We start from the raw sequence: 114,352 nt of genomic DNA on the forward strand, positions 1-114,352 counted from the left end.
TCCGTCAACAAGCAAACCTGAACCGGGCGCCTCACCCTGCCGCGTCGTCTCGACCGGGGCGGGCCGCGAAGTATGCATGCTCGCGATGCGATTGTGAAGGGGTGGTTGAAAAAGCTGTCGCGGGCCGCGGCTATTCAGGCTTCAACCAGACGGACCCGGGAAAACGTCCGCTTGCCAACGGCGAGTACGCCCTCAAAGCCGGGCCCAAAGACCTGCTGCGCATCCGTCACCACCTCGCCATCCACGCGCACCGCCTTCTCCTTGAGCTTGCGGTTGGCTTCGGAGTTGCTCGGCGTCAGGCCTGCGGCAGTAAGCAATGCGGCGATCCGCAACCCATCCGCGGGAACGGCCACGTCGTTCAGCGGGAGCTGCGCGGTATCGCCCTGTCCGCGCACGGCGGCGTTCCAGCCAGCAACGGCGAGTTCGGCGGCCGCCTCGTCGTGGAAGCGCGCAGCCAACTCGCGGGCGAGCCGCAACTTGAGGTCGCGCGGGTTGAGTGCGCCCTCGGCGATCTCCCTCTTCAGCGTTTCCATTTCCGCCAGGCTGATATCGAAACTCAGCAACTCGATCCAACGCCACATCAACACATCGTCGATCTTCATCGTCTTGGTGACTATGTCGATGGCCGGCTCATTGATGCCGATGTAGTTGCCCAGCGACTTGCTCATCTTCTGCACCCCGTCCAGACCCTCCAGCAGCGGCATGGTCAGGACGATCTGCGGTGGTTGGCCGTGCTGTTCCTGTAAGCCGCGACCCATCAGCAGGTTGAACTTCTGGTCGGTGCCGCCCAGCTCGACATCGGCCTTCAGGGCTACCGAGTCGTATCCCTGCACCAATGGATACAGAAACTCATGGATGGCGATGGACTGCTGCGCGGCGTAGCGCTTGGCGAAATCGTCGCGCTCCAGCATTCGCGCGACCGTGTGCTGGCCTGCCAGGCGGATCATGTCCGCGGCGCTCATCTGGCCGAACCACTCGGAGTTGAAGCGCACTTCGGTGCGCTCGCGGTCGAGCACCTTGAACACCTGTTCGGCGTAGGTCTCCGCGTTGGCCAGCACTTCCTCGCGGGTGAGGGGCTTGCGGGTCACGTTCTTTCCGCTGGGGTCACCGATCATTCCGGTGAAGTCGCCGATCAGGAAGATCACCTGGTGGCCGAGGTCCTGGAACTGGCGCAGCTTGTTCAACAGCACGGTGTGCCCAAGGTGCAGGTCCGGCGCGGTCGGGTCGAATCCGGCCTTGATACGCAGCGGACGTCCGCTGCGCAGACGGGCAGCGAGCTCGTCTGCTTTTAGGATCTCATCGGCGCCACGGCCGATCAGGGCGAGGGCGGAGGCTACGTCGGTGGTTGGGGTGTTGGCAGGCACGGAAGGGGCTCTTGAATAGGTCGGTCGGGGGACGAAATGACGGGTGGTGGCCGGGAATACGTTCGAATCCGCGATGGACTGGTGCACCGCACGAAATCCCATTGCCCTCAAGGGTTTGACGCACACACCTCACGTGCTTATCGTAACGCCGCGACGCTGCCTTCACATCCTGCGCGCGGGAGACCCATCCGATGACACCCCAAGATTCCGGTTCGAGCCGGCGTAAACGCCTGAAAAGCCTGCGCGAAGCCGCGCTTCATCGACCGGTGTTGGCAAGTCATCTCAGCGATGGTTTCAGTGGCCGTTGGTCGCGCCGACAGTGGGTGCAGGCCAGCCTTTTCGCCACGATCGGCGTCCTGGTCACGGCGATCGTGCCCGGATTCGGTGACTTGCAGGCCGGCGCCACCCCTTTGGCGCGCCAGTCAATGGCGCTGCCGTTGCCGCCGATTGCGCTGCAGCCGACGCAGCCCCGCCCGGAGCACGATTGGCAGGTAGTACGGGTGCAGAACGGGCAGACCCTTGGCGCGGTGTTCCAGCAGATGGGAATTCCGGCCGCGACCATGCATCGCATCCTCGAGCAACCGGGTGCAAAGCCTGCGCTGACCCGGCTGGGAACCGGCGCAGAACTGGCGTTCGACATGGTCGATGGGGCCCTGCACCGCTTCCGCTACGACCGTGACCCGGCCCATCGCGTCGAGCTCAGCCTCAAGGGCGAGACGATCGAGCAGCGGGTAATCGAACGGCCGACCGAACTGCGCAGCATCGTCAGCAGTGGCGAGATCGAAAGCTCGCTGTATGTCGCCGCACGCAAGGCCGGGCTGCCCGCCACCGCGATCGCGACGATGACCGACGAGATCTTCAAGTACGACATCGACTTCACCAGCGCCAAGAAGGGTGACCGCTTCAGCGTCGTATACGACCAGGTCTGGCGCGAGGGCGAGCTGGTCGGCAGCGGCGATATCCGCGCCGCGACCTTCACCACCGGTGGCAAGACGTTCTCCGGATTCCGCTTCGAGCATGACGGCAAGGTCGGGTATTACACCGCCGATGGCCGGCCGCTGAAGAAGTCCTTCATCCGCATGCCGATTCCGTACGCGCGCGTGACCTCCGGCTTCTCCACCGCCCGCAAGCATCCAATCCTGGGTAAGACACGCGCCCATCAGGGCGTTGACTATGGCGCCGGCTCCGGCACGCCGATCATGGCCGCCGGCGATGCGCGCGTGCAGTTCTCCGGCTGGAAGGGCGGCTACGGCCGCACGGTGATCCTCGACCATGGTCGCGGCTACACCACGCTGTATGCGCACATGTCGCGTCTCGGCAAATACAAAGTCGGGCAGCGCGTGCCCCAGGGCGCGGTGATCGGCTATGTCGGCAGCACCGGTTTGGCGACGGGGCCGCACCTGCACTACGAATTCCGGGTCAACGGTGTGCACCGCAACCCGCTCAACGTAACCATGCCGCCGGCCGAACCGCTCAAGGGCGCGGCACTGGTCGCCTTCCGCGCGGAAACCGCGCCGGCGCTGGCGCGCATCCAGGAAGTGGAAGGCCTGCTGCGCAACAACGCGCTGGTCGCCAGCAAAGAGCCGGCGAAGGCGGACACCACCGCGGGCGTTGACAAGAAAGCCTGATCCAGATGGCCACCAGCGATACGACGGGCCCGGCGGACTCCAGTTCGACCGGGCCCGCTGCTTTCCGGGCGGATGACAGGCGCGCCAACGGCCTTTTCATCGGCCTGATGTCGGGCACCAGCGCGGACGGCATCGATGCGGCGCTGGTCCGCTTCGACGCGGGCACCGGCTGCACGCTGCTGCATGGCCACACCTGCGAGTGGGACCTGCCCACCCGCGCCCGCCTGCTCGAGCTTGGCCAGGGCGCGCCGATCGACTCGATCGACGAGCTGGGCACGCTGGATGTGCATATTGCGGAGTGCTTTGCCGATGCCGCGCTGCAGCTGATCCGCATCGCCGGTGTCGACGCCGCGCAGGTCCGGGCGATTGGCTCGCACGGCCAGACCGTGCGCCATCGACCCAACGGAGCCGCGTTCGATGGGCGGAACCGCTTCACGATGCAGCTGGGCGATGGGAACGTGATCGCCGAGCGCACTGGCATTGCGACGGTGGCGGATTTTCGCCGCCGCGACGTCGCCGCCGGAGGCCAAGGAGCGCCGCTGCTGCCTGCGCTGCATGCCGCGATGCTGCGCAGCGACGCCGAGCATCGTGCCGTGCTCAACCTTGGCGGCATTGCCAACCTCACGCTGCTGCCGGCGTCCTGCGACGGGGTTTCGGGTGCGGGCGTGCGCGGCTTTGACACCGGCCCCGCAAACGCCTTGATGGACGCATGGTGCCAGCGCCAGCTTGGCCAGGCGTTCGACCGCGATGGCGCGTTTGCCCGCCGGGGCAAAGTCGATGAGACCCTTCTGGCACGCCTGCTCAATGAGCCATGGTTCGCCCAGCCGCCGCCCAAGAGCACCGGCCGCGAGCAGTTCCAGTTGCAGTGGCTGCAACACCATCTGCGTGAAGATGAACGTCCCGAGGATGTGCAGGCGACGCTGCTGGAATTGACCGCCGCCACCGTTGCCGATGCCCTCCTGGCGCAACAGCCGCACACCGCGCGGGTGCTGGTTTGCGGCGGCGGCGTTCACAACCCGCTCCTCTTGCGGCGCCTTGCGGCACGACTGCCGGACGTCGCCATCGAATCCACCGCGGAGCACGGAGTAGACCCGGACCACGTCGAGGCGATGGGGTTCGCCTGGCTGGCGCGTCAGACGTTGGCCGGGCTGGCGGGCAATCTGCCTGCCGTGACGGGTGCGCGCGGGCCGCGCACGCTGGGTGTGATCTACCCGGCGTAACGGCGGTGAAATCAGCCTCCGGCGACGTCGATCCGACCGATCAGCGAGAAGCCCGGATCGTCTTCGACCTTTTCCAGCGCCTCGATGGCCGCCTGCAGGATGTGGGCGTCGGTGTCATCGAGCGCTACCGTGACGTCACCCTCGCATGCAAACAGGCCGTGCTCGATCAGATGGGTGATCGCAGCCGGCTGGCTCCAGCCCTTTGTCGCCGCGAACCGTCGTACCCGCTCCAGCAGCACCGGATCGATATCCAGCAGCACCGTCTCGCTCATCGTCCTTCCTCCACCTGCGACGCGCCCCCGTCATCACCCAGACGCACCTTTGGGCGGAGCCACAAAAACAGCATCACCGCCGGGATGACCAGAACCGCGGTCAGCACGAAATATGGCGCGTATCCTACCGCCTCCACGATGCGCCCGGAATAGAACCCCAGCACCTTGCCGGGCAGGGTGATCATCGAGGAGAACAGCGCGTACTGGGTGGCCGTGTATCGCTGGTTGACCAGCGCCGACAGGTAGGCGACCGCCGCGGTGCCGAGGAATCCCTGGGCCAGGTTTTCACCGGAGATGACCAGGGTCAGCATGCCCACGTCGCCGTTGGCGCCAATCAGCAGGAGATACAGCAGGTTGCTGACCGCGCCCAGCACGATCGCCACAAGCAGGGTCCAGTTGACGCCCCAGCGCGCCACAGCCAGACCGCCGACGAACGCGCCACCGATGCCGACCCAGATGCCGTAGATCTTCGACACGGCGGCGATCTGGGTCTTCGTGAACCCCTGGTCGAGGTAGAACGGTCCGATGATGCCGCCCACCAGCGCCTGGTCGGAAATCTTGAACAGCAGGATGAAGGCCAGCACGCCGATGCCGACCCGGCCGCCAAAGCGCCGGAAGAAGTCGGCAAACGGCTCGACCACGCCCTCGCGCATGGCCGCCGCCCAGTTCTGGGCACGGATACGGATGACGTCGGGCTCGCGGGCCATCAGGTTGGCGATGATCGGCACCAGCATCACGCACGCCATCACCCGGTAGACGTTGGGCCAGACCGCGTGGTCGGCGAGCACCAGCGCCAGCGCGCCGGTCACGATCAGGGCCATGCGGTAGCCCAGCGAGTAGGTGGCCACCAGCGCACCCTGCGATTCGACCGGGGCAATCTCGATCCGGTAGGCATCCACAGCGATGTCGAGCGTGGCACCTGCCACGGCCACGGTCAGGGTCAAGGCGATGAACAGTGGCAACGTCGCGGTACCCACTCCCGCCATCGCGAACAGGCCGGCCATGACCACCAGCTGCGCCAGCAGCAACCAGCCGCGGCGCTGGCCGAGCCGACCGAACAGCGGCAGCCGCCAGCGATCCACCAACGGCGCCCACAGGAACTTGAACGAATACGCCATGCCCGCGCTGGCGATCATGGTGATGTCCTTGAGCTCCAGACCGTCCTCGCGCAGCCAGTACGCCAGCGTGCCGGCCACCAGCAGGAACGGCAGCCCGGACGCGAAGCCGAAGAAGAACATCGTCCACGCCGACGGCTCGGCGAATGCCTTCCACGCTGATGGCTTGCGGGCCTTGGCCGGTGAACTCACCCGCCCAGGTCCATGTCGAAGTCGACGGTAAACGGCGCGTGGTCGGAGAAGCGCGGCTCACGCGCGATCGCGCAGCTGCGCAGTCGCGACGCCAGCGCCGGGGTCACCAGCTGGTAGTCGATCCGCCAGCCGACGTTCTTGGCGTAGGCGGCGCCGCGATTGCTCCACCAGGTGTAGTCCTGGCCGTCAGGGTTCAGGCGCCGGTACGCGTCCTGCCAGCCTTCGCCGGAGCCCTCTGGCTCGCCACACAGGGCGTTGAGCCACTCGCGCTCCGGCGGCGTGCAACCGGAGTTCTTCTGGTTCGACTTCCAGTTGCAGATGTCCATGGCGCTGCGCACGATGTTCCAGTCGCCACATAGGACGTAGTCGCGGCCGCTGGCGAGCCATTCGTCCAGGATCGGCTTGAGCCAGTCCATGACCTCGAATTTGTAGCCCTGCCGCAACTCCCCGGAAGAGCCCGATGGGATGTAGAACGAGACCACGCTGAGATTGCCAAAGCGCGCCTCGATGTAGCGCCCCTCCTCGTCGAAGGCGTCCCAGCCCAGCGCGGTACGCACCTGATCGGGCTCGCGCCGGCTGTAGATCGCCACGCCGCTGTAGCCTTTTTTTGTCGTCGCGTCGCTGAAGAACGCGTGGTAGCCGTCGGGCAGGAATGCGGGATCCAGTCCGTCCGGGCCGGTCAGCTGGTGCTCCTGGGACTTGGTCTCCTGCATGCAAAGCACGTCGGCATCCTGATCACGGAACCAGTCGAAGAATCCCTTGCGGGCCGCCGAGCGGATCCCATTGGCGTTGAAGCTGATGATGCGCATGTAGTACCGGAAGTGTGGGCAATGCGGGCGCTGGACCCGACGCGGAAGGATAGCGCAGCCCCGCCGCGGGCCGGGCGGCGCCCGACAGGGGCAGCGCGGCTGGTTATCATCGACCCCTGTTGATTGCCTGGATGCCTCATGCAGGACCACCGCGGACGATTCCTCGAGCTGGCCATGCGCGCCGATGCGCTGCGCTTTGGCGAATTCACCCTGAAATCCGGTCGTACCAGTCCGTATTTCTTCAACGCCGGACGCTTCGATTCCGGCGCGGCCCTGGCCGGTCTGGCCGCCTGCTACGCCGATGCCATCGATTCGGCGCGCGCAGACGGCTCGCTCGGGGAGTTTGACGGGCTGTTCGGGCCGGCCTACAAGGGCATCCCGTTGGCCACGGCACTGGCGTGCGAGTATTCCCGCCGTGGCCAGGACTTGCCGGTGACCTTCAACCGCAAGGAGGCGAAAGCCCATGGGGAAGGCGGCAGCCTCATCGGTGCGCCACTGCAAGACCGCCGGGTGCTTATCGTCGACGACGTGATCACGGCCGGCACCGCGATTCGCGAAGCACTGCAGATCATCGGCGATGCCGGCGGGATCGTGAGCGGGATCGTTATCGCGCTGGATCGCCAGGAAGCCATCGACCCTTCCAGCAGCCGACGCTCGGCGGCACAAACTGTCGCAACTGAGTACGCGCTTCCGGTGGTCGCGGTCGCCAGCCTGGCCGATCTGCTGGCGATGGCGGAGCACTCCACGCTGCTGGCCGGGCAGCACGAGCGTTTGCTGGCGTACCGCGAGGCATACGGAAGTCGCTGAGCGCGGAGTGGATGCGCGGCCTTTTCGCGCTTGGCCCGAGTCTTGCGTCTCTCTCTGCTGATCGTCGTCTGCTTATCGTCCAAGGTAAAAGGCCATGCACGCTTCGTCCCGCACTTCCCTGCTCTCCTGCGCGCTGCTGTCAGTGGCGCTGGCGATGGCCGTTTCACCGGCGTCGGCGCAGAAGAAGGTCCAGGGCGGGAAGAAGATCTATTGCTGGGACGACCAGGGTGAGCGGGTGTGCAGCGATGCGCTTCCTGCCAATGCGGTGGACAACGCACGCACCGAGTTCAGCCCGACCGGCGTCGCAACGGCCCGGATCGAACGCGCCAAGACCGATGAGGAGCGGGCGCTGGCGGAGACCGAGGCCAAGCGCCAGGAACGCGAGAACTGGTCGGACGCCGAGCGCGCCCGGCGTGAGCGCGCGATGGTGGTTTCCTTCGCAAGCGAGGCGGATCTGGAGCGCAACTTCGCGAACCGGATCGAGCTGATCGACTCCAGCATCGAGACCTCGCAACTGGGTATCAAAGGAGCGCGGCGCAGCCTGCTCAACCTGCTGCAGCGCGCGAGCGAGTCGGAACTGGAAGCCAAGCCGGTGGCCAAATCGCTCGCCGAGCGCATCAATGCCCAGCACGATGCGCTGCGCCGCCATCAGGAGCTACTGGAACGACAGGTCCAGGCCCGTGCCACGATCGACCAGGAACTGGACTCGGCGTTGGAGCGCTACCGCGAGCTGAAGGCGGCTGCGGGCGCATCCAGCCGTAGCTGACGGCTGCGGGGGCGGTGCCCTCAGCTTGACCAAGGCCGGCCGCTGAAGCCGGCCTTGCGGTCTCAAAACGGCAGCGGCAGGTCCGGATCCAGCGCCAGCAGCTGCTCGCGGAACGTGGCCGTTATCCGCGCCATGGCCTCGTTGCTGTCGGCATCAAAGCGCATCACCAGCACCGGCGTGGTGTTGGACGCGCGCACCAGTCCCCAGCCGTCGGGCCAATCCACCCGCAAGCCGTCGATGGTCGACAGGCGCGCGCCATCGAAATTCGCCTCGCCCACAAAGCGCTCCACGAACGCGTGCGGATCTCCTGCCGGTGCATCCACCTTGATCTCCGGCGTGGAAACACCGTCGGGGAGCGCGTCGAGCACATCGCTGGGACGGCCGGGCTGGGCGGCGAGGATTTCCAGCAGACGCGCCGCCGAATAGATGCCGTCGTCGAACCCGTACCAGCGCTCCTTGAAGAAGAAATGGCCGCTCATCTCGCCGGCCAGCTCGGCACCGGTCTCGCGCATCTTCGCCTTGACCAGCGAGTGCCCGGTTTTCCACATCAGCGGACTGCCGCCGTGGCGCAGGATGTAGCCCGGCAGGCGGCCGGTGCACTTCACGTCGAAGATGATCTGCGCCCCGGGGTTTCGCTCCAGTACGTCGGCGGCAAACAGCATCAGCAGCCGGTCGGGGAAGATGTTGTGGCCGTCGCGGGTGACCACGCCCAGGCGGTCGCCATCGCCGTCGAAGGCGATGCCCAGGTCGGCGTCCAGGCGGTCGACCATCTGGATCAGGTCGGCAAGGTTGCGCGGCTCACTCGGATCGGGGTGGTGGTTGGGGAAATTGCCGTCGATCTCGCAGTACAGCGGCACGACCTCCGCGCCGATCGCCTGCAGAACCGCCGGGCCCAGTTCGCCGGCCACGCCGTTGCCGGCGTCCACCACCACTTTCAGCGGGCGGTCGATCTGGATGTCGGCCGCCACGCGCTGGACGTAGTCGTCGTTGATATCGCGGTGCTCCAACGCGCCTTCGGTGTCGGCGACATACAGCCGGCCTTCGGCGATGCGCGTGTACAGCGCGATGATCGCATCGCCCGACAGCGTCTCGCCGTCGATCACGATCTTGAACCCGTTGTAGTCCGGCGGATTATGGCTGCCGGTGACCGACACGCAGGACCCGGCGTTGAGGTGGTAGGCGCCGAAATACACCAGCGGCGTCGGCGCCAGCCCGATGTCGATGACGTTACGACCGGCCTTGCGCAGGCCGGCTACGAGCCCGTCGAGCATGTCCGGTCCGGACAGGCGCCCGTCCCGACCGACGACGATCTCCCGCTGCCCGGCCTCGTGCATGACCGAGCCGATTGCGTGGCCGATACGCTCGGCGACACCCACATCGAGACTTTTGCCGACGATGCCGCGGATGTCATAGGCGCGGAAGATGTCGCGGTCCAGGATGACCGGGGCGACAGCGGCCGCCGCAGCGGCGAACGGCACCGGCGAGGACGCGGCACCCGCGTCCAGTGAATCGTCGCTCATCGATTCTTCCAGCGTCTGGTTGGACCCTTCCTCGGCTTCGTCCATCGTGCTGTTGCGCCGGCGTGCGAGCAACTGTGGCCCGCGCCACGCCAGCAGTGCCAACAGCGCAAACACGCCTGCGGCGATGAAGCACGCGAGCGCACCGATGCCGAACGGCGCAAACGCCGGGTAGGGGATCCCGGCCGCCACCCGCAGGCTGCTGCCGGGCACGGCCACGGCAAGCGCTTCGGCGCCACCGGCCAGGCTGGTATCGCCGCGCTCGACCAGACTCTGACGTCCCTGGCGCAACGCCAGGTAGCCATCGCCGGGAAGGGCAGCGGCGTCCACAGGGCCGGTGATCCGCTGCAAGGGCAGCAATACCAGTGCTACAGCGCGAACCAACTGTCCGTCCCCCACCGGCGCCGCCAGCGCGAGCCGCGAGGCCTCGCCATCGCGCACGACCCACGACACCGGTTTGCCCTCGACCAGTGCCGCTTCCAACGCCGCGAGCCGGCCGTAGCTGCCATCGGGCAGCGCGGCGTAATCCTCATCCAGCTGCGGCGCCAGCACCTCCGGCTGGCTGGCGCCGGGCCAACCCGAGCCCAGCAGCTGGGCTGCCCGCGCGTTGTTGCTGTTGGCTACGGCTGTCGTAAAAGCGGGATCCGCGAGTTTGTCGGCAAACCGCTTGTGCTCGGACGCAAGCGCCGTCGCGATCGCCTGGACGGTCTGGTCGCGCGATTGCTCCACTGCCACCCGCCGGCTGCCGTCGCGCTGCTGCTGCCAGCCGCTCCATGCGAACCACGCTGCCAGCAGCACGCAGGCCACCACCAGCGCGGGCAACAGCGGCTTGAGCGGCTCCAGCGACACAGACGGTCGCTTGGTCTTGGTGTCCGGCATGGCGTTGTATCCCCTGTTGAATTACAGACAGCGCGCTCAACGCACGCCGGTATGGCCAAAGCCACCGGCGCCGCGGACGCTGGTTTCAAATGTATCCACCACCTGCAGCTGCGCCCGCACAATCGGCAGCACAACCAGCTGGGCGATGCGATCCCCCGGCTGCATCGTAAAAGGCTGGGCGCTCCGGTTCCAGACGCTGATCATCAGCGGCCCCTGGTAATCGGCATCGATCAACCCGGTGCCGTTGCCCAGCACAATACCGTGCTTGTGCCCCAGTCCCGAGCGCGGAAGGATCACCGCGCACAGACCGGGATCGCCGATATGGATCGCCACCCCAGACGGCACCAGCGCAGATGCGCCCGGCTCCAGCTGCAGCGGCTCGTCGATCGCGGCCCGCAGGTCCATGCCGGCGCTGGCCTGGGTCGCGTAGGCGGGCAGCGGCCATTGCGTGCCAAGGCGCGGATCGAGCACTTTCAGTTCAAGCGTGTGTGGCATGAGACCCCCCGATTACAGCGTGTCGCCTGCAGCGCGCAGGGTGATTTTCAGCGGGCGCTGCCGGTCCCGGTCGCCGCGACGGACAGCCGCTGGCAGATCAGGTCGAGCAACTGGCCGGCAAGTTCGTGCTTGGACGCCGGTCCCAACGGCAGCGCCAGATCGGCTCCGTAGATGACCAACGCGTTGTCGTCGCTCTCAAACCCGGATCCCGCCACACCGACACGGTTGGCCGCGATCAGGTCGAGCCGCTTGGCAGCGAGTTTCCCGCGCGCATAACGCTCCACATCCTCGGTCTCGGCGGCAAAGCCAACCACCAGCTCGGGACGGCGCGGGTGGCCCGCCAACTCGGCAAGGATGTCGCGCGTGCGCACCAGCTGCAGCGTCAGGCCTTCACTGCCGGAGCCTTTCTTGATCTTTTCCTCGGCCACCCGCGCCGGCGTGTAGTCGGCCACGGCAGCCGCGCCGATGTAGACGTCCGCCGGCAACGCGCCGATCACGGCCGCGTGCATCTGCGCCGCCGAGCGCACGTCGATCCGATGCAGCGAGCCAGTCCCCGCTGCGGGCGTGGGCAAAGTGACGGGGCCCGCGATCAGGCTCACGCGCGCACCACGCGCTGCTGCAGCCGCGGCGATGGCGAAGCCCATCTTGCCGCTGCTGCGATTGCCGAGAAAACGCACCGGATCCAGATCTTCGTAGGTGGGACCTGCGCTGATGACCACGTGCCGACCGGCCAACGAACAGCCGCTCATGCTGCACGCTGCGCCAGCGCTGCAACGATCTCGTCGGGCTCCAACAAGCGCCCTGCACCGGTTTCACCGCAGGCCTGGTCACCCACTCCGGGACCCAGCAACAGGACACCGCGACCGCGCAGCACATCGATATTGGCGCGGGTCGCCGGATGCGACCACATCTGCTGGTTCATGGCCGGCGCCACCGCAAGTGGTGCGTCCGTGGCGAGGCACAGCGTGCTGACCAGGTCATCGGCCAGGCCGTGGGCGAGCTTGGCGATGGTGTTGGCGCTCGCCGGTGCGACCAGGATGCGGTCGGGCCAGCGCGCCAGCTCGATGTGCCCCATCGCGGCCTCGGCCGCGTCGTCCCACAGCGTGGTCCGGACCGGCCGGCCCGACAGCGCCTGGAAGGTTGTGGCGGAAACGAAGTGCCCGGCGCTGGCGGTCATCGCCACCTGCACCTGGGCGCCGGCCTGGATCATCCGGCGGACCAACTCGGCCGCTTTGTAGGCAGCGATCCCGCCGCATACACACAACAGGATTTTCTGGTCGTGGAGCGCTGACACGTGAGGAAAACCCCTACTGTTCTGGCGATGGCTAGCTTACCCGATGCCGCGTCGTCGGCCGACGCCGCAAAGCCGTGCCAGTCGACATTCTGCAGCTGTGGCTGAAGCGGGGACGGAACGTGGCGATGCGGCTTCCCCGGTCCATCGCAACGTCTGGCTGGGCAGTCTGGTCCGTCTCCGCTTCGTTTTTATCCGCCGGCCACACCCGTGGTGACACCTCACCGGCGGAGGCAGCACGTCGCAAGGCGTGCACGCGCGACCAGCGCAGGGATCGAGACTATGCACATACGTGATTGGCCGGCCGAAGAGCGTCCACGCGAGAAGCTGCTTGCACGTGGCGTAGGTGCGCTGTCGGATGCCGAACTTCTGGCAATCTTCCTGGGCTCAGGACTGCGGGGTCGCGACGCAGTCAGCACGGCACGCGAACTGTTGCGCGACCACGGGCCGCTACGCCCACTTCTGGAACGCCCGCCCGCGCAGCTGGCCAAACTGCCGGGGCTGGGGCCAGCGCGTGCGTGCCTGCTGGCCGCGGCGCTTGAGCTGGGCCATCGGCACCTGTCGGCCGAGCTGGAACGCGGCGCGGCACTGACCGATCCGCAGGCTGCCGGTCGCTACTTCGCCCAGCGCCTGCGCGGCCTTGAGCACGAGGTATTCGCGGTGCTGTTCCTGGATACCCGCCACCGTGCGCTGGCGTTCGAGGAAATGTTCCGCGGCACCATCGATGGGGCCGAGGTGCATCCGCGCGAAGTGGTCCGTCGCGCGCTAGCCCATAACGCGGCCGCCGTGATCGTGGGCCACAACCATCCCAGCGGGAATCCCGAGCCAAGCGCCGCGGACCGGGCCGTGACCGCGCGCCTGAAACAGGCCCTGGCGCTGGTCGACCTGCGCCTGCTGGATCACTTCGTCATCGCCGACGGGCCACCGGTGTCACTGGCGGCCCGCGGCTGGGTCTGAGGCAGGCCTGCCAGGACCTGACAAACACGTTCCTGACATGGGTCATGACCTGCTCCGTCACTGCATCTGGTAGCGGAAGCTGCCCTTCTTGTCGGCCGAGACCTTGATCCGGCTGATCTCCTCGCCTTCGGCCATTTTCGCCAGCACCGACTCGGCGATCTCCGGCAGCAGGGTGCCGTTGAGGATGTGGTCCACGTTGCGGGCGCCCGAATCGACTTCGGTGCAGCGCTGCAACACCGCCTCCACCAGCGCCTGGTTCCACTCGAACACCGCCTTGTGGTTGGCGACGATGCGATCGCGGATTCGGCCCAACTTGAGCTCGATGATGCGGGCCAGCACGTCGTCGCTGATCGGGAAGAAGGGCACCACCTTCATCCGTCCCAGGAAAGCCGGCTTGAAGGTCTTCATCAGAACCGGGCGCAGCGCGTCGGCCAGCTCGTCCGAGGAGGGCAGCTCGCCGGCCGGGACGTTCAGGCATGACTGCATGATCTGACTGGAGCCGATGTTGCTGGTGAGGATGATCAGGGTGTTGCGGAAGTCGATCTCGCGCCCTTCCGCATCCTCCATCTGGCCCTTGTCGAAGACCTGGAAAAACATCTCCAGCACATCCGGATGGGCCTTCTCGACCTCGTCCAACAGGACCACCGAGTAGGGATTGCGGCGCACCGCTTCGGTCAGCACGCCGCCCTCGCCGTAGCCGACGTAGCCGGGCGGCGAGCCCTTCAGTCCAGACACGCTGTGCGCCTCCTGGTACTCACTCATGTTGATCGTGACCAGCTTGCGTTCGCCGCCGTAGAGGATGTCCGCCAGTGCCAGCGCGGTCTCGGTCTTGCCGACCCCGGACGGGCCGACGAACATGAAGACGCCGCGCGGTTTGTTCGGATCCTCCAACTTCGCCGACGCGGTACGCACGCGCTGCGCGACGGCGTCCAGGGCATGGTCCTGTCCGATCACCCGCTCGCCCAGCAACGGGCTCAGATTGCGCACGGTACGGATCTCGTCCTTGACCATGCGCCCCAGCGGCACGCCGGTCCACGCACTGACGATCTCGGCGACCACCCCGCCGTCCACCTGCAGGGGCACCATCGGCGCCTCGCCCTGCAACGCGCGCAACTCGGCCAGCAGCAGGTCCAGCTCGGCCAGCTTGGGGTTGGCGGCAGCGCGGGAATTCCTCGGCGCGGTCTTGCTCGTCTTGCTCGTCTTGCCGGCTCTGGCCGCCTTCGGGCGGACCGCGACCGCGGTGTCGCCGCCATCATGATCGGGGCTGCCGCCATCTCCATTGTTGGATGCGTGTGGCGGATCGTCGCTGGGCACCGCTTGCGCATCGGCCTCCAGTTCCTGACGCAGTTGCTGGATCTTCTTCGCCAGCGCGGTTTCCACTTCCAGGCGCTCGCGGCTCTGCTGCAATACCCCGGTTGCCACGGAGTGCGCCTTGGTCAACTCCGCCAGACGCTCGTGGTGCGCCGCACCCGCAACACTTTCGCGCCGCAATGCGGCCAGCTCGGCGTCGAGCCGATCCAGGTGCTTGCGGGTGTCGTCGATCATCGCCGGCGTCGCGCTTTGGCCCAGCGCAACCTTGGCGCAGGCGGTATCCAGTACGCTGACCGCCTTGTCGGGCAGCTGGCGGCCACTGATGTAGCGGTGCGACAGACGCACCGCCTCGGTGATCGCCTCGTCCATCACCCGGATGCCGAAGTGCTTCTCCATCAGCGGCACCATCCCGCGGAGCATGGCGGCGCAGAGCGCCTCGGAAGGCTCCTCGATCTTGACGACCTGGAAGCGGCGGGCCAGTGCGGCATCCTTCTCGAAGTACTTCTTGTACTCCGACCAGGTGGTGGCGGCGATGGTGCGCAACTCGCCACGTGCGAGCGCTGGCTTCAGCAGGTTGGCGGCGTCGCTCTGTCCGGCCTGGCCGCCGGCACCGATCATGGTGTGTGCCTCATCGATGAACAGGACGATCGGATGCGGGCTCTTCTTGACCTCATCGATCACGTTCTTGAGCCGGTTCTCGAACTCGCCCTTGACGCTCGCTCCGGCCTGCAACAGCCCCATGTCCAGAGTGTGCAGCTCGACGGCCTGCAACACGTCCGGCACGTCCGCCGCGACGATCCGCAGGGCGAGCCCCTCCACCACCGCGGTTTTGCCGACACCGGCCTCGCCGGTGAGGATCGGGTTGTTCTGGCGCCGCCGCAGCAGGATGTCGACCATCTGCCGGATCTCGGCATCGCGGCCGATCACCGGGTCCAGGTGACCGTCGCGCGCCCGTTGGGTGAGGTTGGTCGTGTACTGGTCCAGCGCCGGTGTGCGCGACAGGCCGGGGGCGGCATCGGCTGCGGTGCCCTCGCTCTCCACCCCCGCATCGGCAAAGCGGACATCGCCGCCTTCGATGGAACCTTCGGTGAGCTTGGCGAAGTTGTGCTTGAGCTCATCGCGCTTGATCCTGACGAACTGGCCAGACCCCCGGTACGCCAGTTGCGACAGCCCCGGCTCGGTCAGCAGGGCCAGCAACAGGTGGCCGCCGCGGATTCGAGTGGTGTGCGAGTCCAGCGAGGCCAGCAGCCACGCGTGCTGGAACAGCGTCGGCAAGTGCTGGGAAAACACCGGCGTGCGCGTATTGCCTGCCTTGAACCGGCCGATCTCCGTTTCCAGGTCCTTGCGCAGGCTGTCCACGCCAATTCCGCTGCGCTGCGCGATCAGGGCGACGTCGCCCTGCGGGTGCTCCAGCAACGCCAGGAACAAGTGCTCCAGGTCGACCTCGTAGTTGCCGCGCGCCATGCACAGGTTCGCCGCGCGTTCGGCGGACTGGCGACAGGTGTCATTGAGCTTGCCGATCAGGGTTTTCAGGTTGGTATTCATGCGTTGCGATCCATGCGGTGTCGTGTCCAGGGGCGGCGCTGTTCCGCCATCGTCATTGCAGGGTGTGGATGCCGTAGCGGGTATCCGAGCGCGGTGCGCGGGGCGGGCGTGAGCACAGGTAACTGTCAAAACCCAGCTCACAGCCTGCCTGGGCATGCAATGCGATCCCGCGCAGATGCGCCGGTTTCAGACTCAGGCAGACCTCGTATTCCAAGGTGCTGCCAGTCAGCAGGGTGAGCCACTTGGCCAATGCCTTGGCCGCGCTGCGCCCGGGCAGGAAGTCATCGAACTGCGCGCGGTCCAGCGGGCCGACCCACAGGCGCATCTTCAGGTCGCGCTGCCAGACGCGATTCCCGGCCAGGGCCGTGCTGCCCAGCATCGCGTTGCCGACGCCCAGACGCGTCTGCTGCGCCTCGGGCACCCGGTACCAGGCGCCGACGAACTGCTCGACTCGCAGCGGCACCTTGAAGTAGTCGGCGAGGATCCGCTGCAGCATCACCGCCGACAGCGGACGCTGGCGGATCGCCCCGGCGTAGTGGGCGACGGCGTGGTCGAACACGTCGCTGTCATCGCCGCGCATGCGCCCGCGCAAGCCCTTCATGCCCATGCCGGCCAAAGCCAGCACCAGCGGCAGGAAGCGCTCGTCGCCGTCCAGTTCGTACTGCAGGGCCAGACGGTGCTTCTTCCACGCGGCGTAATGCAGGGCCACCGCGCGGTTGCCGAAAATGTCCAGAAAGGCGCGGGCGGTGCGGTCGCGCTGGTAGGTTTCGCGCTCGCCCAGCGCCTCGGTGTAGTGCAGGGGCAGGACGCCATGGCTGCCCAGCATGCCCATGAAGGCCGGCGTCAGATGGACCTCGCCCAGCTCCTCCATCGTGATGGCGTGTTCAACCGCCGCGTCGCGGTCCAGCGCGGTTCCGTCGCGCGCATAGGCCTGCGCGGACTCGATCTGACTGGCCGGAAATCCCAGTGACATCGAGGAACGGAAACGCAGGCTGCGCGGCACCACCTCGCCTGGCTGCTGGCCTTGCCTGATGAAGAGCCGCTCGAGGATCCGCAGGGCCTGGAAGAACTCGAAGCGCTGCGGGCCGGCGAGCAACTGCTGGGCTACACCAGGATCGATTCGCCGCTTCGCGGTTCGCATCGCATCAGTTCCTCGCCGTTGTCGGCCGACAGCACGGTCAATTGGGTAAAGCTGTTGGCGTGCACATACAGGCCAAAGAAGTGGTCCAGCACGCGGGCGAATGCGGCAATGCCGTGCCCGACAAAAGCGGTCTCGTCGATGCCAACACGGATCTCGATGCCGCGCACCACGCTGGCAAAATGCTTGCCGGGCAGCCATGCGCTGGCAGTGCGGTGCTCCAGGGAAACGATGCCGTCGATCTGTCGTCCGGAGGTGCTGCTGCGCGCGATGTCGTACAGCCGCAGCATCTCCTTCAGCGCCGGCAGGCCGTCCTGGCTCAGAGACAGGTGGTTGAGCGAGAGATGCGAGACCAGTCGCCACTGCGCACCGCGCCCGCGCTCGAAGCGCATCGGCCGGGTTGGCTTGCGCAGGAGCGCGATTGAGCGCGCCGGGCCGCCGCCCTCCATGGTCAGGTCGCCGCCCTGCACGCCGTAGGCGAGAAAGCTGGGAAGGTCGCGGTTGCTGCAGGTCAGCTCAAGGCTGACCACGTCGGTCTGCGGCTGGACCGGATTGAAATCCAGGTCCACGAAGGAAAGTTCCGTCTCAAAGCCGGGACTGCTGCGAGCCACCTGCTCGTCGCGGTGGGCGAACCAGTAATGGCCCGACTCGTCGGGCAACTGGCCGTGCTGGAGCGAGTAGAACGGGCGGAACTCGGTAACCTTCTCGCCTTGGGCGGTCTGGCGGATCCGCTTGACCGAGTCGATCGACACCACTGCGTAGGCAAACGCGCGTCGCGCATCCGCCACGACCGGATACGACGTGCTGCGATGGGTTACCCGGATGGGCTCACCGTGCTGCGCAAACAGGTTCACGACCGGCGTGCAACCCAACAGGATGTTGTCGGCCGACAGCGACTCCAGCACTCGAGTCACAGGGGCGTCGGCCGCCTGCGCGGCGAGCACCAGATGGACCGTGAAGGTGGCGCCGACACTGCCGTGCAGTGGCTTCAGATCGAGGTCGAAGAAACCGAACTTCTCCGGGAAGCCGAACAACTCGGTCAGCAGGCGGTACGCCGGGTGCGAGCGGTCGGGATAGTCGATCAGGGACTCGTCGGCGCCGAACCCGGCCTGGTTGAGCGGTGATTTCTGCAGCGCCTTCCAGCGCCCGCTGCCGGCAGACTCCAGATACGCGGCGCGGACCCCGAAGGCGAACGTGTCGCGCAACGCGGCGCAAAAGCTGGCCTCGCCCTCGGTGAACAAGCGCAGACTGTCCAAGCCCAGAGCCGACAGTTGTTGATGCTCTCCGAGCAGCTCGAAGCTCAGCGATATCTGCCCCCCGCACCCGGCCGGCAGACTGGTCGCCATCGGCGCCTCGGCGATGGCGCGATAACGCGCTTCGCGCAGCCGGATCGGTGCCAGCACCACGTCGCAGGTTGAGCGGAAGCGGCAGCTGACACCGCGTACCGCGCGCGAGTGCAGCAACGTGTCGCGCGGAATGTGGACCGGTGCGCTGAGCTGGGCGAGCGCGGGCCCCATGTCGAATCGGGCGATCGAGCACGAGGGAAACGGACGCAGGTAGTGGGGATACATGACCTCCAGGAGCGCCTCGGTGAACTCCGGGTAGTCGTCCTCGATCTTCTTGTTGGTGCGTGCGCTGAGCAGCGCGAAGGACTCGATCAGGCGCTCGACGTGCGGGTCCTGGCTGCCATCGGCGGACAGCAGCAGGCGGCCGGCGATCTTGGGGTAGCGTTCGGCAAATTCGCGACCATGACGGCGCAGGTAGCCAAGCTCACGCTCGTAGAACGGCAGCAGGTCCTCCATCAGCGGCGCCCCCGGTCAGGCTGCTGCACGGCGCAACCTGCTGACGGAGTACTGCAGGGTGCTTGGCTGCAGCATCGCGTCGAAACTGATGGGCTCGCGCGCGGGGCGCACGTCCAGCAGGCCATGGATCGAGAAGTGCAGGCCACCCACCGAGCGGCTGTTGCCTTCCAAAGTGACTCGGACATTGTGCAAGCGCTGCTCATGGCGACCGATCGCCTGCTCAAGGGAACGACAGATCGCGGCGCGGTCATGGCCGTTGGCCAGGCTCATGGTGGAGAAATCGCGCAGCCCGTAGGTCATCAGGGAGTTGCGGCAATTGGGGAATTCCTTCAGGTCGTCCTCGGAAAATGCGGCCCGGCTGTTGAGCAGGCCTTCCAGGTCACGGGCGACGGATTCCTTGTACTGATCCAGCGAGATCGATTTGAAGATGCCGCTGGCAGCGGTGACGCGCGGTTGATCGTCAAACAGCTTTTCCAGGAGGCTGGGTTCGAATCCTTTCATGGTTCCCTGTCTGCCTTCGCGCCACTGGCCGGATGCAGGTTGCAGCCCGGAAATACAATGCGATGACGACCAGCTGGCCGCCATCGCACCGACCCATCAGGGCGTTACGGCAATCAAACCCGGTAGCTGGGCGTGTTGTCGGTGTTGCTCCACTGCGCGACGGCCTTGCCGCCAACGCCGCCACCCTGCTTCTGCTGGGTGTAGGACCACTTGATCGCACCAAAGCTCAGCTGGACCTGCTCGGACGGCATGCCGTCATGGCCCATTCCGGTGGTGACGCGGTGCACAAGCACGTTCAACAGTTCGATCGTGTAGTAGTTGATCGCCTTGCCGTCCTTGTCGGCACGCATGAACTCGATGCGGGCCTTGGGGAACGTGGTGCCGTTGGCGCACGCCTGGAACAGGGCCGTCGATGCGAGGTCGATACGCTTGTTGATCTCGATCGGGGACATTTCCACGCGTGCCGCGGTGGTGCCGCCAGCGCTGGATGCGGTAGCCGAACGCGGCTGCAGGACATCCTGGTTGAAGGACTCGATCTCGATCCAGTCCTTGTGCTCGGAGTCCTTGGACTCACCCTTGATGGTGTCAATGCTGAGGAATGCATGCTGCATGATCTGGTTTCCTTTTGTTCCGTTCTTCCGTGAGAGTCAGCACCGGGACAAGCCCGGTGCAGTAGTTGCTGCCAACTTGATAGAACCAAAGCGGGCGGCCAGCCCCACCGGGATCTTTGTCCCGTAGTGTCGACCGCCTTTCAGCACGCGAGTGCCGTTTACCCCTTGGCGCTGGCGGGAAGCTCAGCGACAAGACGCAGTGACACCGACAGCTCGTCGAGCTGGAAATGCGGGCGAAGGAAGGACACCGCCCGGTACACACCGGGCTTTCCGGGCACTTCCGACACCTGCACCGAAGCCTCTCTCAGTGGGTATTGCGCTTTCGCTTCCTGCGTCGCGTTGTCATCCAACAACACGTACTGCGCAACCCACCGGTTGAGGAAATCCTCGACATTACCGGCCGAGGCAAAACTGCCGATCTTCTCCCGCATCATTGCCTTGAGGTAATGGGCGACGCGGGAGACGGCAAACATGTACTGCAACTGGGACGACAGCGACGCGTTCGCGTTCGCCGCATCGGTGTTGTATTTCTTCGGCTTCTGCGCCGATTGCGCGCCGAAGAACGCGGCGTAATCGGTGTTCTTGCAGTGCACCAGGGGAATGAAGCCCAGGTCGGAGAGCTCCTTCTCGCGCCGGTCGGTGATTGCCACCTCGGTCGGGCACTTCAGGGCCACCTCGCCATCGTCGGTGCGGAAGGTGTGGGTCGGCAGGTCCTCGACCAGCCCGCCACCCTCCACGCCCCGGATCGCCGCGCACCAGCCGAAGTCCTCGAAGGCCTTGGTCAGGCGCGCGCCGAAAGCATAGGCGGTGTTGCACCACAGGTACTTGGAGTGGTCGTTGCCATCCACCTCTTCAACATAGTTGAAGCCCTCCACGGTGGTGCCGTCCTTGGGGTTGTACGGCAAACGGCCGAGGAAGCGCGGCAGGGTCAGGCCCACGTAGCGGCTGTCCTCGGAATCCCGGAACGACTTCCACTTGGCGTATTCGATGGTGTCGAACACCTTGGCGAGGTCACGCGGCTTGCCCATCTCGGTGAAGCTTTCCAGGCCGAACATGTCCTCGCTGGCAGCGGCGACGAAGGGTGCGTGCGCAGCAGCGGCCACGTGCGACATCTGCTCAATGAAGTACATGTCCTCTGGCTGGCGACCGATGTTGTAGTCACCCAGCAAGGCGCCGAATGGCGAGCCACCAAACGTCCCGAATTCCTCCTCGTACACCTTTTTGAACAACGCGCTCTGGTCGAAGTCGATCGCGGACTTGAAGTCCTTGACCACGTCCTTCTTCGGCGCATTGAGCACCTTGATCTTCAGCTGGGTGCCGGTCGACGTCTGGCTGCACAGGTAGTGCAACCCGCGCCAGGTGGACTCCAGTTGCTGGAACTGCGGAGCATGCATCACCGCAGTCAGCTGCTCGGAGATCATCCGGTCCAGTTCGGCGACGCGCGCATCCAGGGTCAAATTGAGGTTTTCCGACACCACCACGGTGCCTTTCAGGACCTCGCGGGCGAGCTCGGAGATGATGTCGCGGGCACGCTGGTGCTCGGCGTCGGAGCGGGCGACCTTGCTCTGCTCGACGATCTGGTCGAGCAAACCCGGCTCGGAAGTGGTGGTCGTGGCCTGAGCCGGGGCCGCGCTTGCCTGGGTATTCATGGCATTACTCCTCGTCAGCCGGGTCGTTCTGGCCCAGCTGCCGAAGCTGCTCGGTATTGGCCAGGACATCGTTGAGCAGGTCTTCCAGTTTCTCGTTACCGGCCACCTTGTTGCGCAGGTCGGCGAGCTTGGAGCGTGCTTCCAGCAGCTTGCGCAGCGGTTCGACCTGCTCCACCACCGCCTCGGGGCGGAAGTCGTCGATCGAGTTGAACTTCAGCTCGACGGCGAATTCGCCGCCGTCTTCGGAGAGCTTGTTGGGCACCCGGAAGGCGGCACGCGGCGCCATGCCGGAGATCACCTCATCGAAGTTGTCCAGATCAACGTTGACGAACTTGCGGTCCTTCAGCTTCGGCAACGGCTCGTCGGGCTGGCCACTGAAGTCCCCCAGGACGCCGACGACGAAAGGGATCTCCTTCTGCTCGATCGCATCGCCCTTCTCGACGTCATAGGTGAGCTGGACGCGGGGCGGACGGACCTTCTGCAGGCGCTTCTGGATACTTTCCTTCTTGGACATCTTCATCGTCTCCCTGACGATCGCATGCGGATTCGGAGGCTCAGCTGCCTATGCCGCCGAAGGGGTTGGCGATATCCGAAGCACTCTTCGGCTTCTCGGCGGCCGGCGTCGCCGGCTTCGGCGCTGGCGTGGTGGCACGTCGTGCCGGGGCACGCGTGCGCGCCTTCGGGGCAGTCGGTGCACCGCTGTCGAGGATGCTCTCGCCCATGGTCGCGCGCATGGTCGCGGCGAGTCGCTCGGCTTCGATGCGGGCGGTCTCCGAGGCCAGCGCACCGCTGCCCTGCAGCCGCTCCAGCGACTGCGACGCGATGCGCAGCCCGGACACGGTCAGCACACTGTCGGCGACCTGGTCGGCAGGATCTCGCTGCAGGACTTCTTCAGCGGCGACGATGGCGCGGCCGTAGTTGCCGGCATCGAACTGCAACTGGGCGATCCGCAGCCACGGTTGCTTGCTGGTCGGATCGGCCTGGGCCGCCTCGTCGAAGCTGACCAGGGCGGACTCGAAGCGCCCGGCATTGACCGCCGCCTCGGCGTTCTCCAGGACCGTCGCGTAGTTGCCGGTCTTGGCCGGCATCGTGCTGCACGCTGCCAGCACGGGCACCAGTGCGGCAGCCGCCAGCAAACGACAGACGACGGAATAGGGGGAAGCCTGCATGTCTCCACTCTCCTTGTGAGCCCCGCACGGCGTGCGGCGGCCTGTCACTCCATGACCAGATCAAAGGCATCTGATGCGCCTTCGACTAGATATAGTAGCCTACGCCGCCGGCCGTCAAGCTGTCCTTTGGCGGCGTGCATTGTTGACCACGCAACGGCTTGATGCCAAGTCGGCACACGCCGGGCGGCGGGGTCGGTGCAAGATACGGTTGGCCGGTTACGATCCTGGGTCGCGATATCGGAAGCGGACTTTACCAATGGAGTGGCAAGCAATGGATGCTGGTTATCGCTGTTCCGACAGGGGTTGCAACGACTCGTCCGCCGCGCCCGTGTGCGCTGCGGGTTCCTCAGCAACGTGGGCCCGCCACGCGGTCTGGTTGCTGGTTTTCGCCGCCTGCCTGGCGATCTCGGGTTGCGCCACCCAGGGCGCTGGCGTCAAGCAGGCGCTGGGCAAGACGCTGCAGGCGGTTGGCCTCAAGCAGGGCGAGGCAAAGCGCGGCGAGCTGCCCATTCGCCTGTACGCGGGCGACAACCTCAACAGCGGAGACGATGGGCGGGCCGTTGCACTGGTGGTTCGCGTCTACCAGTTGCGCGAGGCGAAGCGCTTCGACGCCGCCGCCTTCGACGTGTTCCTTGACGAGCGCCGCGAGCACGACGTGCTCGGCGACGACCTCATCTCGGTGACCGAATTCCTGCTCACGCCCGGCAAACGGCATGAGGTGCTGGAGTCCCTACCCGAAGACGGAACCCACGTCGGCGTGGTTGCGCTGTTCCGTGCGCCGGCACCAACGCGCTGGCGTTTGACCTTCGATACCCGCCAGACCGATGCCGAAGGCATCACCGTCGGCCTGCACGGTTGCGCGATGACCACCGCCTCCGCAGGACTGATTACCAAACTCTCGACGCCCGCACACAGCCTGTCGGCCAGCCGATGCGGGGCGGTCGGGGGGTGATTCGAGTGACCGTAAACGTTCTCCAGCACATGGTGTAACCTGCCCCGCGAATGCACGGAACGCCGGGATTTATCAAAGGATCGAGTGACGCATGACCGGGATGTCGAAGGTTTTCTGGGGCGAGGGCCTGTTTCTGCGCCCGCAGCACTTCCAGCGTCAGGACGCTTATCACGAAGCCCGTGTGCAGCGCATGGCCACCACCATCGCGCCCTATTCCTGGGGCCTGCGGCAGGCCGAGTTCGACGCCCAGGCACTGGCCGCCGGGACCCTGCGCGCGCAGCAACTGTCGGTGGTGTTCCCCGACGGCGAGTTCTACAGCGCGCCTGGTGATGACCTCCTCCCGGAGGCAATGTCACTGGAAGGTTTGCCTGATGGCGTGCAGAGCACAACCGTGCACCTCGCCCTGCCACTGCTGAAGGAGCACGGCGGCAACTGCGCCGGCGAGGGCGACAGCGGCGGCAACAGCCGCTACATGCAGGCCAACCGGGCCACGACCGACCTGTACACGGATGCGGGCGAGGCCGAGCTGGCCTACCTGGGCAAGAACGTGCGCTTGCTGCGCGATGACGAACCGCGCGATCCGTATGTCAGCGTGCCCGTGGCGCGCATCCGCCGCAGCGCGACCGGCGGCTTCGAGATCGACCCCGGTTTCGTCGCACCCAGTCTGAGCCTGGGCTCTGCGCCGCAGTTGCAACTGCAGTTGCGGCGGCTGCTGGACAGCCTGCAGGCCAAGGCGGATGCCCTCCACGGCCTGCACCGCGAGGCCTCCCAGTCAGTCGTCGAGTTCCGCTCCGGTGACATCGCCTCGTTCTGGTTGCTGCACACCGTCAACGGCGCCTTTGCATCGCTCTCACACCTGTTCCGCCATCCGGGCCTGCACCCGGAACGGCTGCACCAGGAACTGCTGCGCCTGGCCGGCGGCCTGCTGACGTTCTCGCGCAGCCATACCCTGGCCGACCTGCCCAACTACCAGCACGCAAACCCCGAGGCCGGGTTCGAGCGCCTGTTCGAGATCATCCGCGCGCTGCTCGACACGGTGATCTCCGCGCGCTACTTCAAGATCGCCCTCAGCGAGGTCAAGCCGTCCTTCCATCTGGGGCGACTGGATTCCCAGCGCATCGACGAGGATTCCGCTTTCTACCTCGGGGTCAGTGCGGACATGCCTGCCAACGAACTGGTCCAGACCGTGCCGGTGCGCTTCAAGGTCGGCGCGCCGGACGACGTGGACAAGTGCGTGCTGTCGGCGCTGCCGGGCGTCAAGCTGGTCCACGCCGCGCAGGTTCCCGGGGCCATCCCGGTGCGCACCGGCGCGCAGTACTTCGCCATCGAGGCACGCGGTCCGCTGTACGAACGCATGATCAAGGCCCAGTCGCTGATGATCTACGTGCCGTCTGGCGTGCGCGAGCTGAAGCTGGAACTCATCGCCGTCACCCCGTAACGCGCCACCCACGCCAGGCAGGACGCCATGAACTACCCCAATCCTCCGGTCCCCAACCGCATGCCCTCGCTGGGTCCGGCGCATGCCGCCGTACCGCCGTCCGGCGCCGCCACCCCGCGCAGCCTGGTGGAGCTGATGGCAGACGGCTTTTATTTGTTGATGCTGCTCAAGCGCGGCCAGTTGCCGTCCAGCGAAAGCGGTTTCGTGGCATCGATCCAGCGCTTCCTGGAAGGGGTCGAACGCGGCGCGGCCAAGCTGGATATCGCCGCCGAGGACATCTACGCAGCGAAATACGCGTTTTGCGCCGCCGTCGACGAGGCGATGCTGGGCCAGCCCTCGTCGCTACGCGAGGAGTGGGAACGCAACCCCCTGCAGCTGCGCCTGTTCGGCGAACACCTGGCCGGCGAGCACTTCTTCGACCGCCTCGAGGAGCTGCGCGCGCAGGGTGCCCCGCGACTGCCGTCGTTGGAGGTCTACCACTACTGCCTGCTGCTCGGCTTCGAAGGCAAGTACCGCCTGGAAGGCCCGGAGAAGCTTGGCTATCTGGTGGCCCGCCTGGGCGATGAGATCGTCTACCTGAAGGGCAAGCGCACCGGCTTCGCGCCGCACTGGGCGCCGCCGGACCGGGTTACCCACGCGTTGCGCCGGGTGATGCCGCTGTGGGCTCCGCTTGCGCTGTTCGCCGTGCTCGGCCTGGGCGCGTTTTTCACACTGCACACGATGCTGGCGCGCGATACCGATAAGCAGCTGGCCGGGTACCAGCAGGTTGTGCAGATGCCGGGCAAGACCGCGCACGTGACCATCACCCTGCCCTGAGCGGGCAGATGCGGCGGCGGGTCTCGCCTAGAATGGGCGAATGAACCTGCCCGCATCCCCCAAAGAATCCGACCACGACTTCGCACGCGTCCGAAGCTACCTCACCGACCTGCAGGACCGCATCTGCGCCGCGATCGAGGCGGCCGACGGCAGCGCGCGCTTCGGTGAGGACAACTGGATCCGCGCAGAAGGCGGCGGCGGTTGCACCCGTATCCTGCGCGATGGCTCGGTATTCGAGCAGGCCGGCATCGGCTTTTCGGATGTCTCAGGGCGCACGCTGCCGCCGTCGGCGAGCGCCAATCGTCCGGAGCTGGCAGGCGCAGCGTGGCGGGCGATCGGCGTATCGCTGGTGTTCCACCCGCGCAATCCCTACCTGCCGACCACCCACGCCAACGTGCGCCATTTCCGCGCCATGCGCGACGGGGAGACCGTCGCCTCGTGGTTCGGTGGTGGCTTCGACCTGACCCCGTTCTATCCGTTCGACGAAGACGTGCTGCACTGGCACCGGACCGCGCGTGAGTTGTGTGCGCCCTTCGGTGGAGACGCCCGCTACGAGGCGCACAAGCGTTGGTGCGATGACTACTTTTTCGTCAAGCACCGCAACGAGACCCGCGGCATTGGCGGGCTTTTCTTCGACGACCTGAGCGAGGACTTCGAGCGCGAGTTCGGCTACATGCGGGCGGTCGGCGACGGCTTCCTGGATGCCTACCTGCCAATCGTCGAGCGCCGCAAGGATGTCCCCTACGGTGACCACGAGCGCCAGTTCCAGCTCTACCGGCGCGGCCGCTATGTCGAGTTCAACCTGGTCCTGGACCGCGGCACGCTGTTCGGCCTGCAGTCGGGCGGACGCAGCGAATCGATCCTGATGAGCCTGCCGCCGCTGGTGCGCTGGGAGTACGGCTACACGCCGGAAGCGGGCAGCGCGGAGGCCAGACTGGCCGATTACCTGCGGCCACGCGACTGGTTGAACGAGCTGGCCTGAGCGCGTCGCGAAAAGCGAACGCGCTGGACAGCTGTGCCCGACGTTCCGGCGCGGCGACACCCGGATGAAACGGGCCGCTGGAGCGGGCTCAGTCCTGCTCGTCGCGGTGGGTGATGATCGAGATATGCCCATTGGTTTCCAGCAGGGCCAGCTTGATGTGGTCCAGCTCGGTGCAGCTGGCCTCGCGCATCGCCTTGTCAAAATCCGCCCGACTGACCAGCTCGCGGCGCAGGACATCGCGGTGGATGTGGCCATCCCTTGCCAGCTCGACCGGACTGCCCTCGATCAGCCGCCGCATCGGCGGGTAGCGCGCGGTCAGCCACGCCACCAGATAGTTCAGGGCCATCAGGCTGAGGGCCAACAGCATGGCACCGGTGAGGGAATTGTCGCCGCCGTTCATGCCGTTCTGGACGGCGTTGCCGACCAGGATCAGCAGGACCAGGTCGAACGGGGTGAACTGGCCGACGGCGCGCTTGCCCGACAGGCGCACCAGCAGCATCACCGCGATGTAAACCGCCACGGGTCGCAACAGGAACTGCCACCACGGAAACGATAGTTCGAACAGGTTCGACATGGATCGGGTTCCAGCGTGGCGACATGCAGAACCGTACACCAGGGCAATAAAAAGCCCCGCAGGCAGGGGGGGCCGGCGGGGCTGGTGGAGCTAGGCCTGGGGAGGGGCCTTGGCTCCGGGATCACTCCAGGGGAGGGAGAGATCTGCGACAGGCGTTGCACCTGTCGCGAGCATATGACCACTATTTGCATTGACGGTTCGTGAAGATTGGGACCGGCTGCAGAAAAGGTTCAGGATTGATTCATGGCCGGAATGTCTGCCAACGTGACGTTAAAATAACGTTATTGCGCTGAATCGGCGCTACGTTTGCCGAAGTGGCTGTGACACCGTGCGGGAAAGGCCGAAAACGGCTGTTTTCGCGGCGACCGGTGGGTCGATGCCCCATTGCTCCGGTCCAACCGTCCGCCGCACCGCCAACACGCTCAACGTCAGTGCGCTTCATCCCAGTTCGCGCCTACGCCGCTCTCCACCAGCAGCGGCACCCGCAACTGCGCGGCGCCGACCATCCTCTTCACCACCTGCTCCAGCAGCGGGTCTACAAAGTCCGCATCAACCTCGAACACCAGCTCATCGTGCACCTGCAGGATCATCAGCGCCCGCTCGGCGTGATCGGCCAACCACGTGTGGATCTGGATCATGGCGCGCTTGATGATGTCCGCCGCCGTGCCCTGCATGGGCGCGTTGATCGCGGCGCGCTCGGCGCCGGCACGCAGGCCCTGGTTGCGGGCGTGGATATTGTCCAGATACAGGCGCCGGCCGAACACGGTCTCCACATAGCCGCGTTCGCGGGCCTGCTCGCGGGTACGGTCCATGAACTCGCGCACGCCGGGATAGCGGGCGAAGTACAGGCCGATGTAGTCCTGCGCATCGCCGCGTGACACCCCCAGCTGCTTGGCCAGGCCGAATGCGCTCATGCCGTACATCAGGCCGAAGTTGATCGCCTTGGCGGCGCGGCGGTCGTCGCTGCTGACGGTGTCGAGCGTTTTCCCGAACACCTCCGCGGCGGTCGCCTTGTGGATGTCGGCACCGGCCGCGAACGCGCGCAGCAGGCCTTCGTCACCCGACAGGTGGGCCATGATCCGCAGCTCGATCTGCGAGTAGTCGCAGGCGACGATGCGCCGGCCCGGCGGTGCGACAAAGGCGGTGCGGATGTGGCGGCCGTCGACGGTGCGGATGGGGATGTTCTGCAGGTTGGGGTCGCTGGACGCCAGCCGGCCGGTCGCGGCGCCGGCCTGGTGGTAACTGGTGTGGACCCGGCCGGTGTCGGGATTGATCATCTGCGGCAGCTTGTCGGTGTAGGTGCTGCGCAATTTGGCCAGGCTGCGGTAGTCGAGGATCACCCGCGGCAGCTCGTGCAGGTCGGCGATCGCCTCCAGCGCCTCCTCGTTGGCGGAGGGCTGGCCCTTTGGTGTCTTCACCATGGCCGGCAGCTTGAGTTCCTCGAACAGCAGCGCGCAGACCTGCTTGGGCGAATCCAGGTTGAAGCTGCGACCCGCCAGTTCGGTGGCCTTCTGCTGCGCGGCGAGCATGCGCTTGCCCAGGTCCGCCGACTGCCGGCGCAGCTCGTCCGCATCGACCAGCACGCCGTTCGCCTCGATCCGCTCCAGCACCGGCACCAGCGGCATCTCGATCTCGCGGTAGACCTTCTCCAGCGCCGGTTCGGCGGCCAGCTTGGCCGACAGGACGCGGTGCAGGCGCAGGGTGATGTCGGCGTCCTCGGCGCCGTAGTTGACGGCGTCGTCCACGGCGACCTGGTTGAAGGTGATCTGCTTGGCGCCCTTGCCGGCGATGTCGGTGTACTTGGTGGTCTCGTAGCCCAGGTAACGCAGGGCCAGCGAATCCATGTCGTGGCGACTTGCGGTGGCGTTGTGGACGAAGCTCTCCAGCATCGTGTCGTCGGCATAGCCGCGGATCGCCACGCCGTGGCGACGCAGCACGTGCATCTCGTACTTGCCGTGCTGGCCGACCTTGCGTTTGGCCGGGTCGGTCAACAGGGGCCGCAGGGCGTCGAGCACCTCCGCGTGGTCCAGCTGCGCCGGTGCGCCCGGGTAGTCGTGGCCGACCGGGATGTAGCAGGCGCGGCCGGGTTCGACGGCGAAGCTCAGGCCGACCAGGTTGGCGCGCATCGCGTCGAGCGAGTCGGTCTCGGTGTCGAAGGCGAACTCCTCGGCGCCCTGCAAGCGGGCAATCCAGGCGTCGAGCTTTTCGCGGGTGTCCACGCACTCGTACTCGCCCGGGGCCGAGAGCGCCGGATCGGGCGCCTCAGCCACCGCCGTATTGTTGCGGGCGTAGCCGGCGGCGGTGTTGCGCACGCTGCCGGCATCGGTCGCCGCGTCGCCCGGGCCATCGGCGGCCTCCCCGCCCAGATCACGCAGGGCCTGCTTGAACCCGAAGCGGGCGTAAAGACGGCGCAGGTCGTCGACGTGCTGTTCGCGCAGGACCAGCTCGGTCGGGCTGCGGCCGACGTCGACGTCCAGCTTGATGGTCGTCAGGGTGCGGTTGAGCGGCAGGCGGGGGAGCGCGGCGCGCAGGTTCTCACCGATCTTGCCCTTGATGCTGTCGGCATTGGCGATCACGCCGTCCAGCGTGCCGTACTCGGCCAACCACTTGGCGGCGGTCTTGGGGCCGCACTTGTCGACACCGGGAATGTTGTCGATCTTGTCGCCCATCAGCGCCAGGTAATCGACGATCTGGTCCGCGCGCACGCCATGCCTCTCGATCACCGCCTCGTCGTTGTCCAGGCGGCTGCCGCTCATGGTGTTGACCAGCGCGATACCCGCGCGCGCCTCGCCATTGGCGTCGTGGCCGCTGCGCACCAGCTGGGCGAAGTCCTTGTCGCTGGTGGAGATGGTGACGTCGATCCCGGCATCGGCGGCCTGCACGGCAAGCGTGCCGATCACGTCGTCCGCCTCAACCCCGTCGATGCGGATGATGTCGATGCCCAGCGCGTGCACGATGTCGCACATCGGCTGTATCTGCGGTCGCAGGTCCTCGGGCATGGGCGGGCGGTTGGCCTTGTACTCGGGGTCCAGGTCGTCGCGGAAGGTCTTACCCGGCGCATCGATCACAAACGCGATGTAGTCCGGGTTTTCCTTCAGCGTGGCGCGCAACATGTTGACCACCCCGAACAGCGCGCCGGTTGGTTCGCCCTCGGCATTGGTCAGCGGAGGCAGCGCGTGGAAGGCGCGGTAGAGGTAGCTGGAACCGTCGATCAGCACGAGTCTTTTCATGCCTTGATTCTACGTGCCGCGCCGGCAAGGACGGACTCTCCGTCGCTGGCGGGAGTGCAGCGGGGGCTTTTTGGGGTCCCAGCCACGTGCATGCGCGGTATCCTGTGAGCCGTGCCGCGGCCTTGCGCCGCCCCCTTACTTATCCAACGGAGAGTGCGCCATGCGTATCGTCCCGACCCTGTTGATCGCACTTTCCCTGGTCCTGGCGGGCTGCAGCACCACCGGTGGCCAGCCCGATCCCAACGACCCGACCGCGGACCTGCGCAATGCCGAGGTGATCGAGAGCGTGCAGGACAACGGCGACGTGATCCAGGAATACCGGGTGAACGGCCAGCTGAAGGTGGTCAAGGTCACCCCCCGCCGCGGACCGACCTATTACCTGATGGACCGCGACGGCGACGGTTTCCCGGACGAGACGTCCAAGGACGCCAAGGTTTACTGGAAGCTGTTCGACTGGAACTGAGCGCTTGCACCAGCCTTGCGGAAGGTGAGATTGATCCGCTGTTCGCCCAGTTGCGGGTGCACTCCCGGGGCGACCGGCAGCACGCCGTGGAAGCGCAGCCGGTCCACCCCGCCCCAGACCACCACATCACCGTGTGAGAGCGGCACGCGCACGGGCCGCTCACTGCGCGCGCGTCCGCCGAACAGGAACGTTGCCGGCAGTCCGAGGGATACCGAGACGATCGGTTGAGCCATGTCGTGCTCGTCCCGGTCCTGATGCAGGCTGAGACGGGTGCCCGGGCGGTAGCGGTTGATAAGACAGGCATCGGGCTGGAAGTTGGGGAAACCGGCGGCAGCGGCGGCCTTTGACGCCATGCCCAGCATCGGTTGCGGCATCGGCGGCCAACCGTGGCCGCTGTCAGGATCGCGGCTGACATACCGGTAGCCACGGCGGTCGCTGATCCAGCCGAGCGCACCGCAACTTGTCGTCGCCACCGACATGGCCAAACCGCCGGGCGTGGTCATGTGGCGGAACGGCGCAGCGCGGATGACCTCCTTCAACGCCGGCAACAGCGCGTCGATATCGGCCAGCGCGAAGCCGTGCAACAGCCACGCATGCTCGCCGAGCCGCAGGCGGGTGCCGTCGACCATGGCGGCGAAAAGATCGGCGCTCATCCCGCCCGGCTCGCGCTCAGGGCGCCAGCGCGAACTCGCCGGTAGCAGGCGCGACCCGTACACAGTTCCGGCCCGCCGCCTTGGCGGCATACAGCGCCCGGTCCGCGGCCGCCAGCAACACCTCCGGCTCACCGCCAGGCTCAGGCACGATCGTGGCCACGCCGACACTGATGCTGAGCCGCCCAAGATCGCCTGCCGGATGCGCGATCGACAGATCCGCGACCGCTTGGCGGATGTGTTCAGCGACGATCGCCGCACCCGACGCATCGACGTGCGAGAGCAGCGCGGCGAACTCCTCGCCGCCGGTACGCGCCACCAGGTCGCCGGGCCGGGAAACGCACCCGGCGGCGGCCTCCGCGACCGCGCGCAGCGCATCGTCGCCGGCCAGATGGCCATTGCTGTCGTTGAAGCGCTTGAAATGATCGATATCGAAACTGACCAGCGACAGCGGCGAGGCGAGGCGCGCGCAGCGGCTCCATTCGTCCTGCAGGCAGTCGTCGAAATGGCGGCGGTTGGCGATCCCGGTCAGGCCGTCGATCCAGGCCAGCCGTCGCAACAGGTCGGCCTGACGCTTGAGCGTGAGGTGGGCGCGCACGCGGTGACTGACGGTGCGCGCGTTGAACGGCTTGGTGATGAAATCCACCCCGCCCGCGTCCCAGCAGGCGGCCTCGCCCTCCGGATCATCCACGCCGGTGACGAAGATCACCGGGATGTCGCGGGTGGCCGGATCGGCGGCGAGGGCACGGCAGACCGCCAGGCCGCCCGGCTCGGGCATGACCACGTCCAGCAGCACGAGGTCCGGCGGTGTGCGCCGGCAGAACGCCAGCGCCTGCTCGCCACCGGTGGCCATGAACATGTCGTGCTCATCCTCGAACAGGCGATGCAGGGTAAGGATGTTGGTGGGCTGGTCATCCACGACCAGGATCCGGGCGCGCCGACCGGGGGCCAGCTGGGGCGGCAACGAAATTCGCTCGGCTGAAGTCATGGACGATCCTTCTGCAGCAATGTGTCGACCCGCTCCAGTGCCGCGGCGAACGCCAGGTTGGCGAGCGCGTCATCGATCACGGCGGCGGCGGGCGCGTCATGATGCGCAAGGTCCTGGCGAAGCGCGGTGAAGGCGTCCAATGCAGTCAGGCTGGAGGCTTCCAGCAGCCTGCGCAATTCCCGCAGCCCCGCCTCCAGCTCAACCGGCATCGGGCCGTCCCCGGCCGGCGCCTGCAGATCGACTTCCGTTTTCGTGACGCTGTCCGCGCCAGGCCGGATGCGGGCGATCTCGGCGATGACCGCGTCGATGGCGTTGCCGATCCGGGCCAGTGTCGCCTCGTCGGGCAGCTCCTCCGGGCTGCCTGCCCCAGCCACCGCGCGATGCGACACGCCGCGCGCCAGCGAGGCCAGTTGCTCCGCGCCGGCGATGCCGGCCAAGCCGTACAGCGTGTGCAGGTGGCGCAGCACGGCTTCGCGATCGGCCGCAGCGTGCGCGGACAGCAGCGACAGGTGCACGGTGCGAGCAGCACTGGAGAACCGGTCAAGGTTGCCGTCCAGTGCGGCCTGGTTGCCGGCAAAACGCTGCAGCGTCGCCGCGACGTTCAGCACCTGCGCGGTCTGGCTGCGGGATTCGCCGCGGCGGTCGGTCGAAGTGGCCTGCGTGGATGGCGCAGTCGGCAGGGCGGGTTGATAGCCGCCCCGGGTGGCGCCCTGCGCGACGTCGCCGGTCCAGTGGCGCAGGCGCGCAATCAGGTCATCGAGGTCGAACGGTTTGCCGATGTGATCGTTCATCCCGGCAGCAAAGCTGGCCTCGCAGTCGCTCGCCTGGACGTTGGCGGTCATCGCCACGATCGGCAGGGCGTCAAAGCCCGGCATCGCCCGGATCCGCCGGGTGACGGTGTAGCCGTCCATGTCCGGCATCTGGATGTCCATCAGCACCACGTCGTAGCGGGTCGGCTCACCGGTCAAAAGCTGCAGCGCGATCGTGCCGGCTCCGGCAATGGAAACCTCCGCGCCTTCCGCCGAGAGCAGTTCGTCGACCACCTGCTGGTTGGCCGGGTTGTCCTCGACCACCAGGATCCGCATCCCGTCCAGTCGCCTGGCGTCAGGCAGCGCTGCTTCCGTGCCTGCAGCGCCGTCGTGCGCGTTCACTCCGGCCACCGCATCCAGCAGCATCGTCACTGTCACCGGCTTCATGAGGAAGCCGTCCAGCGCCGAGGTCTCCGCCGCGCTGCGCTCGCTGAGCAGTTCGCGGCCGTGGGCGGTGACCATGACGATCAATGGCTCGGCGACATCGCTGCGGCCGGCACGGATTCGCTGGCTGGTCTCCCAGCCATCCATGCCGGGCATCCGCCAGTCGAGGAACACCACCCCATACGGCTGCCCAGCGGCACGTGCGGCCTCGATGCTGTCCAGTCCTTCCTGGCCGCCGGCAGCGACATCCACCTGCCAGCCCAGCGACAACAGCATCTCCCGGATCGACTCGCGCGCACTGTGGTTGTCGTCCACCACCAGCGCCTTCATCGATTCCCGCAAGCCAGCCCGGTGGACGGCCGCGGCGGCGTCCGTCCCCGCGGAGGCGCCAGCCGGCACCTGGAACGCGAGGGTGAAATGGAAGCGGCTGCCCATGCCGCGCTCGCTTTCCACGCCCAGCTCGCCGCCCATCAGGCGGACCAGTTTGCGACTGATCGCCAGCCCCAGGCCGGTGCCACCGAAGCGGCGGGTGGTCGATGCCTCGGCCTGGGTGAAGCCTTCGAAAATGCTCTCCAGCTTGTCGCTGGCAATGCCGATGCCGGTATCGCGGACCTCGAAACGGATGCTGACCTGCTGCCCGTCGCGTGCGGAAACCCGCGCACTCACCACCACCTCGCCGTAGTGGGTGAACTTGACCGCATTGCCGGCCAGGTTGATCAGCACCTGCTGCAGTCGCAGCGAGTCGCCCATCAGCTGCGAGGGGATCGCCGGGTCGAGGTCGTAGACGATCTCGATGTCCTTGTCCTCGACATTGGTGCCCAGGATGGTCGCGAGGTTGCGCAGCAGCGGGTCGAGCGAGAATTCCTGCAATTCCAGCAGCTGGTGGCCGGCTTCGATCTTGGAGAAGTCCAGGATGTCGTTGAGGATCGCCAGCAAGGTGCTTGCCGCCTGTTCGGTATTGGCGGCGTAGTCGCGCTGGCGGGGGTTCAGCGGCGTGCGCTGCAACAGCTTCAGCATGCCCAGGATGGCGTGCATGGGGGTCCGGATCTCGTGGCTCATGTTGGCCAGGAAGTCGCTCTTGGCGCGGCTGGCCGCCTCGGCGTCGGCCACCGCACTGACCATCGCCGCCTCGGCGGTGCGCTGCACGGTGATGTCCTCGACGATGGACCACACGTAGCGCTCGTCATCGATATCGAGGGTCAAGCCATTGAGCCGCACCGGTACGTGGGTTCCGTCCTTGCGCAGGAAATGCTTCTCATAGGGCCCGTAACTACCGGTGCGCTCCAGTGTTGCCAGCAGGCGTCTCTCCTGATGCGCGTATTCCCGCGGCGTAATCGCACTGAGGTGGAGATTTCGCAGCTCCCCGAGCGGATAGCCGACGAGGTTCTGAAAGGCCGGATTGAACTCGACGAACGCGCCGCGGCTGTCGGTCAGCACGATACCCAGGGGGGAAAGTTCGAACAGGCCACGCAGCTTTGCTTCGCTGAACTTCAGCGCGGCCTCGCGTGCCTTTCGCGCACTCAGGTCGACCGCGATGCCGAGGTAGCCGAGCAAGCCGCCGTCGTCGCGGCGCAGCGCACTGATCGTCACAAGTACAGGGATGCGGCGTCCACTGGCTGCCACGTAGGTCCACTCACTCGTCTCTGGCGCCTCGTGGGCACGGGCGATCAGGGCGGCAAAGCCCACCGCGACCGGTCGGCCCAGCTCGGCCTCGCTGTGCATCGCTCGGATCGCGAGTTCGTGCGGGTCGTGGAAACGCTCGATGCTGCTGCCCAGTGCATCGACCGCAGGCACACCCAGCATCTGCTCGGCGGCTGGATTGAACAGCGTGATCGCACCTTCCGGATCGGTGGCGATGATGCCGTAACCGGCGTTGGCCAACACCGCACGGCGCAATGCCGAGGAGGCTTCCAGCTGCGCGGTGCGGACCTGGACCTGGCGCTCAAGGTTGGCGTTCAACTCCTGCACTTCGCGCGCGCTGCGATTGCGTTCACGGATGTCGCGGATGGTCATCGCCACCCCGGCAACACCGCGCTTGGCCCTGCGGATGGGGGCCGTGGAAATCTCCACCTCGATCAGGTGCCCGTCCTGGTGGCGGCGAACGGTTTCGAGCGCGACCACCGCTTCGCCCGCCAGCGCCGAGTCCATGACCCGGGCGTCCTCGCGGATCTGCTCAAACGGCACGATCAGCTCGACCAGGGCCACACCCAGCGCCTGCTCGGCCTGGTAGCCAAACAGCTGGGTCGCCGCCGCATTCCACTCGGTCACCCGGCCGTTGGCGTCGGTGGCGATGATCGCGTCGTGCGAGCTCTCGGCGATCGCCGCCATGCGCGCGCGGCGGTTGAACACCCGCAGGCGCCGTTCGCGCGCAGACATGCCCAGCAGCAGGATCAGCGCCAGCAGCGATGCGCCTCCCAGCGTGGTGCTGGCGACGGTCAGCGGCGAGGTGATGTTCTGTCGTGCCAGCAGAGCCCGGCTGGGGTGGATCACCAGCTCCCAGCGCCGGCCGTACATCGATAACTGGCGCTGGCGGTCGAAGGCGACCGCGGCTGGCGCGCCCTGCGCCGGCAACTCGTTCAACACGACCGGGGCCCCGGGGTCGGTCACATCGCGCAGTTCCACCGAGTAGCTGCGATCGGCGCTCCCGCCGAGGAACTCCGCTGTCACCAGTGGCGCAAACACCCAGCCGGTGCCCAGCGCGGCGCGCTGCTCCGGCGGCGGCGTTACCCCGCCGCGGTACACGGGCAACAGCAGCAACATGCTGTAGCCGGGCTCGCCGCGCGACTGGATCAGGGTGATCGGCCCGGTGAGTGTCGCTTGGCCGCTGGCCATTGCCGCCAGCGCCGCGTCGCGCCGCGCGGGCTCGGAGGCGATGTCCAGTCCCAACGCGGGATGGTTGCGCTCCAGCGGCTCGATGTAGGTGACGACAAAGCGGTCACCCGTGTTTGGACTCATCGATTGAAGCGTGAAATCCCGGGTGCCGCCCTCGCGCTGGGCAGCGAGAAACGCCGCTTCAGCCTCGGGGCGTACCCGCTGCACGTAGGCGAACCCACGGGCGCCGGGGAACTCGGCCTCGATGTCGCGCGACATGACGTAGTCGCGATAGCGCTGGCGCGTCTCCGGGGTGGCCCGGCCGTCGCCGGGTACGGCGCCCCGCGCCCCGCGCAAGCCGTACTCGTAGAGCTTCATCCGTCGCTGCAGCTCACTGGCGGCAGTGTCGGCAACGGCGTCAACCGCCGCGCCCATCGCCTCGATCTTGGCGTCGTGCTGGCGGATTCCCAGCACGCCGGCGGCGACCAGACCGACCAGGAACACGGCGCCGGGCAAGACAAGCGACAGCCGCACGGGCCGGCGGCTGTTTCCGGGCGTGGGTGGATGCCGCGGCGGCGGAGCAGCCATGCCTAGGCGGGGCTCAGGTTGGCGTAGGAGAGCACCAGCCACTTGCTGCCGACATCGGCGAAGTTGACCTGCACCCGCGCATGCGCGCCGCCGCCCTCGAAGTCGGTGACCACACCGGCGCCAAACTTGGGATGGGTGACGTTGGCTCCCAGCGGCAGCGGCGGGGCTTCAATGGCGGCGTGGCCGAGGTCACGGCGCGGTGCGCTGTTGTACATCGGGCGCGATACCTGCAGCTTCGGCCGCACCTCATGCAGCAGCGCCGGGGGAATCTCGCGCAGGAAGCGCGACGGGATCCCGTACATCTCCTGGCCGTGGATGCGCCGCGCTTCGGCATGGCTGAGCACGAGCTTCTCGCGGGCGCGCGTGATGCCGACATAGGCCAGCCGGCGCTCCTCCTCCAGCCGCCCAGCCTCCTCGATGGAGCGGTGGTTGGGGAACAGGCCTTCCTCCAGTCCGACCAGGAATACCAGCGGGAATTCCAGGCCCTTGGCGCTGTGTAGGGTCATCAACTGCACGCCGTCCTCGCCCGCCTGTGCCTGGCCCTCACCCGACTCCAGCGACGCGTACGCGAGGAAGGCGACCAGCTCGGGCATCGCCTCGGCATCCTCCTCGTCGGCGCGGACGAAACGCGAGGCCACCGACACCAGCTCGTCCAGGTTGTCGGTGCGCGAATCGAGGGTGCCCTTGGATTCACGCGTGTAGTGCTCGCGGAGGCCGGAGCGCAGCAGGACGTGGTCGATCTTCTCCTGCAGCGGCATCTCGGCGATATCCGTCTGGATCGTCTCGATGAGGGTGATGAAGCCGGCCAAGGCATTGCGCGCCCGCGCGGCGAGCACGGTGCCGCCGGTCAGTGTGCGCGCTGCGTCCCACAATGGGGATGCGTCGTCGCGCGCGCGCCGGCGGACCTCGTCCAGGGTTCGCTCGCCAATACCGCGGGTGGGCGTGTTGACGGCGCGCTCAAAGGCGGCGTCATCGTTGCGGTTGGCGACGAGGCGCAGGTAAGCCAGGGTGTCCTTGATCTCGGCGCGCTCGAAGAAACGCTGGCCGCCGTAGACGCGGTAGGGCACCTTTTCCGCCAGCAGCTGCTCTTCAAAGGCGCGCGACTGGGCGTTGCTGCGGTACAGGATCGCCACATCGCCGTGGCTGCCGCCGTCGCGCACCCACTGCGCCAGGCGCTCGACCACGAAGCGCGCCTCGTCGATCTCGTTGTAGGCCTGGTAGACATCGATCGGATCGCCGCCTCCGCTGTCGGTCCACAGCTTCTTGCCGAGCCGGTCCGGGTTGTGGGCGATGACCGCGTTGGCGGCATCCAGGATGTTCGCGCTGGAGCGGTAGTTCTGCTCCAGCCGGATCGTCTGCGCGCCCTCGCCGTCACCGCCGGTCTGGCCATCGGGGCCGAAGTCCTTGAGGAACTTCTGCATGTTCTCCACCTTGGCGCCGCGCCAGCCGTAGATCGACTGGTCGTCGTCGCCGACCGCGAAGACCTTGCCGGTGTTGCCGGCCAGCAGGCGGATGAAGCCGTACTGGATCGCGTTGGTGTCCTGGAACTCGTCGACCAGGATCTGGCCGAACCGGTGCCGGTAATGGGCCAGCAAGGCCGGGTTGTCGCGCAGCAGCTCGTGGGCGCGCAGCAGCAGCTCGGCGAAATCCACCAGGCCGGCGCGATCGCAGCGTTCCTGGTAGGCCTCGTAGCAGCGCCGCATCACGTCGGTCCACTGGTCGCCCGGGTCCACCTGGAGATGTTGCGCTCGCCGGCCCTCGTCCTTCTGGGCGTTGATCCACCAGACGATCTGGCGCGGCGGGAAACGGCTGTCGTCCAGCTCCAGCGCCTGCACCACCCGCTTGACCAGCCGCAGCTGGTCGTCGGAGTCGAGGACCTGGAAGGCTTCGGGCAGCTTGGCTTCCTGCCAGTGCAGGCGCAGCAGGCGGTGGGCGATGCCGTGAAAGGTGCCGATCCACATGCCGCGCACGCCGCTGCGCAACTGCGCATCGACCCGGTGGCGCATCTCGGCGGCCGCCTTGTTGGTGAAGGTGACGGCGAGGATGCCGTGGGTCGGCACCCCGAAAACTTCGTTGAGCCAGGCGATGCGGTGGGTCAGCACCCGGGTCTTGCCGGAACCGGCGCCGGCCAGGATCAGGTAGTGGCCCGGCGGCGCGCTGACCGCGTCGCGCTGCGCGGGATTGAGCGCGTCAAGCAGGTGGGAGACATCCATCCGCCCATTCTACCGGTGGCCCGCATCCTCGCCGGTGGACGCGCAGGCCGTGCCCGACTCCTCCTGTGGGCCCAGCATCAGCCGGCGCAACTCGGCTTCCAGCGCTTCGATGCGCCGGCCGATGCCGGCAGTGACCGTGCTGTCGAGGTGGCCAAGGCCGTCGAGCAGCTGGGCCAGTCCGTCCAGTCTTGCTTTGTGGTCCTGCAGATACAGCCCACGAAACGGGCTTTCCGCCGGGTCCAGGCGGTCATCGCGTGGCCTGGAGAGACGACGCTGCTCGCGCAACATGCGGTGCAGGCGTTCGGCGCCGCGGCGGTCCGCGTCCGACCACTCGCGGCTGCGTCCCTGCACCAGCTCACGCCAGGTCGCAAAGCTGCGCCGTGGCGCCAGACGCACGCCGTCGTCGGTGGCGACCCTGCCCTCGTGCGGATCGCCCGCCCAGTGCACCTCCTCGACCTGTTCGATGCGGAACAGGAACACCCAGTCCTGCGGTGAGCCCAGGTTGATCGCCAGCAGTCCCGCCAACCGCGGCGCCTGCAATGCGGGCACATTCCAGTCCGCAGCGACGTCGCTCATGGCGACGCCACCGCGCGCCTCGGCGTTTGCCCACCCGACCAGGGCGGTGGGGTCGGCGCCGCCGGGCGCACGGCCGACCACGTTCCACTGCCCGTTGATCGCCAGCCCGGCACCGTCGCCGTCAAGAACCTGGCGCAAACCGTCCAGCTCGGCCAGCAGCGCAGTGTCGAAATCGCCGGCGGCGGCCAGGCGCATCACCACCGCGTCGCGCAGGCGCTGGGTAGCCTCGAAGCGCTCCATCGCCAGCTCCTGCTCGCGGGCGGCGATGCGCACGGACACGAACATTCCGAACAGGTCGGCCGCCGAACGGGCACTGGCGCTCAACCGCCTCGCCTCGCGGTGATGGCAGGCGATCAGGCCCCAGAGGCGGCCGTCACTGATGATGGAGATCGACATCGACGCGGCGACCCCCATGTTGCGCAGGTACTCCAGGTGCACCGGGGAGACGCTGCGCAGGACGTGCTGGCTGAGGTCCACCGGCTCGCCGGACCGACCGGTGGCGGGCACGATCGGGACCGGTTGGTAGCGCGCGTCCGGGATGACCCGCACCCGGTTGCGCAGGTACAGGTGCCGCGCCGGCGGCGGGATGTCGCTGGCCGGATAGCGCAGGCCCAGGTAGGGCTGCATGCCGTCGGCGGCCACCTCGGCCACCACTTCGCCGGTATCGTCGGCGCGGAAGCGGTACACCATGACCCGGTCGTATCCGGTCAGCTGGTGGACCTCCATCGCGACGTGCTGGAAAAACTCGGCACCGACGGCGTCGCTGCCCAGCCGGCTGACCATGCGCTGTGCGACCCGCGTCGGAGCGCGCGTCTCCTGGCGTAAGGACTGCGGCTCAAATTCGATGTGCAGCAGGCCGTCCATCGCGTGCGCGCTGATGCCGCACGGCATCATCAGTGCGCCGACGTTGCCCACCCCCACGCGCTGCGCGGTGTCGTCATCCGCACCTGCCGCGGCCACCGCATCGCGGACCTGCAGCAGCATCTCGTCCTCCAGGAAGTGGGTCATCTCCAGGCCGAGCACTTCGGCCGGCTCCAGACCGAGCAGGTCGGCGATGTTGGCCGACACGTGGCGGATGCGCTGATCGATGACGCCGCAACTGACCATGTACCCGTGCGGCTGGATGGCACCGGTGGTGTGGATTGGCGCGGTCAGGCAATCCTCCGTTGGATCGGTCATCGGTTGGATCGTTTCACTCATCGTGCGTTCGTCTCACTGGCAGGATGCGACATCGGATTGACGGGCTCACCATACGACACGCCATTCATACCGCCGCTCAACGCAGCAGCAGCACGGCGATCGGGCAGGTGCGCACCACGTGCGTGGTGGTGCTGCCGACCACAAGATTGCGGATGCGGGAGTGGCCGTAGGCGCCCATCACCAGCAGGTCGATTGACTGCGCGGCGACCTGTGCGGCAATGACGTCCTCGGCCGCGCCCGGGACGGCGCGGATGACCGGCGCGAAGCCGGCCGACGTCAGCTGCGCCTGCGCCCATTGCATCGGTTCCGCGTCCACCTTGTCCGCGTCGGCCACCATCAGCACCTCGCATTGCAGCCCCTTCAGCAGTGGGCTGGCGGCGACCAGCTCGACGCAGCGGCGGGTGGTCACGCTGCCGTCGAAAGCGATCATGAAACGCTGCACCGGTCGCCAGGCACGCGGTGCGACAAGCACCGGCCGCTCCACGGCGCGGATCACCCGCTCCAGGTTGCTGCCCAGATGCCCGCGGGCGAAATCCGCGTGCTCGCCGCGTTTGCCAAGGACGAACAGGCGCACGTCGTCCTGCAGGTCCAGCAGGGTGTCCACCAGCCGGCCCTGACGCTGGCGGATGCTGGCCTGCGCACCGTGGGCGGCGGCGACGGCGCCAGCCTCCTCGAGCAATGCACGCCCGCGCTCCTGGGCCAGCTTGCCGCGCTGCTCGTCGAGCAAGGCCATCTGCTCCAGCAGGCCTTCCTGGGCGCCCAGATTGAGATTGCCGGTGAGGTCGATGGGCACCGGCGCGGCCTCACGGTCGATCGCGTGCATCAGCTCCAGCGGCGCGGACAGGCGCGCCGCCGCCCAGCCCGCATGCGCGGCGACACTGGCCGCGTAGCCGGACACGTCGATCGCGCCAAGTACGCAACGTTCGGGAAAAGTGGCAGCACCGGTCATCGCGACGTTCTCCTCAATGGCCAATCTTCAGCCGGCGGCGCCGGGTTTGTCGTACACGCCCAGCTGCGCCACCAGCGCGGTGCTCGCCTCGTCCAGGCCGACCACCTCGACGGTCGCACCCTCGCGGCGGAAGCGCATCACCGCCTTGTCCAGCGCGCCGACCGCGCTCAGGTCCCAGAAACGCGCACCCGAGACATCGATGGTGACGTGCTGCAGGACCTCGCGGAAATCAAATCCCGCGGCGAACGCGCTGCTCGAGGCAAAGAATACCTGTCCGGTCACCGTATACCGGCGCGCGTTGCCGTCGGCCTCCAGCTGCGACTCGATCTGCAGTACCTGGCCGACCTTGCGGGCGAAGAACAATGCCGACAGCAGCACCCCGGTCAGCACCCCGCGGGCGAGGTCGCTGGTCAGAACGGTCACGACCACGGTGCCGAGCATCACGATGCTGGAGGTGGCCGGGTAGTGGCGCAGGTTTTTGATCGAGGACCAGTTGAAGGTGCCGATGGAGACCATGATCATCACCGCGACCAGCACCGCCATCGGAATCTGCTCCACCCACGGCCCGGCGAACACCACCATCACCAGCAGCACCGCGCCGGCGACAAAGGTCGACAGCCGTCCGCGTCCACCGGATTTCACGTTGATCACCGACTGCCCGATCATCGCGCAGCCGGCCATGCCGCCGATGAAGCCGGTGGCGACGTTGGCCACGCCCTGGCCCACGCATTCGCGGTTCTTGTTGCTGGGCGTGTCAGTAAGCTCGTCGACGATCTGCGCGGTCAGCAAGGATTCCAGCAGGCCGACCACGGCCAGGGTCAGTGAGACCGGCAGGATGATCCGCAGCGTCTCCAGATTCAGCGGCACATCCGGCAACAGGAACACCGGCAAGCTGTCGGGCAGTTCGCCCATGTCGCCCACGGTGCGGATGTCGAGCTTGAGTACCACCGCGACGATGGTCAGCACCACGATCGCGACCAGCGGCGAGGGGATCGCGCGGGTCAGATACGGGAACAGGTAGATGATCCCCAAGCCGGCGGCGGTCATCACGTACACCGTCGAGGGCACGTTGGTCAGCTCGGGGAGCTGGGCCATGAAGATCAGGATCGCCAGCGCATTCACGAAGCCGGTGATCACCGAGCGCGAGACGAACCGCATCAGGCCGCCAAGCTTGAATACCCCGGCCAGCATCTGCCACACGCCCGTCAGCACCGTGGCGGCGAGCAGGTATTGCAGCCCGTGATCCTTGACCAGGGTGACCATCACCAGCGCCATCGCCCCGGTGGCGGCGGAGATCATCCCCGGCCGGCCGCCGGTGAACGCGATCACCACCGCGATGGAGAACGACGCGTACAGGCCGACCTTGGGATCGACCCCGGCGATGATCGAGAACGCGATGGCCTCGGGAATCAGTGCCAGCGCGACGACCAGACCGGCGAGCACGTCGCCGCGGATGTTGCCGAACCATTCGCGGCGCCATGTGGAGCTGATTGCCGGCACTTCAGGGGGTGTCCGACTGCATCTTGTACTCGACCGGCGGCTGCGCACCCATCAGGTGGCGAACGAAGTAGTTCCAGCGACGCCGGGTCATGTAGCCGGTGTCCTTGCCGAAGCTGTGGCGCGCGTTGGGAAACAGCAGCAGGTCAAAGTCCTTGTTGGCCTTGATCAGCGCGTCCACCACCAGCAGCGTGTTGGAGGGATGCACGTTGCTGTCCATCATCCCGTGCGCCAGCAGCAGCTTGCCGCGCAGGTGGGCCGCGCGGTTCTGGTTGGCCTGGGCGTCGTAGTTGCTGCTGCCGTCCTCGGCGATGACCTCCAGGCCCATCCACTTCTCCGCCCAGTCGTCCTCGTAATTGCGGTTGTCGTGGTTGCCGGCCTGGGCGACGCCGACCTTGTAGAACTCCGGGTAGGTGAACATCGCATCGACCGTGGCATAGCCACCGCCGGAATGGCCCCAGACGCCGACACGGTCCAGGTCCATCCACGGAAAGCGCTCGCCCAGCTGGCGCAGACCGGCGACCTGGTCGGGCAGCGTGTTGTCGCCGATATCGCCATCGAAGGCGTCATGGAAGGCCTTGGAGCGCCACGGGGTGCCCATGCCGTCAATGGCGACGACGATGAAGCCCAGCTCGGCCAGCGCCTGGTGGTCGGCGCGGGCGACATTGAAGCTGCGCCCGCGCACCGAGCCGGTCTGCGGGCCCGGGTAGATGTAGTTCACCACCGGATACTTGCGCGACTCGTCCAGGTTGGTCGGGGTGAACATCATTCCGTACAGGGTGGTCTTGCCGTCGCGGGCGGTGACCGTAATGGACGTGGGCGGCACCCAGCCGGTGGCGCGCAGGCGGCTGTCGTCGGCGCGCGCGATCACTGCGATGTCGCTGCCGTCGTCGCTGCGACGCAGGCGCGTGACCGGTGGTTTCTGCGGGGTGGAATACGCATCGACGAAGTAGGTGCCGTCGGGCGACATCGTGATGGTGTGGTCGGCATCTTCCGGGGTCAGCAACTGCGGCTGGCCACCGTCGAAACCGACCTTGTAGAAGTGCTGGTAGTACGGATCGCAGCCGGGCTCCATGCCCACGCCTCGGAACCAGATCGTGCGGCTGTCCGGGTCCACCCGCAGCACCTGGGTCACGTTGCCCTCGCCGCGGGTGATCGCGTGCTTGAGCTTGCCGGTCGTCAGGTCGTGCAGGTACAGATGGCCCCAGTTGCTCTTCTCGCTGAACCAGATGAACTCGTTGCTGGCGGGCAAATAGTGCCAGTTGACCTTGCCGTTGCCGCTCTCGAAATAGGTCGGCGCGTGCTCGTGGTAAACCTCGCGCACCTTGCCGGTGGTCGCATCGGCCACCCGCAGCCAGGTGTCCTTGTGGTCGCGCGAGGTCGAGGCGAACGCCAGCGTCGCGCCATCGGGCGCCCACTGCACGTCCTCCCAGCCGCCGTCGCAACTGATGTCATCGCACAGGGTCGAGCGGTGCTGGTCGGGCGGCATGTCCAGACGCACCACCTTGCGGGCGGGCACGTCGATGATGACGCGCTCGATCATGGCCACGTGCTTGGCCCCCGCCAGCGGGTACTTCCAGCGCTCGACCTTGGGCAAGCCGACATTGGTGCCGACCAGCACCATCTCCCCGACCTTGCGCTGGTCCTGCTGGAAGGTGGCGATCTTGCTGGAGTCCGGCGACCAGACCAGGATCGCGCGATCGCTGTGGGTCCAACCGGCGTTGTCGGTGGCGTAGCCGTAGTCGGTGCGGCCATCGGTGGTCAGCTGGGTCTCCGCGCCCGTGTCGATGTCGCGCACCCACAGGTTCCAGTCGCGGATGAACGCGCCCAGCTTCTCATTGGGCGACAGGACCATCGGGGGCTTGGCGCCGGCATCCGCGTCCTGTGTCGCGGGCTTGCGGGTGTCGGCATCGACGGCGATGCAGGCGTTCTTATCGTGCAGGTCACATAGATAGCGCTGCTTGGCCACGGTGACGTCGAGGCGCCCGTCCTCGGCGACCTTGAACGCAGTGACTGCCAGCTTGGTCGCGTCCGTCGGCTTGCCGGTCACGTCCGCCAATGCTTTGGCGAGCAGCTCGCGGTCGAAGGCGTCGCTGATGGTCCCGGTGGCCGCGTCGACGCGGCGGAAGTGGTCGCCGTCAGCGTCGTGGTCCCGGAACCAGAAGTGGCCGTCGTCCTGCCAGACTACGGTGTTGACCGCATGGTCGAGCAGCGGCGTGGTGTTGTAGCCCATGAAGGCTTCCGCACGAACGTAGTCCTCAGCGGTGACGGACGGCATCGCGTGCTGCGCCCCCGCCGCTGGAGCGGCCGCTGCCAGCACCCCGCCGATCATGGCACCCAGAACCCGCGAACTGCTTTTGCCCACACCCATCGACCTCACTCCTGCCAGTGATTCCAAACGGGGTGATTGGAACACGGATGCATTGGCGGGTCATGCGGAGCAACGCGGAGGTTCGGGCTGGAATCAAACTTTCCACGCGTTTCGGGACCGCAGTTGCACCAATCGATCCGGAATGGGACGATCCGTGCCTTGGGGAGTACCGCCGCACTACATTCCAGATTAGACACCAGGATTAGACGACACCTGAGAGGTATGTCGTTGATCCGATCCGGTTATTCGTTGATACGGGACCCGAGTGGCGGGATTATACACGAGGAATAGGCACCACTTTGGTGTCGAATAGGTGTTAGGCGTCTGACACGCTTCCAGGGGACTGCAGTGTCTAGAGATGAACGGGTTTATATCTGTGGCATATCACTCGGCATTCTCTGGGATGTTGTGCAGCTTTCTGTAACTTGGAGCAATCCTGTTTTGAGGTTTGCTGGCATCGCCACGCTGCTCATCACAGCATTTGGATGGATGCGTGAGTACTACAACATCAATGAGATCGGTGACCGCTGGATGCTTGCCTATCTCATACCGGCAGCGATCATTTTCTTTGGCCTAGTCGGCGTCTTCTATGACATCCAGAATGCTGGTATTAGACTGGCCAATGGAAATGAAATTCAGAGAGCTGTGCCGCGAGCTGACTACGCTGCGGCCGTTATCTCACATTACCTTTCCATGGCTATCCCGTTAATTTCATTAGGTATAGCAAGCTTAGTTGGGTGGTTCAAAGGGCGTCGGGCAGACGCCTAACAAATCATTCAAGCCGAACACGCTTCGCGTGTCGGCTTAATTCAGGCGTTAGGCCTCGGAGCAGTTTTCGGGGTATGCTGATCCAGCAAGAAAACCAACCAGGGGAACCACCATGTATAAGCTAATTTTTGCTGTCGCTATCTTATCTGCTTCTAGCCTCGCCGCTGCACAATCGACATATTCGACTTACGGCAACACGACTTATCAAAACCAGAACGACGGTAACTCGTCGACGTACAGCACGTATGGAGATACCACGTATCGCAACGATACGTCCGGTACAAGCGGCACTTACCAAACCTACGGAAACACCACGTACCGCAACGACAGTGATGGGTACGGGACGTCGAGTCAGACTTACGGCAACACAACGTACACTAACGACAACCAAGGTAATAGCGCCACCACCACGCGATATGGCAATACCAGCTACACCAATGACAGTAATGGCAATCGCCGCACCTGCACTACTTACGGCAATCAAACCTACTGCAACTAATAGCCGGCGACCTCACAGGTCATTCAAGCCGAACCCGCTTCGCGGTTCGGCTTGATTCAGATGTTGGCTCAGCGGGGATAGATCACGATATGCGGACACACACCATCCTCTGGCTCGTGATAATCGCGGTGGCTGTGGCTCTCATTCCGTCGCTACCGTATGGCTACTACTCGGTAATGCGCTGGGTTGTCTGCGCATCGTGCGCATGGCTTGCACTCACTTCTTACCGCAGCGGACGAGAAGAGTTGGCTTGGTGCTGGGGGGTGATCGCAGGGATCTACAACCCAATATTTCCCGTACATGCCAATCGGGAGATTTGGTCTATCGTCAACGTCGCGACGATTGGGGTGGCGGCTTGGTATGGCTATAAAGTGGCACGACTCAACAGGGGGAAGGATCGTGGGGGAGAAGCGTGACAGCGCACTGGGTTGCGGGTTCGCAATCCTTTTGTTTGGTTTCGGCATAGTGCAGCTCGGCGCTGGCTGGGCCGGAATTGAGGATTCCTTTGGCTGGGGCTGGGGAGTTGCGGCAGCCTTTGCTGCAATTTTCTTCCGCTTCACCATCCCAATAGTTTTTGGCGCATTCCTTTGCGCCAAGTATATCTGGGGTTGGCATTGGTTTTTCGCGCTCCTTTTCGCGGCGCCGGGACTGCTCTTTATGGTGCCAGCGTTCTTTGCGTCACTTGCCAGTGCCGTGAAGCGCTAAGCAAACAATACATTAAAGCCGACGCCGCTTTGCGGCTCGGCCGAAGCCAGGCGTTAGACCCTACGGGAGGGGCCTATGCACACGCAGTCAAAACAGCCGTATCAGTGGTGGCGTTGGCCGCTCATGCCGCTTGCAGCCATAGCCGGCTCCGTGCTTGGAACAATTGTCATGGGGATCCTTATGTGGCTTGGAATGAAGCTGTCTGGTGGCTACAGCGAGGACGGGTGGTACTTCCGATACATCATGCCGGTGATCACCTCAGGTATTTTTGGTTACCTATACGCCACGATTTCATACACAGTAGCGCCATCCGGGAAACGAATCGCCGGAATTATAATGGTTACCGCACTCGGCATTTTCAGCGGCTTGAGCGCCATCTTGGGCTGGGTCATGCCCTCCTACTCCACCGGTCAAGCAATCCAAGCAACCGTTGCCAGCATCGCAACGATGATTGGTGCGGTAATGGCGCTAGCGGACCCTGACTAGCTAGGGGGTGATCTATACATCAAGTGCGACAAACGCCTAACAGGTTGTTCAAGCCGGACCCCCGTATTCCCATTTTCGGGCAGAGTCATTGCTCCATTTCCACCAACCTCCGCCCAACTCGTCGGGGGTCGGCTTAACTACGGTGCTAGGGCTCATGGGCGGGATCCTTGAAGTTGCAGCGTGGCTATTGCTTGCAGCGTTGGCAATTTATTGCCTGTGGCATGGTGGGCGAGCCTTGCTAACCGGAGCCGTGGACTCCCCAACTGCCTTGAGTCCAGGACTCACGAAGCGATCGGAAGCGCCTTTTAGCTTTTGGGTCCAAGTCGGCTTCTGGCTTGTTGGCGCGGCCGTGATTGGCTACAACTTGGTCAACTGGGCTCTCAACACAATTGAGGCCTAACAAATCATTCAAGCCGAACCCGCTTCGCGGGCCGGCTTAATTCTGGTGTTAGGCGCCATGGAACCTGTGCAGCAACTGACATTCTCTCTACACGTTGAAGACGACTGGCCGCCGGTAGCTGCGGAATGCCTGCCCGTGGAAGAGCATCTAGGCGGCTTCAGGCTCCTCTCACCACCGCTATTCGTGAAACGTCTCTCAGTCGGCGATGTGATTCGGGTCGAGGAGACAATCAACGATCAAGTCGTTGCCTGGACTGTGCAATCTGCATCCCAACATTCCACCATTTGGGCTATGGCATTCGGCGGTTTTGATCTCGGCCCGATCCTATCCAAAGCGCGAGCCCTTGGCTGCCACACTGCGACCTTCTCTAGTGGCGCATTGGCCGCAGTCGATGTCCCTCCTACCGTGACTGCGCACCAGCTCGATAGCATGCTGACAGGTTACGACGAGGCAGAACTCGCAGTAGTCTACCCGTCGTGGCGTCATGAGGAGTCGCTTGGCGCCTAACAATTCATTCAAGCCGACACCGCTTCGCGGCGCGGCTTAATTCAGGTGTTAGGCCGCTAGAGTCACCGCCGCAGTTGTGCCGCGAAGCTTCGAGCTTGGCAGTTCACTGCAATCTATGGAGACATCTTTGATGAGCGTGTCGCCTCGTTCCAAACAGAAGATGATCGGCGCTGGACTTGCAGTGGGTGCCGGCGTCGGCAGCGCCCTAGGTGTGGTTTTTGGCAACATGCCCATCGGACTAGCACTCGGCGTGGCCTTGGGCGTGCTTGCAGGTGCTGTGGCAGCAAAACGTGCGGATTGAACCATGTGACATGGGGTTGGCTGCAAACGCGGCCTAACGATTCATTCAAGCCGATGCCGCTTCGCGGCACGGCTTAATTCTGGTGTTAGACACTAAGAGAACTTCTGGCCCTATGAATACCTCGCAAGCCACGTTGCTGACGACCGCCACAGCTGCTTGCTGCGCGCTGGCATTGTTAGGAGCTAATACCGCGTGTGCCGAAGAGCCTCTGGCGAGTACTACCACGCTATGTGAGATTACTGTCTCTCCGTCGCACCTGAATTCTGAGGTCTCGTTCATAGCCGTTGCTTCAACCGACTTGCATCACGGCATCACCCTCTCGGATGCTGACTGTCCAAACGCAGGCGTTCGGCTTGGCCATGCGTCCGACAGCGCAGACCCAAGCGTCGAGCAATTCCTAACCCGTCTAAGCTCCGCGGCACCGCCTAATAAATGGCGCGACTTCACTGGTACCTTCACTGGTAGGCTTGAGCTCAATCCGGCGGGTAAGCCGCGCTTTACCCTTTCCGCAGTAGATGATTTCCGCGAGCTCCCGAATGGGCTTTAACCGGGCGCAGTCTAACTGGTCGTTCACGGAGTACGTACCGGGGGTCGGCTTAACTACGGTGTTAGGCAGCATATGAAAGCTCACTTGCTCTCAGTCGCTCTTGCTTTGACTTGGCTGCCCATCCAAGCCGCCCAGGCCAAAACGGATTCGCTTTGCGCTCCGCTCCGTGAATTCGTCAAATCTGTAAGACCTGACGAGAGCAAGACTTTTGAGTTCCACACCTCTTGGGGTCGCAACTTCAAGGACTCTGCGGAGCTAGCCATTTCCGCCAAGCGCTGCAATCACTTCGGCTACGGACCGGCAGAGGATGCGTGCACGTATCTGATGGAGCACGGGGCCACCGAGTTCTCGGACAATAATTTCAAGCGCGCCGTAGTCTGCCTTTCGCCCAAAACAAGGTTTGACTCCGGCCTATCCGTATCCGACGCTGTCATGTCCCTTTCCTACGGCAGCGCCGACGTAACCCTTGAGTTCTCTGAGGATTCGCAAACTGGCGGCATGGTTCTCAAAGTGGCAGCGGACGGCTACTAGGTCTGCTGCCTAACAATTCATTCAAGCCGGACCCGCTTCGCGGGTCGGCTTAATTCAGGCGTTAGACGGTGGAAAAAATGACTCGCGGATTGCTACTCAGAACACTCGCCGTCCTGCTCCCGTTCGCTGCGCCCGCGGCATACGGTCACGACCAACATGACTGGCTATTTGGTGAGTGGCTGCTCTGTGAGGACCCAGACGGCAGCCCAAAGGACGCTCTTCAGTTCAATTCCGACGGCACCGGCATGGTCGTTCGCCAGGACAAGCAGACCGAGTTTGTGCACCGTAGGTCTGGGGACCGCGTCGAGATGCTGGCCAATGCTAATGGTTACGCGATTCCGATCGACATGACTGCCTCCCCGGAGCGCGACAAGCTTCTGCTCTATAGCGATAAGACGGGAAGTACGTCCGCGTATATTCGCCGGGACAGCGGGTTGATGGAGAGTTGCACGGTCAAGTGGCCACCGTCTAACAATTCATTCAAGCCGACACCGCTTCGCGGCGCGGCTTAATTCAGGTGTTAGGCCGCTATGGATCACTCACCGCGCGTCCAGTTCTCAGTTCGCTACCGGCTCGGGGAGTATCTCAAGTTCGTAACGGAGCACGCATTCGATACGCAGGAAGAATTGCGCATGCTCCGCGGCGTGAGGCGACTTCTGTCGCGCATTGTGCTGCCAATTGTTGCAACGCTCGGTTTCGTGTACAAGTCGTCTCGCGTCGGCCGGTGTGACTTCATCGTTGCTGCCGCGGGCGTGAGCAGACGCACCAGACGCGGTCCAGGCTCTGTGCCTTGGTCCAGGGTAAAAGCAGTCCACACCTACAGTCTCGGCTTCCTGATCGAGCTAGAGAGCGGTGCCATGCCCATACCGTTCCGCGTACTCTCACCTGAGCAGCGCAGCCAGATATGTCAGTTGGCAGCCGGGCTGCTCGTTACGGGGGCGCAGCCTAACCATTCGTCCAAGCCGACGCCACTTCGTGGCGCGGCTTAACTCAAGCGTTAGCGCTCATAGGGGGTTTGATGTTACTTCTGCCGGAAACACGAAAAGCTTTTCTGGAGCATTGCCGCAATTTGAGTGGACAGGTGCTAATCCTCACCTTGACCATTGTTCTCGCGAATATCACCTCATTTCCGTCATGCGCTTTGCGAGACGTCGCACTACTTGTCGTGGTCGCTCTCATGGCTTGGCTTTACTGCTATTCAGTCGTAGCGAATGGCATGACATTTCTTGAGAACGCATTGCAAGAGACAATGAAAGCCCAGACAGTTCAGGATGCGGCTGCTGATGCAGAGTTGCCTCGGCTTACAAGGATGAGCATTTTCCTCAAGACAATGTGGTGTCACCGAAAACTTATTTGGAAAGAAGCGCTACTTGGTGTTCTCGTTGTGGCTGCTGGCGGCTTAATTTCGATAACCCTCGGGCTCGCATACGGAGTCAAGGTCGCCAAGGAACTCATTGGGGGGTGAGCGCCGCCTATTCGTTCAAGCCGAGACCGCTTCGCGGCTCGGCTAACGCGGTATCGTGTACCACAACGCCGTGCCGCTGCGCAGTCCGGCTTAACTCAGGTGTTAGCGCTCAGAAATGGCAGAACTGCAGACCGAGGCTATAAAGCTACTGACGTACTTGCTACCCGGCTTTACTGCCGCGTGGCTCTTTTATGGATTGACTTCCCACCAGAAGCCATCTCAGTTTGAGCGTGTAGTTCAAGCCTTAATCTTCACTTTTGTCGTTCAAGTGCTGCTGCAACCCTTGAGCTGGTTGCTACTACTAATTGGTAAGAACATCCCAATTGGGTCTTGGGGCAAAGGTGCTGAACTATTCTGCTCTCTGGTGCTCGCGTTGGCGCTCGGCGGGTTTGTCGCCTACTTCACCAACAATGATTCCTTCCACAAGCTGCTTAGGCGCTGGGGATTCACTTCCAGAACTTCACACCCCTCTGAGTGGTTCTGCGCGTTTACGGATCACGTCACCTACGTCATTCTCCATCTGAGAGATGGGCGTAGGCTTTATGGCTGGCCAAAGGAATGGCCCATCGATCCGCAACAAGGCCAGTTCTACATCCAAGTTCCAAGCTGGATTGGCGACGACGCTGAAGCAGTTGATCTTCCACAACTCGACGGCATCTTGGTTCACGTTAAAGATGTTGAATGGGTAGAGTTCATGAGGCACGAGGAGAAGCCAAGTGACAGATGATAGAAAAGAGCGCTATGAGCCGACTGAGCGCAAAGGGTCAAATCCCCCACCGCCGCGTGGCCCAAATTCCGGGAGCAACCCTTCACCTACCCGGCAAAGCAAGCCGACGCCTCCGCCAAACCCCCCGCCTGCAAAGAAGTAGGCTGACCTCTGCTTCGCAAGTCGGCTTAATTCAGGTGTTAGATACCCAAGAGAGGCCGAATATTCACAAGTATCTATTTGTCACGACGCTCTTGCTCGCTGCTTCTTTTGGCGCAAGCCATGCGCAAGGCATGGCAGATGAGGCTATTCGTGGAAAGGCATTGGCTGCTGCCATGAGCGAGTATCTTGCGGCATTTCACGTATGCCAGAATTACACCGGAGTCGAGCAGTAGATGGCGGCAAGGTCAATATCTACAAATCTGTTTGAAAGAGCTACGGGTGACCGCAATAAAGCCGTTATTGGTATTGACATGCTGGAAAGAAAGATCAACAGCCTAAAAGGGGGTGAACGTCTTGATAATCAGTTCAACGAGGACAGCTTACCACTCTCTGATCGCGCTGACTTTTGCTACAACCTCACGAGAGAGAGTAAGAATAAGCTTGATATTGAGCAGGCCAAGAGTGGACTCCTGTAAGTACGCGCCTAACAGTTCATTCAAGGCGAACGCGCGAAGTTCTGTACATAATATTCTGGGAAAATGGGTATATATGGTTGCGTAGATCTCAGCTCCCAACCCTCTAACTGGCCATTCAAGCGGAACCCACGAAGTCTCATTTCCAGACAGAGTCGTGGCTCTACTTCCGTCAGCCTCCGACCAGCGCGTTGCGGATCGGCTTAATTCCGGTGTTAGACCTCAGGGGGAGGTGCATGTCTAGCTGTAAAACATTGGTCGCCTTGGCTCTACTGTTGGTTTCGGCATCTGCAATTGGGCACAGCGGAGGCTTGAACAGCGATGGCTGCCACACCAATCGAAGTACGGGTGATTACCACTGCCACAGAGGTAGCTCTCCGAAACTTTCGTCTAGCTCACGCCAAACGCTGTCACCGACCAGGCTCGCCCCCGCACCGTCAAAAAGAGGGGTATTCCATAACTGTGCTGCAGCTCGGGCTGCAGGCGCTGCTCCGGTTCGTCGTGGCGATCCAGGCTACGGGCCGCACCTTGACCGAGACAACGATGGAATTGGATGTGAGTAGACTGCTTAAAGACACGCCCAACTGGTCATTCAAGCCGAACCCACGTCGAAGCATTTCCAGCCAGCGTCGTCGCTCGATTTCAATCAGCATCCGTCCCACGCATTGTGGCTCGACTTAATTCCGGTGTTAGAGAACAATAGCAACCAAGCAACCAATCAACCAGGGGGAAAAGTGGCTACATGCATCACCTGCGGCAAGGAAGAAGCTGCGTTTCTATCTAAGAAATGTCATTCCTGCATAGAGCTCGGCTTACTTCAAGACGGAGATAGCTCTTCATTTCAAGAGTTAAAAGAGAACTCGGCCTCGAGTACGCATCACCACCTAGCAAGGCTTCGCAGCAATAGCTGCTATCCAACTTTTCGCGGATTCATTCAGGTCTACACGCTACTCGGCTATTTGACAGCCGCGCTCGTTGCTATAACCGGAATCGTCGCAGGCCAGGTTGGCAATATTCTATTGGCGCTACCAGCATCAATCATGATTGCACTTCTCATCCGTGTGACCAAGGAGGCCTCTCTCATGCTCGCGGACATAGCGGACGCAACGATTGAATTGTCATTCGGGTCAGCTGGCGCATCTATCAGGTCCACGTCCAGGACCGTACAACCGACCACTCAGATTCTGCCGGAAGCTGATGCTACTTCAATGAATTGCTAGAGCGCTATCTTAAAAGGTGAGGAAATATAGTCGACAATTGAGTATCGCAGACTCAGTTGCGCAGCGCTTTTACCAAAGATGGGTCCAATAGCTTGTACAAACCTCTAACTGGTCATGCAAGCCGAGCCCGCGAAGCCTAATTTCCCGGCAGAGTTGCGGTTCCATTTCAATAAATATCCGGCTCGCAAACTGCGGGCCGGCTTAATTTCGGTGTTAGCCGTCACACATACAACTGGGGGATCTGATGAAAAGTTCAATGACTATTTTGTTGTGCTGCTTTGTGCTTGCAGCCTGCAGCAGCGCCAAGAACACACCTCTTCCGCGAGAGCTGGAGAATATGGACTCCATTAAGCCAGCGATGGAAAAACTTGAGCCGGAAGATCGGGAACTTGCAACCGGCTACATCATGCGCCACACAGTCGGCGCAAAAATGGGAGCCATATTTGGCGGCGCTGAGGGACCAGGCATCCCTGAAGGAATGACTATTGGTAAAGCTATCGAGGAACAACGCAAATTTATAGCTGATCAAGAAGCAGAAGAGCAAAAACAAGCTGCGCTCAAAGTCCTGTTACAAGCCCAACGCGAGGCAGCGATAAAGCCCATGCGGGAGGCAGTAACTGTAACTCTGGTATCAAAGAGAATTAACCCAGAATATGGCTACAGCGGCATACTCATGGATGAAAATCTAGAAGTAATTTTTGGCTACAAGAACAACACACAAAAAGATATTTCTGGCGTTAAGGGCTATGTGTCTGTCCGCGATTTATTCGGTGACGAGCTGTCCGGCTTCGCAATCTCTAACGATGACACGATTCCAGCCGGCGAAAGCATAACGTGGACTGGCTCGCGTTCTGTCAAATATGCAGTCGGTGACAACAAAGATCGCAAATTGGCGGAGCTTGATGACTCGAAATACAAAGTAAACTGGGAGCCTCGAATGATTGTCTTTGCTGACGGCACAAAGTTAGAAGTCCCAACAGGCAGCGACGGCTAGCAATTCATTCAAGCCCCCCCTTCTCGGCAAGGCTTAACTCAGGCGTTATTCCGCTAATCCAGCAATCAAGTTAGCCGTCAGGATCCAGCCCCAGAGGGCGGGCTTTCAGACTCGGGCGCTAGGGCTTCTGGCTCCTTCTTCGGAACAAATTGCTCGGCGTGTGGTGCTCTGAGCTATATAAACGGCCAGTCCTTTCTCGGCAGCCCGGGCTTTCGGCTCCATGTTCCGCACAAATGCCTCGGGCGCTGGAGCTCAGGACTCGGCGGTCGGTGCTGTAGGCTCCAGCTTCGGAGCAAGCAGCTCGGGGGTCGGAGCTCAAAGCCCCATCGGCGGGCCTTTCTGCTCAGCTTCCGGGGTGCTGAGCGCGATGAGTGCACCGCCCTTGTCCGTGGCTGCCGGTTGTCGCACCTATTTCACGAGTGCGTGATTGGCGGGTCAGCTTATGCATCGAACTAAAGCACCGGCCCAACCGTCGCGATCACGTTGTTCCATATCCGCCGGTACCACGGCCACGCCAGCACGGCTGGCAACAAAACCTGTTCAGACCGTCGGATGTAATCCTGCTGACGCTCGAATATCGCATTCGTGACCACCTCGTCCTGCAACAGGATGTTGTTCTCGTAATTTAGGTCAAAGCTGCGCAGGTCCAGGTTGGAAGACCCCACCACCGAGACCTTGCCGTCAATCGTCATGGTCTTGGCGTGCAGCAGGCCACCCTCGAACTCATGGATCACGCACCCTGCGTCCAGCAGCCGGTGGTAGTAGCTGTGGCTGACGGCGGCCACGATCCAACTGTCGTTCACCTTGGGGAAGATGAGCGTCACCGCGACCCCGCGATAGGCAGCCGCGCACAGGGCGTCCGTCAATGTCGTGTCCGGCACGAAGTACGGGGTGGAAATGGTCAGGTCGCGGTCCGCGCTGGCGATCAGATTCGCAAACAGCTGGGGCGTCGCGCCGCGCCGTCCGGTCGGCCCGACACCCATGACCTGCGCGGGAAAGCCGCCCGTCACTGGCTGCGCCAGCAGATCGAACCCGTCGAGTGACTCACCCGTGGCTTGCATCCAGTCACTGGCAAACAGCAGCTGGTTCTGCGCCGCCACCGGGCCGGTAAAGCGCAGCATGATGTCGACCCAGGGCGCGTATTTGGCCTTGGGCAGAAACTCGGGATCGGCCAGGTTGCGACTGCCGCAATAGGTAATGTGTCCGTCGATCACGATGATCTTGCGGTGGTTGCGCAGGTCGACGCGGCTGGTGACAAAGACGCGCACCAGATTCCGGAACGACAGCGCGATTGCACAGTGGACCCCCGCCTCACCCATCCGCTTCCAGAGCGCGGACTTGACCATGGCCCTCGACCCCATGCCGTCGGCCATGGCGCGACAGGTCACGCCCCGTCTGGCGGCACGCATCAAGGCCTCGGCGATCTGCGTGCCGGTGTGGTCTTCCAGCCAGATGTAGGACAGCAGGTGGACCTGAGCGGTCGCCGCATCGATGTCGGCCACCATCCGGCGCAGGGTTTCGTCGCCATCCGCCATCAGGTCGGCGGCATTGCCCTCGACCGGATGGAACCCGTTGATCGAGGCGGCGTAGCGGAACGCCGGCCGATAGAGCGGGTCGATCAGCGTTTCGGACGCACCGGGTGCGCCCATGAATGCGGAGGCCTTGGTCCTGATCTCGGCGGAGACTTTCCGATGCCGGCGCCTGGCACTGCGGCCAATGGCGATCTCGCCGAACAGGAAGTAGATCACCGTACCGAAGTAGGGCAACAGGATCAGGACCACGAACCACGCCAGGCGCGCCGGCGGCGACAGATCGTCGCGCAGCAGGATGCGGACCACGATGGCCAGGACCAGGATGGTGTGGAAGGCGAAAAACAGCGTCATCGGTGCCGTACCAATCTCCGGTGTGCAGGAAACCGCGTGCATCACCCTACACACCCGGGCGCCCCCTGTTCACCCTGTCCGGTCGCGGCCGCTGGCTATACTCCGCGTCAACCCGCGTTTCCTTCCACCCCGCACAGGACAGCCGCTTGCCAGTCGCGCCATTGACCCCCGTGCCATCGCCGATGCCACCGCTCGCCGTGCGGGCCTGGAGCGCGACCACCGCGCTGGGCCGCGGCGTGAAGGCGCAGCACGCCGCGCTGATGGAGCGCCGCAGCGGGCTGCAGCCCAACGACTTCGGTCCCGTCAACGCGGACGGCGTGCCCCTGCCGTGCTGGATCGGCCGTGTCGCCGGGATCGAGGACGCGCCGCTGCCGGCCGAGTTCGCACGCTGGGAGTGCCGCAACAACCGCCTGGCATGGCTGGCGCTGCAGCAGGACGGCATGCTCGAGGCGGTCCGCGATGCGGTCAGTCGCCACGGCGCAGAACGCGTTGCGCTGGTGATCGGCACTTCGACTTCGAGCATCGGCGCCAGCGAGGAGGCCTATCGCGACCTGCGGCCCGACACCGACGGCACACCCGCGTTTCCGCCCGAGCTGGCCCGCCCGATCGTGCATACCGTGCATTCGCTGGGCGACTTCGTGCAGCAGGTCAGCGGCGCGCGCGGCCCCTGCATCACCGTGGCCACGGCCTGCTCTTCCAGCGCCAAGGTGTTCGCCCAGGCGGCCCGGCTGATCGAGGCCGGCGTGGTCGATGCCGCGCTTGTTGGCGGCGTGGACACCCTGTGCGGCAGCGTCCTGTACGGCTTCAACTCGCTGCAACTGGTCTCGGCGGAGCCGTGTCGACCCTTCGATGCCGACCGCGACGGTCTGTCGCTGGGCGAGGCAGGCGGGTTTGCCCTGCTGGAACGCGTACCGGCCGGCGCGCAGGCGCCGCGCGCGCTGCACCTGCTCGGCTACGGCGAGTCCAGCGACGCTCACCACATGTCCTCGCCGCACCCGCAGGGTCTGGGCGCGTTGCAGGCGATGAACGATGCACTGGCGCGGGCGGGCATCGCCCCGGCGCAGGTCGATTACCTCAACCTGCACGGCACCTCGACCCCGGCCAATGACCGCATCGAGGCGGCCGCGGTGGCCAGCCTGTTCCCGGCGCAGCTGCACGCCAGTTCAACCAAGGGCTGGACCGGGCACACCCTGGGCGCGGCCGGCATCGTGGAGGCGGTGTTCTGCCTGATCGCGCTCCAGCACGGCACGCTTCCCGGCATCCTCAACAGCACCACGCCGGACCCCGCCTGCGGTCCGCAGATCCGCTTCGACAACGCGCAGGCGTCGATCCAGGTGGCGATGACCAACTCGTTCGGATTCGGCGGCAACAACGCCTCGCTGGTGTTCGGGGTCCCGGCGTGAGTGCACTGGTCGCCACCATTGAAGGCGTGGGTTTCTGGACCACGGGCCTGCCCGCCTGGGACAGTGCCCGCGACTTTGTCCGCGAGGGCCGGTTGCCCGAGGCGCCACCGGCACGTCCGTCGCCGCAGTTACTGGCACCCAACGAGCGCCGCCGCGCGCCGGGCACCGTCGCGGTCGCCCTTGAAGTCGCGCTGGCCGCGTGCGAGGTCGCCGGGCGCGACCCCGCGTCATTGCCGTCAGTGTTCGCCTCCACCCACGGCGAACTGGCGATCACCGACTACATGTGCGCCACCCTGGCGGACCAGCCGGCGACGATCTCGCCGACCCGTTTCCACAACTCGGTCCACAACGCCGCCGCCGGCTACTGGAGCATCGGTACCGGTGCGACCGCGGCCACCACCGCGATCAGTGCCTACCAGGCGACATTTGCCCAGGGCCTGCTCGAGGCACTGGTGCAACTGGCGACCGGCGTGCCCGCAGTGTTGCTGGTCGCCTACGACGGGCCCTCGATCGGACCGCTGGGGAAAGTTTCACCCAGCGCCGGTCTGCTTGGCGGCGCGCTGGTGTTATCCAACCGCGAGCGCGCCGGAGCGACGCGACTGGCGGCCACGCTGACCGATGGTGATGCGCCGTCCACCGCCGGGCCGCTGGCGGCGCGCGATGCCGGCAACGCCATGGCGCAGATGCTGGGGCTGTTTGACGCGCTGGCGTCCGGCGATCAGCACGCAACCCTATTCGCCGGCGCCGGGCGGATACTCCAGCTGTCGCTGCAGCAAACGGGAGTGGAACGCCGTGGCTGAACGCCTCCATCGGGACAACATCGTTGTCGTGATTCCCGCGCTCAACGAGGCCCTGCGCATCCGCGAGGTCGTGGCCGGCGCGCTCCGCCAATGCGCCAACGTGATCGTGGTCGATGATGGCTCCGACGATGACACGGTGGCCCGGATCGCCGCCCTGCCGGTGACCGTGCTGCGCAACCGGCAACGGCAGGGCAAGGGCGCCAGCCTGCGCCGCGGTTTCCAGGCCGCGCTTGACTCCGGTGCCAAGGCGGTGCTGACCATGGACGGCGACGGCCAGCACCTCGCCGACGACATTCCGCGCCTGATTGAAGCGGGCAACCTGTATCCCGATCACATCGTCATCGGTGCGCGGCTGCGGCGGCGCTCGCAGCAACCGCGCTACCGACGTGCGGCCAATGCATTCGCCGACTGGGGCATCGCCTGGGGTACCGGCTACCAGATCGCCGATACCCAGAGCGGGCAACGCCTGTATCCGGCCGAAGTCGCGGCACTGGGGGATGTTCCCGGAGAGGACTTCGTGTTCGAGGCGCAGATCCTGATCTCGGCGGCGCGCACGCTGGGGACCCGCTGCGTGTCGGTGCCGATCGAGTCGCGCTACGCCGTCACCGCGCCTGCCTCCGCGCGCGGCGTGGCTGACGACACCGCCGTGCAGTTCCGACGCAGCCACTTCCGCCCGCTGCGCGACTTCACCCGCATCACCAGCCACGTCATCGGCCAGTGCTGGGACACCCGCCGCATGCCGGCGATCCTGCGCCAGATCCGCGCCAACCCGGCGCTGATCCACGATCCCGCCGGCGACTTCGCCCCCGTGCGCGACCACCCCCACGCCTCCAAGAGCTGACCCTATGCCAGACCCGCACGCGAACATCGATGTACTGATCCTCGGCGGCGGACTGGCAGGACTGAGCCTGGCGATCGAACTGAAGCGTCGCGATCCGGCAATCTCCATCACCGTGCTGGAGCGCAACACGCACCCGGCACCGGAGGCGGCGTTCAAGGTCGGTGAGTCCACGGTCGAGATCGGCGCCCACTACTTCAGCACCGTGCTCGGGCTGAGCGAGCATCTCGACAGCCGCCAGATCCGCAAGTTCGGGTTCCGGTTTTTCTTCAGCGACGGACGCGAGGATATCGACGCGACCACCGAGGTTGGTGTGCGCCACGCGCTGCCGATGATGTCCTGGCAGCTCGATCGCGGACGCTTCGAGAATTTCCTCGGCGAGCATGCAGCGTCTTTAGGTGTCGACTTCCGCCAGGGCTGCAAGGTTCTTGCTGTGGACCTGGCCGAGCCGGGAAGCGACGGCGCGCATCAGGTCCGCCACGTACAGGACGGTGTCGAATCGGTGTCGACGGCGCGCTGGGTCGTGGATGCCAGCGGTCGCGCCGCCCTGCTCAAGCGCAAGCTGGGGCTGGCCAAACCGCACCCGCACGATGCCAACGCGGCGTGGTGGCGGGTCGAGGGACGTCTGGATCCGGGCAGCTGGTCGTCCGACCTCGACTGGAAGCAGCGCTGCCAGCCGGCGGAGCGCTGGCGCTCGACCAATCACCTGTGCGGCCCCGGCTACTGGTTCTGGATGATCCCGCTGGCATCCGACGTGCACTCGTTGGGCATCGTCTGCGACGCGCGGATGCACCCGCTGGACACCATCAACAGCCACGACAAGGCGATGGCCTGGCTGCGCGAACACCAGCCCCGCGTCGCCCAGGCGCTCGACGCCCCGCAGCACGCGGTGCGCGACTTCCGCTTCCTGCGCCATTTCAGCCACGACTGCGAGCAGGTGTTCTCGGCCGAGCGCTGGGCGATCACCGGCGAGGCCGGGCTGTTCCTGGACCCGTTCTACTCACCGGGCAGCGACTTCATCGCGATCAGCAACGGCTACATCTGCGAGCTGATCGGGAAAGACCGCGCCGGCGCGCGTATCGGCGCCCACGCCGAGCTCTACCAGCAGCTGCTGTTCTCGTTCTTCGACAACACGATGAGTCTGTACCAGGACCAGTACCCGCTGTTCGGCGACGCGCTGGTGATGCCGCTCAAGGTGGTCTGGGACTACACCTACTACTGGTCGGTGCTGGCGCCGCTGTACACCGCGGGCAAGATTGCCGACCTGTCGCTGATGGGGCGGCTGCGCAAGCCCCTGGAGCGCGCGACCGCGCTCAACAAGACGACGCAGGTCCTTCTGCGCGGCTGGGGCGAGGCCAACGCCGCCGCCGGCTACGCCCCGCCCGATGGGCGCGAGCTGGACCAGTCGGCGATCGGGTGGTTCCGCGATCTCAACGGGGCGTTGCTGGACAGTCCCGACGACGCGGAACTGTCCGCACGGATCCGCGCCAACGTCGAGCGCATGGAAGTGCTCGCCAGCGAGATGGCGCAGCAGGCCTGCCGCCAACACCCGGCCCTGTCCGGGATGAGTCCGGTGGACGGAACCGCTGCCGCCGATGCCACGGCAATGTTGCTGCCGCCGGTCTGGTACGGCCTGGAAGACCTTCCTCCTGCCGGCCAGGCGGCGTCACCGACGCCTGGCGTGGCCCTGACGGCCTAGTTGCGCGGCGGCTGGCTGCCGGGCGTGACCGTCGGCCGATAGTCCATCGGCGGCGGATCGAAGACGTAGATCGCGATCCCGGCGGCATGGGTCGGCGACGGGCTGACGTTGACACCGATACCACCGCCCACCGAGCTGCGCCGACCGTAGCTGCTGCTGCCCACGCCGATACCGACGTTGCTGCCGCCGTAGCCCTGCGCGGCGCCCTGGAACAGCACGCCGTTGGCACCCACCTGGGCGGCGGACGCGCGCAGCTTGCCCATGACCTCGTTGGTCTTGTTCTGCTCGCCGTAGGTCAGCGCGCCGCTGGCCGTGCTCAGCATCGCAATTTCCTCGTAGCGACCCGGCGGCGGGGTGTAATAGATGCGCACCTGCTCGGGCGCCACGGCCGGGCGGGCCGGGCCGAGCATTGTTCGCGACGTGGTTGCGCAACCACTGGCCGCAACGGCCAGACAGACGATCAATGCGGTCTTGACGTGCACGATGGCATTCCTCCTGCGATGCGGCCCGGACGCCCCGGAACCGGTGTTCGGCACTCCGATTATGTCGCGCGCACGCGGCACGCGCAGGTGAAGCCGGCTCATCCCATGCCGCCGTTGATGCCGATCACCTGGCCGTTGATGTAGCCCGCCGCGTCGGAACACAGGAAGCCCACCAGCGCGGCGACCTCCTCGGGACGTCCCGCGCGCCCTGCCGGGACCATCTGCTTGAGCACGTCGGCAGGAAACGCGTCCCCCGCCATGCGCCCTTCGATCACCCCCGGCGCGACCACGTTGACGCTGATGCCGCGGCTGGCCATCTCACGGGCGAGCGACTTGCTGGCGCCGTGCAGGGCCGACTTGGCCGCCGCGTAGTTGACCTGGCCACGGTTGCCCAGCACGGCGGCGACCGAGGAAACGCTGACGATGCGTCCCCAGCGGCCGCGCGCCATCGGCAGCAGCAGCGGCTGGGTGACGTTGAAGAAACCGTGCACGGAGACATTGATCACGCGCCGCCACTGCTCCTCGCTCATCCCCGCCATCGGGCCGTCCTCGTGGATGCCGGCGTTGTTGACCACCACCGGAATCGGTCCGTCCGCGAGCAGGCCTTCAAGCGCCGCGCGCGTCGCCGCGCCATCGGCGACATCGAACGCGACCGCCTGGGCACTGCCGCCTTCGTGGTGGATCGCGGCAACCACCTGCTCGGCACGGGCCAGGTTGGCGTTGGCGTGGACGATCACGTGCATGCCGTCGGCGGCGAGGCGGGCGCAGATCGCGCCACCGATGTCGCCGCTGCCGCCGGTCACCAGCGCGCGCCGCGGAAAGGATGAAGTCATGGCGTACCTCCTGTAGTGGGCGATTGTCGCCCATCGGGCTTGCGCAGGGACGGTCAGTCCGGTTGCGTGGCCGGCGCGGGCATCACCGCCGCGCGGCCTTCGGCCAGCAGTGCACCGGCGTGCAGGATGCGGAACTGGTACTGCCAGCCGCTGTCGCCGTCCATCAGCAGGCGCGCCTCGCCTTCCAGAGCACCGGGCAGGTCGTCGATCCGGCCCACATGCAGCGCCACCCCGCGCAATGCGACCAGCAGGCCGGGCCGGGCGACGCCGCCGGCGCGGCTGGCACGCAGGCCACCGTGCACCGCCATCGCCTGCGCACCGTATTCGCACAGGTGCACCGCGCGCAGGCGGCCACCGCTGCGCAGCGGATGCGCGGGATCGCGGTGCCGCTCGGCAAGCAGGCGGATGCTGGCGTCGTCCCATTCCAACACGCGGTCCCACAGGCTCATGGCGCCCTGGTGCGGGATCAGGCTGGCGATCCGATCCGCGTCGATGGGCTGTGGTTCCCGGCTCAATGGGGCACCTGCGCATGCTGATTTTCGGGCATGGGACCAGGCGTCGCGCCGGGTCCGGTCGCAGCAGCCGGCTGGCGCACGATCAACAGCGCCAGCACGAAGTTGAACACCACGCCCAGTGCCACGGTGCTGCCGATCGCCTGCAGCACCGGGATGCTGGAGGTCGCCAGCAACGCGAACACCAGCAGGGTGGCCAGACTGCACACGATGATCGCGTGCAACGCACGCAACTGGCCCTCGCGGCTGTCGCCGGCGTGATCGAAGAACAGCCCGTAGTCCAATCCCAGTCCGCAGGCCAGGATCAGCGCCACGAGGTGGAACAGGTTCAACTCGACACCGAAGCCGCGCAACACCGCCAGCAGCACGATGATGGCCAGCGCCATGGGCGCGAGCACGCGCAAGGTTCGGTGGACGTCGCGCAGGGCGACCCAGATCGTCGCCACAAGCAACACCGCCGCCAGGGCGAGCGCCCACAGCAGGCGGGTGCGGTATTCGGCCACCAGTGATTCGGAGGCGTCCTTGAGGTCGAGCAACTGCGCACCGTGGGGTGCCAGCACCGCGGCCGCCGCGACGGGATCCTCCAGGCCGCTGAGCGCCACCAGTGCGGTGGCATGCGAATCACTGCGCAGGAGCAGGCCGTCGACCCGCGCCGCCAGCGGCGTGCCGGTCAGGTCGGCTGCCGTCAGCGGCGGCGCGGCCCGCGCGGCGGCGACGTCGGCAAGAAACGGCGCGAACACGTCACTGCGGAACGGACTGTCAGCCACCGCCGCGTCCAGCGCCGCCTGCAGCGTCGGTGCATCCGGCAACCGCTCCTGGCGCGCACGCTGGGCCGCCACGCTGGGCAGGTAACGCGAGGCGAGGTCAAAGCCCTGCAACAACCCGTCGGCCTGCATCTGCTCGAGTACCGGCTCCAGCGCTTCGGACGCCTGGAGCGCGGCCTCGGCATCCGCGCCCTGGATGACCATCAGGTAGCGCACATCCGGCGCTCCCAGTTCGGCGCGCAGCTGGCCGTCCTGCACCAGCAGGTGCTCCGGAACCGGGGTCAGGCGGGACAGGTCGTTCTGCCAGAACGGTCCGGGCACGAGCCAGATTACCGCCAGGCCAGCCGCGCCCAGCAGGATGCCGGTGATCACGCCCATCCGCGGCCAGCGCGAAAAATGCCCCCACACCCGGGCCATCGCCGGCGACGACGCGGCGTCGTAGGGCTTGCCACCGTTTTCGGCAGTGTCGATCAGACCCGGCAACAGGTAGCGCGTGGTCAGCGCAGCCACGCTGAGGCCAGCGATGGTGAACACCGCGAGCTGCTTCAAGCCGTCCACGCCGGAGATCAAAAAGGTCAGATAGGCGATGCAGGTGGCGACCACGCCGGTGCCCAGAGTCGGCCAGAGCGAGCGCGCGTTGTCCCACGGCGAGAGCCCGGGGCGCTGGTGGCTGATCAGGTGGATCGGGTAATCCTGCGCCACCCCGATCAGGGTGAAGCCGAACGCCACGGTGATGCCGTGGATGCCGTCAAACCCCAAAGCGACGGCGGCCATGCCCGACAGCCCGCCGCTGGCCAGCGGCAGCGCGGCAAGCAGGGGAACCCGCCAGCTGCGGTAGGCGATCAGCAGCAGCAGCGAGAAAATGACGCCATCCAGACTGCCGATGAAGCTTGCCTCGCTTTGGGTACGCCCGCCGACCTCCACCGCAAACGCGCCCGGGCCACTGACCAGCAATTGCGAGGAACTGTCGCCGCGGGCAGCATCGAAGGCCGCGTGCAGCTTCGCCAATGCCGCCTCCTGGCCGCCGGGATCAAACCCGGCCGCTGTGGTCTGCACGGCCAGCAGGGCGCGCTTGCCCTCGCGGTCAAACCAGACCCCGTGCTGTTGCTGAGGGCCGTTGGCCGGCTGCCAGGTGTCGGCCAGGGCCAGCACCTCCAGGGTCGGATCGGCCGGCAACAGCGGCTCGACCAAGGCGGCCACCGGCGAGCCCAGATCCTGCAGGCGCGCGTCCAGCTGGTCCGACAGGTACGCCGCGTCCAGCGCCTGGTGGTCCAGCGTGGTCGAGAGCAGATAGCGGTACGGGCGCAGCGCTTCGGGAATCGATTCCAGTCCGGCCACCCCGCCGTTGGCGGCGAGGCTGAAAGCCGGGTCCCCGGCCAGCGCGCCAACCATCGCCGCGGACTGTCGGGCCAGCACCTCGGGCCGGTCGCCGGAGATCGCCAACAGCAGCAGGCGCGAGCCGGGGCCCTCGCCGAGCTCGTCGATCAGCAGCTTCTGCGCGGGCGTGCGTGCCTCGGGCATGAACTTGCGCAGATCGCCGGTCAGCTGCAACTGCTGGCTGATCCACCAACCGCCCACCAGCAACAGCGCCAGCCACGTGAGGGCCAGCGAGAGGCGCCAGCGCGGACTCATCGGGAGGCGACGCCCCGATGGCAAAGACGGGCGACGCCGTCGGCGTCCACCACCGCCGGGGCCGCCTCCGCCGCGCTGGCCAGCAGGGTGCGCTGGGGCTGCAGCTCATCCACCATGCGGGTCTCGATGCAGCGCAGCTCGGCGTCCTGGCCGTACAGGGTGATCGTCTGCACTCGGCGAGCCAGTTCATCCTCAGCCGGGGTCAACTCCAGGCTCCAGTGCTGCCGGGTACCGTCACTGCGCAGGCGGTAAACCGACTCGAGCGCGGCGAGATCGCCTGACAGCAGCGCACCAAAACTGTCCTGCAGGCCGGCGAGCTCGGGCGCCCGCGCCAGCGAGAAGGTCCGCGGTGCGCGTCCGGCGCGCTCAATGGTGGCCTGGCCGGCGTGGATGGTCGTGGTCTCCACATAGGGATCGCGCACGGCGCGTACCAGGACACCGTCCTGTGGACGCCGGTACTCGCCGCTCAGCCGCAGCGCATTCTTGAGCATCCGCGACTCGCGCACCTCCACGAACGGCGTTGCCATCGGCGCCGGCTGGGCAAGCTTGCCGAGGATCCAGCCGGCAGTGACCGCCTCCCCGGGCTTGTCTGCCTCAGCCGCGCTCGCCGCCAACGCGCTCGCCAGCAACAACGGTACCGCCAGCCATCGCACGCCCGGCCGCGCCCGGTGCGGGAACGGGGTCGATCGCTTCATCTTCGGGTTGCCAGAAGTCATAGAAATTGAACCAGTTGTAAGGGGCGTTGCGGACATGGTGCTGCAAGCGGTCGGCGTAGCGCTGAATGATCGCCTGCAGGGCGTGCTGGCGCTGCCTGCGCTCGATGCGGATGCACGGATCGAACATCTCGAACACCAGATCGTAGCGGTTACCGCCGCGATACAGGCCAAAGCCCAGCAGCACCGGCACTTTCAGCACGCTCGCCACCAGCCACGGCGCGGCCGGGAAGCGCGCTGTCCCTCCCAGGAAGCTCGCCGGGTGGGATGCTTGTCCGGGCTGGATCCGGTCGACCAGCATCGCCACCAGCGCCCCCGCATCGGTCGCCTCCTTGATCGCCAGCAGCAGCGAAGGCCCGTCCTGCCCGGCGTCGATCACGGTTTTGGCAACGCCGGGATTCAGCGAGTCCAGCAATTGGGTCAGTGCCGGGTTGTGGCCGACGTCCAGCACCACCCGCAACTGCACCTGCGGACGCTGGATGGCGAGCATCCGCAACACCTCGAAGCTGCCCAGATGGGAGCCGAACATCAGCACGCCGCGGCCGTGGTCGAGTTGCTCGACCAACTGCTCCACGCCGTCCACCCGCAGGTCGAACCGGGCGAGCTCGCCGCCAAGCAGGAACACCCGGTCCAGGATCGTCGCGGAAAACACATGGACGTGGCGGAACACGTCGCGCCAGCGCGCCGGCCGTCCCAGCACGCGGCTCAGGTAGTCACGCGAGGCCCGACGCTCCGGGCCGCGGGCGAGGACGTAGTACGCCGTGATCGGCCACAGCAGCAGCCGGGTCGGACCGCGCCCGACTACTTCGGCGATCGTGCGGATCAATCCGAATGCAAGGCGGCTGCCGCCTTCAGGCCGTTCTACCCAGCTGTCACTCACGAAGGCGACCCGGCAACCACTTCACCGCTGGCCAGCAAACTCTCGCCGCGGTGGATGCGGAAGCGCCAGCGCAGCGGTGCCTCCCCGGACAGCGCCTGCAGCTCGATCGACGCCGTCTGCTCGGGCAGCAGCGGCTGCAGGAACTTGACCTGCGGCAGGCGCAGCGGGGCGCCTGCGGCCTCCGGATAGCGGGATTCGATCAGTTCCAGCACACGGTCCAGCATCACCACGCCGGGCACCACCGGACGGCCGGGAAAATGGCCCGGCAGGCTGGGATGGTCGGCGGCGATCACGAACGGCACGGGGACCACGGAGGCTTTCACGCTGCAGCAATGCGGACCGGCAAGGATAAGCCAGCGCGATGAACGGCGTCAGCGGAACATGTCGCGCCAGAAACCCGGGCCCAGCTGGCCCATCCGGCGCAGGAAGTCGACGAAGTTGCGATACGGCGGATCCGGGAACCAGCGCTTGCGCAGCAGGTACTCACCGATAAAGAACACCGCAAGGATCCCGTAATCCAGCAGATTGGCGAACCACGACCACGCCTGCTGGCTCACGCTGATGACCGGCGGGTAGCCCAACCGGGCCAGCACGCCATCGGGCACCGCGATCACCGCAAGTGCGGTATCGGCCAGCGCCAGCATGGCCAGCAGAACTGCCCAGGCGAGGGTCAGCCGCGTGGTGTAGCGCAGCAGGCGCGGCTCCAACGCATCGGGCGGGCAGCCTTCCATCGCCGCCGCGATCCGGGTGATCACCGGCACCCGCCCGCCGCGCAGGCTGCGGGCGAAGAACCAGGAGATCAACGCGGCGAACAACGCCGGTGGGCCGAGCAACAACACCACCGGCAGATCGCTGCCGCGCATCGCCCACAGGCCGGCGCAGAAAAGCGCCAGCAGCAACCAGGCCCAGGCGCGGACGCGCAGCAACGGCTCCAGCAGCACCACCAAGGCCAGATCGAGCAACGCCACCATCGCCAGCGCGTTGTTGGCATCCACGCTGGCGCGGTGGGCAAGCAGCGGATAGGCCGCCGCGAGCACCACCCGCAGCAGCACGATGACCATCACCTGCGCTGGCGCGGCGGTGCGTCAGCCGGCCTTGTTCTGCTCCACATGCGCCGACAGCGAGCGCAGGGAGGCGAAGACCCGGCGGTTCTCGTCGCTGTCAGAGCGCAGCTGGAAGCCGTACTCCTTGCTGATCGCCAGCGCCAGTTCGAGCGCGTCGATCGAGTCCAGGCCCAGGCCGTCGCCAAACAGGGCCGCCTCGGGATCGATCTCAGCGGGCACCACGTCTTCCAGATTGAGGCTGTCAACCAGCAGTCGGGCAAGGGCGGCCTCGGCAGGGCTTTGTGCGGACATCGAAGTACTTCCGTTGGATGGGATCGGGCAACGATCCGGCATGGCGCCGCCGGGCGCAACCACGCAACCGTCGCGGGGGCTCCGGTTATCATGGCCGACATGACCGTTTTTGCATCTCATCCGGGCGTTTTCCACGACCTGGCGCCGGACCGTATCCCCGCGTGCCCCCTGCTTGCGCCCCACCGCGTGCGGGACAACGCGGCATGACGGGAATTACCCTGGCGGCCCCATCCGCCGCCGGACTGGACATCAGTTACAGCAACGACGCGCTGGACACGTTGCTGGCCGACGCCAGCACCTTGGCCGTGTTCGGCTTCGGCGAAGCGGCGCCATCCAGTGACGATCCGCGCTACCTCCGGGTCAGCCTCGAGCCGCACGGCCCGGCATCGCTGGAGATCTGGCGCAGCCACGGCCCGGTCCGCCACGGCCGCACCGACGGGGTGGCCTGGGCCGAGGACGGGCACCTGCAATTCGGCGCATTGCAACTGGACGAACCGGGCGGGCAGGACATCGGCGCCGCGGCGTGCGACGCCTACCGGCGCCTGCTGGCCTTCACCGGCGAGCGCGGCTACCCCCACCTGCTGCGCATCTGGAACTACCTGGACGCGATCACCGACGGTGACGGCGACGAGGAGCGCTACCGGCGTTTCTGTGTCGGCCGCGCCGCCGGTCTGGGCGAGTACGAAGCGAGCCGGCTGCCCGCAGCCACCGCGATCGGACGCCTCGACGGCCGGCGCCAGTTGCAGGTCTATTGGCTGGCCAGCACCACACCGGGACGGCCGCTGGAGAATCCGCGCCAGATCAGTGCCTGGCGATACCCCCGCCAGTACGGCCCGCAACCGCCCAGTTTTGCCCGGGCCATGCTGCCCGCCAGCCCGGCGATGCCGCTGTTGCTGTCGGGCACGGCGGCCATCGTCGGCCATCGCTCGCTGCACGCCGATTCGGTGGCTACCCAGCTCGACGAAACCCTGGCCAACTTTGCCAGCCTGATCGGCGCCGCCCGCGAGCACCGTCCGGCCTTGCCCGCAGACTTTGGCCCGGGTTCGCGCCTCAAGGTGTATGTGCGCGACGCCGCCGAGCTGGACCACGTTGCCGGATTGCTGGACCAGCGACTGGACCCGGCCGTCGCGCGGATCATCCTGCACGCGCAGGTCTGCCGCGGCGAGCTCGCCTTGGAAATCGACGGTTCGCATGACCTATGAGCCTCGACCGGGGCGCCCTCCTGGGTGATATTGGCGCCATTGCGGCCACCGGCCGCTCCAAGGAGACATCAAGATGGGACTGATCAGCCTGCTGTGGGGCATCGTGGCGATGATCTGGATGGTGATCGCGCTGATTCCGCTGCTGGGATGGGGCAACTGGTTCCTGATTCCATTCGCCGCGGTTGGTGCGATCGTGGCGGCCATCGGCATCATGCTGACCCGGGCCGAAAACCGCGGGCGGGCCAAGGCCGGGCTGGTCCTCAACGGCATCGTGATCGCGGTGGCCGTGTTCCGCCTCAGCATCGGCGGCGGCATCATCTGAATCCGCCCCCGCCGGGCGGCAGCCAGCCAGTGGCCCGTTTCAGCGGCGACCGGCTGTCATCGTCCGGCGTAGAATGGGCGTCATGAGCAGCTATCCCTACGTACGCCCGCGACGGATGCGTCGCGATGAGTTCTCCCGCCGCCTGATGCGCGAGACGGTTCTTACCAGCAACGACCTGATCTACCCGGTCTTCGTACACGAGCTGGAGGGCCGCGAGGCCATCCCGTCCATGCCCGGCGTGGATCGCCTGTCGATCGATGAACTGCTGCGTGTCGCGGAGCAGGCCAGCGAGTTGCGGATTCCCGCGCTGGCCCTGTTCCCGGTCACCGCGCCGGAGGCCAAGTCGCTGGACGCGGCCGCCGCGTGGGATGAGAACGGCCTGTGCCAACGCGCGGTGCGGGCGCTGAAGGCCCGCTTCCCGCAGCTCGGTGTGATCACCGATGTCGCGCTGGACCCGTACACCAGCCACGGTCAGGACGGCCTGCTCGACGCGCACGGTTACGTGGTCAACGAGTCCACCGTCGAGGCACTGGTCAAACAGGCGCTGTCGCATGCCGCTGCCGGCGTGGACATCGTCGCGCCCAGCGACATGATGGACGGCCGCATCGGCGAGATCCGCGGCGCGCTGGAGATCGAGGGCTACATCCACACCCGCATCCTGGCCTACAGCGCCAAGTACGCCAGCGCGTTCTACGGCCCGTTCCGCGACGCGGTCGGCAGCGCCAGCGCGCTGGGCAAAGCCGACAAGAAGACCTACCAGATGGACCCGGCCAACACCGACGAGGCCCTGCACGAGGTCAGCCTGGACCTGGCTGAAGGCGCCGACATGGTGATGGTCAAGCCGGGCATGCCGTATCTGGACATCGTGCGCCGGGTAAAGGACGAGTTCGGTGTGCCGACCTTCGCCTACCAGGTCAGCGGCGAATACGCGATGCTGAAGGCCGCAATCCTCAACGGCTGGCTGGACGAGCGCGGCTGTGTGCTGGAAGCGCTGACCAGCATCAAGCGCGCAGGCGCAGATGGCGTGCTGACGTACTTCGCCCTGGATGCGGCGCGCTGGCTGCGCGAGCAGGAGTGATCGCGGCCGCTCAGTGCGGCGCTGTCTCGCCGTAGACTGGGCGACAGAAGGGGATGCGGTACCGCGCGGTAGCCGTCCCGCCTGCCCCGGCAACCAATCCACTGTTCAAGCGAGGTCCGTCATGTCCACTCCCCGATTTGCCCTGATCGGCCACCCTGTCGCGCACTCGCTGTCGCCACGGATCCACGCCGCGTTCGCGCGCCAGACCGGCATCGCGATGGACTACGGCCTGATCGACGCGACCGCCGAGGAATTCGACGACGCCCTGGCCAAGTTCGCTGCCTCCGGTGGCAGGGGCGCCAACGTGACCCTGCCACACAAGGCGCGCGCCGCCGCGGCCTGCGAGAGCCTCAGCGACCGCGCGCGCCGCTGCGGCGTGGTCAATACCCTGACCCGCACCGCCACCGGCTGGGCAGGCGACAATACCGACGGCCTCGGGCTGGTGCGTGACCTGACCGATCGCCATGGCCAGGACCTGCGCGGCCGCCGAGTGCTGTTGATCGGCGCGGGCGGGGTTGCCCACGGCGTCGCCCCGGCGTTGCTGGACGCAGGGATCTCCGGCCTGATGATCGTCAACCGCACCGACAGCCGGACCGACGCGCTGGCCGACCTGCTCGGCGATCCGGCGCGCGTGCATCCGCGCAACTTCGCCGACCTGCACACCCAGGGTGTGTTCGACCTGATCATCAACGCCACCTCGATCGGCCACGCGGCTGACGGCGGCGAGCTGTCGCTGCCCAGCTCGCTGATCGCGCCGCGCGGCGACGTGGTCGACCTGGGCTACGGCGAGGCATCGATCGGCTTCCTGGCCTGGGCGCGCGCCGGTGGCGCCGACCAGATGATGGACGGCCTGGGGATGCTGGTGGAACAGGCCGCAGAGAGCTTCAACATCTGGCACGGCGTTCGCCCCAACACCGACGAGATCTATGCCGAGCTACGCGCGGAGAGCGGCTCGACGGCCGTTGTCTGACACCGCACGAACGTGATCATGACCCGCCGCACCGCTGCGGCGGGCGCCGCCGCATGCGCCGGCGCGTCTACCAAACAAGCCCCGGCAGCCGCCGAACCTGTGGAGACCCCGTAGCCGTGGACCCGATTCTGAAAAACGGTTTGATCATCACCCTGGTCGGCCTGGTGATCCTCATCATCGGTTACACCCGGCGCGAATCCCGCTCCGGGCCGTTGCTGATGTGGGCCGGCGTAACCACCATGATCGGGGTGGTGGTGTATTACATCCTGCGCAATCTGGGAATCTAGTCGCTGCCCGCCATCTTCAGATAGGCGTCCTTCAGGCGGACGTAGTGCTGCGCGCTGTAGCGCAGCTGTTCCAGCTCGCGCTCGGCAAGTTTGCGCACGAACCGCGCCGGACTGCCCAGCCAGAGCTCGCCTTCACCCACGGTCTTGCCGGGTGCGACCACGGCGCCGGCACCGACAAACCCGAAGCGCGACACCGTCGCGCCATCCAGCACCACTGCGCCCATGCCGACCAGGCAGAACTCCTCCAGCCGGCACGCATGGATCACGGCGGCGTGGCCGACGGTCACGTCGTTGGCGATCACCGTGGGAAACCCGCCCGGCCGGGTGAACGGCCCTTCGTGGGTGACGTGGATGATGGCGCCGTCCTGGATATTGGTGCGCGCGCCAATGTGGATCGAATTGACGTCGCCGCGGACCACGCAGGCTGGCCAAATGGAAACGTCGTCCTCCAGGGAGACGTTGCCGATGACCGTCGCGGCCGGGTCAACGTAGACGCGCGCGCCGAGCCGGGGAGTGTGGTCGAGAAAGGGTCGAATGCTCATCACCCCAGTCTAGTCGGCCTGCGTACAATCGCCACCCGCCAAACGCTTCGCGGCGTGCTACATCACCCGGAATTCGATCCGGCGGTTGCGGGCGCGGCCGTCATCGGTGTCGTTCTCTGCAACCGGGCGGTCGGGACCGAAGCCCTGCACGCTGAGGTTGTCAGCGCTGACGCCGCGCTGTTCCAGGTAGGCCTTCACCGCGATCGCCCGCTGCAGGCTCAGGGCGATATTGGATTCGCGCGAGCCCACGCTGTCGGTGTGGCCGATCACCTGGACCTGCTGCTGGCCGACTTTCTCCAGCGCCACCGCCATCTCGTCCAGGATCGCGCGGCCGCCGTCGGTCAGGGTCGCGCTGCCACTCTTGAACTCGATGATGCGGTCGGCCAGGGTCTGGTCCAGCAGGTCCTGCTTGCTGCCACCACCGCCGACCAGCGAGTTCTTCAGCACGTAGCTCGGGCCCGCGCCAGTCGCTATCGCGCTGGCCACCTGTTGCCGCGCGGCCTCGTTGCCGACCTGACCGGTGATGCGCACGCTGTTGCCGTCGATGGTCAGCTCGCCGCCCGACACCTCCTTCAGGTCCGGGCCGAGCATGCCCAGCACACGATCGCTCCAGTTGGGCGGGGCGATCACCGCGTCCACCTCGATCCGATCGACCACCCGGTTGGCGCCGTAGAGCTCGCGCAAGCGCTCCAGGATCGCCGCGCGGGTCGCCTCATCGGGCACCGTTCCGGTGGCAATCACCGGCTTCTCCGCCGCCGGCCCGTTCGCGCCGCCGGCCTGCGCGAGCCCTACCGCCGGTGAAAGCAGCAGGCCGATCGCCAGCAGCCACGAGGTAAGCGGTCCAGTCGCCGCCGGTACAGGTTGTGAGCGCATGTCAGGTTCCAAGGAAGGTCTCGTTGAACGTCTTGCGTGCGGCGCGCAGCGAGAGCTGGTCGCGATCCAGGTAACTGACCAGCCGGTTGAGGGCGTAGTCGCCGGCGATGTGTTCCTCGACCCACTCGGCATCATCGACCGCGATCAGCTGCTCCTGGCCGACGCGGCCATCCAGCGTCGCCTGCAGCAGGCGGCCGTCGGCGCCGTTGAAGCCGATTAGCAGGCGCGGCCCGGCCGCGGACGCGGTGGCCGCGTCGCAAACCAGCACGGTCAGTTCGAAATCCGCCCGGCCCAGGAAGCCGGCCAGCAGGTCGAGCCAGAACGCCGCCACCAGCGGCCGGTACAGCGCGTCCACCGGCAGTGGCAGCGACAGCCCCTTGTCGACCTGGGCCGCACCGCCGGAGATCACCGGCTGCAGCAGCATCCCCAGCGCGGGCAGCAACCAGCGCAACTGGAGGTGCGGGTAGCCGGACTGGCGCAGCAACGCCTGCAGCGAGCCGATGTCCTGCAACTCGATGAAATCGTCGAACGCGGCGTCGTAGACGCGCGGGTCGGTGTTGATCGCGACGCGCCCGTCAGCCAATTCGCGCAACGGCTCGGCCGGATCCTCGGCGGCAACGATCTGCTGCCCGCTGCGCGCCAGCCTGGACCACAGCCGCGACAGCGCCAGCGGACTGCGGCCGATGAACGCCAGCGGCTGGGCGACCTCGAACCGCGTCGCAGCGAGAAACGGGAACCGGCGCTGCGAACTGTCCCGGCTGGGCAGGTAATGACCACCGATCGCCAGCCGGCTGCGTGAGCCGACGAAGGCGAAGTGCAGCGGGGATGCCTGGTCGTACAGCTGCTTCCAACCCGGATCGCTGGCCAGCAGCTCCAGTCCCTGGCCGGCCCAGCGGTCCAGCAGCATCATCAGCTGGTGGCTTTCCGGGGTGCGCACGAAGTCCCCGCGACTGGGCAGTTTGCCGAAGTAGCTGACCGGGTGCGCCGTCTCGACTGCGACCATCACTGCGCCCCCGCCGGAGACGCGGCCCCCGTGGTGGTGGCGCCGGGCGAGGGTTGCGAGGACACCGCCGCGCCGGCCACCACCGCCGGCAGCTTCAGGCCCAGGGAATCATTGGCACCGGCGTTGGACTCCACCGTGCTGACGATCCGCAACTCCACCTCGACCTTGGCGCCATCGCGGTTCCAGCCCAGCCGGTAATGCTGGCGGCCCAGGCTGGTTTTCTCGGCTGCGTCGAACATCGCCGAGGTCGCGCTGTCGCCCGGAGCGTTGAACACCTCCACGGTGCGCCCGTCGCCGGTGACCGCGTGGATCTGCACCCCCGGCACGCCCTCCCCGGGCAGCTGGAAGGTGTGCCACTGCGGCGGCGTATTGCGGTAGCGCATCTGCTGGCCATCGACGGTCATCGTGTATTCGCGTCCGTGCGCCGCCAGCGGCAGCACCTGGAAGACCATCGTCGGGCCCTCGCCGGCGGCGGTCGCGCCGACCCAGCGCCCGTAGCCGGCGACCAGTTCCGGGCGCAGATTGATACCGATGTCGGCCCACTGGCGAGGCGTCAACATGGTGCCGCGGCGGATCACCAGCGACCCGAGAGCGGACTCGCCAAACTTCGCGATCGCCCCCTGCGGGCCAAAGATCTGCTCGATGTCCGAGCGCGCCGCTTCCACCGTTGCCTCCGGCGTGTACGGATAACGCTGGCCGATGCCGTCCTCGAACGGGCGCAGCACCTGTGCGGTCCAGGTCTGGTTGATCTCGCCCTCGGTCGGCCGCACCAGCGCGGCGAACGCCTGCACCAGCGGTCGCAGCAGCAGCGGGCGCAGGGTATTGCGCTGGTCCTCGGCCAGGCCGTTGAGCATCTGCTCGTCCACCAGCTTCAAGGCCAGGTCCAGTTCGGAGCCGCCGTCCAGGGTGTCCTGCATCAGCTTGCGCGCGCCCGGACCCGGGTCGCCCTGGGTCTTGATCTGGTTGAAGCGGCTGCGGACCTTGCCCAGCGCCTCGAAGTACTGCGGCAGCAACGCCGGCCCACCGTCGTGCTCGACCAGCAGCCGCGCCAGACCGGCGAACTTCTGCCCCAGCGGTCCGGCTTCGGTCGTGCCCTTCTCGCCGGTGTCGGGATCCACCGACACCGGGATCGAGGTCGGATTGCGCCGCATGATCACCCGGTTGAACCAGCTGGCGATGCCACCCTTGACCGCGCCCGCGGTGGCGTTGGCGGCAGCCGGGTTGTCCCACACGGTTTCCCGGTTAACGGCTTCCAGCAGCACCCGCAGCGGCGAATTGACCGGATCGCCAAGGCGGTTCATCTGGGTCACCGCTTCCTCGAAATTGTCGAAGCGGGCGACGCTGATGCCTTGCAGGAACTTGCTCCACTCGCGCGCGTATTCCGCCTTGTACATCTCCGCCAGCTCCCTGGCGATGTGTTGTGGGCTGCCGGCCAGGGTCAGGTCGTTCTGCACCGTGGCCTCCAGCACCCAATCGGTGCTGCTCAACTCGGTGGTGGAGGCGTCCTTGATCGCGCCCTGGACGTAGTCCTCCCAGGCCTTGCGGGTGAAGGTGCCGGGAATCTGGTGGCTGCCGGTGACCGCGCCGCCGGTCTGCTTGTCGCCCAGCAGGCTGGCCACGGTGACCGGACTGAAGCGCGTTGCCGCCCGCGCCTTGATCTGGGCATACACGCGATCGCGCGCCGGCGTCCCCTTCATCACCTGGCGCAGCGCCTCGCGGCTGTCGTCCACCAGGCTGTACTTGAGCTCCAGTTGCGGCCAACCCGGGTCAGCCGACTGCTGGACATGGAAGGTCATGAGACGGCCGGCGGCGCGCAACAGCTCCTCGCGCGTCATCGCGCCCCGGTTCGCCTCCAGCCAACCGCGCCAAAAACGGGTCAGCTGGTCACTCAGGTGGGTCGCCTCCACGCGCTCGTGGTTGCCCAGCATCAGGTAGGTCTTGAGCGCGTTGTAGGCATCTTGCGAATCGGTCGCGACCGCATCCTCGTACAGGCGGGCGTCGCTGGTAGCGGCGGCATCGGCCGCATCGTCCTGGCTGTCGGACGGTGCGCCGGTCAGCGACGGCGGCTTCAGTTCGCTGCGCCTGGCCACCACCTGGGCCAGGTAGCTTTCCAGCTTGCTCGATACCGGCACCAGCATCAGATGGCGCATGCCGTGGAAGTACTCCTCGCGCAACTTGGCTTCCACTGCGTCGCCCTGGTAGAGGCCCAGGCCCAGGCTCAGCGGGTGATCATCGCGATGGCGCTGCAGCTGCTCCAGTCGATCCTGCAGCACGAGCAGGGCCTCGATGCGCGACTGCAGATCGACCTTTTCCGCCTGCACCGCGATGGCCTTGTCCAGGTCCGCGGTGGCGTCGGCAACCAGCTGCTGGTTGCCGCTGTAGGACCAGGTCCAGCCCGCCAGTACGATCGCCAGCGCAGCGACGGCGCCGGCGAACGCGGTGTAACGCACCCGGGTCCGACCCGGGTTGGAGTACTGCCGGACCAGCTGGCGGTCGGCGAAGATCACCTTCCGGAACAGCCCCAGCAGGAAGTGGCTGCTGTCGGCGGGGGCCACGGTCTCCCCGGTGCGGCTGCCGCCCTGCAGTTCGAACTGGCGCGCCACGCGCTCCGACGCGGGCTGCACGGTGACGCCCTCCTGCAGGGCGCTGGTGAAATAGAAGCCGCGGAACACCGGCTTGAACTGGTACGGGTTTTCCTCGAACAGCGTCGCGATGAAGGTCCGCAGTGCCGGCTTGATCCCGGCGAACTCCATCGGCATCGCCAGCAGGCCCGGACTGACATCCCGCCCGCGGGCCATCGCCATCTGCGCCAGGCCCATCTCACGCAGGCCGTCGGCAAGCACATCGAAGTGCTGGTCGAAGGATTCCAGCGCGTCGCCCTCGCCGCTGCCGGTGCCCTGCCGGTCGAGCTCGTAGGGGAGCGTTGCGCCCCAGGCGTTCTCGCGCTCGGACGGGTCCAGACCGCGGAAGAATTCACTGAAACCGCTGATCAGGTCGGCCTTGGTGAACACGACATAGACCGGCGCGTGGACCTCGAGCCGCTCGGTCAACTCCTGCACCCGTTGGCGCAGGTTCTTGGCCAGGTCGATGGCGAACTCGGGCTTGCTGCCCGACAGCTCTGCGATCGAGGCGGCGATGATGATGCCGTTGATCGGCGCGCGCGGCCGATGCTTCTTCAGCAGGTCCAGGAAGGTCAGCCATTCCAGCCGGTCCTCGGCGCTGACCGTGTAGCGGCCAGCCGTGTCCAGCACGATGCCTTCGGTGGTGAAGTACCAGTCGCAGTTGCGCGTGCCGCCGAGGCCGTGAATGACGTTGCTGCGGTTGTCCTCAAACGGAAAGCGCAGGCCCGAGTTGAGGATCGCGGTGCTCTTGCCGGCGGCCGGGTTGCCGATGATCACGTACCACGGCAGCTCGTAGAGCGCGGCGTTGCCCTTCATCTGGCCCAGGCGCGAGGTCTTGATCGCCTTGACGGCCTCGGCCATGCGCTCGCGCAGGACTTCGGCGTCCGCGCGCGCGGCAGGCTTGGCGGCAGTGACCGCGGTGTCGGCGTGCTCGGTGACCATGCTGTCCAGCCGCGTGGCGGCGCGCGCGGTGCGGACCTTACGCACGATGACGAATACCAGCCAGGCGACCACGGCGAGGATGAGCAGCGCCACCAGCCAGCCGCCAGCCGCCAGCAACGAGTCCTTGCCAAAGTAGGCGACGGCGGCGGCGATCACGATGCCCAGCGCGGCGAGCACGCGGTAATCCCTCAGCCAGAAACGGAGGTTGGTCCAGAAGCTGCTCATCTACACATCCATCATCGTCAAACGGTTTCCGCCGCGGGCGCGGCTGGGGATTCAGGGGTTGGCATTGGCGAGAGCGCGGCGGCGAATCGCACCCTGCCGTCGGCCACCGATGCGAGCACGACCGGCCCGTCATCGGCGGTGGCCTGCGCTGCCGCCGCGGCGAGCATCGCGAGTGCCGCAACCGCACCGGTCTCGCCACACACCAGGCCCAGGTGACGCCCCTGCTCGACCGGATCCAGCTCCGGGAGGCAGGCGGTCATCGCACCGGCGATCTCGATCGCACGGCTGGGGCGGTGGTCGGCGTCACTGAAGACGGCGGCGACGTCCTCGACCGGCAGCGCGGCGACCTCCAGCGCACGCTGCAGCAGCGCCGCCAGCTCGCGCCCGGCCGCACGCCCGTGGCCCGGTGCCCCGTGCACAACGCGATGCAGCCGCAGTGGCGGCGCGGCGCGACCCTCGCCCGGATTCGCCATCGACAGCCACAGTCCCGCCGCCCCTTCGCCGGGGATCAAGCCCTCCGGGTGGCCGCTGACCAGCAGCGAACGGGTTGCATCCAGTCTGCTCACCGCGAGTTCGTCCACGAGGCTGTGCGCCGCCAGCAACAGGTGGGTATCGGTTGGCGCCGCGTCCGCGGGTCCGTCGGTCTGGGCGAGACGGTCGATCACCCGCCACGCATCGGCGGCCCCGGCGACCGGCTCGACGCCAACCCGGAACGCGCCGCTCGCAAAACCAATCGCGCTTGCCTTGTCGGCGATCCAGGCGAGGCAGGCGCGACGCACCGGTTCAGTCCAGTGGGCCGGCAACAGCAGGCGGATGTGCAGCACCGGCGCTTGAGGCGGCGGAGCGAGGGCGCGCGAGGAGCGCGAGTGCTGCATCGCATGCGGGTGCATCGCCGTGTCCGTGGATGGTGCAGCCGCGATGCTCGCGTCGGCGGTCGGCAGGGCGGCGTAGAGCAGGTCCTCGGCCACCTGGTCCAGCAGCGCCAGCGCGCGGAGCTGGTCGTCGGCAAAGCCCGGCGAACGCGGTCCCGATTCCGGCAGCAGACCGCTGACGGCAACGCGGACCGACTCCACATCCAGATCATCGACCTGCGCGGCGAACACCGGCAGCCCCATCTGGTCGCGCAAGGACGGATGCAGCGACGGCCGCTGCGGCTGCAGCAGCGCGCCGGCCAGGACTTCGCCGCCGCTGCCGGCGCGGGTCAGGGCGGCGCTGTCCAGCAGATATACGATCCGGTCGGCTTCGACCTGTGTCGTTGCGACCTGGGGCGTGGCGCCGCCAGCGGGGGATTGCGGCGCCGCGTGGTCGCGGCGCGCCTTGCGCCAGCGCATGAGCGCCCGCACCAGGAGGAAGCCACCAATCAGCAACAGGGGCAGGACCAGCAGGTAGCCGACAATCTGCGGGGTGGCTGGAGTCGCCCCGCTGGCCCGCCAATACAGGATCGCCACGAGCCAGACCGCACCGAACACCAGCACGACGCCCAGCAGTCCGCGGATGACCGCACCCACCCTCATTGCCCCTGTTCCGCGCGCACTGGTTCCCGTCCCCTGCTAGCGGCCGGCCACGGCGCCGCCGTGGGTGATCCACGCGTAGACAACATCAACGGGTTTCCACATCGCCTTGCTCCCTGGCTTTGCCCATCGGGCATCCGGCTTTCCTGAGCCGCGGATCAAGATAGCAGGTGCGGCCGGCGGTTTTCACCTGCCTTCTCATCCAGTCACCGCCTCATCGACCGGCCGCGCGACGCGCCTGGCGGCAGTCCGACTTGAGTTCCAGATGGACGTAGTCCTTGATGCTGCGCCAGTTGCCACCCCATTCCAGACCCGCCTCCACGGCCAGTTGGCCGTAGAGAAAGTAGCCGCGGCGGGTCCACGGGTCCTCCATGTCCCACTGCAACTTGCCGTCGCGATAGAGCGCGCTGTCGACCGCCAGACCGTACTGATGGCAACTCTGGCCGGCGCCGGCCTGGGTAACCGCGCCGCCCTTGGCGGCCAGTGCGGCTTGCCGTTCGGGGCTGCGATAGCCCTCGACCAGGACCATTTCGTAGCCGTGCACTTCGCGCATCACGCGGTAGATCGCGAGCACCCGTTGCTGGAAATCCGGTGCAATGCGCACCCACTTGCGATCGGCGCTGGAGATCTCCCGCGGCGCCACCACCGCATTGCCCTGCAGCTGCGCGGCCTCGGCGGCGAGAAACACGGCGGGTGGCAGGTCCGGTGGCGGAGCCAGACGCTCCCCGCGTAACAGCTGGACCACGTGACTGTCCGCCACAAAACCCGCACCGCCGCCGAAGTCCTCCCACATGACCTGGCGACCGAACTGCAGGACCAGCAGCGGTGGCAGCAGCAACGCTGCGATGGTCGCGGCGAGCAACCAGCGACCACGGTGCAGCATCTGCCCCAGCCGCACGCTGCCTCCCCGCAGCGCGCGCGATGAGCCGCAGGCCCGCGCGCCCGCGCCCGCCTGCCAACGCCCGGCCACCGCCGACATCCGCGCCCGCCAGCGACCGACGCCTGCCAGCACGACATCGCGCGCCGCCGGAAACACCGCCAGCCATCCCAGCAATACCGTCAGCAGGAAAAACACCGCCATCCCAAGCGCGAGCATGTTGCCACCGTCCCTGTTGCCCCACCTGGCCGTCCGCCAGGCCATCCAATTGACGCCACTGCGACCCCAACGCAGAATGCCCGTGCACATCGTCCGGCCTGGTCCGGACCGTAACCAGCCGGATTGGCGGTCTGGAAAGGAGTCCACGTGGATCGGCAAGATGCCAAACCCCGCCGTCCGAGCCTGTTGGCCGGTACACCCGGCCCCGGGCCGACTGTTGCGTCGCCGGCGCGGATCCTAGCAGACATGGGCGGCGGCAAGCCCGCTGCGGTCGCGACCCGTCCGGCTCCGGGACGAAAGACCCTGTTGATCACCACCGCGGCCATCGGCCTGCTTTGCTTGGCGTGGTGGTGGCAAGCGGGCAGCCGCGGCAACCTCCCGGCCGCCGATGCGACGGCAAGTGCCCAGCCCGGGTTGGCTCAGACGGGGTCCGATTCCGGCGGCGGTGCCGCCACGATCATCGATGAGCCTACTGTGTCGCCCGAAAGCACTGCCTTGGCCGCAGGCGCCGGGGAAGGACCCGGATACGAAGGCGAGGACGACCCGCTGGCCTCGCCGTTTGCGCCCCCGGGCCCGACGACCGCGTCGGTGGCGATGCCCCGATCGGACCGCGCCAACCCGTTTACCCAGGCCGCGCCTGCGGTCACTCGAACCGCTCCTGCCTCAACGACGGCACGACCCACTCGTTCCGGTGAGGGAGCACGTGGCAGCCGCGGGAGCGAGCCGAACCTGATGGCCACGCTGCTGGGCAACATCAAGGCCGCCGACGCGGAGCCGGTCAGCGGGCTGGATACCCTGATCCGGAAAATGGAGAGCGACGAGGCAACCGTGGGCGCCGGCAAGCGGAGCGCCTCGGCCGACATCCAGCCAACGCGCTCGCAGCAGATCCAGTCCAACCTGCGTGAATGCCCCCCGGCCAACACTGCCAAGGGGCTGAAGTGCCGACAGGATATCTGTGCGGTCTATGCCGGACGCGACCCGGCGTGCCCGGCCGACTGAGCCGTCGCCGCCCGGCCAGCAGCGGGTAGGAAAACGGTCCTGTTACCAGACCACCTCGGCCATCGAGCAGTTCAGACCGGAGCCGATGCCCAGCAGGGCGACGCGGTCACCCTTCTTCAGCCGCCCCATCTCGCGCAGCTTGCTGAGGACGATCGGCACCGAAGCGGGGCCGATGTTTCCGTGCTCGCCAAAGATCGTCAGGACCTTCTTCGGATCGATGCCCATGGCCTTGGTGAAGGCGGCCGTGTGCACCTTGCTGACCTGGTGGATGACGAATTCGTCCAGTTCCTCCGCCACCCAGCCCAGCTTGTGGCGAGCCACGGCGAAGGTCTTCTGGGCCAGTTTGATGCCCTCGATCAGCAGCATCCGGGTATCGGTGACCATGCCGTCGAGGTTGCCTCGGCACAGCTTGTTCCATTCCGTCGCCGCCCGGGTCACGCCGCCCTTGTAGCGCGGCGCGCCAGGAGCCAGCTCGGCGCGGGCCAAAACCATCGCCGCCGCACCGGAACCCAGCGTCAGCGTCGCCAGTTCGTTGCGGAAATCGGCCTCGGTGCAATTCGCACTGGTCAGGCGCTCCAGGGTCTTCTCATAGGCCAGATCGGCCGTTTCGCCGTCCACCACCAGCGCATAGTCGATCTCGCCGCATTCGATCATGCGGCTGGCGATGTCCATGCCGTTGATGAACGCCAGGCACGCGTTGGCGACGTCGAAGTTCTGGCAGGTGTCGGCCAGGCCGAGGTTGCCACTGACGATCGACGCCGTGGACGGCTCCAGGTAGTCGCGGCTGACCGAGGTGTTGACCAGCAGACCGACCCGGTCCGGATCGATCCCGGAGTCGGCGAGCGCCTTCACCGCCGCCAGCGTTGCCGCGTCGGAGGCGAGCACGTCGCCGTCCCAGAGCCGGCGCGCGTGGATGCCGGCGATATCGCCGAGCACATCGGTGCGAATGCCCAAGCGGTCCAGAGTCGGCTTGAGCCGGAGGTTGATCTCATCCGAGCTCAACCGGCGTGGCGCGTCGATGTGGGCCAGACCGGCGATGGCGACATGTTGGAACTGCATGGGCGGCAAACCAGAAAAGACAGGTATCACGACAGGTTAACGCGTTAACGTCGCGCCTGCATTAATGCTTGCCGCAATAACGCTCAACCGCCGACCGGATACGTCTGCACCGCGCTGTGTGGGATCTCCGACTCTGCCGACCCGGGTACCGCTGTCACGCTGCCGCAGCGATAGGCGGTGAAACGCTGCTCACCACCGTCCGGCGGTCCCATCGGCTGGATGGTATCGGCCTGCAGGCCGGGCGCTTCGTTGCGGGCCAGGGTTTCCAGCTCTTCGCGCACGCGCAGGTTGTTGCGCTCATAGAAGGCGACGCTGTCCTTGACCGAGACCGCGATCTCGCCCTGGCGGGTGCATCCGGCGGGTGGGCCGCCGGCGCCGATCACCCTGACAGCGCTTGCTCCGGGGGCCATTTTGACCCAGGTGCAGCCACCGGCGAGAACGAGTGCGGCGGCAAGGGCGATGGTCGACAAGCGGATCATGGAATCTCCAGGGTTCAGTAGGCCACCGGACCGGAGCCGGGCGGCAGAGTGGTGCGGGCGAACGATGTTATCGACGCGCGCGGTGAATCGGGCCTGACCGTGAGACGGAACGTCGTGCACGGACCCCAACCGCCGGGAACGTCAGGCCCGGCCGGCGATTGGGAGTCCTTCCGCCCTACTCCGTCTGGACGGCGCTGCGGCCGGGCGCCACCGGCTTGCCGTCTTCGTCCAGCACCTGCACCGGGCCCAGCTCCAGCGCGCGCACCGGCGCTTCGATCTGGCCAAGATCGCCCACCACGACCCAGGTCAGCGCGGCCGGATCGATGGTCGAGGCGGCCTTGGCGACCACGTCCGGAGTCATTGCGTCGATCTCGGCCTTGTTGCGGAACACGTAGTCATCCGGGCGGTCGTAGCGGACGATGCCGGTGATCGTGGCCATCACTGCACTGCCCGTTTCGTAGGCGCCGGGCAGGCTGCGGATCTCGTTGGCCTTGACCTTGGCCACCTCCTCCGCGGTCGCCGGCGCCTTGCCACTGGCGAAGTCGTTGATTTCGCGCTTCATCTCGGCCACTGACTCGGCGGTCTTGTCGATCTGCACCGGCGAGTAGGCCAGCCACGGACGCTGCCCGATCGCATTGCTGGCAAAGCTGTAGGCGCCGTAGGCCCAGTGCTTGTCCTCGCGCAGGTTCATGTTCAACCGCGAGCTGAACTGGCCGCCCAGCACGGTGTTGGCGAAACCGAACTCGGTCGCGTCATCGGACTTGGTCGACGGCACCAGTTCGCCGACGTAGATGTTCGCCTGCACGGCGCCGGGCTGGTCGATCAGGAACACACGCGGCGCGGCCGGCAGTGCGACTTCCGGGACGTCCACCGGAGCGGGCACGTCACCCTTGCCCTTCCAGTCGCCCAGATGCCGGTTGAGCATCGGTACGATTTCCTTGAGCGTGGTGTCGCCGACCACGACCAGCGTGGCCGCCTCCGGCCGCACCCAGGCCTGATGGTAGGCCAGCAGATCGTCGCGGGTCAGTGCAGCGATCGTGTCCTCGGTGCCCGAGCCACTGAACGGCATGGCATACGGATGGCCCTCGCCGTAGAGCAGCGGCGGCAGCACGCGCAGGGCTGCGGAATTGGGCCGTGCCTTCTCCTGCTTGATGCCGGCGATCCAGCTGGCCCGCACGCGATCGATCTCGTTCTGGTCGAAGCGCGGCTTGCGCAGCATCTGGCTGAACAGGGCCAGTGAGGGATCAAGGTTTTCCTTCAACGCGGAGAGCGATGCGGTCGCGCCGTCCAGCGCGGCGCCGGCGCCCAGATTGGCCCCCAGCGCCTCGGCGCGGGCAGCAAAGCCGAGTGCGTCGTACTCGCCGGCACCTTCATCCAGCATGCCCATGGTGAAGCTGGAACTGCCCAGCTTGTCCGCCGGATCAACCTTGAACCCCCCGTCAAACATCAACGAGAACTGGACCACCGGGATGTCGTGGCGCTCCGCGAGGATCACGCGGGCGCCGTTGTTGAGCGTGGCGCGCTGGAGCTCGGGGAATTTCAGCTCGGGGAACTTGTCGGGAAGAGGCACGCCAGTGCTGCGGTCCACGCTGGACTGCGACACGCTGTAGCGCGAATCCACCGCCGGCAGGGTCAGCGGCGCCGGCTCCACGGCCGGATCCTCGGCCAGCGGCGTGCGCTCGCCGGGCATCACCACGAGCGTGTGGTCGCCCTTGCCGAGCCACTTGCGCCCCAACGCCTGCAGCGTTGCCGGCTGCACGGCGGCGACCGTGGCCATGCTCTCGCGGAAGCAGCCCGGGTCACCGGTGTAGATCGTGCAACTGGCCAGCGCGTCGGCCTTGCCGCCAAAGCCGCCGATGCGCTCGACGCCGCGGATGAAGCCGGCCCGAACCACGGTCTTGGCCTGCGCCAGCTCGGCGGCATCGGGACCTTCGGCCAGCAGCCGCTGCAGCTCCTCGTCGATGATCGCCTCGACCTTTTTCGGATCCACGCCTTCCTTGACGGTCGCGAAGACGAGGAAATTCGAGCCCAGCTGCGACTCGCTGAGCCCCGCGGTCACGTTGTCCACCAGCTTGTCGGCGTGCACCAGGCGCTTGGCCAGGCGCGAGGTGCTGCTGCCGCCCAGAACCTGGGCGAGCACACCGAGCTGATCGGCTTCCACGGTCGCAGTCGGTGGCACGTTCCAGGCACGGTAGATGCGCGCCTGCGGCACCCGGTCCTCGAGCACCTCGCGGGTCGAGGCGGGACGCTGGGCCACGTCGACCGGCGGTTGCGCCATGTCCGGGCCGGCCGGGATGTCGCCGAAGTAGCGAGCGACCTTTTCCTTCGCAGTCGCCACGTCGATGTCGCCGGCCAGCACCAGCACCGCGTTGTTGGGCCCGTACCACGCGCGGAACCAGTTCTTGACGTCCTCCAGCGAGGCGGCGTCCAGATCCGCCATCGAGCCGATCACGCTGTGGTGGTAGGGGTGGTCGACCGGGTAGAGCGACTGGTTGAGCTTGGTCCAGACCTGACCGTAGGGCTGGTTCTCGCCCTGGCGCTTCTCGTTCTGGACCACGCCGCGCTGCTCGTCCAGGGTGGCCTGGTCAATCGCGCCCAGCAGGTGGCCCATGCGGTCGGATTCCATCCACAGCGCGGTGTCCAGGGCGGTTGTCGGGACGTTCTGGAAGTAGTTGGTGCGGTCGGTATTGGTGGTGCCGTTCATGTCGGTCGCGCCGACCATCTCGAACGGGTCGAAGTACTCGCCGCGGTGATTCTCCGAGCCGTTGAACATCAGGTGCTCAAAGAGGTGGGCGAAACCGGTGCGGCCCTTGGGCTCGTCCTTGCTGCCCACGTGGTACCAGACGTTGACCGCGACGATCGGCGCCTTGCGGTCGGTGTGGACGATCACGCGCAGGCCGTTGGGCAGGGTGAACTGCTCGTAGGCGATGTCCACCGGCGCCGCGCTGACCGCCGTGCGCGCGTGCGCGGGCTGCGGCAGCAATGCCAGGCTGCCCATCGCAACGGCGACCCCGAGCGCCAGCGCGCCGTGGCGCAGCGAGCGCGGCCGTGGCTCGGTACCGGTGTTGCGGCGCGATCCGGGCCGGGACCCTGGCACGACGGTGGGAAGCAACGCAGCTACGCGGGACGATGCGGACATTCGACACTCCTTGTTCGGTCTCGCCCGATATGGACGGATACCCAATGCTAACGGCAGGGCGCATTCCGGGCCCCGGGTCACAAGTCACCCTGGCTGTCACCCGGCGCAGGCAGCGCCCGCATAATCGCGGCATGTTCGACGTCATCCTCTACCAGCCCGAGATCCCGCCCAACACCGGCAACGCCATCCGCCTGTGTGCCAACACGGGCGCACGGCTGCACCTGGTGCGGCCTCTGGGCTTCAGCCTGGAGGATCGGCAGTTGCGCCGGGCCGGGCTCGATTACCACGAGTACGCCAGCATGCAGGTGCACGACGATCTGGACAGCGCGCTGGCGACAATCGCCCGAGCGCGCCAGACCGAACCCAGGGTGTTTGCGCTCAGCACGCGCGGCCGTGTCCGCCACGACACGCCGGCCTACCGCAGCGGCGATGTGTTCGTGTTCGGTTGCGAGACCCGGGGACTGCCGGCCGAAGTGCTGGCGAAGTTACCCGCCGAGCAGCGGGTCCGCCTGCCGATGCAGCCGGGCAACCGCAGCCTGAACCTCTCCAACGCGGTTGCCGTGGTGGTGTTCGAGGCGTGGCGGCAACAGGGTTTCGCCGGGGATGCGGGCGCTGACACCAGCGTGGGGGATTGAGCGCGCGAGCAGGAGAGGGCGACGTCCGCGGCACACGCCGGCTTACGGGCTCCAGTGGATCTGCACATCCACCGTGGGCGCACCCAGCACCGCCATCACCGGATGGCGCTGCGGATCGTTCAGCGCGATCGCTTCTTCCAACACGGCGCGCTTGGCCTCGCCGGTGATCAGCAGGTGCAGCGCATTGGAGCGCACCAAGCGCCCCACAGTCAGGCTGATCCGCGGGTACGGCGCTTCGGGGGGCAACGGGTCGGGATCGACACGGCACGCTTCCAGGACCGGGTCGTAGCCGCACGCCAGCTCGGGGGCGTCCGGAAACAGCGACGCGGTATGGCCGTCGTTGCCCATCCCCAGTACGACGGCGTCAAAATGCTGTCGATGCAGCGCCAGCCAGGCGCGCGCCTCGATCAGGGAGGCGTCTGGATCGCCGTCGGGTGCGGTCAACGCCGCCAGTTGCACACCTTTGGCAGGCGCGAACGCCGCGCCCAGACCGCCCAGGTTGGATGCCGGCGAATCCACCGGCACGCAACGATCATCGGTCGGCAAGAGCGTGACGTGCTGCCACGGCAATAGTGCCTGTGCCAAGCGCCGGTACACCGGCCACGGCGTCTGCCCGCCTGCGAGGGCAAGCATGGCGCTGCCGCGGGCCTCCAGACCCGCCCTCAACGAAGCTTGCAGCGAATCGGCCAGATGCACGGCCAGTTGGCCAGCGTCGGAATGGGTATGCAGGGTCCAGCCCATGATCGGACTCCCGGGAGGATGGCGCGGTCATGCTATCGACCGAGCCGGGGTCCTCAGATGAAGGGAGTCGGCTCCTCCGGCGCGCTGTCGGCCTGGACGAAATACTCCTGCAGGTATTTCTCGCCCTTGTCGCAAAACAGCGTCACCACGGTTTTCAGCTCCGGATGCAACTCGCGGACCCGCTTGGCGGCCAACAGGTGGGCGCCCGAGCTCGGACCGCAGAACAGCCCGTGCGCGCGGGCCAAGTGCCGCATCGCGCCGACCGCATCCGCACTGGCGACACTGGTGACCTCATCGACCAGCGCGCCGTGCCGCTGGAAGATCCCCGGCACGAAGCCATCGGAGATACCTTCGATCTTGTGCAGGGCAACCTCGCCGCACAGCAGCGTCTGCGATTCGGAGGGTTCCATCGCAAACAGGCGGACGTCCGCATTCACCTCGCGGAACGCCTGGCCGACGCCGATCAGGGTGCCGCCGGTGCCCACGCCGGCCACCAGCGCGTCGGGCACCACGCCTTCAGGCAGCTGGGCGAGGATTTCCGGACCGAGGACGAGCCGGTTTTCCTCCACGTTCCACTCCGACTCGAACTGGCTGGGGCAGAAGTGGTTGGGCTGCGCGCCCAGCTCGCGCGCCTTCTCGAGCGCGGAATTGACGTGGAAGTCACCGCAGAACAGCACTTCGGCCCCGTAGGCGCGTGATATTGCGACCCTTTCGCCGGACAGGCCTTCAGGCATCACCACCAGCATCCGGTAACCCTTCACCGCCGCGACCATGGCCAGCGCGTTGCCGGTGTTGCCGCTGGTGGCTTCCACAATGGTGTCGCCCGGTTGCAACAGGCCGGCCTCCTCGGCCTTCTCGATCATGTACTTGGCGATGCGCGCCTTGATCGAGCCGGATGGATTCAGGAACTCGAGCTTGGCCAGGATCCCTTCCACCTCCACCAGGGGCGTATCGCCGACGGCGTCCAGAATGCTGGTTGAAACGGACGGAAAACGGATTGCCATGCTGGACTCCTCGGAGATCGACCCCATCGTCGCGCGCCCATTCTGAAGACGGACGGGTCTGGGCTTCATGACGGCGGTCAACCCGGCGTTGGATATGCCAACCTGAACAGCACCTGTAGTTATTGAACGCTCAAGTACACAATTCAGTTGGGATTACTCGCCTGCGGCGATACTGCCCGCGTCCAGCTGGGATGCCACCTTGGTTTGAGGTGGCCGCAGTCGGAATGAGACAACCCTTTCCAAGAGGCCGAGAATCATGAAGAAGTCCCTGCTTGCCCTGAGCCTGATCGCCGCGCTTCCGTTTGCTGCTTCGGCCGCCGATGGGATCTCCTACAACTACGTCGAAGCCGGCTACATCGCTACCGACACCGATTACAGCGATGCCGACGGCTTCGCCATCCGCGGTTCCGGCGCCATTGCGCCGAACTTCCACGTGTTTGGTGACTACTCCAACCAGAAGACCGACGATTTCTTCGTTGGCCCGCTGCGCTACCGCGGTGTGAAGATCGACCAGTGGCGTCTGGGCGTGGGCTACAACCACGAGATCTCCCCGGCTGCCGATCTGGTGACCCGCGTCGCCTACGAGCGCTCAGAGGACGAGTTCAACAACAGCCTGAACGGCTACAGCGTTGAAGTCGGCGTGCGCGGCGCGCTGGCCCCGAACTTCGAAGGCTATGCGATGGCCGGCTATGAAGACGGCAGCGACTATGACGGTGACTTCTACGGCCGTCTTGGTGCGCAGGTGAAGTTCAACCCGATGTGGGGCCTGAGCGGCGACGTCAAGTTCGTCGACGGCGACACCCAGTGGTTCATCGGTCCGCGCATTACGTTCTGAGCACCACCAGGCAGTAAGTCGCGAACCCTCTCTCCCGATCCACTCCGGTGGATCGTCGCGATCAAAAAAGCCCGGCTTCGGCCGGGCTTTTTTATGTGCGGATCCCTTTTTTATATACGGACCCCTGCGGAATCAGCCAAACAGCGGACCCGGATACTCGGCTTTCTGCTCGCGTGCCATCAACTGGCGAAGACCCTGGGCGGGTGTGAGATCGCCATGCAACACCGCGAATACCGCTTCGGCGATCGGCAACTCGACCTCGTGGCGACGAGCCAGACGCATCACCTCGTCGGCGGTCTGCACCGACTCGACGACCTGGCCGATCTCGCGGACCGCATCCTCGATGGATTGACCACGGCCCAGCGCCAGGCCAAGGCGGCGGTTGCGTGACAGGTCGCCGGTGCAGGTCAGGACCAGATCGCCCAGTCCGGCAAGGCCCATCACCGTCTCGGGACGACCGCCCAAGGCGCGGTTGAGCCGCAGCATCTCGTTCAGGCCGCGGGTGATCAGGCCGGCGCGGGCATTCAGGCCCAACTCCATGCCGTCGGCGACTCCGGTGGCCACTGCCAGCACGTTCTTCATCGCCCCGCCCAGTTCGGCACCGAGCATGTCATCGCCGGTGTAGGCGCGGAAGCTCGGGCCATGCAGGACGTCGGCGACGCGCTTGGCAAAACCCTCCGTTGCCGAATGCACGGTCAGCGCGGTGGGCAGGCCAATGGCAACCTCCTTGGCAAAGGAAGGGCCGGTAACCACCGCCAACGGAACCTGCCCGCCAAGCACCTCGGCGGCAACCTCGTGCAGGAAACGGCCGCTGCCCGGCTCGAAGCCCTTGCTGGCCCAGGCCACGCCGGCATGCGCGGGGCGATAGGGCGCAAGCAATCGCAGGGTGTCGGCAAAGGCATGCGAAGGCACCACCACCAGCACCAGGTCGGCGTCGTGCATCGCTGCGGCCAGATCACCGGTCGCGCGCAGCGTGTCCGGTAGCGTGATCCCTGGCAGATAACGGGCGTTCTGACGGTCGTGCTCGATGCCGGCGATGGCATCGGCATCCCGACCCCACAGCACCGTGTCATGGCCGTGTCTGGCTATCAACGCGGCCAGTGCGGTGCCCCACGAGCCCGCACCCAGCACGGCGACGCGCAGGGCGCTGGTTTCCAGCAGATCGCTCATGCCGCCGCGATCAGGCGTTGCCGGCGGTCTCGACGCCGTCCAGTCCGGGGGTCGCGTTCTCGGCTTCCTTGGCGGCCCGCTGACGCAGGCTCTCGCTGTAGAGGGCCTCGAAATTGATCGGCTGCAGGAAGAACGGCGGGAAACCACCGGACTGGATCAGGCTGCTGATCAGGGCTCGCGAATACGGGTAGAGCACGTTCGGGCAGTGGATGCCGAGCATCGCGTCGAGCTGCGCCGGCTCAAAACCGGTCAAACTGAACACGCCGGCCTGCTTCACTTCGGCCAGGTACAGCGGCTTGTCGTTGGCATTGCAGGTCAGGGTGATGCCCAGAACGACTTCATACAGGCCTTCGTTGACCTGCTGCACGCTCTGGCTGAGATTCATCTGCAGCTCCGGCTGGGCCTGCTCGTTGAACACGCCGGGGCCGCCGGGAACTTCGAAAGAGACGTCCTTGGCGTAGATCTTCTCGACCGTGAAAGACGGCCCGGTGGCGGCTTCGGCCGGCGCGGCGGCACCGTTGAGGGTTTCTTCGGACATCGGGATTACTCCAGCGTAAAGACGGAAAGGTAACGATTATGGCATGCGATCAACGCTCGCCCCGCGCAAGACTGGGGGCGTCGGGCAGCGACGCAAGGGAGCGCTGGCGCCTACGGCGCGTTCAGCCGCGGCGTCCCTTCACCAACGGCAGATCGGCCTGGCGCCATGCCTGGATGCCACCTTCAAGGACATAGACCTTCTCGAAGCCGGCCTTCTTCAAGCGCTTGGCCGACGCGCCGGCGGTCATACCGGTACGGCACACGACGATCACCGGCAGCGCCTTGGCGGCGGCGAGCTGCTTGCTCTCCGGATCGAACTGGCTGGGCTGGACCGACTTGCTGCCGGCGATGTGGCCCTTCTCGAAGTCGCTGCTGGGCGACAGGTCGATGACCAGCGCGTTGTCGCGGTTCATCAGCGCGACCAGCTCGGCCGGTCGCAGCCCGGCGTAACCCCGGAACAGCTGGGCGATTTCGGTGAACACCAGCGCCACGGTGATGCCGACCAGCGCCAACGAAAGCAGGGGGTGACGCTGGGCGAATGCCAGCAGTTCTTCAAAGGTCACGGAATCACGCACGCGGGCTTGGGGGCGGCGATTGTCGCCCAGCGGCGGGGCGGGTGCAAAAACACGCTCATTGGCCGGCCCACAGATCAGGCAGATCACTGACCAGCCACCAGGCCTTGGCGTCCTCGTCCCAGCGCCACTGCTCCAGATAACGGACCGTGCGCTCGGCCATGGTGTGGCGGTTGATGACGCCGATCTCGATGTTGCGCACCGCGCGCCCGGCGGCGGTATCCACGGCACCGCCGACGTCGCGGTAGGAGGACACCTGGACCTGTTCGTAGCGGTCCATCTGCAGCTGCGTGAGCGGGTTCGCCTCGCGGACCGCGGGGTCAACCAGATTGCGCGCACCGCCGAAATCGCCCCAGCGGATCGCTCCGGACCAGGCATATTGCGCGGAATCCAGCGCATTGGCCGCGGGACTGGCGCTGCCGCAGCCGGCAAGCACCAGCAGGGCGGCAAGTACAAGCAGCGCCGAGCGCAGGCCGGGCCAGCGCTTGCGCGGAATAAAAGAGGTAGGCCAGTGCACGATTGGGATTTCTCCAGGTGGCTAGCGGACCATCGTAACGGGGGCGCTGTGGTTGGGGCGGCTCAGCGGGCGATGGCGACGTAGCGGGCGCTGAAGTCGGTCGCCAGCCGACCGTCGGCCAACGTCAGGCGGGCGACCAGGCTGATGCGCGCGCGCCGGCGCTGGCGAAGGGTCGCGATGAATGCGTCCCAGCCGCCCGAGGGCGCCAGCTCGGCAGTGATTCGCAGGTCCTCGTAGACCGGGTGCAGGTAGCGCACCTGACTATCGGCGACGTAGATCCCCGCATCGAGTCCGGCGGCCTCGACCTGCATCGTCACCAGCCCCCAGGAAGCGAGCGTCAGCAACGACACCATGCTGCCGCCAAAGGCGCAGCCCTTGTCGTTGACGTGCAGGTCCAGCGGCGCCCGGAGAGTCAGCCTGTCGCCATCGAAGCTTTCGATCACAGGGGCCATCGCCGCTACCGGCGGCATTGAATGGAAACGCTGCTCGAGACGCTGCAAGGCCTCGCTGTAGGACGCAAACTGCGGCATGTAAACCCTGGCTGGAGCCGGATCGACCGGTAAAAAAAGAGGGGGAGTGCGCAGACAGCATAACGGGGCATGCAGTCCTCAATGGCGCATGCCAAGCTGTGCCGATGACAGCGCGCAGCCAAGCCCCCGCATGGTACGTGATCTCGCTACGTCCACGTGGCGGCAACGCCACGTTGCGCCGCGCCGCCCTCCGCCACGATGCCGGCCTGCTGGCATTGGCGCCGTGGAAGCTGGAAACAATTGACAGCGTGGAAAGCCGCGCCGCGCTGGAGCGGGCGCTGGCCGCCGACCGACTGGTGTTCACCAGCCCGGAGGCCGCGCGGTCGGCTGCGACGCTTCGCGATCTTCGGGCGATGCCGGGCCAGGCGTGGTTTGCCGTCGGCTCGGGGACCGCCGCCGCGTTGCGACGCGCCGGGGTGGCCGATGTCGCCGCTCCCACCCGCATGGACAGTGAAGGGCTGCTGGCGCTGCCGGGGCTGCAGCAACTGCGTGGCAGCACTGTCGGTCTGGTCACCGCGCCCGGGGGGCGTGGCACCTTGCCTCCGGCGTTGGCGGCTCGCGGCGCGCAGGTGATCCGCGCCGATGTTTACCGACGCGTTCCCGTCGTCCCGCCAGCGCACGCGGTGGCGGCCGTGCAAAACCTCGATGCGCCCGCGGTGCTCGCCGTATCCAGCGGCGAGGCCCTGCAGCTCGCATTGCAGACGCTGCCGGCGCCGGTCGTCGAACGCCTGCTGGCACTGCCGGTGGTGGCGGCCAGCGCACGGCTGGTGGAACTGGCGCGCGACTCCGGGTTCGCCACCTGCCGGCAGGCCCGCAGCGCCCGCCCGACCGACATGATCGAGGCGGCCGCGCAACTGATGCCATGACGCCTGCGCACACGCCCGTCCGGTAGCATTGGAATCCCCACCAATCGACTGTATGACGTGTCCAGCACTCCACCCGTCCCAACCCCCCGTCGCCGAGCGGCTTGGCCGTGGCTGCTCGCCCTGCTGGTGGTTGCCGGTGTGTTGGTCTACGGCGGTTATCGCTGGCAGCATCATCAGGCCCAGGACGTCGCCCAGGCCAGCGATGTGGAGCTGCGGCTGGAAACGCTGAACCAGCGTCTGACCGCCTTGCGCGGGGATCAGGGCGTGCAGGCCAAGCGCCTGCAACAGGCCATTGCCACCAACCACATCCTGCGGGACGAGCTGCTGGGTCTGTCCGAGCGCTCGGCCCTGATCGAGGACAGCTTCGCCCGCTACAGCGATCCGGCACGCCTCGGCGCGCAGGCCCTGCGCCTGGACGAGGCCGAAGTGCTGCTCAGCCTGGGCCAGCAGCGCCTGCAGATCGCCGGCGACTTGGAGGGCGCACGGCGCAGTTATGCGCTCGCCGCCGGGGTGTTGGAGGCGATGGAAGACCCGGCTTACCTCAACCTGCGTCAGACCCTGGGCCAGGAGCGTGCGGCGCTCGATGCGCTGGGCGCCGAGCCGCGCACGCGCGCGCTGTCCCGGCTGGACGAATGGGCCAAGACCATCAGCGCCCCGCAACCGGCCAAGCCTGCCGTCGCTGCGTCCCCGCAACCCTGGTGGAAGCGCGCGTTCATCGGCATCGTGGAGGTGCGACACCTTGACCAGCCGCACGTCCTTGATCCGGCCGAGCAGGCCGACGCGCAAGCCGGCCTGCAGTTGGAGATCACGTTGGCGCGGGCCGCGGCCGAACGCCGCGACACGGCGGCGTATCGCGCCGCATTGGATCGCTCGGAGGCATGGCTGGACCGGATCGACACCACGCCCGATGCTGCCAACGACGCCCGTTCGCAGTTGCGCGAGATCGCCGCGATGCCCCTTTCACCCGCGCTTCCGACGCTAGGCACCACATTGATCCAGTTGCGCCAAGTGCGCGCGAGTAATCGGGAGCACCTGCCATGAACCTGTTCCGCAACCTGTTGTTCTGGATCGTGCTGGCGCTGGTTGGCGCGCTGGCCGCCCAGCTGCTCGTCCAGGACCCGGGCGTCCTGACGCTCGACTTCCGTGGCACCCGCTACGTGACGACCCTGGCTGCGGCAATCCTGGTCGGCCTGGGGATCTGGATCGCGTTGTGGTTGATCTGGAAGATGCTCACCCTGCCCTTCATCACCCTGCGCCGGCGCCGCAACCGCGCCGCGCGGATGAAACTGGTCGATGGCTTGGGCGCGCTGGAGCTGGGGCAGTGGGGACGCTCGGAGAAGCTGCTCGACGAAGCCGCGCGCCAGCCCATGGCGCTGCGCCAGGGCGTGGCCCAGCTGGCCCATGCCGGCGCGGCACGCGCCGCCGCCGCGGCTGGTGATGCGCCGCGTGCGCGTCAGCACCTGGACGCGTTGACCGGCTCCCACCCGGTCACCCGCGCGGTGATCGGCGCCGAACTGGCCTTGGCGGACGGTCGCCCCGCGGAGGCCCTGATGCTGCTGGAGACACCGGACGTGCAGCCGTTGCCGCCGCGCGGTTTGCTGCTGCGCGCACACGCATTGGCGGCGACCGGCGAGGTGGGCGAGGCGTACGGGCTGCTGGGCGCCATGCGGCAGCAGAAGGTGCTGCCGGCACCACAGCTGGACCGGCTGGAAGCGCAGTGGGCGAGCGCCGCGCTGCGCGAGGCTGGCGACGCGAATATCCTTGCCGACCGGTGGGAATCACTGCCCAAGGCGTTCCGTACCGATCCCGACGCCGTGACGGCGTATGCCGAGCGAGCCGCCGCCCTGCGCTGGGAGGACGCCGCGGCGAAAAGCGTGGAAAAGGCACTCGATGAGCGCTGGGACGAATCGCTGGCCGCGCTTTACGGCCGCCTGCCCATCGGTCACCTGGAGCGGCGGCGCGAAAACGCCGAGCGCTGGCTGCAGTCGCATCCGGGCAGCCCCGCACTCCTGCTGACGCTGGCGCGGATCAATCGCCTGCAGGGGCGCTGGGCGCAGGCAGAGAGCCACCTGCACCGCGCCATCGCCCAGGGCGCCGGCGCCGATGCGTGGGAGGAGTTGGGGCACGGGTTCGCGGAGTCCGGCGACGAGGCCCGCAGTCGCCTGGCCTACGCCAACGCCTTGCGCGCCAGCCGCGGCGAGGCCATCACCGAGTTGCCAGGTCGCGACATGCGCCAACAGTTGCATGACATGGCGGTGGTGGAGGAGCGCGACGAACACGGCATGCCGCGCCTGCGCGAATAGCTGTCGCGGAGCGCCCGCCGCGCCGGTTGGCGTGCCGGGCGCGATGCAGCCGGCGGTGCAGGGGGTGGATACGTAAACGGGTGCCTCAGCGCTCCAGAATCGCCACCACGCCCATGCCACCGGCGGTGCAGATCGACACCAGGCAACGTCCACCGCCGCGTTGCTCCAGCTCCTTGGCCGCGGTGGCGACGATGCGCGCACCGGTCGCCGCAAACGGATGGCCGGTCGCCAATGACGATCCGTTGGGGTTGATCCGGGCCGGGTCGATCCGTCCCAGCGGCGCGTCCAGCCCCAGCCGGTTCCTGCAGTACTCCTCGTTTTCCCAAGCGCGCAGCGTGCACAGCACCTGGGCGGAGAACGCCTCGTGGATCTCGTAGAAGTCGAAGTCCTGCAGGCTCAGGCCGTTACGGGCGAGCATCTCCGGCACGGCGATGGTGGGCGCCATCAGCAGCCCCTCACCGTGGGTGAAGTCGACCGCGGCGACCTGGGAGTCAACCAGATAGCACAGCGGCTCGTGGCCGTGCGCGGCAGCCCACGCCGGCGAGGCCAGCAGGCACGCGGCGGCGCCATCGGTGAGCGGGGTGGAATTGCCGGCGGTCAGCGTGCCACGACCCGAGGTGCGGTCAAACGCGGGTTTCAGCGTCGCCAGCTTTTCCAGCGAACTGTCGGCGCGCAGGTTGTTGTCGCGGGAGACGCCGCGGAAGCTGACCACAAGGTCGTCGAAGAACCCGCGCTCGTAGGCGGCGGCCAGTTTCTGGTGCGACGACAGCGCCCACTCGTCCTGCGAATCACGCGAGATGTTCCATTCCTTGGCCATCTCCTCACAGTGCTCGCCCATCGACTTGCCGGTGCGCGGTTCCGCGACCCCGGGGAAATCGGGCTTGAGTTCGCGCAGCGAGAACCCCTTGAACGCGGCCAGCTTGCCCTTGGTGTCGCGCGCCGCAGCGGCAGCCAGCAGGCGCCGGCGCAACTGGCTGCCGTACACGATGGGCACGTCCGAGGTGGTGTCGGAGCCACCGCCGATGCCGGCCTCGATCTGGCCCACGGCGATCTTGTTGGCCACACCGACGATCGTGTCCAGCGAAGTGCCGCAGGCACGCTGCAGCGTGAGTCCCGGGGTCAGCGGGGAGAGGCCCGAGGACAGGGCCGCCTCGCGCCCGAGATTCCAGTCGCTGGAGTGCTTGATCACCGCACCCATCGCCACCTCGCCCAGTTGCTGCCCGTGCAGGCCGTATTTCTCGACCAGCGCGCCGAGCGTGCGTACGGACATGCCCAGGTTGCCGACATCCGCATAGGCGGTGTTCTGCCGGCAGAAGGGAATCCGGACGCCGCCGAGCACGGCAACGGGACGGGTTTGGCGCATCGGTGGTCACCTCGTTGGAGCCCCGCCGCGGTCCGGCCAGAGCGGGGATTGCAGGGCCCGCGGTCGCTTGCGGGCATAATGTCCGCAGTGTAACGCCGGGCCTCGCGCGCCACCAAACGCCTGCGTATCCAGTCAGGCCCGACAACCCGCCCGCACCCGGATTCGATCACGGACCCCCGATGAGCCCAGCCAGCAACTCCGACCCTGTCTCCCGTCCTGACCCAGCGGACCCGCTGAGCGTGCTGGGTGCGTTCGCCATCGAAGTGGTCGGCGACGCGCCGGTCGACCGCGACCGCCTGGCGCAGGCCGAAGTCGGTGCGCTGGCCCAGCTGATCGCCCGTGACCTGGCCGATTTCGCGCCCGAGGCGGCGCGACTGGAACTGATCACCGTCGGCGCCCACTACGATCCGGTCGAGTTGTTGCGGCCGGGCTGGCCACTGCATCGTGAACTGGACGAGTTGGCCGCCCGCGCGCCGCAAGGTGGCCTGGAGCGTGACAACGGCCGGATCATCGCCTTCGGTGCTAGCGGCTCGGTGCTGCCGGGCACGCTGGCGCCGTCGCCGGATTACCTCGGCGGTCCGCTGCGGCTGGTGCCGTTTGTGCTGAAGGGCGCCGAGGACGTGGTGGCGCGGGTCGGCGATGCGTTCGAGCGCGACCTGATCGAGGTGGGCATGGCGGCGGCGGATACCGCGCTGGCCGCCCAGGCCGCTTTCGGTCTGCAGGTGGAGCATGCGCGCTTCATGACCGTGCACGACCTAGCGGCGATGACCTCGATCCAGTATGAACACGCCGGTCTGGCGCCCCTGTGGCCGCTGCTGGAAACCGCATTACTGCGTCCGGGCCAGTCCGTCTGGCTGGACGAGGCGCCCGAGCCGCTGCTGCATTACGTCAATGGCGAGGCGCGCATCGCCCTGATGTCACCCGCGAGCTGGGAACAGCACTATCCCCAGAGCGTCACCGCCGAGGAGGATGGCAAGCGCGAGCGCCTGCAGCGCCTGTTCCAGTTTTTCCAGGGGCGCCAGCGCCAGATCGCCGCGGTGCTCGGCGCGCACGGCATTGCCGTGCAGTTCGTGCACTGCGACCTCGGCGATGATTGCCGCGCCGCGCTGGCCTGATCAGTCGCGAAAACCCGCTTCGTAGATCCGGTAGCCGGCATCGGCCATGCCCAGCGCTTCGTAAGTGCGTTGGGCGATGGCGTTGTCCCGCTCGACATAAAGACGCAGGCCGATGACGCCGTCGGTCTGGCGAGCGAGATCCTCGACATGGCGATACAGGGCGGACAGCACTCCGCGGCGGCGATAGCCGGGATCGACGTACACGCTCTGGATCCACCACCAGTCACCGTTGCGCCAGTCGCTCCACTCCCGGGTCAGCATCAGCGTGCCGACCGGCATGCGCACCGTCTCGCGGCCAGCGAGCACCGCACTACCGACCGCAATGAAATACCGCGCCCGCGCGGCATCGGCGATGCCCGTCCTGACTCCCGCCAGGATGGTGGCGGGGGTCAGCACCTTGGATTCGGTCTCCAGCGCCATCGCCGCCGACCACTGCGCCAGCAGGTCGGCGTCGTCGGGCGTCGCTTCACGGATGTCTATCTGCATGCGTCCAGCATCGCATCCGGGGAAGCCGGCGTCACACCCGTCAGCCCGCTTGGATGACCCCGCAGGCCACGCGTGCCCCGGCATCACCGGCGGGCTGGCTGGTGTAGTCGTCGGCTGCGGCATGCACGACCACCGCACGGCCGATGGCGTCGTTGGGCGCACCGCCGCCCAGCACCGGGCCGCTGGCATGCACGTCGACCGTGGCCACGCCCTTGGCATCGGCAACGATGTTGTCCATGTCACCGGCGTGATGGGGTGTCGAACCCACCCGGCCGTGCATCACCCCGGCAGGATTGAAGTGGCCGCCCGCACTGCTGGCATCGGCTGCACTGCAGTCGCCCTTCTCGTGGATGTGGATGGCGTGGGTGCTGTTGGGCTTGAAGCCGCCGATCTCGCCGCTGAAGTGCACGCCGTCACCCATTGGGGTGATGGTCAGTCGCCCGCTCACAATGCTGCCGGAGGCGCCAGCCAGGTTGACGTGGGCGCGCTGGACCGTGGAGGTGGTCGCCATTGCCGCGCTGGATGCCGCCGATGGCGAGGGCGTCTTGCGGGGCTGGTCGGGGGTGCTGCTGCAAGCGGCCAAACCAAGCGCCACTACGGCGGCGCCGGCCAGAACGGTGGTCTTCATGGAACTCTCCTTGGGTGAAGAATCGCAGCGGAACATTATCCCGTCTGCGGTCGCAGGCTGGTGAAGCCGTCACGCCGGAAGGACGACAGGGGCCGGCGGTTCCCGGCGTTACAATCGGTCTCCACGGCCCCGCCGCTCCACTGGCTCGCGCGCGCAACACCCGCGAAACGAGACGGGGCGCGCCCGCCACCCCGCTCACCGGCCACCCTGCCTCGAGGTCCGCCCATTGGACACCCCAACCCCATCGCCGAGTTCCGCCGCCAGCTATCCACCGGCCACCACCCTTGCGGATCTACGGCACAACCTGGACGCCGTCCAGGCACGCATCCAGGCGGCGTGCCAGCGGGTCGGCCGCGCTCCGGAAGAGGTCCGTCTGCTGCCGGTCAGCAAGACCATCGACGAGGCACGCCTCCGCCTGGCTCACGCGGCGGGCTGCACGTTCCTGGGCGAGAACAAGGTCCAGGAAGCGCACGCGAAGTGGCAGGCGATGGCCGACCTGACCGACCTGCGCTGGTCGGTGATCGGCCATCTGCAGACCAACAAGGCCAAGCTGGTGGCCAGCTTCGCCAGCGAGTTCCAGGCCCTCGACAGCCTGCGCCTGGCGCGGGCGCTCGATCGTCGCCTGCAAGAGGAGGGTCGCTCGTTGGACGTCTTCGTGCAGGTGAACTCGTCCGGCGAGGCCAGCAAGTACGGCCTGGCACCCGAGGACGTTGCCGCGTTCGTGCGTGAACTGCCCGCCTTCAGCGCCTTGCGCGTGCGCGGCCTGATGACCCTGGCGGCGCTGTCGCCGGATGCCGCGCGGGTGCGCGCCTGCTTTGTCCTGCTGCGCGATCTGCGCGACCGCCTGCGCCAGGATGCCCCGGACGGCATCGGGATGGACGAGCTGTCGATGGGCATGTCGGGCGACTTCGAGACCGCGATCGAGGAAGGCGCGACCGTGGTCCGCGTCGGCCAGGCGATTTTCGGTGCGCGTGCGCTGCCCGACAGCCACTACTGGCCGACGGAATCTGGCGCGTGAGCCACGCCGCGCAGCCGGAGGTGCTGGCATCCACGCTGCTGGCTCCACTGGCGATCGATGTGGTGTCGGTGCAGTCGCAGGTCGTTTATGGCCGGGTCGGCAACAACGTCGCCGTGCCGACGCTGCAGGCGGCCGGCCTGAGCGTCGTCGCCGTGCCCACGGTGCTGCTGAGCAATACCCCGCATTACCCGACCCTGCACGGCGGGCCTGTCCCAATCGACTGGTTCAGCGGCTATCTCGAGGATCTCGACGCGCGCGGCGCATTGGCCACGCTGCGCTCGATTCTGGTCGGCTATCTGGGCGGTCCCGCGCAGGCGCAGGCGCTGGCGGACTGGATCGGCCGAATGCATGAGCGCCACCCTGGCCTGCATGTGCAGATCGACCCGGTGATCGGCGACCACGACACCGGCGTGTACGTTGACCCGGCGATGCTGCCCGTGTATCAGCAGGCGCTGTTGCCGATGGCGCACGGCCTGACCCCGAACGGATTCGAGCTGGAACGCCTCAGCAACCTCCCGACCGACACCATCGAGGGCGCGATCGATGCGGCGCGCGCGTTGCTGGTCGGCCACACCCAATGGGTGGTGGTGACCAGCGCCGCGCCCGACTCGTGGGCCGACGCGCGCATGCGGGTCGCAGTGGTCAGCCGTGAGGATGCGCAGGTCGTCGAACACGAACGCGTCGATGCCGCGCCCAAAGGTACCGGCGACCTGTTCAGCGCCGTGCTCAATGCGCAACTGCTGGCTGGAGTGCCGCTGCTGGAGGCCACCCGTCACGCCTGCGCCCGGGTCGTCGACGCGGTCGGCGCCACCCACCGTGCTGGCTCCGCAGAACTGCTGCTGCCCTCCATCACCTGAGGTGGCCCGCGGCGGCCGGCGCCGGCCCGTTGGCTGAACCGTCCACGGTCAAATCAACGTCCTCTAGGGCCAACCCCAGCTGTCGGCGCGAACGGCACGCTCTATGTTCGACTCAGGAAACTGACGGAGTTGACCATGAGCATCCCCCGCATTGACGGCGTCCGCGAGCGCTTCTTACCGCCACCTCCGCCGCCGCGGCAGCACGTGGTCAAGCATGGCGACTCGATCGCCACCATCGCCAAGGCCGAGGGCATCAGCGCGCAGAAGCTGCTGGCCGCCAACCCGCAGGTCCTCAATCCCGACGTGTTGTATCCGGGCGACCGGATCAACCTGCCAGAGGCAGCGCCGGCCAAAAACACGGCGGGCAGCGGCACGCTGGAGGCCAAACCGGAAACCACCACCCGCACCGGCGACGCCGTCAACGGCACGGTCTCGACCAGCAAAACGGGGGTCAAGCTGACCGACAGCGGTGCCACGCTCAGCGGCAGCAGGAGCGACAAGACCACCACCGCCGGCAGCAACGGTACCTCCAGCACCACCGGCACCTCCGCCAACGGCAGCATCGGCTTTGACAGCGAGAAGGGCACGGTCAGCATCAGCGGCGGAGGCGGCTTCAGTCAGGGGTTGAAGAATGCCAAGGGTTACGGCGTGTCGTTCGGAATCGACGCCCAGACCACGGTGACCTCCGGCAAAAAGACCGACAACGGCGTGACCACGTACCGCAGTTCGGCGGATCTCTCGGTGACGCTCAACGCCGGTGTGGAGTCCAAGCAGGCCGGACTGGAGGTCGGCAGGACCGAGGGCATCAAGGGTTCCTTCGAGGTGTCGATGCCCGAGCAGATCGCGGCCAAGACCGACCTGAAAACGGTCAACCCGTTTGACCCCGATTCCATGCCCACCGGCACGGTGATCAAGCTCGACGGTTCGCAGTACAGCGGCACCGAGTTCAAGGCCGCTTTCCGCCATATCGCCACCGAATCGAAGATCACCAATTTTGAAGGCGCCAGCCTGCTGGTGGAAAAGACTGGCACCGATCAGGTCCGCGTCACCGGCGGCCCGACTGAAGCGATAGAAGCCTACAACGGCGTCGGCGTGGATTTCTCGGTAGCCAGCGCGATGCTCGGCCGCAACGACAAGCTCGACACCGCCACGCTGAAGACCGCGGAGTTCAACCTGTCCAGTGCTGACGGCCGCGCCGCGTTCAATGACTACATCGCCACCGGCAGGATGCCGGCGGACAACGGCAACGGCGTGTCCGAGGTCGCCACCATCGAGAAGATCGACTACTCCTCGCAGACTCAGCTCAAGATCGAACTCGGCTCGCTGAAGGCGTCGCTGGACGGCGCCAGGAACACCGGCAACAGCGTGCTGACCACCCGTGCCGACGGCTCGGCGTCGGCGACCTGGGACCTGCAGTACGGCGACAATGTGCCCCTGTCGATCACCCAGAGCTTCAAGGCCGACGGCTCCGAGGTGATGGCCGACCGGCGTTACAGCTTTACCTACAACGCCGACGACAGTGTTGCGACCTTCCTCAATGTCGCCCAGAGCGGCGACGTCAAGCACGCAACGTCCGGTCCGGTGAAGGGCGGGGACACCGTAACCGTGAGCTACACCGAAGCGGAAATGGCCCAGTTACTGGGTCATGCGGACAAGGCCCTGGAAGCCTCCGGTGGCACTGACTTCCAGCTCAGATCTCTGATCAAGGACTACGACGGCAACACGATCAAGACCTGGGATTTCGCGATCGCACTGGCCCGCAACCTGGGCGGCTCGGACTACCAGAGCGCAGAGCGACTGTTCAGCATTTCCCAGGCGGCCGACGGCGATAGGGGCGACCGCAGCGGCGTCGCTCTGCCCGGCACGATGACGGTCACCAAACGCGCTGGCTGACGGTCCCTACGGCGCCCACTCCCGGCGGAGTTGCGCCGGCGGACTTGATCCATCGCAGCAGCGTCGGCCGGAAATCCCGGCCGACGCATGACCGGGTCAGATCGCGTAGTACATCTGGTATTCCAGCGGATGGGTCGCGGCGCGGAACGCGGTGACCTCCTTCATCTTCAGCCGGATGTAGGCGTCGATGAAGTCATCGCTGAACACCCCGCCGGCCTTGAGGAAGTCGCGGTCGCCGTCCAGCGCTTCCAGCGCCTGATCCAGGCTGTGGCAGACGGTGGGAATGTTCTTTTCCTCCTCCGGCGGCAGGTCGTAGAGATCCTTGTCGCTCGGCGGGCCCGGGTCGATCTGGTGCTTGATGCCATCCAGTCCGGCCATCATCAGCGCCGAGAAGATCAGGTAGCCCGAGTTCATCGGATCCGGAAAGCGCATCTCGACCCGGCGCGCCTTGGGGTTGGCCACGTACGGAATGCGGCAGCTGGCGGAGCGGTTGGAGGCCGAATAGGCCAGCATTATCGGCGCCTCGAAACCGGGCACCAGCCGCTTGTAGGAGTTGGTGGTGGAGTTGGCAAAGGCGTTGATCGCACGCGCGTGCTTGAAGATGCCGCCGATGTACCACAACGCGACCTGACTCAGGCCGCCATAGCCGTCGCCGCTGAACAGGTTGACGCCGGCCTTGGTCAGGCTCTGGTGCACGTGCATGCCGCTGCCGTTGTCACCGACCAGCGGCTTGGGCATGAACGTCGCCGTCTTGCCGTGGCGGTGGGCGACATTCTTGATGACGTACTTCATCGTCTGCAGCTCGTCGGCCTTGCGGGTCAGCGAGTTGAAGCGGGTGCCGATCTCCGACTGGCCGGCGGTGGCGACCTCGCGATGGTGCACTTCGACCTCAATGCCGACCGCCCCCAGCGTCTTGCACATCTGCGCGCGGATGTCGTGCAGCGAATCCAGCGGCGCCACCGGGAAGTAGCCGCCTTTCACGCCGGGGCGGTAGCCGCTGTTGCCGCCGGGGTACTCCTTGCCGGAGTTCCAGGCGGCTTCCTCGGAGTCGACATGGAAAAACGTGTGTCCCATCTCGTTGGCGTAGCGGACGCTGTCGAAGATGAAGAACTCCGGCTCCGGGCCGAAGAACGCCTGATCGGCGATGCCGCTGGACTTCAGGAAAGCCTCGGCGCGCTTGGCGATGCCGCGCGGATCCCGGTTGTAGGCCTGCATCGTCGCCGGGTCGAGGATGTCGCAGGTCAGCACCAGGGTGGGATCGGCAGTGAACGGGTCGACGAACGCGGTCGACGGGTCCGGCAGCAGCACCATGTCCGAATCGTGGACGCCCTTCCAGCCGCCGATGGAGGAGCCGTCGAACATCCGGCCGTCCTCGAACAGCGCTTCGTCCACGATCGATTCGGGAAACGTGACGTGGTGCTGCACGCCGCGCATGTCGGTGAAGCGCAGGTCGACGAACTCGATCTTGTGCTGCTGGACCAGTTTCTCGACGTTCTCGATGGACATGCAGGGTTCCTGGTGATGGGGGAGGACTACAGTAGCAAGGCGCGGATTTTATTCGATCCCCGATCGCCGGATGTCATTTTTTTGCACGCGACCCGGGGCGGGCGTCGGCGCTTGCCGTTATCCTCTGCCACCTCGTGCGCGCCACCAGCCGTGCATCCGCTCCGCTACCGGTGTTCCCATGTCCGATACCCTCGCCGCGCTGCTGCTCGGCATCCTCGAAGGCCTGACCGAGTTCCTCCCGGTGTCCAGCACGGGCCATCTGCTGATCGCCCAGCACTGGCTGGGCGCGCGCTCGGACCTGTTCAACATCGTCATCCAGGCCGGTGCGATCCTGGCGATCACGCTGGTCTTTCGCGAGCGCCTGTGGTCGCTGGCAACCGGACTGCGCGAGCGCGAGAACCGGCTGTACCTGGCGAAGATCGGCGCCGCCTTCCTGGTCACCGCGCTGGTCGGCCTGCCCGTGCGGCTGATGGGCTGGGAGCTGCCGGAAACGGTGTCGCCGGTGGCCATCGCCCTGATCCTGGGGGGGATCTGGATCCTCTTTGCCGAGCGCATCGCCGCCGGGCGTCCGCCCTCTCCGCGAGTCACCTGGACGGTGGCGATCCTGGTCGGCCTGGCGCAGGTGCTGGCGGGGATATTCCCAGGAACCTCACGCTCGGGTGCGGCGATTTTCATGGCGATGCTGGCAGGCACCGGGCAGCGTTCGGCGGCGACCGAGTTCGTGTTCCTGGTCGGCATCCCGACCATGTTCGCGGCCAGCGGCTACGCGGTACTGGAGTACTTCCTCAAGGGCAGCGGCGGCGCGGCCGGCGGCGAAGCCTGGGGTGAGCTGGCGCTGGCGTTCGCCGCCGCCAGCGCCACCGGATTCATCGCGGTGCGCTGGTTGATGGGCTACATCAAGCAACATAGCTACGCGCCGTTCGCGTTCTACCGCATCGCCTTGGGCGCCGTTCTGCTGCTCTGGCTGCCGGCGGGCGGCTGAGTCATCCGGCCGCTAACTGCAGCGGCCGGTCGGCAGAGGCTCCGGCGCGGTTACAGGTCCGGGTGCAGGCTGTAGGTCGCGTAGGTATCCGCCTCGGCCAGCACGTGACCATGCATCGCCGTCAGTGCATCGGCGGCGGTGAAGCGGTCCGGCAGCTGCAGGCGCGCGATATCCAGCGCGAACACGCGGAAGAAGTAACGGTGCATGCGCAGGTCGTTGGGCGGCGGGAATGGACCGTCGTAGCCGTGCCAGTCGCCGGCCATGGCCGGATCATCGGCAAACCAGCCGGTGTAGTCGTTCAGTCCCTGGCGAGCGCCTTCCGGACCCGGCGGGTTCTGCTTGCCGTGCGGGACCACGCCATCGCTGCAGGCCCCGGCAGCGATTTCGGTCACCGTGGCGGGGATATCGACCATCACCCAATGGATGAAATCGGTACGCGGCTGGTCGACCGGGATGGAGACGCCTTCCTTGCCGACCATCTCGGCCACCGTGGGCACGTCGGGGTCGACGCAGATAAGCACGAAGGAGCGCGTACCGTCCGGGACCTCATCCCAGGCCAGGTGCGGGTTGCGGTTGGGTGCGAAACCGAACCCGTCGGCGGTTGGCTGGCCGGCGGCGAACTCCGCCGGCAAGGGCTGGTGATGCTGGAAGCTGTCGCTGTGGATACGCATGCGTGGACTCCGTGTGGCTACCGGAACAGTCTGCCAGATGGTCGCCGGCGCCGGCCGGATCAGTCCTGCGGGTAACCCAGGCGCACCGCCACCGGTGTCAGCAGGGCGAACGCGTCGCCCAGTGGCTCGACAAATTCGCGCCAGCGCCCGGCGGCCATCCGGTCGGGACCGAAACGCCCCGGCGCGACCGCCGGCAGGCTGACGTCAAGGGCGTTGGCCAACATCTGGGCCAGGGCGGCCATGTCGTTCTCCACGCCGTCCATGCGCAGCAGGCGATGCGCGATCAGGTGGTGCTCGTGCAGCTCGGCGACCTGGTCCAGCACCTTGGCCAGCCAGCGCGCGCCGACCTCCGGCGACTCCAGCGCGAACGGCGCCGGTGCCCCGTGGGCGATCCAGTCCAGCAGCATGTCGCGCGGATCACGCAGCGCCACCAGCAACATCGCCTCGGGCACGTGCTCGCGCAACGTCGGCACCAACGTGTTGTCCCACCACAGCAGCCAGTCGCAGATCTGATCGGGCTTGATCCCGCGTGAGGGCAACGCGGCGCGCCACTCGGCAATCAGCGCCGCGGGGTCGGCGGCACCGCTGGCCAGGGAGTTGACCGTGGCGAAGCGCTGGAAAAGGTCGTTGGGCGGCGTCGGGCCGAATCGGTCGGCGAACAGCGGAGCACCGGCCGCGTGCAGGGTACCGGCGACGCGCTCGATCAAGGAGCCCGGCGCGCCCCACAGCAAGAGGCCGCTGTGGCGGCTGACCTCCTCGCTGTCGTCGGCAGGCCAATCGCGGGCGATGCTCGGCTCCAGCAGCGGCAGGCGCTGGGTTGCAACTTCGCTGTGCAGCTCGGCCCAGGTGGCGACCGCGGCGGCAGGCTGACCGGCCGCGTCGAAACAGCGGCCCAGCAGCTGGCGCAGGTTGCGGCGCGCGGTCTCGTCCGGCGCGCGCGCAAGCAGCCCTTCGACATGGGTGATGGCGGCGTCGGGATCGCTTTGCAGCAGCCGCTCGAAGATCCGGGTCTGGGCCTTGGCGTGGCCGGGCTCCAGCTCGATGATGCGCGCGGCCAGTGCGTCGCCCTGCTCCGTCTCGCCGGCCACGTCGTGCAGGGTGATGCGGGCTTCCAGCGCGGACACACTGTCAGGGTCGAGCTGCTGCCAGCGGTTGACGACAGCCAGCGCTTCGGCGGAGGCAAACTCCTCGAACAGCAAGCGCGCGCGCCACAGGTCGATGTTGCCCGGCGCGGCCTCCAACAACGCATCCAGGGTCTCGCGTGCCTCGTCGGCGGCACCCAGCCGGCGCCAGGCCTCCGCCAGCGCGACGATGCTGCGCCGGTCCTCGGGGTTGGCCTTGACCAGCTCGCGCAGGCGATCGCGGGCCGACTCGTCGCGGCCGGCTTCCAGCTCGAGCTCGGCGACCATGCGGCGCAGCGCCGGAGCGACCCCATCGCCGGTCAACAATGGCGCAATCTCATCGGCGGCATCACCGGGGCGCCCCTGTCGCCGCAGCAGGTCTGCGATCAGTGCACGCAGTGGCAGCGAATCAGGGGTGGCGTCCAGCAAGCCGCGGAACGCCTGTTCGGCAAACGCCAGGTGGCCCTTGGCCAGATAGGCAAAGCCCAGCGCATGGCGCAGCGTGGGCTCGTCCGGCCAGCGCTTGGCGGCCGCGGACAGCCCGGCCAGCGCCTGGTCGGCGTCGCCCCGGCGCATCGCCAGGTTGCCTTCCAGTGCCGCAATCTGCGGGTGCTGGTCGACGATGCGCGCGGCGGTGCGGGTCAGCCGTTGGGCTTCGTCCAGATCACCGCGGCCCAGCGCCAGTTGCGCCTGGACCACGTATGCGGGGAACTGGTTGGGGTCCAGGCCGGTGCTGCGCGCCAGCGCCGCCTGGGCCTCATCGAGCTTGCGCTCCTGCAGCAGAAGCCCCGCCCGGTCCAGGTGCAGGTCCGCGTTTTCCGGCGCCAGGCGAATCGCCGCGTCGATGGCCTCCAAGGCCCCCTCGCGATCATCCGCCAGGCGCCGCGCGTAGGCGAGCCAACGATGAGCGGCCGGGTCGTCGGCGTGCTCCGCAACCGCGCCGCGCGCAGCAGTGAGGGCTTCGTCGGCGGCGCCGCGACGCAGGGCGTCGATGATCGGTTCGTACATGGAGTGCTGCTCGTGGTTCGGTCAATCGGCCATTGTATCGACGCCGCGAGGGGCACGCCCGCGGGGCGGCAGGCGATCGGGCCCCCTGCCCGGCTGGCTCAACCGGGCGCGGCGAGCCGCTGCGCGAGCCACTGCTCGCCGAAGCCCTGCAATCGCCCGTTTTCGACGAACCCGCAATGGCCTCCCCAAGGCGATATCTGCAGGTCCACGCAGGCCGACAGCCGGGTGCTGGCGAGGTCCTCGACCGGGATCACCGGATCGTCGGCGGCCATGAGGATGCTGGCCGGCACCTCAAGGCGGGCGAGGCGGTCGCCGGCCAGCGAGTAGCCTTCGAAATAGCTTTCAAGGGAGTCGTATTCGGTGCTGCGCTCGACCATCCAGCGCGTCAGCGGCCGCATGCGCAGGCCGAGCACGCGGTCGTCGAAGTCGTATTCCTGCGGAAACAGCTCGCGCTTGCGCTGCAGCGATCTCCTCCACTTGCCCTCGAAATGACGCATGTAGGCCGGGAATCCCGCCTCCATCGCGTCCATCGTCCGCGCCGGGTCCAGCAGCGGGCAGATGACTGCCACCTGCGCGATCGCCAGCCCGGCGGCGGGCGCGCGCAGGGCCAGGCGAAGGGCGAAGTTGCCTCCCAGCGAGTACCCGCCCACGGTCAGCGGCCGGAGCGGAAACCGCCGGGCGATGTCGGTGGTGGCATTGACGACCTCGTCGATCCGGTTGGAGTGGAACAGCCCGGAGTTGAGGTGGTGGGTGCCGCCGTGGTCGCGGAAATTGAGGCGGAGCACCTCAAAGCCCTTCTCCAGCAGCGATGCGGCGGTCAGGCGCATGTAACCCGAATCGGCGCTGCCTTCCCAGCCGTGCAGCAGCAGCGCCAGCCCGCGCGCCTCCACTCCGGGCATCGCGCTGTGCAGGCCCTGCAGGCGCACGCCATTGCCGCCGTCCAGCAGATGCGCGGTGGTGATCGCGCCGGTGGCGGCCAGCTGCTGTTCACCCATCCACTGGCGCATGCCGCTGGATCCCAGCACGGTCTGCAGATGTGCGTTGCGAAGCCAGCGCGGCGGACGGAAATCGGCGGCGGTCAGCACCCTGGGACCCTCAGCTGTTCATCGCCTCGAGAATACGGGCGCGCGCCGTATCGGCGATGCGACGGCGGCCCTCCACCTGCGCGGGCAGGATCGGTTCGAGGAAATGGATTTCCGCGACCCGCGGCGGCTCGCCAAGCAGGCGCAGGAAGTTGCCGACGAAGCGCTCCCGCGGCCCGAAGGCCACGATCCGCTGCGCACTGCCCTTCTCGCCATAGCGCAGCGCCACCGGTTGAATCTGCGCGCCGGCTTCCACCGCGGCGAGGAAGATTCGGGCATGGAACGGGCCCACTTCACCGCCGCCGCGGGTGCCGCCTTCGGGGAACACGCCGACGGACCGGCCATCGCGCAGGCGCGCCAGCATTTCCTGCAACACGCCGCCCATCGATTCGGTGCTGCCGCGGGCGTGGAAGATGGTTTGCGCCCGACTGGCCAGCCAGCCCACCACCGGCCAGCCACGGATCTCGCGCTTGGCGACCATGCCCATCATCTGCTGGCTGTGCAACGCGGCGATGTCGATCCAGCTGACGTGGTTGGCGACAAACATGGTGCCGCCGGGCAACGGGGTACCGATACGGCGCAGGCGGAACCCGAATACCCGCATCAGTCCCGCCGACCAAAGCCGGATCATGCGATGGTCCAGGCGCTCATCGCCGACCCGGATTCCGCCAAACAGCGGACTGATCAGTACCAAAACCACCGGCAGGTCGATCAGCAGATGCCACAACAGCATCGGCACCCGATAGAGGTAGCGGAACGTGCGTGCCAGTGGCGAGGTTTGCGCAGGGCTGGCGACAGGGGATTGCGGCGCATTCATGACCGCGAACGATACAGGGTGGACCGGGCGCGCGGCAGGCGCAGGTCGACGACTCCGGCCGGGGAACGACTACATCTGCGGCCGTGGCACGACCGCCAGGGTGAGGCGCGAGATACAGGCCAGACGGCCGCGGGCGTCTTCGATCCGGATTTCCCAGACCTGGGTGCGCCCACCCACGTGCAGCGCGGTGGCGGTGCCGGTGACCGTCCCGTCACGAACGGCGCGCAGGTGGTTGGCGTTGATCTCCAGACCGACGCACATGCTGTCTTCATCGACGCACAGGTTGCCGGCACTGCTGCCCAGCGTTTCTGCCAGCAGCACGGAGGATCCGCCGTGGAGGAGGCCATAGGGCTGCACCGTGCGCCCATCCACCGGCATTGTTGCCTGCAGATGGCTGTCGCCGATTTCCGTGAAGACGATGCCCAACGCCTGGATCGCGGTGTCGCGCGACAGGGAGTTGAGATGGTCCAGGGAGGTGCTGCGGCGGAACAGCCGACGCGGCACAGACGCTGCGGCAGCGGGAGTATCGGCCTGGGAAGTGGCCTGGGAATCGGGAGGCGTGCTCATCGCCCCAAGATAGCGGAGCCCGGACCGGGCTTCCATCAATGCGCAGTCCCGGGCGTGGCTGACCGGTGCCCGGGTGACTGCGCCCTGAGCGGTATTGCAGGTATTGCGGGTATTACGGGTATTACGGGTATTACGGGTATTACGGGTATTACGGGTATTACGGGTTACGCGTATTGGCCTGGCACGGCTCAGCTGATGCGGAACATCGACTGGCTGCCGGCAGTACTGCGGCGCGATCGGCGCAGATAGCTCTTGCCGACGTAGCTGCCGCGGTAGAGGTCGTTGCGGACCGGTGCGGTGGCCTGCGCCTCGTTGGCCTGGGCCAGCGGCCGGACGGTAGCAACCGGGGTGGTCTGCCCGACCGGCACGCTCACGATCGGAGCGGTTTGGACGGAACTGAGATGACGATTCACTTCTGACTCCTTTTTTAAATGATTACAGTGGGTTACGAGACCCATTGTAGCAGATTCAGTGAATTATGAATAGGGGGATCAGTGAAACCTGAACAGGGAAGGGCTGGCGCTCTTCGAGTAGCGTCCAGCGCCCTGGTAGCCGTGGCGGCTGACGTAGCCGCTGCTGCGGCCGTAACCAATGCCGGGTTCACGCTCGGGGTGTTCGTGGTACTCCGCCGACATGACGCTCACCGCGTGAGCGGCCGTACGTGCCTGTGGCTTCGCGCAGTCACGGCGCGAATCGGCGGCTGAGGAGGATTGGGCGGATTGCTGGATGGACATGACGATCTCCTGCTGTAGTGAATTGGTGTGCTGGTAATGTATAACACCACAGCAATCATGCTATAGGCCATAAGTCATGGCCATGAATTCGTTCAGGCGTCAGCAGGGTTCGGTGCGCGGGCACACGCCCGCCGATGCGGGTCAGAGGATCGGTGCCAGCCCCGCGCCGAAGGCGGTGAACAACCGGGTCGGCAACCCCTTCAGGGCGAGATTGACCTCGGGAAAGTCCCCTACCGGGCGATAGCACTGGCGGAAGTCCGGATCGTCAGGGGGTATGGGACGCGGGCAGGAGTCACCGGGCACGAACTCGTAGCTGGTCGCGTAGCGCATCGGCCACAGATCGAACACCGGCAACCACT

103 protein-coding genes and 3 pseudogenes (1 of these 106 cut by a window edge) are annotated in these 114,352 nt (G+C 66.5%); 43 read left to right on the forward strand and 63 right to left on the reverse strand.

What is annotated here, in order from left to right; genetic code table 11:
• Positions 1-134: 134 nt before the first annotated feature.
• Positions 135-1,364, reverse strand: coding sequence for a tyrosine--tRNA ligase (gene tyrS / locus KZ491_RS11280; RefSeq protein ID WP_343225617.1), 1,230 nt, complete (start codon positions 1,362-1,364; stop codon positions 135-137).
• Positions 1,365-1,555: 191 nt separating this feature from the next.
• Between tyrS and KZ491_RS11285 the strand changes: the two genes are divergently transcribed.
• Both KZ491_RS11285 and KZ491_RS11290 read left to right on the forward strand, forming a co-directional pair.
• Positions 1,556-2,992, forward strand: coding sequence for a M23 family metallopeptidase (locus KZ491_RS11285; RefSeq protein ID WP_222565969.1), 1,437 nt, complete (start codon positions 1,556-1,558; stop codon positions 2,990-2,992).
• A 5-nt stretch (positions 2,993-2,997) separates the two neighbouring features.
• Positions 2,998-4,212 (forward strand): anhydro-N-acetylmuramic acid kinase, encoded by a 1,215-nt coding sequence (locus tag KZ491_RS11290; RefSeq protein WP_222565970.1) that lies wholly within the window; start codon positions 2,998-3,000, stop codon positions 4,210-4,212.
• An 11-nt stretch (positions 4,213-4,223) separates the two neighbouring features.
• On the opposite strand, the gene KZ491_RS11295 is transcribed toward KZ491_RS11290, so the two are convergent.
• The 3 genes from KZ491_RS11295 to KZ491_RS11305 are packed head-to-tail and all read right to left on the reverse strand — an operon-like array spanning position 4,224 to position 6,600.
• Positions 4,224-4,484: a hypothetical protein gene (locus KZ491_RS11295; protein ID WP_222565971.1), complete on the reverse strand. Its 261-nt coding sequence runs from the start codon at positions 4,482-4,484 to the stop codon at positions 4,224-4,226.
• Positions 4,481-5,791 carry an AmpG family muropeptide MFS transporter gene (locus tag KZ491_RS11300; RefSeq protein WP_425493154.1) on the reverse strand — a complete coding sequence of 437 codons (1,311 nt, stop codon included), beginning with the start codon at positions 5,789-5,791 and terminating at the stop codon, positions 4,481-4,483. Before KZ491_RS11300 ends, KZ491_RS11295 begins: the two co-directional genes overlap by 4 nt.
• The gene (locus tag KZ491_RS11305; protein ID WP_222565972.1) at positions 5,788-6,600 is read right to left on the reverse strand and encodes an exodeoxyribonuclease III; all 813 of its coding nucleotides are present in this window, start codon (positions 6,598-6,600) and stop codon (positions 5,788-5,790) included. Before KZ491_RS11305 ends, KZ491_RS11300 begins: the two co-directional genes overlap by 4 nt.
• Before the next feature lie 138 nt (positions 6,601-6,738).
• Here KZ491_RS11305 and pyrE point away from each other — a divergent pair, with 138 nt between their 5' ends.
• Both pyrE and KZ491_RS11315 read left to right on the forward strand, forming a co-directional pair.
• Positions 6,739-7,407, forward strand: a complete 669-nt coding sequence (gene pyrE / locus KZ491_RS11310; protein ID WP_222565973.1) for an orotate phosphoribosyltransferase — start codon at positions 6,739-6,741, stop codon at positions 7,405-7,407.
• A gap of 94 nt (positions 7,408-7,501) precedes the next feature.
• Positions 7,502-8,173: a hypothetical protein gene (locus KZ491_RS11315; protein ID WP_222565974.1), complete on the forward strand. Its 672-nt coding sequence runs from the start codon at positions 7,502-7,504 to the stop codon at positions 8,171-8,173.
• Between the two features lie 62 nt (positions 8,174-8,235).
• Here the strand turns inward: KZ491_RS11315 and KZ491_RS11320 are convergent, their stop codons facing one another.
• The 3 genes and pseudogenes from KZ491_RS11320 to coaBC form a co-directional block, all read right to left on the reverse strand.
• Entirely contained in the window at positions 8,236-10,569 is a 2,334-nt protein-coding gene (locus KZ491_RS11320; protein ID WP_222565975.1) for a phosphomannomutase/phosphoglucomutase, read from the reverse strand.
• Positions 10,570-10,605: 36 nt separating this feature from the next.
• Entirely contained in the window at positions 10,606-11,064 is a 459-nt protein-coding gene (gene dut / locus KZ491_RS11325; RefSeq protein WP_222565976.1) for a dUTP diphosphatase, read from the reverse strand.
• Positions 11,065-11,111: 47 nt separating this feature from the next.
• A pseudogene (gene coaBC / locus KZ491_RS11330) lies at positions 11,112-12,334 on the reverse strand (bifunctional phosphopantothenoylcysteine decarboxylase/phosphopantothenate--cysteine ligase CoaBC).
• Positions 12,335-12,637: 303 nt separating this feature from the next.
• Between coaBC and radC the strand changes: the two are divergent.
• Positions 12,638-13,312: a RadC family protein gene (gene radC / locus KZ491_RS11335; RefSeq protein WP_222565977.1), complete on the forward strand. Its 675-nt coding sequence runs from the start codon at positions 12,638-12,640 to the stop codon at positions 13,310-13,312.
• A 57-nt stretch (positions 13,313-13,369) separates the two neighbouring features.
• Here radC and tssH read toward each other — a convergent pair whose 3' ends face one another.
• From tssH to KZ491_RS11375, 8 genes and pseudogenes are all read right to left on the reverse strand, one after another.
• Positions 13,370-16,168, reverse strand: a complete 2,799-nt coding sequence (tssH, locus tag KZ491_RS11340) for a type VI secretion system ATPase TssH (RefSeq protein WP_222565978.1) — start codon at positions 16,166-16,168, stop codon at positions 13,370-13,372.
• 52 nt (positions 16,169-16,220) lie between these two features.
• Positions 16,221-17,309 carry a type VI secretion system baseplate subunit TssG gene (gene tssG, locus KZ491_RS11345; RefSeq protein ID WP_222565979.1) on the reverse strand — a complete coding sequence of 363 codons (1,089 nt, stop codon included), beginning with the start codon at positions 17,307-17,309 and terminating at the stop codon, positions 16,221-16,223.
• On the reverse strand, positions 17,273-19,108 hold the full coding sequence (gene tssF, locus KZ491_RS11350; RefSeq protein ID WP_222565980.1) for a type VI secretion system baseplate subunit TssF: 1,836 nt from the start codon (positions 19,106-19,108) through the stop codon (positions 17,273-17,275). The genes tssG and tssF overlap by 37 nt, the downstream gene beginning before the upstream one ends.
• Before the next feature lie 15 nt (positions 19,109-19,123).
• Entirely contained in the window at positions 19,124-19,609 is a 486-nt protein-coding gene (tssE, locus tag KZ491_RS11355; RefSeq protein ID WP_222565981.1) for a type VI secretion system baseplate subunit TssE, read from the reverse strand.
• A gap of 113 nt (positions 19,610-19,722) precedes the next feature.
• Positions 19,723-20,229 (reverse strand): annotated as a pseudogene (locus KZ491_RS11360) (Hcp family type VI secretion system effector); the annotation flags it as partial.
• 149 nt (positions 20,230-20,378) lie between these two features.
• Complete coding sequence (gene tssC, locus KZ491_RS11365; protein ID WP_222565982.1) at positions 20,379-21,869, reverse strand: type VI secretion system contractile sheath large subunit; 1,491 nt, start codon at positions 21,867-21,869, stop codon at positions 20,379-20,381.
• A 4-nt stretch (positions 21,870-21,873) separates the two neighbouring features.
• On the reverse strand, positions 21,874-22,383 hold the full coding sequence (gene tssB / locus KZ491_RS11370; protein WP_222565983.1) for a type VI secretion system contractile sheath small subunit: 510 nt from the start codon (positions 22,381-22,383) through the stop codon (positions 21,874-21,876).
• Positions 22,384-22,423: 40 nt separating this feature from the next.
• Entirely contained in the window at positions 22,424-23,038 is a 615-nt protein-coding gene (locus KZ491_RS11375) for a tetratricopeptide repeat protein (protein WP_222565984.1), read from the reverse strand.
• A gap of 376 nt (positions 23,039-23,414) precedes the next feature.
• Here KZ491_RS11375 and tssJ point away from each other — a divergent pair, with 376 nt between their 5' ends.
• The 4 genes from tssJ (at position 23,415) to hemF (ending at position 27,226) form a co-directional block, all read left to right on the forward strand.
• Positions 23,415-23,990: a type VI secretion system lipoprotein TssJ gene (gene tssJ, locus KZ491_RS11380; RefSeq protein WP_246606806.1), complete on the forward strand. Its 576-nt coding sequence runs from the start codon at positions 23,415-23,417 to the stop codon at positions 23,988-23,990.
• 100 nt (positions 23,991-24,090) lie between these two features.
• The gene (gene tssK, locus KZ491_RS11385; RefSeq protein WP_222566211.1) at positions 24,091-25,428 is read left to right on the forward strand and encodes a type VI secretion system baseplate subunit TssK; all 1,338 of its coding nucleotides are present in this window, start codon (positions 24,091-24,093) and stop codon (positions 25,426-25,428) included.
• 27 nt (positions 25,429-25,455) lie between these two features.
• On the forward strand, positions 25,456-26,244 hold the full coding sequence (gene icmH / locus KZ491_RS11390) for a type IVB secretion system protein IcmH/DotU (RefSeq protein ID WP_222565986.1): 789 nt from the start codon (positions 25,456-25,458) through the stop codon (positions 26,242-26,244).
• 40 nt (positions 26,245-26,284) lie between these two features.
• Entirely contained in the window at positions 26,285-27,226 is a 942-nt protein-coding gene (gene hemF, locus KZ491_RS11395; RefSeq protein WP_222565987.1) for an oxygen-dependent coproporphyrinogen oxidase, read from the forward strand.
• Positions 27,227-27,314: 88 nt separating this feature from the next.
• On the opposite strand, the gene KZ491_RS11400 is transcribed toward hemF, so the two are convergent.
• Positions 27,315-27,800 carry a DUF421 domain-containing protein gene (locus tag KZ491_RS11400; RefSeq protein WP_222565988.1) on the reverse strand — a complete coding sequence of 162 codons (486 nt, stop codon included), beginning with the start codon at positions 27,798-27,800 and terminating at the stop codon, positions 27,315-27,317.
• 428 nt (positions 27,801-28,228) lie between these two features.
• Positions 28,229-31,030, reverse strand: a complete 2,802-nt coding sequence (gene polA / locus KZ491_RS11405) for a DNA polymerase I (protein ID WP_222565989.1) — start codon at positions 31,028-31,030, stop codon at positions 28,229-28,231.
• 160 nt (positions 31,031-31,190) lie between these two features.
• On the opposite strand from polA, the gene KZ491_RS11410 reads away from it, so the two are divergent.
• Entirely contained in the window at positions 31,191-31,493 is a 303-nt protein-coding gene (locus KZ491_RS11410) for a DUF2782 domain-containing protein (protein ID WP_222565990.1), read from the forward strand.
• On the opposite strand, the gene alkB is transcribed toward KZ491_RS11410, so the two are convergent.
• The 8 genes from alkB to KZ491_RS11450 form a co-directional block, all read right to left on the reverse strand.
• Complete coding sequence (alkB, locus tag KZ491_RS11415; protein ID WP_222565991.1) at positions 31,466-32,146, reverse strand: DNA oxidative demethylase AlkB; 681 nt, start codon at positions 32,144-32,146, stop codon at positions 31,466-31,468. The genes KZ491_RS11410 and alkB overlap by 28 nt on opposite strands.
• A gap of 16 nt (positions 32,147-32,162) precedes the next feature.
• Positions 32,163-33,131 (reverse strand): diguanylate cyclase domain-containing protein, encoded by a 969-nt coding sequence (locus KZ491_RS11420; protein WP_222565992.1) that lies wholly within the window; start codon positions 33,129-33,131, stop codon positions 32,163-32,165.
• Positions 33,128-37,669, reverse strand: a complete 4,542-nt coding sequence (locus KZ491_RS11425) for a CHASE domain-containing hybrid sensor histidine kinase/response regulator (protein WP_222565993.1) — start codon at positions 37,667-37,669, stop codon at positions 33,128-33,130. Before KZ491_RS11425 ends, KZ491_RS11420 begins: the two co-directional genes overlap by 4 nt.
• A 56-nt stretch (positions 37,670-37,725) precedes the next feature.
• On the reverse strand, positions 37,726-39,936 hold the full coding sequence (uvrD, locus tag KZ491_RS11430) for a DNA helicase II (RefSeq protein WP_222565994.1): 2,211 nt from the start codon (positions 39,934-39,936) through the stop codon (positions 37,726-37,728).
• 9 nt (positions 39,937-39,945) lie between these two features.
• Positions 39,946-41,691, reverse strand: coding sequence for a GAF domain-containing protein (locus KZ491_RS11435; protein ID WP_222565995.1), 1,746 nt, complete (start codon positions 41,689-41,691; stop codon positions 39,946-39,948).
• Between the two features lie 97 nt (positions 41,692-41,788).
• A complete protein-coding gene (locus tag KZ491_RS11440; protein ID WP_222565996.1) occupies positions 41,789-42,661 on the reverse strand; it encodes a universal stress protein in 873 nt (290 codons plus the stop codon).
• Between the two features lie 27 nt (positions 42,662-42,688).
• Complete coding sequence (locus KZ491_RS11445) at positions 42,689-44,152, reverse strand: SulP family inorganic anion transporter (protein WP_222566212.1); 1,464 nt, start codon at positions 44,150-44,152, stop codon at positions 42,689-42,691.
• A gap of 10 nt (positions 44,153-44,162) precedes the next feature.
• Positions 44,163-46,529 (reverse strand): S9 family peptidase, encoded by a 2,367-nt coding sequence (locus KZ491_RS11450; protein WP_222565997.1) that lies wholly within the window; start codon positions 46,527-46,529, stop codon positions 44,163-44,165.
• A 348-nt stretch (positions 46,530-46,877) separates the two neighbouring features.
• Between KZ491_RS11450 and KZ491_RS11455 the strand changes: the two genes are divergently transcribed.
• From KZ491_RS11455 to KZ491_RS11510, 13 genes are all read left to right on the forward strand, one after another.
• The gene (locus tag KZ491_RS11455; protein WP_222565998.1) at positions 46,878-47,297 is read left to right on the forward strand and encodes a hypothetical protein; all 420 of its coding nucleotides are present in this window, start codon (positions 46,878-46,880) and stop codon (positions 47,295-47,297) included.
• 588 nt (positions 47,298-47,885) lie between these two features.
• Complete coding sequence (locus tag KZ491_RS12995) at positions 47,886-48,212, forward strand: DUF6804 family protein (RefSeq protein ID WP_425493155.1); 327 nt, start codon at positions 47,886-47,888, stop codon at positions 48,210-48,212.
• A complete protein-coding gene (locus KZ491_RS11460) occupies positions 48,196-48,501 on the forward strand; it encodes a hypothetical protein (protein ID WP_222565999.1) in 306 nt (101 codons plus the stop codon). The genes KZ491_RS12995 and KZ491_RS11460 overlap by 17 nt, the downstream gene beginning before the upstream one ends.
• 75 nt (positions 48,502-48,576) lie before the next feature.
• A complete protein-coding gene (locus tag KZ491_RS11465) occupies positions 48,577-48,987 on the forward strand; it encodes a hypothetical protein (protein ID WP_222566000.1) in 411 nt (136 codons plus the stop codon).
• Between the two features lie 457 nt (positions 48,988-49,444).
• Positions 49,445-49,894: a DUF4265 domain-containing protein gene (locus KZ491_RS11470; RefSeq protein ID WP_222566001.1), complete on the forward strand. Its 450-nt coding sequence runs from the start codon at positions 49,445-49,447 to the stop codon at positions 49,892-49,894.
• Between the two features lie 130 nt (positions 49,895-50,024).
• A complete protein-coding gene (locus KZ491_RS11475; RefSeq protein ID WP_222566239.1) occupies positions 50,025-50,195 on the forward strand; it encodes a glycine zipper domain-containing protein in 171 nt (56 codons plus the stop codon).
• 619 nt (positions 50,196-50,814) lie between these two features.
• Positions 50,815-51,273, forward strand: coding sequence for a hypothetical protein (locus KZ491_RS11480; RefSeq protein ID WP_222566002.1), 459 nt, complete (start codon positions 50,815-50,817; stop codon positions 51,271-51,273).
• Between the two features lie 68 nt (positions 51,274-51,341).
• Positions 51,342-51,785 (forward strand): hypothetical protein, encoded by a 444-nt coding sequence (locus tag KZ491_RS11485; RefSeq protein ID WP_222566003.1) that lies wholly within the window; start codon positions 51,342-51,344, stop codon positions 51,783-51,785.
• Positions 51,786-52,291: 506 nt separating this feature from the next.
• Positions 52,292-52,738, forward strand: coding sequence for a hypothetical protein (locus tag KZ491_RS11490; RefSeq protein WP_222566004.1), 447 nt, complete (start codon positions 52,292-52,294; stop codon positions 52,736-52,738).
• 115 nt (positions 52,739-52,853) lie between these two features.
• Positions 52,854-53,465 (forward strand): DUF6338 family protein, encoded by a 612-nt coding sequence (locus KZ491_RS11495; protein ID WP_222566005.1) that lies wholly within the window; start codon positions 52,854-52,856, stop codon positions 53,463-53,465.
• Between the two features lie 374 nt (positions 53,466-53,839).
• The gene (locus tag KZ491_RS11500; RefSeq protein WP_222566006.1) at positions 53,840-54,082 is read left to right on the forward strand and encodes a hypothetical protein; all 243 of its coding nucleotides are present in this window, start codon (positions 53,840-53,842) and stop codon (positions 54,080-54,082) included.
• Positions 54,083-54,315: 233 nt separating this feature from the next.
• The gene (locus KZ491_RS12865; protein ID WP_281421680.1) at positions 54,316-54,642 is read left to right on the forward strand and encodes an excalibur calcium-binding domain-containing protein; all 327 of its coding nucleotides are present in this window, start codon (positions 54,316-54,318) and stop codon (positions 54,640-54,642) included.
• 901 nt (positions 54,643-55,543) lie between these two features.
• The gene (locus KZ491_RS11510; RefSeq protein ID WP_246606808.1) at positions 55,544-56,293 is read left to right on the forward strand and encodes a hypothetical protein; all 750 of its coding nucleotides are present in this window, start codon (positions 55,544-55,546) and stop codon (positions 56,291-56,293) included.
• A gap of 452 nt (positions 56,294-56,745) precedes the next feature.
• On the opposite strand, the gene cls is transcribed toward KZ491_RS11510, so the two are convergent.
• Positions 56,746-58,176: a cardiolipin synthase gene (gene cls, locus KZ491_RS11515; protein ID WP_222566008.1), complete on the reverse strand. Its 1,431-nt coding sequence runs from the start codon at positions 58,174-58,176 to the stop codon at positions 56,746-56,748.
• A gap of 182 nt (positions 58,177-58,358) precedes the next feature.
• On the opposite strand from cls, the gene KZ491_RS11520 reads away from it, so the two are divergent.
• Genes KZ491_RS11520 through KZ491_RS11535 form a run of 4 tightly spaced genes read left to right on the forward strand, consistent with a single transcriptional unit; the run spans position 58,359 to position 62,916 of the window.
• Positions 58,359-59,579 carry a beta-ketoacyl-[acyl-carrier-protein] synthase family protein gene (locus KZ491_RS11520; RefSeq protein ID WP_222566009.1) on the forward strand — a complete coding sequence of 407 codons (1,221 nt, stop codon included), beginning with the start codon at positions 58,359-58,361 and terminating at the stop codon, positions 59,577-59,579.
• Positions 59,576-60,379 carry a beta-ketoacyl synthase chain length factor gene (locus tag KZ491_RS11525; protein ID WP_343225618.1) on the forward strand — a complete coding sequence of 268 codons (804 nt, stop codon included), beginning with the start codon at positions 59,576-59,578 and terminating at the stop codon, positions 60,377-60,379. Before KZ491_RS11520 ends, KZ491_RS11525 begins: the two co-directional genes overlap by 4 nt.
• Positions 60,372-61,220 carry a glycosyltransferase family 2 protein gene (locus tag KZ491_RS11530; RefSeq protein WP_222566240.1) on the forward strand — a complete coding sequence of 283 codons (849 nt, stop codon included), beginning with the start codon at positions 60,372-60,374 and terminating at the stop codon, positions 61,218-61,220. The genes KZ491_RS11525 and KZ491_RS11530 overlap by 8 nt, the downstream gene beginning before the upstream one ends.
• 4 nt (positions 61,221-61,224) lie before the next feature.
• Entirely contained in the window at positions 61,225-62,916 is a 1,692-nt protein-coding gene (locus KZ491_RS11535; protein WP_222566010.1) for an NAD(P)/FAD-dependent oxidoreductase, read from the forward strand.
• Here KZ491_RS11535 and KZ491_RS11540 read toward each other — a convergent pair.
• The 9 genes from KZ491_RS11540 to KZ491_RS11580 all read right to left on the reverse strand — a co-directional run bounded on the left by KZ491_RS11540 (position 62,913) and on the right by KZ491_RS11580 (position 70,087).
• The gene (locus KZ491_RS11540; protein WP_193985329.1) at positions 62,913-63,398 is read right to left on the reverse strand and encodes a hypothetical protein; all 486 of its coding nucleotides are present in this window, start codon (positions 63,396-63,398) and stop codon (positions 62,913-62,915) included. The genes KZ491_RS11535 and KZ491_RS11540 overlap by 4 nt on opposite strands.
• A 98-nt stretch (positions 63,399-63,496) precedes the next feature.
• Positions 63,497-64,231 carry a 3-oxoacyl-ACP reductase FabG gene (fabG, locus tag KZ491_RS11545; protein ID WP_222566011.1) on the reverse strand — a complete coding sequence of 245 codons (735 nt, stop codon included), beginning with the start codon at positions 64,229-64,231 and terminating at the stop codon, positions 63,497-63,499.
• A 53-nt stretch (positions 64,232-64,284) separates the two neighbouring features.
• Positions 64,285-64,680 carry a hotdog family protein gene (locus KZ491_RS11550; protein WP_222566215.1) on the reverse strand — a complete coding sequence of 132 codons (396 nt, stop codon included), beginning with the start codon at positions 64,678-64,680 and terminating at the stop codon, positions 64,285-64,287.
• Between the two features lie 62 nt (positions 64,681-64,742).
• Entirely contained in the window at positions 64,743-67,139 is a 2,397-nt protein-coding gene (locus KZ491_RS11555; protein WP_222566012.1) for an MMPL family transporter, read from the reverse strand.
• The gene (locus tag KZ491_RS11560; protein WP_281421681.1) at positions 67,136-67,771 is read right to left on the reverse strand and encodes a LolA-related protein; all 636 of its coding nucleotides are present in this window, start codon (positions 67,769-67,771) and stop codon (positions 67,136-67,138) included. The genes KZ491_RS11555 and KZ491_RS11560 overlap by 4 nt, the downstream gene beginning before the upstream one ends.
• On the reverse strand, positions 67,734-68,732 hold the full coding sequence (locus KZ491_RS11565; RefSeq protein ID WP_222566014.1) for a lysophospholipid acyltransferase family protein: 999 nt from the start codon (positions 68,730-68,732) through the stop codon (positions 67,734-67,736). The genes KZ491_RS11560 and KZ491_RS11565 overlap by 38 nt, the downstream gene beginning before the upstream one ends.
• Positions 68,729-69,034 (reverse strand): ApeI family dehydratase, encoded by a 306-nt coding sequence (locus tag KZ491_RS11570; RefSeq protein WP_222566216.1) that lies wholly within the window; start codon positions 69,032-69,034, stop codon positions 68,729-68,731. The genes KZ491_RS11565 and KZ491_RS11570 overlap by 4 nt, the downstream gene beginning before the upstream one ends.
• A 69-nt stretch (positions 69,035-69,103) precedes the next feature.
• The gene (locus KZ491_RS11575; protein WP_246606809.1) at positions 69,104-69,793 is read right to left on the reverse strand and encodes a COG4648 family protein; all 690 of its coding nucleotides are present in this window, start codon (positions 69,791-69,793) and stop codon (positions 69,104-69,106) included.
• Between the two features lie 24 nt (positions 69,794-69,817).
• Positions 69,818-70,087 carry a phosphopantetheine-binding protein gene (locus KZ491_RS11580; RefSeq protein WP_222566015.1) on the reverse strand — a complete coding sequence of 90 codons (270 nt, stop codon included), beginning with the start codon at positions 70,085-70,087 and terminating at the stop codon, positions 69,818-69,820.
• A gap of 203 nt (positions 70,088-70,290) precedes the next feature.
• Between KZ491_RS11580 and KZ491_RS11585 the strand changes: the two genes are divergently transcribed.
• From KZ491_RS11585 to KZ491_RS11605, 5 genes are all read left to right on the forward strand, one after another.
• Positions 70,291-71,289 (forward strand): chorismate transformation FkbO/Hyg5 family protein, encoded by a 999-nt coding sequence (locus tag KZ491_RS11585; protein WP_343225619.1) that lies wholly within the window; start codon positions 70,291-70,293, stop codon positions 71,287-71,289.
• A gap of 73 nt (positions 71,290-71,362) precedes the next feature.
• Positions 71,363-71,611 carry a hypothetical protein gene (locus KZ491_RS11590; protein ID WP_222566016.1) on the forward strand — a complete coding sequence of 83 codons (249 nt, stop codon included), beginning with the start codon at positions 71,363-71,365 and terminating at the stop codon, positions 71,609-71,611.
• Positions 71,612-71,693: 82 nt separating this feature from the next.
• Complete coding sequence (gene hemB / locus KZ491_RS11595) at positions 71,694-72,689, forward strand: porphobilinogen synthase (protein ID WP_222566017.1); 996 nt, start codon at positions 71,694-71,696, stop codon at positions 72,687-72,689.
• A gap of 121 nt (positions 72,690-72,810) precedes the next feature.
• The gene (aroE, locus tag KZ491_RS11600) at positions 72,811-73,659 is read left to right on the forward strand and encodes a shikimate dehydrogenase (RefSeq protein WP_222566018.1); all 849 of its coding nucleotides are present in this window, start codon (positions 72,811-72,813) and stop codon (positions 73,657-73,659) included.
• 116 nt (positions 73,660-73,775) lie between these two features.
• A complete protein-coding gene (locus KZ491_RS11605; RefSeq protein WP_222566019.1) occupies positions 73,776-73,946 on the forward strand; it encodes a hypothetical protein in 171 nt (56 codons plus the stop codon).
• On the opposite strand, the gene KZ491_RS11610 is transcribed toward KZ491_RS11605, so the two are convergent.
• From KZ491_RS11610 to KZ491_RS11635, 6 genes are all read right to left on the reverse strand, one after another.
• Positions 73,943-74,488 (reverse strand): gamma carbonic anhydrase family protein, encoded by a 546-nt coding sequence (locus KZ491_RS11610; protein WP_246606810.1) that lies wholly within the window; start codon positions 74,486-74,488, stop codon positions 73,943-73,945. The genes KZ491_RS11605 and KZ491_RS11610 overlap by 4 nt on opposite strands.
• Before the next feature lie 57 nt (positions 74,489-74,545).
• Positions 74,546-75,361, reverse strand: coding sequence for an OmpA family protein (locus tag KZ491_RS11615; protein ID WP_222566021.1), 816 nt, complete (start codon positions 75,359-75,361; stop codon positions 74,546-74,548).
• 1 nt (position 75,362) lies between these two features.
• Positions 75,363-76,364, reverse strand: coding sequence for a type VI secretion system-associated protein TagF (gene tagF / locus KZ491_RS11620; RefSeq protein WP_222566022.1), 1,002 nt, complete (start codon positions 76,362-76,364; stop codon positions 75,363-75,365).
• On the reverse strand, positions 76,364-80,152 hold the full coding sequence (gene tssM, locus KZ491_RS11625; protein WP_222566023.1) for a type VI secretion system membrane subunit TssM: 3,789 nt from the start codon (positions 80,150-80,152) through the stop codon (positions 76,364-76,366). The genes tagF and tssM overlap by 1 nt, the downstream gene beginning before the upstream one ends.
• Positions 80,153-80,169: 17 nt before the next feature.
• Complete coding sequence (locus KZ491_RS11630; RefSeq protein WP_222566024.1) at positions 80,170-81,666, reverse strand: hypothetical protein; 1,497 nt, start codon at positions 81,664-81,666, stop codon at positions 80,170-80,172.
• Between the two features lie 211 nt (positions 81,667-81,877).
• Positions 81,878-82,759, reverse strand: a complete 882-nt coding sequence (locus tag KZ491_RS11635) for a M15 family metallopeptidase (protein WP_246606811.1) — start codon at positions 82,757-82,759, stop codon at positions 81,878-81,880.
• Positions 82,760-83,005: 246 nt separating this feature from the next.
• On the opposite strand from KZ491_RS11635, the gene KZ491_RS11640 reads away from it, so the two are divergent.
• Complete coding sequence (locus KZ491_RS11640; protein WP_222566025.1) at positions 83,006-83,758, forward strand: hypothetical protein; 753 nt, start codon at positions 83,006-83,008, stop codon at positions 83,756-83,758.
• Positions 83,759-83,800: 42 nt separating this feature from the next.
• Here the strand turns inward: KZ491_RS11640 and KZ491_RS11645 are convergent, their stop codons facing one another.
• From KZ491_RS11645 to KZ491_RS11655, 3 genes and pseudogenes are all read right to left on the reverse strand, one after another.
• A complete protein-coding gene (locus KZ491_RS11645; protein ID WP_222566026.1) occupies positions 83,801-84,817 on the reverse strand; it encodes a 3-oxoacyl-ACP synthase III in 1,017 nt (338 codons plus the stop codon).
• 164 nt (positions 84,818-84,981) lie between these two features.
• Positions 84,982-85,293, reverse strand: a pseudogene (locus KZ491_RS11650) (DUF4156 domain-containing protein); the annotation flags it as partial.
• 178 nt (positions 85,294-85,471) lie between these two features.
• Positions 85,472-88,294, reverse strand: a complete 2,823-nt coding sequence (locus tag KZ491_RS11655; RefSeq protein ID WP_246606834.1) for a M16 family metallopeptidase — start codon at positions 88,292-88,294, stop codon at positions 85,472-85,474.
• A 272-nt stretch (positions 88,295-88,566) separates the two neighbouring features.
• On the opposite strand from KZ491_RS11655, the gene KZ491_RS11660 reads away from it, so the two are divergent.
• A complete protein-coding gene (locus tag KZ491_RS11660; RefSeq protein ID WP_222566028.1) occupies positions 88,567-89,070 on the forward strand; it encodes a tRNA (cytidine(34)-2'-O)-methyltransferase in 504 nt (167 codons plus the stop codon).
• A gap of 42 nt (positions 89,071-89,112) precedes the next feature.
• Here KZ491_RS11660 and pgl read toward each other — a convergent pair whose 3' ends face one another.
• Positions 89,113-89,811, reverse strand: a complete 699-nt coding sequence (gene pgl / locus KZ491_RS11665) for a 6-phosphogluconolactonase (RefSeq protein ID WP_222566029.1) — start codon at positions 89,809-89,811, stop codon at positions 89,113-89,115.
• 53 nt (positions 89,812-89,864) lie between these two features.
• Positions 89,865-90,815 carry a PLP-dependent cysteine synthase family protein gene (locus tag KZ491_RS11670; RefSeq protein WP_222566030.1) on the reverse strand — a complete coding sequence of 317 codons (951 nt, stop codon included), beginning with the start codon at positions 90,813-90,815 and terminating at the stop codon, positions 89,865-89,867.
• Between the two features lie 256 nt (positions 90,816-91,071).
• Here KZ491_RS11670 and KZ491_RS11675 point away from each other — a divergent pair, with 256 nt between their 5' ends.
• Positions 91,072-91,650, forward strand: a complete 579-nt coding sequence (locus KZ491_RS11675; protein ID WP_222566031.1) for an OmpO family porin — start codon at positions 91,072-91,074, stop codon at positions 91,648-91,650.
• 132 nt (positions 91,651-91,782) lie between these two features.
• On the opposite strand, the gene KZ491_RS11680 is transcribed toward KZ491_RS11675, so the two are convergent.
• The 5 genes from KZ491_RS11680 to KZ491_RS11700 all read right to left on the reverse strand — a co-directional run bounded on the left by KZ491_RS11680 (position 91,783) and on the right by KZ491_RS11700 (position 94,976).
• Positions 91,783-92,820: an NAD(P)H-dependent glycerol-3-phosphate dehydrogenase gene (locus KZ491_RS11680; RefSeq protein ID WP_222566032.1), complete on the reverse strand. Its 1,038-nt coding sequence runs from the start codon at positions 92,818-92,820 to the stop codon at positions 91,783-91,785.
• Between the two features lie 10 nt (positions 92,821-92,830).
• Complete coding sequence (gene secB / locus KZ491_RS11685; RefSeq protein ID WP_222566033.1) at positions 92,831-93,358, reverse strand: protein-export chaperone SecB; 528 nt, start codon at positions 93,356-93,358, stop codon at positions 92,831-92,833.
• Positions 93,359-93,479: 121 nt separating this feature from the next.
• Positions 93,480-93,920 carry a rhodanese-like domain-containing protein gene (locus KZ491_RS11690; protein ID WP_193985285.1) on the reverse strand — a complete coding sequence of 147 codons (441 nt, stop codon included), beginning with the start codon at positions 93,918-93,920 and terminating at the stop codon, positions 93,480-93,482.
• A 67-nt stretch (positions 93,921-93,987) separates the two neighbouring features.
• Positions 93,988-94,446 carry a hypothetical protein gene (locus KZ491_RS11695; protein WP_343225620.1) on the reverse strand — a complete coding sequence of 153 codons (459 nt, stop codon included), beginning with the start codon at positions 94,444-94,446 and terminating at the stop codon, positions 93,988-93,990.
• A 62-nt stretch (positions 94,447-94,508) separates the two neighbouring features.
• Complete coding sequence (locus tag KZ491_RS11700; RefSeq protein ID WP_222566034.1) at positions 94,509-94,976, reverse strand: YiiD C-terminal domain-containing protein; 468 nt, start codon at positions 94,974-94,976, stop codon at positions 94,509-94,511.
• A 104-nt stretch (positions 94,977-95,080) separates the two neighbouring features.
• On the opposite strand from KZ491_RS11700, the gene KZ491_RS11705 reads away from it, so the two are divergent.
• Genes KZ491_RS11705 through KZ491_RS11715 form a run of 3 tightly spaced genes read left to right on the forward strand, consistent with a single transcriptional unit; the run spans position 95,081 to position 98,145 of the window.
• Positions 95,081-95,842 (forward strand): uroporphyrinogen-III synthase, encoded by a 762-nt coding sequence (locus KZ491_RS11705; protein WP_222566035.1) that lies wholly within the window; start codon positions 95,081-95,083, stop codon positions 95,840-95,842.
• Positions 95,843-95,899: 57 nt separating this feature from the next.
• Positions 95,900-96,883, forward strand: coding sequence for a uroporphyrinogen-III C-methyltransferase (locus tag KZ491_RS11710; RefSeq protein ID WP_222566036.1), 984 nt, complete (start codon positions 95,900-95,902; stop codon positions 96,881-96,883).
• Complete coding sequence (locus KZ491_RS11715) at positions 96,880-98,145, forward strand: heme biosynthesis protein HemY (protein WP_222566037.1); 1,266 nt, start codon at positions 96,880-96,882, stop codon at positions 98,143-98,145. The genes KZ491_RS11710 and KZ491_RS11715 overlap by 4 nt, the downstream gene beginning before the upstream one ends.
• A gap of 85 nt (positions 98,146-98,230) precedes the next feature.
• On the opposite strand, the gene KZ491_RS11720 is transcribed toward KZ491_RS11715, so the two are convergent.
• Positions 98,231-99,508, reverse strand: a complete 1,278-nt coding sequence (locus tag KZ491_RS11720) for an acetyl-CoA C-acetyltransferase (protein ID WP_222566038.1) — start codon at positions 99,506-99,508, stop codon at positions 98,231-98,233.
• Between the two features lie 179 nt (positions 99,509-99,687).
• Between KZ491_RS11720 and KZ491_RS11725 the strand changes: the two genes are divergently transcribed.
• Positions 99,688-100,623 (forward strand): hypothetical protein, encoded by a 936-nt coding sequence (locus KZ491_RS11725; protein ID WP_222566039.1) that lies wholly within the window; start codon positions 99,688-99,690, stop codon positions 100,621-100,623.
• Here the strand turns inward: KZ491_RS11725 and KZ491_RS11730 are convergent, their stop codons facing one another.
• Together KZ491_RS11730 and KZ491_RS11735 are read right to left on the reverse strand one after the other, a co-directional pair.
• A complete protein-coding gene (locus KZ491_RS11730) occupies positions 100,624-101,109 on the reverse strand; it encodes a GNAT family N-acetyltransferase (protein WP_222566040.1) in 486 nt (161 codons plus the stop codon). It abuts the gene before it with no gap.
• 40 nt (positions 101,110-101,149) lie between these two features.
• Positions 101,150-101,737: a superoxide dismutase family protein gene (locus KZ491_RS11735; RefSeq protein ID WP_222566041.1), complete on the reverse strand. Its 588-nt coding sequence runs from the start codon at positions 101,735-101,737 to the stop codon at positions 101,150-101,152.
• Positions 101,738-101,963: 226 nt separating this feature from the next.
• Between KZ491_RS11735 and KZ491_RS11740 the strand changes: the two genes are divergently transcribed.
• The 3 genes from KZ491_RS11740 to KZ491_RS11750 all read left to right on the forward strand — a co-directional run bounded on the left by KZ491_RS11740 (position 101,964) and on the right by KZ491_RS11750 (position 105,505).
• Positions 101,964-102,755 carry a YggS family pyridoxal phosphate-dependent enzyme gene (locus tag KZ491_RS11740; protein ID WP_222566042.1) on the forward strand — a complete coding sequence of 264 codons (792 nt, stop codon included), beginning with the start codon at positions 101,964-101,966 and terminating at the stop codon, positions 102,753-102,755.
• Positions 102,752-103,612 (forward strand): pyridoxine/pyridoxal/pyridoxamine kinase, encoded by an 861-nt coding sequence (pdxK, locus tag KZ491_RS11745; RefSeq protein WP_222566043.1) that lies wholly within the window; start codon positions 102,752-102,754, stop codon positions 103,610-103,612. Before KZ491_RS11740 ends, pdxK begins: the two co-directional genes overlap by 4 nt.
• Before the next feature lie 135 nt (positions 103,613-103,747).
• Complete coding sequence (locus tag KZ491_RS11750; protein WP_222566044.1) at positions 103,748-105,505, forward strand: LysM peptidoglycan-binding domain-containing protein; 1,758 nt, start codon at positions 103,748-103,750, stop codon at positions 105,503-105,505.
• A 96-nt stretch (positions 105,506-105,601) separates the two neighbouring features.
• Here KZ491_RS11750 and glnA read toward each other — a convergent pair whose 3' ends face one another.
• Positions 105,602-107,011 carry a type I glutamate--ammonia ligase gene (gene glnA, locus KZ491_RS11755; RefSeq protein WP_222566045.1) on the reverse strand — a complete coding sequence of 470 codons (1,410 nt, stop codon included), beginning with the start codon at positions 107,009-107,011 and terminating at the stop codon, positions 105,602-105,604.
• Positions 107,012-107,189: 178 nt separating this feature from the next.
• On the opposite strand from glnA, the gene KZ491_RS11760 reads away from it, so the two are divergent.
• Positions 107,190-107,993 carry an undecaprenyl-diphosphate phosphatase gene (locus KZ491_RS11760; RefSeq protein ID WP_222566046.1) on the forward strand — a complete coding sequence of 268 codons (804 nt, stop codon included), beginning with the start codon at positions 107,190-107,192 and terminating at the stop codon, positions 107,991-107,993.
• 50 nt (positions 107,994-108,043) lie between these two features.
• Here the strand turns inward: KZ491_RS11760 and KZ491_RS11765 are convergent, their stop codons facing one another.
• The 8 genes from KZ491_RS11765 to KZ491_RS11800 all read right to left on the reverse strand — a co-directional run.
• Positions 108,044-108,664, reverse strand: a complete 621-nt coding sequence (locus KZ491_RS11765) for a YbhB/YbcL family Raf kinase inhibitor-like protein (protein WP_222566047.1) — start codon at positions 108,662-108,664, stop codon at positions 108,044-108,046.
• A 59-nt stretch (positions 108,665-108,723) separates the two neighbouring features.
• Entirely contained in the window at positions 108,724-110,793 is a 2,070-nt protein-coding gene (locus tag KZ491_RS11770; RefSeq protein ID WP_222566048.1) for a tetratricopeptide repeat protein, read from the reverse strand.
• 98 nt (positions 110,794-110,891) lie between these two features.
• Entirely contained in the window at positions 110,892-111,875 is a 984-nt protein-coding gene (locus tag KZ491_RS11775; RefSeq protein WP_222566222.1) for a YheT family hydrolase, read from the reverse strand.
• Positions 111,876-111,888: 13 nt separating this feature from the next.
• Complete coding sequence (locus KZ491_RS11780) at positions 111,889-112,692, reverse strand: lysophospholipid acyltransferase family protein (protein WP_222566049.1); 804 nt, start codon at positions 112,690-112,692, stop codon at positions 111,889-111,891.
• Positions 112,693-112,761: 69 nt separating this feature from the next.
• Positions 112,762-113,184 carry a hotdog fold thioesterase gene (locus tag KZ491_RS11785; RefSeq protein ID WP_425493158.1) on the reverse strand — a complete coding sequence of 141 codons (423 nt, stop codon included), beginning with the start codon at positions 113,182-113,184 and terminating at the stop codon, positions 112,762-112,764.
• A gap of 263 nt (positions 113,185-113,447) precedes the next feature.
• Positions 113,448-113,672: a hypothetical protein gene (locus KZ491_RS11790; RefSeq protein ID WP_222566050.1), complete on the reverse strand. Its 225-nt coding sequence runs from the start codon at positions 113,670-113,672 to the stop codon at positions 113,448-113,450.
• Between the two features lie 78 nt (positions 113,673-113,750).
• Positions 113,751-113,993: a hypothetical protein gene (locus KZ491_RS11795; protein ID WP_222566051.1), complete on the reverse strand. Its 243-nt coding sequence runs from the start codon at positions 113,991-113,993 to the stop codon at positions 113,751-113,753.
• 141 nt (positions 113,994-114,134) lie between these two features.
• A protein-coding gene (locus KZ491_RS11800; RefSeq protein ID WP_222566052.1) for a phospholipase D family protein crosses the window boundary here: on the reverse strand, positions 114,135-114,352 show its end. Its footprint extends 1,750 nt past the window's final position; the window shows 218 of its 1,968 coding nt (coding positions 1,751-1,968); the start codon falls outside the window, past its right edge; it ends in the stop codon at positions 114,135-114,137.

The organism is Novilysobacter antarcticus (assembly GCF_019802285.1).
GTDB classification, from domain to species: domain Bacteria; phylum Pseudomonadota; class Gammaproteobacteria; order Xanthomonadales; family Xanthomonadaceae; genus Novilysobacter; species Novilysobacter antarcticus.

What these genes read in the sequence shown, in the direction of transcription:
- KZ491_RS11285 (WP_222565969.1), top strand. Translation starts at nt 1,556, where the DNA reads ATGACACCCCAAGATTCCGGTTCGAGCCGGCGTAAACGCCTGAAAAGC.
- KZ491_RS11290 (WP_222565970.1), top strand. Translation starts at nt 2,998, where the DNA reads ATGGCCACCAGCGATACGACGGGCCCGGCGGACTCCAGTTCGACCGGG.
- KZ491_RS11295 (WP_222565971.1), bottom strand. Translation starts at nt 4,484, where the DNA reads ATGAGCGAGACGGTGCTGCTGGATATCGATCCGGTGCTGCTGGAGCGG.
- KZ491_RS11305 (WP_222565972.1), bottom strand. Translation starts at nt 6,600, where the DNA reads ATGCGCATCATCAGCTTCAACGCCAATGGGATCCGCTCGGCGGCCCGC.
- pyrE (WP_222565973.1), top strand. Translation starts at nt 6,739, where the DNA reads ATGCAGGACCACCGCGGACGATTCCTCGAGCTGGCCATGCGCGCCGAT.
- KZ491_RS11315 (WP_222565974.1), top strand. Translation starts at nt 7,502, where the DNA reads ATGCACGCTTCGTCCCGCACTTCCCTGCTCTCCTGCGCGCTGCTGTCA.
- KZ491_RS11320 (WP_222565975.1), bottom strand. Translation starts at nt 10,569, where the DNA reads ATGCCGGACACCAAGACCAAGCGACCGTCTGTGTCGCTGGAGCCGCTC.
- dut (WP_222565976.1), bottom strand. Translation starts at nt 11,064, where the DNA reads ATGCCACACACGCTTGAACTGAAAGTGCTCGATCCGCGCCTTGGCACG.
- radC (WP_222565977.1), top strand. Translation starts at nt 12,638, where the DNA reads ATGCACATACGTGATTGGCCGGCCGAAGAGCGTCCACGCGAGAAGCTG.
- tssH (WP_222565978.1), bottom strand. Translation starts at nt 16,168, where the DNA reads ATGAATACCAACCTGAAAACCCTGATCGGCAAGCTCAATGACACCTGT.
- tssG (WP_222565979.1), bottom strand. Translation starts at nt 17,309, where the DNA reads ATGCGAACCGCGAAGCGGCGAATCGATCCTGGTGTAGCCCAGCAGTTG.
- tssF (WP_222565980.1), bottom strand. Translation starts at nt 19,108, where the DNA reads ATGGAGGACCTGCTGCCGTTCTACGAGCGTGAGCTTGGCTACCTGCGC.
- tssE (WP_222565981.1), bottom strand. Translation starts at nt 19,609, where the DNA reads ATGAAAGGATTCGAACCCAGCCTCCTGGAAAAGCTGTTTGACGATCAA.
- tssC (WP_222565982.1), bottom strand. Translation starts at nt 21,869, where the DNA reads ATGAATACCCAGGCAAGCGCGGCCCCGGCTCAGGCCACGACCACCACT.
- tssB (WP_222565983.1), bottom strand. Translation starts at nt 22,383, where the DNA reads ATGTCCAAGAAGGAAAGTATCCAGAAGCGCCTGCAGAAGGTCCGTCCG.
- KZ491_RS11375 (WP_222565984.1), bottom strand. Translation starts at nt 23,038, where the DNA reads ATGCAGGCTTCCCCCTATTCCGTCGTCTGTCGTTTGCTGGCGGCTGCC.
- tssK (WP_222566211.1), top strand. Translation starts at nt 24,091, where the DNA reads ATGTCGAAGGTTTTCTGGGGCGAGGGCCTGTTTCTGCGCCCGCAGCAC.
- icmH (WP_222565986.1), top strand. Translation starts at nt 25,456, where the DNA reads ATGAACTACCCCAATCCTCCGGTCCCCAACCGCATGCCCTCGCTGGGT.
- hemF (WP_222565987.1), top strand. Translation starts at nt 26,285, where the DNA reads ATGAACCTGCCCGCATCCCCCAAAGAATCCGACCACGACTTCGCACGC.
- KZ491_RS11400 (WP_222565988.1), bottom strand. Translation starts at nt 27,800, where the DNA reads ATGTCGAACCTGTTCGAACTATCGTTTCCGTGGTGGCAGTTCCTGTTG.
- polA (WP_222565989.1), bottom strand. Translation starts at nt 31,030, where the DNA reads ATGAAAAGACTCGTGCTGATCGACGGTTCCAGCTACCTCTACCGCGCC.
- KZ491_RS11410 (WP_222565990.1), top strand. Translation starts at nt 31,191, where the DNA reads ATGCGTATCGTCCCGACCCTGTTGATCGCACTTTCCCTGGTCCTGGCG.
- alkB (WP_222565991.1), bottom strand. Translation starts at nt 32,146, where the DNA reads ATGAGCGCCGATCTTTTCGCCGCCATGGTCGACGGCACCCGCCTGCGG.
- KZ491_RS11420 (WP_222565992.1), bottom strand. Translation starts at nt 33,131, where the DNA reads ATGACTTCAGCCGAGCGAATTTCGTTGCCGCCCCAGCTGGCCCCCGGT.
- uvrD (WP_222565994.1), bottom strand. Translation starts at nt 39,936, where the DNA reads ATGGATGTCTCCCACCTGCTTGACGCGCTCAATCCCGCGCAGCGCGAC.
- KZ491_RS11435 (WP_222565995.1), bottom strand. Translation starts at nt 41,691, where the DNA reads ATGACCGATCCAACGGAGGATTGCCTGACCGCGCCAATCCACACCACC.
- KZ491_RS11440 (WP_222565996.1), bottom strand. Translation starts at nt 42,661, where the DNA reads ATGACCGGTGCTGCCACTTTTCCCGAACGTTGCGTACTTGGCGCGATC.
- KZ491_RS11450 (WP_222565997.1), bottom strand. Translation starts at nt 46,529, where the DNA reads ATGGGTGTGGGCAAAAGCAGTTCGCGGGTTCTGGGTGCCATGATCGGC.
- KZ491_RS12995 (WP_425493155.1), top strand. Translation starts at nt 47,886, where the DNA reads ATGCGGACACACACCATCCTCTGGCTCGTGATAATCGCGGTGGCTGTG.
- KZ491_RS11465 (WP_222566000.1), top strand. Translation starts at nt 48,577, where the DNA reads ATGCACACGCAGTCAAAACAGCCGTATCAGTGGTGGCGTTGGCCGCTC.
- KZ491_RS11470 (WP_222566001.1), top strand. Translation starts at nt 49,445, where the DNA reads ATGGAACCTGTGCAGCAACTGACATTCTCTCTACACGTTGAAGACGAC.
- KZ491_RS11475 (WP_222566239.1), top strand. Translation starts at nt 50,025, where the DNA reads ATGAGCGTGTCGCCTCGTTCCAAACAGAAGATGATCGGCGCTGGACTT.
- KZ491_RS11480 (WP_222566002.1), top strand. Translation starts at nt 50,815, where the DNA reads ATGAAAGCTCACTTGCTCTCAGTCGCTCTTGCTTTGACTTGGCTGCCC.
- KZ491_RS11490 (WP_222566004.1), top strand. Translation starts at nt 52,292, where the DNA reads ATGTTACTTCTGCCGGAAACACGAAAAGCTTTTCTGGAGCATTGCCGC.
- KZ491_RS11495 (WP_222566005.1), top strand. Translation starts at nt 52,854, where the DNA reads ATGGCAGAACTGCAGACCGAGGCTATAAAGCTACTGACGTACTTGCTA.
- KZ491_RS11500 (WP_222566006.1), top strand. Translation starts at nt 53,840, where the DNA reads ATGGCGGCAAGGTCAATATCTACAAATCTGTTTGAAAGAGCTACGGGT.
- KZ491_RS12865 (WP_281421680.1), top strand. Translation starts at nt 54,316, where the DNA reads ATGTCTAGCTGTAAAACATTGGTCGCCTTGGCTCTACTGTTGGTTTCG.
- KZ491_RS11510 (WP_246606808.1), top strand. Translation starts at nt 55,544, where the DNA reads ATGAAAAGTTCAATGACTATTTTGTTGTGCTGCTTTGTGCTTGCAGCC.
- cls (WP_222566008.1), bottom strand. Translation starts at nt 58,176, where the DNA reads ATGACGCTGTTTTTCGCCTTCCACACCATCCTGGTCCTGGCCATCGTG.
- KZ491_RS11520 (WP_222566009.1), top strand. Translation starts at nt 58,359, where the DNA reads ATGCCACCGCTCGCCGTGCGGGCCTGGAGCGCGACCACCGCGCTGGGC.
- KZ491_RS11535 (WP_222566010.1), top strand. Translation starts at nt 61,225, where the DNA reads ATGCCAGACCCGCACGCGAACATCGATGTACTGATCCTCGGCGGCGGA.
- fabG (WP_222566011.1), bottom strand. Translation starts at nt 64,231, where the DNA reads ATGACTTCATCCTTTCCGCGGCGCGCGCTGGTGACCGGCGGCAGCGGC.
- KZ491_RS11550 (WP_222566215.1), bottom strand. Translation starts at nt 64,680, where the DNA reads ATGAGCCTGTGGGACCGCGTGTTGGAATGGGACGACGCCAGCATCCGC.
- KZ491_RS11555 (WP_222566012.1), bottom strand. Translation starts at nt 67,139, where the DNA reads ATGAGTCCGCGCTGGCGCCTCTCGCTGGCCCTCACGTGGCTGGCGCTG.
- KZ491_RS11575 (WP_246606809.1), bottom strand. Translation starts at nt 69,793, where the DNA reads ATGGTCATCGTGCTGCTGCGGGTGGTGCTCGCGGCGGCCTATCCGCTG.
- KZ491_RS11580 (WP_222566015.1), bottom strand. Translation starts at nt 70,087, where the DNA reads ATGTCCGCACAAAGCCCTGCCGAGGCCGCCCTTGCCCGACTGCTGGTT.
- KZ491_RS11585 (WP_343225619.1), top strand. Translation starts at nt 70,291, where the DNA reads ATGACGGGAATTACCCTGGCGGCCCCATCCGCCGCCGGACTGGACATC.
- KZ491_RS11590 (WP_222566016.1), top strand. Translation starts at nt 71,363, where the DNA reads ATGGGACTGATCAGCCTGCTGTGGGGCATCGTGGCGATGATCTGGATG.
- hemB (WP_222566017.1), top strand. Translation starts at nt 71,694, where the DNA reads ATGAGCAGCTATCCCTACGTACGCCCGCGACGGATGCGTCGCGATGAG.
- aroE (WP_222566018.1), top strand. Translation starts at nt 72,811, where the DNA reads ATGTCCACTCCCCGATTTGCCCTGATCGGCCACCCTGTCGCGCACTCG.
- KZ491_RS11610 (WP_246606810.1), bottom strand. Translation starts at nt 74,488, where the DNA reads ATGAGCATTCGACCCTTTCTCGACCACACTCCCCGGCTCGGCGCGCGC.
- KZ491_RS11615 (WP_222566021.1), bottom strand. Translation starts at nt 75,361, where the DNA reads ATGCGCTCACAACCTGTACCGGCGGCGACTGGACCGCTTACCTCGTGG.
- tagF (WP_222566022.1), bottom strand. Translation starts at nt 76,364, where the DNA reads ATGGTCGCAGTCGAGACGGCGCACCCGGTCAGCTACTTCGGCAAACTG.
- tssM (WP_222566023.1), bottom strand. Translation starts at nt 80,152, where the DNA reads ATGAGCAGCTTCTGGACCAACCTCCGTTTCTGGCTGAGGGATTACCGC.
- KZ491_RS11630 (WP_222566024.1), bottom strand. Translation starts at nt 81,666, where the DNA reads ATGAGGGTGGGTGCGGTCATCCGCGGACTGCTGGGCGTCGTGCTGGTG.
- KZ491_RS11635 (WP_246606811.1), bottom strand. Translation starts at nt 82,759, where the DNA reads ATGCTCGCGCTTGGGATGGCGGTGTTTTTCCTGCTGACGGTATTGCTG.
- KZ491_RS11640 (WP_222566025.1), top strand. Translation starts at nt 83,006, where the DNA reads ATGGGCGGCGGCAAGCCCGCTGCGGTCGCGACCCGTCCGGCTCCGGGA.
- KZ491_RS11645 (WP_222566026.1), bottom strand. Translation starts at nt 84,817, where the DNA reads ATGCAGTTCCAACATGTCGCCATCGCCGGTCTGGCCCACATCGACGCG.
- KZ491_RS11655 (WP_246606834.1), bottom strand. Translation starts at nt 88,294, where the DNA reads ATGGGCAGCCTGGCATTGCTGCCGCAGCCCGCGCACGCGCGCACGGCG.
- KZ491_RS11660 (WP_222566028.1), top strand. Translation starts at nt 88,567, where the DNA reads ATGTTCGACGTCATCCTCTACCAGCCCGAGATCCCGCCCAACACCGGC.
- pgl (WP_222566029.1), bottom strand. Translation starts at nt 89,811, where the DNA reads ATGGGCTGGACCCTGCATACCCATTCCGACGCTGGCCAACTGGCCGTG.
- KZ491_RS11670 (WP_222566030.1), bottom strand. Translation starts at nt 90,815, where the DNA reads ATGGCAATCCGTTTTCCGTCCGTTTCAACCAGCATTCTGGACGCCGTC.
- KZ491_RS11675 (WP_222566031.1), top strand. Translation starts at nt 91,072, where the DNA reads ATGAAGAAGTCCCTGCTTGCCCTGAGCCTGATCGCCGCGCTTCCGTTT.
- KZ491_RS11680 (WP_222566032.1), bottom strand. Translation starts at nt 92,820, where the DNA reads ATGAGCGATCTGCTGGAAACCAGCGCCCTGCGCGTCGCCGTGCTGGGT.
- secB (WP_222566033.1), bottom strand. Translation starts at nt 93,358, where the DNA reads ATGTCCGAAGAAACCCTCAACGGTGCCGCCGCGCCGGCCGAAGCCGCC.
- KZ491_RS11700 (WP_222566034.1), bottom strand. Translation starts at nt 94,976, where the DNA reads ATGCCGCAGTTTGCGTCCTACAGCGAGGCCTTGCAGCGTCTCGAGCAG.
- KZ491_RS11705 (WP_222566035.1), top strand. Translation starts at nt 95,081, where the DNA reads ATGACAGCGCGCAGCCAAGCCCCCGCATGGTACGTGATCTCGCTACGT.
- KZ491_RS11715 (WP_222566037.1), top strand. Translation starts at nt 96,880, where the DNA reads ATGAACCTGTTCCGCAACCTGTTGTTCTGGATCGTGCTGGCGCTGGTT.
- KZ491_RS11720 (WP_222566038.1), bottom strand. Translation starts at nt 99,508, where the DNA reads ATGCGCCAAACCCGTCCCGTTGCCGTGCTCGGCGGCGTCCGGATTCCC.
- KZ491_RS11725 (WP_222566039.1), top strand. Translation starts at nt 99,688, where the DNA reads ATGAGCCCAGCCAGCAACTCCGACCCTGTCTCCCGTCCTGACCCAGCG.
- KZ491_RS11730 (WP_222566040.1), bottom strand. Translation starts at nt 101,109, where the DNA reads ATGCAGATAGACATCCGTGAAGCGACGCCCGACGACGCCGACCTGCTG.
- KZ491_RS11735 (WP_222566041.1), bottom strand. Translation starts at nt 101,737, where the DNA reads ATGAAGACCACCGTTCTGGCCGGCGCCGCCGTAGTGGCGCTTGGTTTG.
- KZ491_RS11750 (WP_222566044.1), top strand. Translation starts at nt 103,748, where the DNA reads ATGAGCATCCCCCGCATTGACGGCGTCCGCGAGCGCTTCTTACCGCCA.
- glnA (WP_222566045.1), bottom strand. Translation starts at nt 107,011, where the DNA reads ATGTCCATCGAGAACGTCGAGAAACTGGTCCAGCAGCACAAGATCGAG.
- KZ491_RS11760 (WP_222566046.1), top strand. Translation starts at nt 107,190, where the DNA reads ATGTCCGATACCCTCGCCGCGCTGCTGCTCGGCATCCTCGAAGGCCTG.
- KZ491_RS11765 (WP_222566047.1), bottom strand. Translation starts at nt 108,664, where the DNA reads ATGCGTATCCACAGCGACAGCTTCCAGCATCACCAGCCCTTGCCGGCG.
- KZ491_RS11770 (WP_222566048.1), bottom strand. Translation starts at nt 110,793, where the DNA reads ATGTACGAACCGATCATCGACGCCCTGCGTCGCGGCGCCGCCGACGAA.
- KZ491_RS11780 (WP_222566049.1), bottom strand. Translation starts at nt 112,692, where the DNA reads ATGAATGCGCCGCAATCCCCTGTCGCCAGCCCTGCGCAAACCTCGCCA.
- KZ491_RS11795 (WP_222566051.1), bottom strand. Translation starts at nt 113,993, where the DNA reads ATGTCCATCCAGCAATCCGCCCAATCCTCCTCAGCCGCCGATTCGCGC.